This is a genomic window from Providencia sp., from assembly GCF_040396775.1.
GTDB lineage: Bacteria > Pseudomonadota > Gammaproteobacteria > Enterobacterales > Enterobacteriaceae > Providencia.
The window spans coordinates 1-115,343 of sequence record NZ_JBEBNT010000006.1 but is presented as its reverse complement, the minus strand read 5'-3'; the positions used below and the strand labels follow the sequence as shown (position 1 = coordinate 115,343).

The window sequence follows — 115,343 nt, the reverse complement described above, 5'->3', positions numbered from 1 at the left end:
TATTGAAACCATTAACATGTATATTAAATGCATGTTTTTCTTGGACGGGGGGTTATCATGGCTGGTAAACGAATAAATCGGGAAATTAAAACGATTGAGAAAATGATTAATATCTATGAAAAAGCGCACCCAGCATCCAGTGACACCCCTGATTTTTATCAAACGCTTTTTGCTTATGCTATTAATCGCTTAGAGAAATGCCGCTATGGCGAAGAAAAACCTGCCTGCAAGCAATGCCCTATTCACTGCTACCAACCGAAGATGCGAGAACAAATGAAGTTAGTAATGCGCTGGGCTGGCCCTAAAATGCTATTACATCACCCAATACTCGCCATTCGGCATTTACTTGATGATCGTAAGCCTGTTCCCGACCTTCCTGCTAAAGTCAGCAAGCGTACACCTCAGACCCAAAACATAAAAAAGTAGAATTAACTTAATGGCAAAAAAATTACAGCATAATCCATATAAGTATAAGCTAGGTTTTGTATGCTTATTTACATAAGATGACCTTATTCTTTCAGTTTTGTCTCACCCTATGGAAATTATCAATACCCAACTGATATATTTACACTTTTTATGAAAAACATTTTTTATACATAAATATAAAAATGAGAAGCACCTAGATCCATCACCTCAACACTGACTATTTATGACTTAGATATTCCGTTTTAAAAAATAGTAACCCAAAATAACTAATTACCAAAATCTATATTTATATTACCTATTAAAACCATTAACGCCACCTATCAATTAAAAATAGAGACATATGTCTCATTATTATGCAGTTAAATGCTATTTTGATAAAAATATCTAATCAAGTCGATTAATTAAATAAATAACTAAAGTAAACAATTAATAAAAACATAAGAATTATTTATTATTTATATTTTTTACGAATGTTTAATCAATTATTAACATGGCAATAAAACCGATTACCGCACTAAAAATGATGACTCTATACAAAAACGAAAAAAAACACGATTAAAGGGTAAAAAACAATAAAAAATTTACAACTGGCTGAAATGAACAAATTAGAACAATAAACCAAATGTTACCCATAACACTGGAATATTATAAAAACAGAACTTTTATTGCATTGATAAAATCGAACAAAAAGACCATATGATTCGGAAAAATCATATTTTGAAACATTTATTTATATTTAAAATAACAAAATGACACATAAATAATCGATTTATATAATTTCAACCATACAAGTAATGTCGATTTTTTATATCAAGACAGTTTCATTTATTGATATTTAATTTCGATAGTAATGTTTGAATAGTATTAATACGACTACTTAGGTGACTATAATGCAAATCAAAAGCAATTTAAATCAGCAAGTTATAAAAAAAATGACTATAGATAAGGGGATGGCTCATACCATTATCGACTTAACATCCAAAGGGATTATTATCGTTGAAACAGGAACCTTATTGCTGGAAACCCCTGCGAATATGCAAACCTTAAATGCAGGCGATATCCTATACCATAAGCAAGGATCTTACTCATTTCAGTCAGCTGATTTTGCAACAGATTGCCAGCTGCTCTGGATAGGCTTAGAGGATGACTTTTTACGTGAGTTTATTACGCTACACGGTTCACAATTGAGTGAAATCGAACGGTTTGAAGACACGTCATCCGATATCATCAAATTTACCTCATATCCTTTAATTGAAGATATCAAAAATAGCTTAAACGCAATCATTGATCATGATTACCCTGAAGTCATCGTAGCATTACGCGTCAGCGAATTATTGCTGCTATTATCCTACAGTGAACAAGGTACTATTTTACTTTCCAACTTTAAACAATTAAGCAACCGCCAAGCCCAGCGATTGCAGCTATTTATGGAAAATAACTATTTGAAAGAGTGGAAGTTAAGTGAATTCGCTCGTACCTTTGGGATGGGTTTAACAACATTTAAGGAGTTATTTAATACCGTTTACGCAACATCACCTCGTTCATGGATCAGTGAAAAACGGATCATGTATGCACACCAATTATTGGTAAATACAGCAATGAGTATTGTTGAGATTTCGATGGAAGCAGGCTTCTCTAGCCAATCTTATTTTACACAGAGCTATCGAAAGCGATTTGGTTATACCCCGAGTAAATCAAGAATAACCGCTTAATTACTCAATAAAACCGAGCATAGACACATGCCCTGTCAGTTATAGAAATTTTTGATTTAACTATAATCTGGCAGAAAGGCAGCCAACATTTCCCTTTCTTTTTTGTCCCCCTTTTCTATCATCAACTCTTCGTCATAAAAAAGGCAATTTGCCTTGATGACAAATCGCCCTTTCAAAATCTAAACTAATTATTCGCTTACTTGACTTTCATTATCTTCAAGTCAATGATAGACATGGAATTTGGCGGTATTTCACCTGGGATCCCTGCCACCCCATAACCACCTTCTGGCTTAATGTAGACTTTCACCATCCCACCTTCCCCTGCACGTTCAACAAACGAGTTTAATGGTGTTGGTAGCTCATTATAAGGCAGCGTTACTGGGTTTTTATCTGTATACATTACCGTTACGGTCCCATCCGTTAACTGCTCCCTCATAATAAAGGTGATATCTTTCTTTTTAACATCAGTAATCGGCGTCCCACGCTGGATAATTTTATAGTATGTATTGTTATCCAATTTACTGTATTTTTGTGCCGTAATATCTTGAATTAGCTTCTGATTTTTCTTGGCATTCTCTTCCGCGATCACTTTAGTATCTTTGCTTGGTGGCACACGCCCCGCTAACCCTGCGTTTGCCCCCGTTTTACCTTTCGCTTTTAACGCATTGTTTTCATCTTGCAACAGCGTTATGCGACGATTTAAATCCATAATTTGCGATTTAAGTGCTTCATCACTGGAAAGTGATTTTTGTGCATCTAACTCAGCTTGTAATTTTTTTAATTGATCTTTTGCGGAAGCTAATTCTGTTTCTGCTTTTGTTGCAGACCCCAGCTTTTGAGCATCTAATTTCAAGGCACTAATTTGTTTATTTGCATCAGCAAGTTGAGACTCAACCTCTGCTTGCTTTTTAGCTTTAGCCGCAATATCGTTTTCAAGTTTGCTAATCTGCGTTTCTTGCTCTTTGGTTTGTTTCACAAATTGTGAATTTTGTAATTCGAGTTTTTTCTTCTCACTTTCTTGTGCTGCAAGCGCATCTTGAATTGCTTTTTTATCTGAACCCAGTTTAGCCAAAACATCTTCTTTTTGCTTCAACAGCGCTAACTGTTTATTCAAATCTGCAGTTAATTCTTTTACTTGCTTATCACTGGCTTGGCCAATTAATGCCGTTTGTTTTTCAACGTCTTTTTGCAGTTTTTGCAAGTTATCATTCGCCTGAGCTAACTGCTTCTGAGCAGCCGTGTAATTTTGCTCATTTTGCGTTAATGTGGCTTGGAGTTGCTGCTGTTGTTTCTGGCTTTCGGTATATTGTTTGGAAAGCGTATTTTGAACCGCTTGATGCTCTTGTAATTGCTGCTTAGCAAGTGCAAGTTCAGATTCTAGCGTAATTTTTTGTGCAACTTTAGCGGATTGCTCAACAAGTGACGCTTGGATTTTATCGGCTTGCTGGGTTTTCTCTTTCAGTTGAGCGGAAAGTTGCTGATTTTTCTGCTCTAATTCTTTCGATGTTACTTGCTGTTTCGTCAATGCATCTTTCGCTAAGCGGCTATCTGTCTCCGCTTTCTTCAAGCCATCTTCTTTTTGTTTTAACAGTGAAATTTGTTTATTTAAATCAACAGTTAACGCTTTGATTTGCTGCTCTGTAGCTTGGTTCATTAATGCAGTTTTAGTTTCTACATTCGCTTTTAATGTTTTAAGCTCTGAATTTGCAGCATTTAATTGATCTTGCGCAGTGACATAATTCTGCTCATTTTTCTTAAGCAATGCTTGCAGTTCAGCTTGATTCTTTTCGCTATCAGCCACTTGTTTGGCTAACGCATTTTGTGCACTTTGGTGCTCAGCGAGTTGTTTCTGTGCTAATGCTAACTCACTTTCTAAGTTAGCTTTACCTTCCGCTTTAGTCGTTTGGGCAGACAGTAATGCTTGGATTTTATCGGCTTGCTGAGCTTTTTCACTCAATTGCGCAGCCAATTGTTGATTTTGCTCAGTTAGAGTTTTCTCTGTTGCTTGCTGCTTCGCTAATGCGTCACGCGTTGCCTGACTTTCTGCTTGGGCTTTTTTCAAATCAGCTTCTTTTTCTTGCAATAACGCAACTTGCTTATTAAGGTCAAGGGTTAATGCTTTGACTTGCTTATCATTCTCTTGCCCTATTAATGCAGTTTGCTTTTCAACCTCTTTTTGCAATTTTTGCAAGCCCGCATTGGCTTTATCCAACTGCCCTTGAGCAGTTGTGAAATTTTGTTCATTTTGACTGAGTTTGACTTGAAGATCCGCCTGTTGCTTTTCACTGGCCGCTAATTGCTTCGCCAATGTATTTTGCATTGATTCATGTTCAGTTAGCTGTTTTTTCGCTGCCGCTAATTCGCTTTCTAACGCCGCTTTATCCGCTGCTTTCGCCGTTTGAGCCACTAGCTCTACTTGGATTTTATCGGCTTGTTGCGATTTTTCCGTTAACTGCGCCGATAATTGCTGGTTTTTCTGTTCAAGCTCTTTGGCCGCAGCTTGCTGCTTCGCCAGCGCATCACGGGTTGATTGGCTGTCGGCTTCCGCTTTTTTCAGCCCATCTTCTTTTTGTTTTAGCAACGCAACCTGTTTATTTAAATCCGCGGTGATGGCTTTAACTTGCTCATCACTCGCTTGATTTAGCAATGCCGTTTGTTTTTCGACATCTTTGCGCAGTTGCTGTAAATCCGCATCCGCTTTTTGCAACTGAGTTTGTGCAGTAGCATAATTCTGTTCATTTTGACTGAGTTTGGCTTGAAGATCCGCCTGTTGCTTTTCACTGGCCGCTAATTGCTTCGCCAATGTATTTTGCATTGATTCATGTTCAGTTAGCTGTTTTTTCGCTGCCGCTAATTCGCTTTCTAACGCCGCTTTATCCGCTGCTTTCGCCGTTTGAGCCACTAGCTCTACTTGGATTTTATCGGCTTGTTGCGATTTTTCCGTTAACTGCGCCGATAATTGCTGGTTTTTCTGTTCAAGCTCTTTGGCCGCAGCTTGCTGCTTCGCCAGCGCATCACGGGTTGATTGGCTGTCGGCTTCCGCTTTTTTCAGCCCATCTTCTTTTTGTTTTAGCAACGCAACCTGTTTATTTAAATCCGCGGTGATGGCTTTAACTTGCTCATCACTCGCTTGATTTAGCAATGCCGTTTGTTTTTCGACATCTTTGCGCAGTTGCTGTAAATCCGCATCCGCTTTTTGCAACTGAGTTTGTGCAGTAGCATAATTCTGTTCATTTTGACTGAGTTTGGCTTGAAGATCCGCCTGTTGCTTTTCACTGGCCGCTAATTGCTTCGCCAATGTATTTTGCATTGATTCATGTTCAGTTAGCTGTTTTTTCGCTGCCGCTAATTCGCTTTCTAACGCCGCTTTATCCGCTGCTTTCGCCGTTTGAGCCACTAGCTCTACTTGGATTTTATCGGCTTGTTGCGATTTTTCCGTTAACTGCGCCGATAATTGCTGGTTTTTCTGTTCAAGCTCTTTGGCCGCAGCTTGCTGCTTCGCCAGCGCATCACGGGTTGATTGGCTGTCGGCTTCCGCTTTTTTCAGCCCATCTTCTTTTTGTTTTAGCAACGCAACCTGTTTATTTAAATCCGCGGTGATGGCTTTAACTTGCTCATCACTCGCTTGATTTAGCAATGCCGTTTGTTTTTCGACATCTTTGCGCAGTTGCTGTAAATCCGCATCCGCTTTTTGCAACTGAGTTTGTGCAGTAGCATAATTCTGTTCATTTTGACTGAGTTTGGCTTGAAGATCCGCCTGTTGCTTTTCACTGGCCGCTAATTGCTTCGCCAATGTATTTTGCATTGATTCATGTTCAGTTAGCTGTTTTTTCGCTGCCGCTAATTCGCTTTCTAACGCCGCTTTATCCGCTGCTTTCGCCGTTTGAGCCACTAGCTCTACTTGGATTTTATCGGCTTGTTGCGATTTTTCCGTTAACTGCGCCGATAATTGCTGGTTTTTCTGTTCAAGCTCTTTGGCCGCAGCTTGCTGCTTCGCCAGCGCATCACGGGTTGATTGGCTGTCGGCTTCCGCTTTTTTCAGCCCATCTTCTTTTTGTTTTAGCAACGCAACCTGTTTATTTAAATCCGCGGTGATGGCTTTAACTTGCTCATCACTCGCTTGATTTAGCAATGCCGTTTGTTTTTCGACATCTTTGCGCAGTTGCTGTAAATCCGCATCCGCTTTTTGCAACTGAGTTTGTGCAGTAGCATAATTCTGTTCATTTTGACTGAGTTTAGCTTGAAGATCCGCCTGTTGCTTTTCACTTAAAGCTAACTGAGCCACGAGCGTACTTTGCGCTGTTTGCGCCTCTTTTAACGCTTTTTCGAGTGCAACTTTTTGTTCTGCTTGCGCTGTTTTTTCTACTAACGAAGCTTGGATTTTTTCCGCCAACTGTTCTTTTTCTGCCAACTGAGCCAATAATTGCTGGTTTTGCTGCTCTAATTGTCTAGCGCCTGCTTGTTGAGCGCTCAAAGCTGACTGGACATCATCTTTTTCACTTTTTGCAGTATTGAGTTCAATTTCTTTTTGTTTGAGTAATTCTTTTTGCTGCAAGAGCTCATTCGTCACCAATTTCACTTGTTCATCTGTATTCCCTACAAGTTGCAATTGGTTTTTAGCATCTAGCTCTAATTTCGCAATATCTGCTGTTAGCTGTTCAATTTTTAAATTTGCAGCGACATACAGTTGCTCTTTCTCCGCAAGCTGCTGTTTAATTTTAGATTGTTCAATTGCACTTTCATTTAATTGTTTTTCAAGCTGTGCAATCGTTTCCTGGGTTTGCTGATTTGCTTGGCTAAGCTGCGTTAAATTATTTTGTTTTTGTTCAATCGTTTTTTCTGCTTCTGCCAGTTTACGGTTTAGCGTATCAATTAACGATTGATCATCTGAAGATGAATTTAATAGTGCTTGTAATTGCGCTATTTGATTTTTATTTTGCTTAACATCTTCATTGAGCTGATTAATTGCAAATTCTTTTTCTGTAATTATCTGAGTTAATTGCGCAATACTCTTATTATGATTAATTAGCTCCGCAACAAGCTGCTCATCGTTTAACAAATTGTTATAAGAAATAAGTTGGCCAACGCCTTGAGCAATCCCAAACTTATATAAATTGGTTAACTGTTGGCGTTCAATTAATTGTGCAAGCTGCTCAAGATAGGCTGAAGCATCTATTCCTGACGGTCTTGCGAATTTAGAGGAATATAACCCTAGAGGATCAAGAACTAGCTGATATTTGGCAAAGTCCCTTGCTAAATATTCAGGGTGCCATTGGTTACTTTGGAAAAAATAAGGATAAGATGAGAGTAAAATTGGTGCAGAAGCGTTACTTATTGTCACCGCACAGACATCAGAAAAAGTTGTTTTTTCTGGTTCTATTGGCATCGATTTAGCCGCATCGACTTGATTTGCCGATGCTGCGCCTGATTTTCTTTTACCTGTTGCCTTACCTTTGGTTCCTTTATTCGCCGCCGCGGACTTTTGTCTTTCCTTTGGCGCAGGCACCGTCGATAGTGAAGAGAAAATATCGTAACCTTGAACTTGTGTATTAACTGGCTGTTGTTGCTGTTTTTGCTCTTTTACTTTTCCTTCATTTTCCAATTGAAGGTAAGTATCAAAATCATCAATAACACTATTAAATTTGTCTGCTTTTGGAGCATGACTAAAAAATGTCGTAACAAGTGCCAGCGACACACAAAGTCTAAGGTTTATTCTCATAATCCACTAATTTTCTTCAATGTTGATTCGGTAGACAATACTGAGTTATAGCGAACTTTTGCACAAAGTACTTTCGTTTTAGACTCAATCGCCATTTGCAGTAATTCAATTGTGTCAGGGCTAGCGGTGCCTTCAACTTCTCTATAGAGACGGTTGATTTCGCTAACTTCTTTAAATGAACCTACTAAACGGTTGTAATCTTTTGGCGAAAGTGTTTTTAGTGCGTTTAATTCCTTAACACACGTATTTAGGTGAGCAAATGTTTGTTGGTCAGCGCCACCTTGTCCATAAGTTGTTGACGCTATTGGTGTGCGATTAATAGCGCTATTTAACACTTTTTGTGATTCAGGGTAAGAATCATCAGTTTGAGTTGCATTTACGGCTGGCTGTTCAGCAGCTGGAGCGGTATTTGCTGTTACTGTTTGTTTACTCGGGGTATTCGGCGTTGCTGTATTGTATGTGTCTGAGCCAAATGTACAGCCAGAAAGAAGAGCCGTACCTGCTATAAGCAAAGATGCAACATGAAATTTATTTTTTAAAAACATATGGTTACCTTACCAGTACTTTTCTTCGCTATTATAATGATGTCCAAGAAACCTAGTGTAAGCTAAAAACTAGTTATTTTCTATAAGCCCGAATGTAGAAATAGAGCCATCTCATAAATTTATGATTAAAATAATTTTAGTTTTAAATTTATTTTATCGCTACCCTAGCGTTCCTTTTATGAGCTTTTCTTATTAATGCAGCAACCCAGCCATAAATTAACACCTTTAAGGTGCTATTTAATTATATTATGTTATCCAAACATTATTTTACGAGTTTATGTAACCATAAACATAACAGTTCAATAACACAAAGCCCGGATTCTTTTTTATCTTCTGGCTGTAACACTTACTAACAAATAAAATAGTTTTTAGCACACAAAAAAAGTGTATTAACCACTCTCATAGCCTTAAGCTGCTCTAAAACATTTAAGTACAACCAACTTACCTCAAAATAAGTAACTTCACCTAAAGCTTAATTACAAAAAGACTGCATCCAATAAATTTCATGTATACTCAATGGGTTATGTTAAACAAAACCTAACAAACACCTTACATAGCACTTGTGTAATTATACCAACTCTTTGGCATAATTACTTATACTAAATTGATACCATTCGTAACTCAAATTTATTTTCAACAGTATTATATAGACCACTTTTTACTAATTAGCGAATGCCAAAGAAAAAATAAGTTGGTACATATTATTTTGATATTAGATTGAGGGGTTTGAAGACTCTCAAGATGTGTAGAATAAAATGGAAGGAATTTTTGAACATATTAAGAGTGAAATAATGTGCCCAGTATTATCTGGGCACAAAAATAACATGGGTTATTTTGTCGGACGTAATGCAGGGAATAAAATAACGTCACGAATAGTATGACTGTTAGTGAATAACATCACCATACGGTCGATACCAATACCAAGACCCGCTGTTGGCGGTAAACCATGCTCTAAAGCTGTCACATAGTCTTCGTCATAGAACATTGCTTCATCATCACCTTCGTCTTTTTGACGAACTTGTTCAGCAAAGCGTTCGGCTTGGTCTTCTGCATCATTTAATTCTGAGAAGCCATTACCAATTTCGCGACCACCAATAAAGAACTCAAAGCGGTCAGTGATAAATGGATTGTCATCATTACGGCGCGCTAAAGGTGAGACTTCAGCAGGGTATTCAGTGATAAATGTTGGTTGAATTAAGTGGCTTTCAGCGACTTCTTCGAAGATTTCACACTGAACACGGCCTAAGCCCCAGCTTTTCTCAATCTTAATACCTAATGATTTTGCAATATAAACAGCTTTATCCATATCGTCTAAGTCCGCCACGTTGGTTTCTGGGCGATATTTACAGATAGCCTGCTTCATGGTCAATTTAGTGAATGGCTGACCAAAATCAAACTGTTGCTCACCATACTGAACGACTGTATTACCTAACACTTTTTGTGTCAGTGTACGGAATAAATCTTCCGTTAATTCAATCAAGTCGCGGTAATCTGCATACGCCATATAGAGTTCCATCATGGTGAACTCAGGGTTATGGCGAGGTGATAAACCTTCATTACGGAAGTTACGGTTAATTTCGAAAACGCGTTCGAAGCCACCAACCACTAATCGTTTTAAGTACAATTCTGGTGCGATACGTAAATACATATCGATATCTAACGCATTATGGTGCGTAATAAATGGACGCGCTGATGCACCACCAGGAATGACCTGCATCATTGGAGTTTCAACTTCCATAAAATGACGACTAACCATGAAATTACGCACTTCTGCCATAATTTTAGAGCGCACTATGAACGTGTTACGTGATTCATCATTTGCAATTAAATCTAAATAACGCTGGCGATAGCGTGTTTCTTGGTCTGATAAACCGTGAAATTTGTCTGGCAATGGACGCAGAGCTTTAGTTAACAAACGAACCTCATGGCAATGAACCGTCAGTTCGCCCGTTTTCGTTTTGAATAAACGCCCTTTCGCACCTAAAATGTCACCTAAGTCCCATTTTTTGAACTGTTCGTTATAAACGCCTTCCGCTAAATCATCACGAGATACGTATATTTGAATACGTCCGCCGACATCTTGCAATGTTGCAAATGAGGCTTTCCCCATGATACGACGAGTCATCATACGACCCGCAATAGAGACTTCAATATTTAAGTCTTCCAGCTCTTCCGATGTTTTTTCACCATACTGAGCATGAATTTTGTCTGAAAGATCTTCACGACGAAAATCATTTGGGAATGGAATTCCTTTTTCACGCAACGCCGCGAGTTTTTCTTTACGGGTTTTCAGTTCGTTATTCAAATCGGGAGCTTGTTCTGCACCCTGTTGCTCTTGAGACATTTTTCCCTCACAGGCCAGCTTTTAAACTAGCTTCAATGAATTTATCCAAATCACCATCCAGTACGGCTTGCGTATTACGCGTTTCCACACCAGTACGTAAATCTTTTATTCTTGCATCATCAAGGACATAAGAACGAATCTGGCTTCCCCAACCAATATCTGATTTGTTCTCTTCCATCGCTTGCTTGTCTGCATTTTTCTTTTGCACTTCCAGTTCGTATAGCTTCGCTTTTAACTGGCGCATCGCTTGGTCTTTATTTTTATGCTGCGAACGGTCGTTCTGGCACTGTGTCACAATATTCGTTGGAATATGGGTGATACGTACCGCTGATTCCGTTTTGTTTACGTGCTGACCACCTGCACCTGAAGCGCGGTACACATCAATACGTAAATCCGCAGGGTTAATTTCGATATCAATATCGTCATCAACTTCTGGGTAAATAAAGGCTGAACTAAACGAAGTATGACGACGCCCGCCAGAGTCAAATGGACTCTTACGAACTAAACGGTGAACCCCTGTTTCCGTTCTTAACCAGCCATAAGCATAGTCACCGATAATTTTCACTGTCGCTGATTTTAGACCCGCGACATCACCATCAGATTCTTCAATAATCTCGGTTTTAAAGCCCTTTGACTCCGCCCAACGCAAGTACATACGTAACAACATACTCGCCCAATCTTGAGCTTCAGTACCACCAGAACCCGCTTGTAAGTCAATATAGCAATCAGCGCTGTCATATTCACCTGAAAACATACGGCGAAATTCCAGTTGCTCTAATTTGCCTTGCAGTTGTTCAAGCTCAGCACCCGCTTCATTGAAAGTGTCTTCATCGTCAGCTTCAACCGCCAACTCTAATAAACCTTCAACATCTTCAATACCTTGCGAGAGCTGATCGATTGTTTCAACTATCGCTTCAAGTGATGAGCGTTCTTTACCAAGTGCTTGCGCTCTTTCTGGTTCATTCCAGACATCAGGTTGCTCAAGCTCTGCATTGACTTCTTCTAAGCGTTCTTTCTTGGCATCATAGTCAAAGATACCCCCTCAGAACCGATGTCCGATCAGACAGGTCCTGAATCTTACTTTTTACTGGGTTTATTTCAAACGTCATTTTCAATATCTTATGGTTGGTCAAAATAATTTTTATTTACAAACCGTTTAGTATAACGGAATTTATCTCAGGTTTATAGCACCCTAAAACGCTATTTCATCCCATACTTATCGATAATATTTGTGTTTAATCAGGCCAAATATGTTCAACCATCAATTGTACACTTCGTTGCCCACGATATTCATTTACATCGAGTTTAAACGCTATTTTAGCTTTCTTAATGCTGTTATCTGGCCATCTGCGCACATCAATATTAAACATAATCGCATCGAGCATCGGACCACCAGTCACTGGCTCCAACATCAATTTAAGATGGCGTTCTCCCACTAAACGTTGCTGTAAGAGCTGAAAGTGCCCATCAAATACGGGTTCAGGGAAGGCTTGCCCCCATGGGCCACCTTCACGAATTAGTTCTGCGGTTTCTAAGCAAAATTCATTACGTGAAAGCTCTCCATCACTCCAAACAACACCCGCCAGTTGCTCAGGCTTAATGAGTTCGCCCATTAAAAGCTCAAAATGGTGCTTAAAATCTGCAAATTTATTTTCGTCTAAGGTCAACCCCGCCGCCATTGCATGGCCACCAAATTTTTGCATCAAACCGGGTTGTAGGGTGTTTAAACGTTCAAGTGCATCACGCATGTGTACCCCTTGGACTGAGCGTCCAGAACCTTTCAGCACACCATCTCCTGCAGGTGCAAAGGCGATAACAGGACGATGAAATTGCTCTTTGATCCGCGATGCTAAAATCCCAACAACTCCTTGGTGCCATTCTGGATGATAAATTGCGAGGCCATTTGGCAATTGATTATCGTTGTACTCAAGCTTGTTAAAGAGAACCGACGCCTCTTGCTGCATCCCCTGCTCAATATCACGGCGAGTTTGATTTAACCCGTCTAACTCGTTAGCAAGCTCCCTCGCATAAGCCATATCATCAGTAAGTAATAATTCAATACTCACTGACATATCATCCAACCGCCCCGCTGCATTTAACCGTGGGCCAAGCGCGAAACCAAAATCATTGGCAACAAGCCTTGGTAAATCACGCTTTGACACCTCGACGAGAGCCTTAATGCCTGCACAGCAACGCCCTGCTCTAACGCGGTTTAAGCCTTGATGAACCAAAATTCGATTATTGCTATCAAGCGGCACGACATCCGCCACCGTTCCTAATGCAACTAAATCAAGGTATTCCGCTAAATTAGGTTCATTTAACCCTTGTTGGGTAAACCACGCGTTTTGGCGTAAATGCGCGCGCAGTGCTGACATTAAATAAAATGTCACCCCGACACCCGCTAATGATTTTGAGCCAAAATGGCACTCATTGAGATTTGGGTTAATGATTGCAGCAGCTTCAGGTAATGTCTCACCTGGCAAATGGTGGTCGGTAATAATGACATTAATGCCATACTGCTTCGCAACGGCCACGCCCTCATGAGATGAAATGCCATTATCCACCGTGATAATTAAATTTGCCCCTCGTTTATGAGCCTCTTCAACCACCAGCGGCGTCAACCCATAACCATTTTCAAAACGATTGGGGACGATATAATTTAAATTAACATAACCCATCGCTTTTAACGCTCGAATTGCCAGTGCAGTGCTTGTTGCGCCATCCGCATCAAAATCCCCGACAATAGTAATGGATTCGTGCTCCGTTAGTGCGCGGTAAAGCAAGACAAGTGCATTTTCAATACCTGATAGGGTACGGTAATCCAGCAAGTTTGTGGCTTTGCGCTCTAGCTGAGCCATATCCGTAATACCACGATGCAGGTAAATTCGCTGCAATAATTCAGGGATCCCTGGAAGTTTTGCTGACTCGCCTTCAACTTGCCGTTGTCGTAAAAAAGTTTCTACATTCACAATAATTAACTATTTTTCGTCGAGTAATTGAATAAGGGCATCAGGTTTTAGGAAACCAGGTAGCATTTGACCATTAGGTAAAATAATTGCAGGAGTGCCTGTCACTTTGAATAAATTACCTACATTCATGTGCTTGCTTAAATCAATTTTACAGTTATCAATCATAGCGACTTCTTCACCTTTAAACGCTTGTGTTAACGCATTTTGTGGTAAGCCATTACACCATATAGACGCCATTTTTTTACCTACATCACTTTGGGCACCTTGACGAGGATAAGCTAGGTAACGCACCGTCACACCTTTACTATTAAGTTCGCCGACAGTTTCATGGAGCTTTTTACAATACCCGCAACTAATATCGGTGAAGACAGTAACCACGTATTTTTCTTGTGGTGCTTTGAAATAAATCATTTCATCTTTAAGCGCTTCAACCTTTTTCATTAGCGGCTGGTTACTAATATTCACGGGGCTTTTTCCACTCATATCGTAAATTGGCCCTTGAAGTAAATACTTACCATCGTCCGTGATGTAGACAACGCCCGTTGTCGTTTCGACCACATTCAACCCAACGATAGGTGAGGGTTTAATTGACTCCACAGTCATATCGTATTTTGCCAATGTATCGCGAATGACTTTCTCTTCCGTTGCACTGTATGCGTTTGCGGTAATCGCAGCAAAACAAGCCACCGCCAGTAATAGCAATTTGCGTTTCATTAATAATCCTTTAATTGTCATCCTCTTGGATGATGTTGTTCATGTAGCGCGCGTAACCGTTCCGTCGCAACATGAGTATAAATTTGCGTTGTTGATAAATCGCTGTGGCCTAGCAGCATCTGTACGACACGTAAATCTGCCCCATGGTTCAATAAATGCGTAGCAAAGGCATGTCTAAGGACATGCGGAGAGAGCATTTCAGCATCAATTTGTGCCAGCACCGCGTAGTATTTTATTCGATGCCAAAATGTTTGCCGGGTCATTTTTGTTCCACGTTTACTTGGAAATAAAATATCACTGGTTTTGCCATTTAATAAATCTGGGCGACCTTCGTCAATGTATTTTTCCAGCCAGTATATTGCCTCTTCCCCTAAGGGAATCAATCTTTCTTTATCGCCTTTCCCGACAACCCGAATAACACCTTGGCGCAAACTGATGTCAGAAAACGTTAATCCGATCAGTTCGGAAACACGTAAACCACAAGCGTATAAAACCTCTAACATGGCTTTATCCCTCAATTCGAGGGAGTCTTCCGTTGCAGGCGCATTTAATAAATCGTTGACTTGCTGTTCGCTGAGGTCTTTTGGTAATCGCTGCGGTATTTTAGGGGCTGCGATGACGGCTGAAGGGTCATCCGCCCGCCGTTTCTCTCGATATAAGTATTGGAACAAACGGCGCATCGCACTCAATAAACGTGCTGAACTTGCCGCTTTATAACCGCTATCTATACGTTCAGCGAGAAAAGATTGTAAATCAATTGATTGAACACTTTCTAAATGCAAATGATGCGCATCAAGCCACTTATCTAGCGACTGAAGGTCATTACGATATGAGGCTAGCGTATTTTCCGCTAAATCTTGCTCAAGCCAAATCGTATCAAGAAATTGCTCAATTAATGGATTAAGGTGTTTTGTTTCCACAGCTAATTCGTTTCCTTTGAATAATACCACACGATTCTATTATGCCTGAAAGGGGGTCCATCTGTTACAATACCCCTCTTGTCATCAAAACCATAGCTGGACATAGTAATAATATATATGAAAATAGGTCTTTTTTACGGTTCTAGCACCTGTTATACCGAAATGGTTGCTGAAAAAATACGTGATATTCTCGGTGATGATTTTGTCACACTGCATAATGTTAACGATACCCCACCCAGTGAAATGGAACAGTATGATATTCTGATTTTGGGAATACCTACGTGGGATTTCGGTGAAATACAGGAAGACTGGCTAGAAATTTGGGATGCGCTTCCCAACCTTAACTTAACTGGCAAAATTGTTGCTATGTATGGGCTAGGCGATCAAATAGATTATAGTGAATGGTTCCTTGATGCACTTGGGCTGCTTTACCATCAACTTAAACCCACTGGCGTACAGTTTATCGGTTTCTGGCCAACTGAAGGTTACACTTTTGATAGTCCAAAACCCTTAAATGAAGCAGGAGACATGTTCGTCGGGCTTGCACTCGATGAGGTCCATCAGTTTGAACAAACTGATGAGCGTATTGCCCAGTGGTGCATACAAATTTTGCAAGAAATCGAATCATCTCTTTAAGACACTATTCTGGCGGTAAACATTGTTCCTCATTGGCGCTTTGTAGCGCTAATGCTAGATATCAGGATATTGGAGCAAGAGTTGATTGAGATTCCGCCAGTTTTCTTCTGAAACTGAATCCCTCGCAACCCACAAATGAATTTTTTGCGCCTTTCCCTGCAAGGCTTCTAGTGTCAGTAATACCCCATAACGACTCAGCCATGGCGCTTTCACGATATTCCATTCGTTTTTCTTCCATTGAACCTTATTACCATTAACCAGCACAGCAACACCTTTTATTTTGCTGATATTTTTTTGGCTTTTAGCCCAACTTGCCACCACCACAACGAGTAGAGGTAGCCAAAACACGGAGTTACCTTGTGACCATGGTGCAAGCAGCAAAAATATGCCGACTGCGCCATGAACACAGGTAGAAAAAAATTGTGTCTTCCATGAAATGGCGAGATTAGATTTCCACAGGACCACGATTTTTATTTTTTTCCTGAATGAGTTTAACCATACGGAACAGCTCGTCATCCTCTGGACGACCATGATTCATTAACCAATTGAATAAGTCTGGATCCGCGCACTCTAATAAACGAACAAAAATTTGTTTGTCTTGTACCGTTAAGCCATCGTACTCATACTCAAAAAAAGGCATGATTGAAATATCTAGCTCACGCATTCCACGACGACAAGCCCAATGAATTCGTGCTTTATTCTCAATATCCATTCCACTACGACCTTTTGTTGCAGTTAACTGATAAGATTGATTATTTTCAATACTCTAACAGATTATCTGCGAAGAAAACATGTCATAGACTACATTGTTGTAATTTTAGTAGTAAAATGCCGTTTTTCTACAAACAGATGATAAAAAAATCCGAGATAATGCAAGCAGTATCATAATAACTACTTGCAATGTTATCTAGCTATTTTACCATTAAGCACCTTTATCTATCAAAGAACAACAGGTGAAATCATGACTACCCACATTGATAGTACACAGCAATTTCCCCTTGAATCTCAGTCTTTGCCACTCGTTTTGATTTCACTGGAAAACTGGGAACTCATTCATCTTACTGGCCTCGACGCAGAAAAATACCTGCAAGGGCAGGTGACAGCAGATATCGCGACGCTGGCACAAGCACATACATTAACGGCACACTGTGACCCCAAAGGCAAAATGTGGAGCGACTTGCGCTTATTCCATCACTTAGATGGCTATTCTTATTTGCTTAGGCGCAGCGTTGCGGATCCACAATTAGCTGAGCTTAAAAAATACGCAGTTTTTTCTAAAATTAAGTTTGAGAAAAAACCTGAGCTGAAATTGCTGGGTGTCGCAGGAAAAGGGGCAAGAGAAGCACTTGCAACGTTGTTTACCACGTTACCTGATGAGCAAAACCAAGTTGTCTCTGAGGGGGATTCTGCGTTGTTACACTTTTCACTCCCTGCAGAACGCTTCTTAGTGATAGCCACGGAAGAAATAGCACAAAAAATGTCTGACACATTAGGTGCTGTTCAAGTCGGTGATGACCAATGGCTTGCGCTAGAGCTTGAAGCGGGTTTTGCTGTTATTGACCAAGAAAATAGTGCGCAGCACTTACCGCAAGCTACAAATCTGCAAGCGCTTCCTCACGGGATCAGCTTTAAAAAAGGCTGTTATACCGGCCAAGAAATGGTGGCTCGAGCAAAATTCCGTGGTGCCAATAAACGTGCGATGTATTTATTAAAAGGTACTGCCACAACACTTCCCACCATTGGCGAAGGCGTGGAATGGCAACTGGGTGATAAATGGCGCCGCACAGGTACCGTGCTTGCCGCTGTTCGCCTAGGTAATGGCGAAATCTATGTGCAAATCATTATGAATAACGATATGGAAGCCGACAGTGTTTTCCGCGTTATGGCCGATGAACAAAGCCATTTAACCATTGCAGCTTTACCTTATTCATTAGAAGAAGAACATTAATTGGGGTTTTTATGTCATCAGCATTAAGTAACAAGCCCGCTGAGGTGGTTAATTTTGGGGCTTTTACTGAAGTCGTCCAATTTTTAATGGAGCTGGATAAACTAAAAAGTGTTTATCGTAAAAATAAGTTGCTCAACCGTGAACGCCACGAAAATACGGCGGAACACAGCTGGCAATTTGCCGTTGCAGCAATGAGTTTTGCACCTTATGTTCAAGGCGTGAATATCGAACATGCGATTAAACTGGCTCTCGTTCACGATATTGTTGAAATTGATGCGGGTGATGTACTGGTTTTCGATAATGCCGCGCGTGATGCTATTCATGCAGAAGAAGTGAAAGCCGCAAACCGTATTTTTAACCTCCTGCCAAGCCCACAAAACGCAACACTGTTGGCGCTGTGGAATGAATATGATGCATTAGAAACCCCTGAGTCGCTCTATGCAAATGCGATTGATAGAGCAATGCCAATGCTGATGAATTTACATAATCAAGGGCAAAGCTGGGTCGAAAACCATATCCGCCTTGAGCAGGTGCTCAGCAAGTGTGATTACATTGAGCAAATTCTTCCTGAGTTTTACCAACAACTTAAGCACCAGTTAGAGCTTGCCCAACAAAAAGGCTGGCTGCTTTAACTCATTGGCTAAAGCGGCTTTCCTGTCGCTTTAGCCTAATCCAGAAAGCATCTCTTCACTTACCTCCCCTTAAATAAAACTAACCTAGTTAACAGCCATTTATTAAATCAAATTAAACTATACTTAGATAAATAATTACCTAGTAATTTATCTTTTATGTAGTTTTGATTCGCTGTCAATGAGGTTAGATATGTCAAAAGACAATAAAAATGCGTACCCTTATTTGTTATTGCTTGATATTCATTCCCCTTCTATTGTTCAGTTCAATAAATTAACTCATCACCTAATGCCACTCATTGAAGGTCTCGGCGGTACACCTGACGGTATCGCCGTTGATCCTGATAATCGCTTAATCTATTGGAGCAATATGGGGGATAGTTTTGATGAAAATGATGGCTCAATCAATGTTATGCACTTTGATGGCAGCAATAGAAAAATGCTATTAGGCAAAGGGGCAATAAGAACCCCCAAACAATTACAACTCGATCGGCTCAATCAACGATTGTATTGGTGCGATCGTGAAGGTGGTATGGTTTCCTCCTGTAGCATTGATGGTTCCAATCTAATGACCCACATTGCAAGGCCGCGAGATAAAAATGATCAAGTTGATATACTTGAACAATGTGTAGGCATTGCCATTGATCTAAAAAATAATTGGATTTACTGGTCGCAAAAAGGAATGCCTAAGGGAAATTTAGGCCGTATTTTTAGAGCACCATTAAGACCAAAAAATCCGCAATCCCCAGAAAACCGAAGTGACATTCAGTTACTCTTGGCTAATTTACCTGAGCCTATCGATTTATTACTCGATGAAGAAGCGAATATTTTATATTGGACGGATAGAGGTGCTGAACCTGATGGTAATAGCCTAAACTGTGCCAACGTGACCCTTCATGGGCTCACGGATCACCGCGTGATCAGCCGAGGATTCAAGGAAACAATAGGTCTAACTTACGATAAATCGGCACAACTGATGTATGTCGCCGATCTCCTTGGCGGCGTATATCAAGCGAATATAACAACGGGTGAGGTTAAAAAGCTTTACCAAGGTAACGGCTATACAGGTATTGACCAATATTCTGGTTAAACGATAGAAAAGTAAAAAGGCTTGCCCCAATGAAAAAGGAAGCAAGCCTAATACTAATCCAACTAAATATATCTAGTTTACCAATTCGAACTATTACATATACTCTTCAATCGGCACACATGAGCAATGTAAATGACGGTCGCCATAGACATCATCAAGGCGTTTTACCGCTGGCCAATATTTATTCGCTTTGGTTTGTTCCGTTGGGAATACAGCTAGCTCTCGGCTATAAGCGTGTGGCCAGTCACTCGCCAGTTCAGTTTGCACATGAGGGGAATTCACCAGTGGGTTATCCTCTAATGTCCATTTCCCTTCAACCACTTGGTCAATTTCATCACGTATCGCTAACATCGCATCAATGAAACGATTGATTTCTGTGATACTTTCAGACTCAGTCGGTTCAATCATCAATGTTCCCGCGACTGGGAAAGACATCGTTGGCGCATGGAAGCCATAGTCAATCAAACGCTTAGCAATATCTAATTCGCTGATCCCATTATCTTTCTTGATAGGACGTAAGTCGACGATACATTCATGCGCTACATAGCCTTCTTGCCCTGTGTACAGAATGTCATAACGACCCGCAAGGCGCTTAGCAATATAGTTCGCATTCAAAATTGCCACTTGGCTTGCCTTTCTTAAGCCATATGAGCCCATCATGCGAATATACATCCAGCTAATCGGTAAGATTGACGCACTACCAAACGGTGCCGCGGAAACTGCACCTTGGTCAGTAACCATATCTAATTCGACTACGGAATGTCCCGGCACAAAAGGTGCGAGATGCTTTTTCACACCGATAGGCCCCATACCTGGCCCACCGCCACCGTGTGGGATACAGAACGTTTTATGTAAATTAAGGTGAGAAACATCCGCGCCAATAAAGCCCGGCGTTGTCAACCCAACCTGCGCATTCATATTGGCACCATCAAGGTATACTTGCCCACCATGTTGGTGAATAATTTCACACACTTCACGTATGCTTTCTTCGTACACCCCATGCGTTGATGGATAAGTGACCATCACACAGGATAAATCGTTGCTGTGCTGCTGCGCTTTTTCACGTAAATCTGTTAAATCGATATTACCTTCATCATCACAACGCACTACCACCACTTCCATTCCCGCCATATGGGCAGAGGCTGGGTTAGTCCCGTGTGCCGAAGCTGGGATCAAACAAATATTACGCGCGCCTTCATTGCGGCTTTCATGGTAACGGCGAATCGCTAACAGACCAGCATATTCCCCTTGAGCACCCGAGTTTGGCTGCATGCAAACTGCATCGTAACCGGTTAATTGCACCAACCAATGGGAAAGCTGCTCAATCATTTGATGATAACCTTGCGCTTGATCCGCAGGGCAGAATGGGTGTAATTCCCCAAATTCTGGCCACGTAATCGGGATCATTTCCGCAGCGGCATTGAGCTTCATCGTGCAAGAACCGAGTGGGATCATCGCTTGGTTCAACGCTAAATCTTTGCGTTCTAAACTGTGCATATAACGCATCATTTCCGTTTCGCTGTGGTAACGGTGGAAATTAGGATGCGCTAAGATTTCGTCTTTACGCTGTAATGCTGCAGGGATGGCTTGTTCATTTTCAACCACTTGCTGGTCTAGTTTTTCAAAATTTAATTTGTCATCAAAACCAGTGATTACTGCGAATAATTCATTGATGTCTTGGCGAGTAGTTGTTTCACTCAACGTAAGACCTACAGCACCATGAATATCGGTTCGTAAATTGATTTTTGCTTTTTCTGCACGCGCTAACACTGCGGTTTTATCGGCCACTTCAATCGCTAAGGTATCAAACCAAGTTTTATGGCGAGATGCGAAACCCGCATCCGCTAATGCTTTCGCCAAAATTGACGTAAAGCGCTGGATACGCCCTGCAATCAATTTAAGCCCTTCAGGGCCATGGTATACCGCGTACATAGCGGCAATATTTGCCAGTAAGACTTGGGAAGTACAAATATTGGAGTTCGCTTTTTCACGGCGAATATGTTGCTCACGAGTTTGCATTGCCATACGTAGCGCAGTGTTGCCCGCCGCATCACGGGAAACACCAATGATACGTCCCGGCATGGCACGTTTAAACTCATCGCGACAAGCAAAAAATGCTGCATGTGGACCGCCATAGCCCATCGGTACACCAAAACGTTGCGCGGAACCGAAAACAATGTCCGCCCCTTGTTTGCCCGGTGCAGTTAATAGCACAAGCGCCATCATTTCTGCCGCAACGCAGCTGACAATTTGGCGCTCTTTTAATTGAGCAAGCAGCTCAGTATAATCATGGACATTACCTGTTGTGCCAACTTGTTGTAATAACACGCCAAATACGCCCTCATGTTCTAAAACTTTGTCAGCACTGTCGACAATAATTTCAAAACCGAAAGTCCCTGCACGTGTGCGCACCACATCAAGGGTTTGCGGGTGAACATCATCCGCCACAAAGAAGCGTTCTGCATTTTTTAATTTGCTAATGCGTTTCGCCATCGCCATCGCTTCTGCCGCAGCCGTGGCTTCATCCAGTAATGATGCAGAGGCAAGGTCTAACCCAGTCAGGTCAATGGTAAGCTGTTGGAAATTGAGCAGAGATTCTAAACGTCCTTGAGAGACTTCAGGTTGATAAGGCGTATAAGCCGTGTACCAGCCCGGATTTTCCAGTAAGTTACGTAAGATAACCGGGGGCAATACGGCAGGTGCATAGCCCATCCCAATGTAACTTTTGTAGCGTTTATTCAACGATGCAATGGCTTTTAATTCCGCCAATGCTTCTTGTTCGGTAGCTCCGCCACCTACTCTTGGCGGCTCTGGAAGTAAAATGGCCTTCGGCACAATTTTACCCATTAGGTTATCGAGCGATGACGCCCCCACGGTATCTAACATGGTTTTTATTTGTTGTTCTGAAGAACCAATGTGGCGTGAGATAAATTCTGAACGGTTTTCTAATTGACTCAGTGACATCGACATATCTGTGTTCCCATCCTTTGTCTGCTATGCATAAGTTGTCGGGCGGTTATTACGGAACTTGCGAGATAACACTCAAAATCAGTGATGTAGCGATTTGTTTCTTGTTTCTTGTTTCTTGTTTCTTGTTTCTTGTTTCTAACTAATTGTCTTTTTAACACTCTAAAAAAGTGTTTATTCTATATAGTTTGCGTTGTGGCTAGGCGGCAAACGAGACAATCGAGGGGAGCATACACCAGTATGTGACCCAAGTTGTCGAGTGCAGCCAACACCGCCACAACACAAAATATGACGAATAAACTATTCTTCAGCTTCAATCATAGAATTATACCCCGCCGCATCAATCAAATCCGCCAACTCTGCGGTATCCGATGCTTTAATGCGGAAAATCCAACCTTCTTGATACGGCTGTTCGTTCACCAGCTCTGGCGAATCGCTTAGCTCGCTGTTCACTGCCACAATTTCGCCGCTCAGTGGTGCATAGATATCAGACGCGGCTTTTACAGATTCAACCACTGCTACATCATCACCTGCACTGACAACATTGCCTACTTCAGGTAAATCCACAAACACCATGTCCCCTAACGTTTCTTGCGCATGTTCTGTGATACCAACGGTATATTCACCATTGCCTTCATCACGTAGCCACTCATGTTCACGGGTATACATTAACTCTTTAGGTGTATTGCTCATCATTAGCCTCTCATTTTAAATTTATTTATTGGGTTAGCCCAAATTACACTAAGCAGTTACCTTCGCGGACAAAGCCCGGTTTAACCACTTCAACTGGCATTTCTCGCTGTCGAATTTCAACAATCGCTTTGTCTTGAATTCCGTTCGGGACACGTGCTAACGCAATACTGAAACCTAAAGTGGGTGAGAAAGAACCACTGGTAATAACGCCTTCTTTCAATTCACCCAGATCATCCGTAAAGCGAACCACTTGCCCTGCACGCAGTATACCTTTATCACGCATCACAATACCGACAAGTTTTTCAGTTCCTTGCTCACGTAACTTTTCGAGGGCTTCACGGCCGATAAACTGGCGGTCTTCAGGTTTCCATGCAATAGTCCAACCCATATTGGCTGCAAGGGGAGAAATGCTTTCATCCATATCTTGGCCGTATAGGTTCATCCCTGCTTCTAAACGCAATGTATCACGAGCACCTAGCCCTGCAGGATGGACGCCAGCTTTCAATAATTTATGCCAAAAATCAACCACCTGCTCTTTTGGCATTGCAATTTCATAGCCTTTTTCGCCGGTATACCCTGTTGTGGCGATAAATAAATCACCTGTTTGAACACCATAAAACGGCTTCATGCCATCAATGGCTTGATTTTGCTCTGGGGTCAATAATGAATGGACTTTTTCTGGTGCTTTAGGGCCTTGAACGGCAAGAAGGGCTAAATCATCACGAACTTGAATCTCAACCGCATAACCTGAGGCATGTTGCTCAATCCATGCAAGGTCTTTGTCCCGTGTCGCCGAGTTAACGACGAGGCGGTAAAAATCATCAGCAAAGTAATACACAATCAGGTCATCAATCACGCCACCTGACGCATTTAACATACCGGTATACAGTGCTTTGCCTTGCTCAGTCAGTTTATTGATATCATTCGCGAGAAGGTAACGTAGAAAGTCACGGCAGCCACTGCCATGCAAATCGACAATGGTCATGTGGGAAACATCAAACATCCCTGCATCCGTTCGAACAATATTATGCTCATTAATTTGCGAACCATAATGCAATGGCATCATCCAACCATGAAAATCCACCATTTTTGCACCACAAGCAATATGCTCGTCATACAGTGTTGTCTGCTTTACCATGAATACCCTCTTTGTTCGATTAAGATATTTTGGAATGTTTACGGGTTAAAAATACCAATTGGCAATCATTAAATGGGTATTTTTAACCTGACGCAAACGATAACTTCTGTTAAAAAACCTACCACTGTTTGTCTTCTGATCCTATAAAAAAAAATAGGGCGACATACCCACTGTATTACTGATTAGCCCCTACTTTTACCAGTGAATTTTGTTAAATAATTGAGAATGATCACTCAAAAACAGCCTACCACTGCTTATTCAGCTCAAAATATCACCAATTCAGCCTCGAAACACGTGGGTGATTAAATTAACCAAAAGACCATTAAATTAGAAAAACTAATGCGAAAAGTTGATATGATTAGTTTTTTTCAGGCATAGATCCCCATAAAATCACTACCTTTCTACTCTCTTTTGCCAACGTAAATTCACGCTAAAGCTACACCCTGTTTTGTCTATCGTTGTCGCTTTTTCACAACATCATCACGAATAGGCTGATAACGATTCTTAGCATAAAATATAAGTAATTTTATTTATCTATTACCCTAAAAAAACGCACTGAAACGTTGTGTTACACTTTATATCCCTTATCCACAAACTGCCATTAACACTTCAAAATGATCACTTAACATATTGATATATAATGTAATTCCGATAACAAAATCCTGCTAAAAATAAATAACCACATATTATTCGCATATCATGACTGATTAAATAAACTGATTTATATTCTCCCCAATCGATATACGTAGAAGACGCAGAAAACAAATGCTAATGCACCTAAGCGAGTGGTGATGGGCGGTAGCGTACTTAACGACAACTGAATAAATGGAGCCAAAACATGCGAGTACCCAATTCAAGAACCAAGTTATATGGAGGAGCCTGCAGAATGCCCCAATGCAGGTGCCGCTAATACTTCTGTGAGGCCACAATGAAAAAATACTTAACCCCCGGCATACTGATTATCGCCCTGTTTAGCCTAACAGGGGGTTTCCCCGATAAAAAAACAAACATGTTGCCCGCCAATACGTGGGGGTTTAACCATGTTAAAGGCACTTATGTGAACTGGTATAAAGTGAACGGTGCCCGCGGCCGCGGGGCAACCGCATCCTGCTGCATTATGGTGCCCGAAAAATGGTCACCAGACCAAACCGTGTTAGTGGAATGGGAAGTCGACCCCAATGCTTATCCCACTGATTCACCCGGTGTTGGCGACCCAAAATTTGAAGCTTATATGGTAAAACATAAGGCCAATTACCGCCATTACAGCAAAGTGGTGCCCATCCCACAATATGACGAAGCCTGTGATGTCAAAGTGCATTTTCTACCCTGCCAAGAGGTGAAAATCACCTTGTCCTGTTTGGCCCCTTGGCTTCCTGACTACCCAATTCAAGAACCTTTAGACCAAGAGGAGCCTGCAGAATGCCCCAATGCAGGTGCCGCTAGTACTTCTGTGAGGCCACAATGAAAAAATACTTAACCCCCGGCATACTGATTATCGCCCTGTTTAGCCTAACAGGGGGTTTCCCCGATAAAAAAACAAACATGTTGCCCGCCAATACGTGGGGGTTTAACCATGTTAAAGGCACTTATGTGAACTGGTATAAAGTGAACGGTGCCCGCGGCCGCGGGGCAACCGCATCCTGCTGCATTATGGTGCCCGAAAAATGGTCACCAGACCAAACCGTGTTAGTGGAATGGGAAGTCGACCCCAATGCTTATCCCACTGATTCACCCGGTGTTGGCGACCCAAAATTTGAAGCTTATATGGTAAAACATAAGGCCAATTACCGCCATTACAGCAAAGTGGTGCCCATCCCACAATATGATGAGGCCTGTGATGCCAAAGTGCATTTTCTGCCCTGCCAAGAGGTGAAAATTACCTTGTCTTGTTTGGCCATTACACACCCAGATTATCCAATTCAAGAACCAAGTTATATGGAGGAGCCTGCAGAATGCCCAACCTCAACCCGCTAACACCCATAAACCACCTTAAGCTAAATGTCTTAATTAATGGTATTAAGAGCTCGATTGCTAAACAGCAGGTCACCCAGGGTGACCCTTGTTGGGCACCACCGCAATTCCCAGAACAAGGGCGCCTTCCCCTGTCAATACGCGCACTGGAAGCGAATATAGGTAAAATTGAGGACAAAGAGCGAGAACACCGCCTCGGCTTCCCCAGCAAAAACCGCAACCCATGCTGCAAAACCGTGCATATTAGCCTGTTTTTTGATGGCACCAATAATAATGACAAAAATGATACCGCCGAAAAGCACCCCTCAAATGTAGCGAAGCTATACCATGCTAGTGCTCCTGATGTAAAGGAAGCAATTAGTAGAGGCTTTTATGCTTATTATTTGCCCGGTGTCGGTACGCCTTTTCCTGAAATTCACACCAATGAGTATTATGGTAGTGGGTTAACCTTTGCCACAGGGGGGGAGGCCCGCGTCAGTTGGGCGCTAATGAATGTCTGCAATGCATTACATCACGAAATAACAAAAAACGAGATACCCATCGCAGAGCGGCGCCGTGTCTTAGACAATATCAGCACCCGTTCATCAGACAGCGACAATCCTTCTGGCACCTATGACCCGAGTCTCTCGCTATTTAACCGTTACAACCCGCTTAATGGCATTTTGGAGCTCCTGCAACCCATTAAGGATAAATTATTAAGCCACGTGCCAAAATTAGTGGCACTAAAGCTGTATGTTTATGGTTTTCCCGTGGGGCTGCCGAGGCTCGCACGTTTGTCTACTGGTTAAATAGGCTCTTAGATAATATCTACTATTCGCCTACGCGATCTAGCCCCCTGTATAGCAAAGGGCAATTATATGGCCTGCCCGTTTCGGTGGAGTTTTTAGGGCTTTTTGATACGGTAGCAGCCGTGGGGATTGCCAATGTCGTGCCAATGATGACGGGGCATAATGGCTGGGCAGGTGGTACCCAGCAGTTACCTAAATCTGACTTAATCAAATGTTGTTATCACTTAGCGGCCGCCCACGAGCAGCGCCAATCCTTTTGTTTAGATTCGGTTCGTACCCCCGAGGGCATTTACCCCCCCAATACCTATGAAGTGATTTACCCCGGCATGCACTCCGATGTGGGCGGAGCTTACCCCGTTGGCGACCAAGGAAAATCCCGAGACAGTGCAAATGAGTTACTCTAACAAATCACCCTGCATGATATGTGTGCCGCTGCCATTGATGCTGGCGCACCATTGGCGATTGCACCAGAGAGCTTCTTGTTGTTATCACAAAGGTGGCAAGAAGCTTACTTTTTTAGGAAAATGGATCAGGATTCATCCGAAGAGTTTTCTTTTTCCCCGCATCTTGTCGACAAATTCAATGCCTGGCGAGCCCATACGTTACCAGAAACAACCAACACGCCCCCTCACCAAGCGAAACAAGCGTTTGTGGCGCAACGCTTTGCCACCGCCGATATTGAAAGCGTGATTGAGGCACAGTTAACCCTAATAACCGCTTGGCGTATTGGCCGTTATGCCTCCCACCCCCATTCGTCTATTCACCTCGCGCAGCAGCCTTTTTTCCAAAAAGCGCCGCAGCACGCGAAAATCACTGCACAACCGTTTGAACCCAACTATGGTCCCCAAGCCGTTGAGACACTTATTGAGGAATACCACGAAACCGAGCAAAAAATTCAAGCCATCGCGAAAAAACGAGAAACAGAAAAAGCGATGCAGCCAGATTTGAAAAATTGGGTTGCGACCAATGTGGGCACGCCGACCTTTGACGCCACCAATGCCCGAGGGCAGTTGTGGGAAGCCGCGCTCGAATTTGCCGCTGATTATAATGGCGCACCACGCCCAGCCCCTTTAATTGATACCTCGTCTCGGCGGACAAAAGAAGACTGCGTACGGGATGAACACCCCTACCTTGGGTCAATGGAGGCATGTGAGCGGCTACCTGAGCTCAGCTTCCCCATTTCCGTTTCTGGGCAATCTTATCTCTTAAAATTAGTGGATGATAAGCTGGAAGAAACCGCCTTTCTGCTCACCAATCAACATGAGCACGAAGAATATGAACGACTTCGCGATGTCAGCCAAAAACTCTTTGCCGATGTTATCTCGCCACAGCTTTACGGCGTAACAAATACCCCTGAACTGGCCAAGGTCATTTCACTGTTTGATGACGATATTCATGACTCCCGTGCTTGGTTTATGCACTCGGAAAGTGGGATCCGAGAGCCTTTTTCCAGCTATTTTTTATCCCGCATGATTTACTTTGGCGATCATTGGAATAAATCCTTAAAGCTTATTCCGCGAGAGAAAATAAGGGGTGTTCCGGTGGCACCCAGCGCAGCACTCGCCTTCTATTATCTTCCGACTTATGGGCTGCGGTTATATAACCAACTCACCAATCAAGAAGTGCCTTTCGATGAAAGCCATTTTCCACCGGCGAGCAATCGCGTCATCGAGCTTATCCGCGAAATCATACAAAAACGCCAAGAAGAGGCTCACCGAAACATTATCGAACAGCTGCACATCATCGCCAACGCAAAATAGCCTCGGTACTCTTGTTATTGATTGCAAAGATAAAGAATTTAAGGAGTTACACGATGCGAGCCCCCGAAATCGCCGAAGCCCTGTGACTATTATGCAGTACCTGTCGATGGACTTAGGAGAAAAAAGGGATTGGCGAACTAATGAAGCGCGTATGGTCGCATTTTTAGAAGATGGCGAAGCGCCTCATTCCTTAATCCAAACTCAACTCTTTGGCACTAAGCCTCTGATTCTAGGATCGGTTCCCGATACCTGACTTGAACCCAGCTATTACCGGAAAAAAAGTGATCCGTGGTTATCTTGGTAGTGTTGATGGCACGCTGACCATCACTCGTGGTGGTCACATTCCTGATCATGAATTTGGGGCTGGCTTTCGCTGTGTTGAAAACCTTTAATGTGCACAAATGCCCCAGAGGTGCAAAATGTAAAAAATCCACCATCTATACAAGATGGCGGATTTTCGCAGAATGAGCTGTTTAAGGGCAAGTTTAGGAATAATGCCTCAGCATAACACCCTACGCCGCCCTATATTTATGAGAATACCTGACGCCGATTTAACAGCTTACACCGACTCTTCAACGGATATTTTTTCCAGCCACTTAGGCATATCAAACAGCCCCATCGCGTGGTTCAATAGTTGAGGTTTTACACCCGGTAGGCTATCTGCCAATACTAAACCGATATCACGCAAAAGTTTTTTCGCGGGATTATTGCCATCGAACAACTCACGGAAACCTTGCATCCCCGCTAACATCAATGCAGCACTGTGTTTACGGCTACGCTCATAGTCACGCAAATAAAAATACTGACCAAAGTCCTTACCTTCACGATGCAAGCGCTTAATTTCACCCATTAACATCGCCACATCCATAAACCCAAGGTTAACGCCTTGCCCAGCCAATGGATGGATGGTATGAGCAGCATCACCGAGTAATGCTAATCGCTGCGCCGCAAACTGCCGTGCATAACGCCCTGTGAGCGGAATGGTTATACGGTCACTTTCGACTTGGCAAAGGCCAAGCTGGACATCGAACGCGACAGCAAGTTCTTTATCAAAATCGGCTTTATCCAACGCTTGGCGCCTTGCGGCTTCTGTTGCCGGTTGTGACCAAACGATGGAGCAAAGATGCGGGTCAGCCAATGGCAAAAAGGCTAGAATACCTTCGCCATCAAAGGATTGACGCGCAACACCCTCATGGGGTTTTTCTGTGCGAATGGTTGCCACCAGCGCGGTATGTTCATAATCCCAAAACGTCAGAGGGATATCGGCATGGCTGCGTAACCACGAATTCGCGCCATCTGCGCCAACAATTAGCCTTGCGGTCAGCATACTTTCATCATCTAACGTGATAAACACATCGTTCTCCCCCCACACCACCTTTTTGATGGTGGCAGGTGCCAATAATGTCACATCACGTAGCTCTGACGCTTTTTGCCACAATGCATCACGAACCACATTATTTTCAACAATATGGCCTAAATGGGTAAGATTGCGCTCTTGCGCTGAAAATGTGATACGGCCAAAACTGTTATTGTCCCACACTTCCATACCGTTATAGGCAGCGGCTCTCATGCCTTTAATCGTTGACCAAACACCTAAATGGGTTAACAGTTTTTCACTTGCCGCATTAATCGCGGATACCCGTAATGCATAAGGCTCCGACGCAGAAAATGTCTTTTTCGGTGGGTGATTTTCCACCACAGCAACGCGCAGGCCGCTTCCTTCAAGGCCACATGCAAGGGCAAGCCCCACCATGCCACCACCAGCGATAACCACATCAAACGATTGCATACTTTTTTCCTCTTTATTTCGTGGTTATTGGTGAACAACCCAACCCAATGTTTGACGAGCCAAAACATCACGGACAGGCGGCAACATCTCCATTGCCATTAAACCTAAATTTCTTCCCACAATTAATGGGATACAGCGATTTGCAAATACACGAACCAAGCCGTCAGTCATGGTCACGGTTTTTTCTCGGTCAATTGCACGCGCTTGTTGATACTGGCTTAATAGGGAATAACTGCCAATATCTTGCTGATTTTCATGAGCCTTAACCAGAATTTGTGCCAGTTGCATCACATCACGGATACCAAGGTTAAACCCTTGCCCCGCGATGGGGTGTAACGTTTGAGCGGCATTTCCGACTAAAACGACACGGTGGCTCACTGGATTCAGGGCTTTGCGCAGCGCCAGCGGGTAACAATGGCGTTTGCCCGCCATGTCTATTTTCCCTAAGCGCCAACCAAATGCGGTTTGTAACTTGTTGATAAAGGTTGCATCATCCCATGCACTAATCGCATTCGCATGTTCTTGGTGATGGCACCAAACGAGCGAACTACGGCCTTCTGACATGGGTAATAACGCCAGTGGCCCAAACTCGGTAAAACGTTCGAAAGCTTGGCCTTGCGGGTCAATGGCCGTTTTCACATTAGCAATAATCGCCACTTGGCCATAATCATCCTGCTGCCACTGCATATTACAGGCTTGCCCCACTAAAGAACGACTACCATCGGCGGCAATGATTAGCGCCCCACTCACCGTTTCCCCCGTATCTAATGTCACGGTGACAGAATCTTGTTCGCGGTGGATATGTTCAACCTTTGCAGGGCAATGTAGCGTTACCCCCGGTGCTTTTCGTAATAATGAAAAGAGGCGAGCACCGGCTTCATGCAGCTCAATCACATTGCCAAGTGCAGGAATATGATAGTCTTTTGCATTGATATTCACAAAACCCGCATGACCGCGGTCAGACACATGAACGTGAGTAATCGGCGTTACGCAATCAGCAAACGCAGGCCATACCCCTATTTTCGCTAAATATTGGCATGTACCATGGGCTAATGCGATGGCACGTGCGTCGAATCCGGGGTGTTTACCTTCTGGCAAAGAGGCCTCGATTAATGAAACCGATAATTTTCCTTGGCTAAGTGAAGAAATCGCCAGTGCCAATGTCGCACCAGCCATTCCTCCACCCACGATGATCACATTCATGGGTTGTTTTTTACCTTTTTATGATTAACCTTTTACCGTTAATAACCGCTACCCCAAACGCTGTTTTGCAGCCGCCATTAGGGCTTCAATTTCATTAGGGTCTTTGACCACTAAGTCCGTTAAGTTTTCATTCCCGTTTTCAGTGATCACAATATCATCTTCAATACGAACACCGATGCCACGGTATTGTGGCGGTACATCAGCATCTGGCGCAATATATAAACCAGGTTCAACCGTCAGCACCATGCCCACTTCTAATGTACGGTCACGGTCTGTACCATAGAACCCCACATCGTGCACATCTAACCCTAGCCAATGACTTAAACCATGCATAAAGAAAGCTTGATATGCTTTGTTTTCGATCAATTGATCGACATCGCCATGTAAAATTCCGAGCGCAACCAACCCTTCGGTTTTAATCCGCACGATTTCACGCGTGACTTCATGGATACTGGTGCCTGGGCGATATAACGTTAATGCGGTGTCTAATGCTTTGAGAACAATGTCATAAATTTCACGTTGTGCCTGACTAAACTTACCATTAACGGGGAACGTACGGGTAATATCCCCTGCATAGCCGTCAAACTCGGCACCAGCGTCAATCAGCACTAACTCACCATCTTTCATTTGGCATTCATTTTCGGTGTAATGCAAAATGCAGGCATTTTCGCCGCTACCAACAATCGAATTATAAGATGGGAAGCGCGCTCCATGACGAGTAAATTCGTGTTCTAACTCACCACAGAGTTGGTATTCATACATATTTGGGCGGCAAGTTTCCATTGCGCGAATATGTGCCAAGGCAGAAATACGCCCCGCCTCACGCATTGTGTTCAGTTCGGCTTCAGATTTAAATAAGCGCATTTCATGGACAATTGGGCGCCAATCGATAACCGTTTGCGGCGCACGTAAATTACGGCGGCTACCTTTACGCAAGGTTTCTAACGCATCAAACACCAGCTTATCTGCGTAAGCAAATTCACCCTGTGCATGATAAACCACATCCAATCCATTCAGTAATTGGTAAAGTTGCTCTTCAATTTCATCGAAAGGTAATGCTTTATCGATACCCAGTTTTTCAGGTGCAGCTTCCTGACCAAGGCGGCGGCCAAACCAAATTTCAGCCGTTAAATCACGAACGCGGTTAAAAAGAACGGTATGGCTATGTTTTTCATCGCTTTTAATCAATACTAATACTGCTTCTGGCTCACTAAACCCTGTCAAATACAGAAAATCACTGTGTTGACGATACGGGTATTCACAATCGGCATTACGCTGCACAGGTGGTGCAGAAAAAATAATTGCGGCACTCCCTGCGTCCATTTTTGCCAATAATGCATTGCGACGAGCAACAAACTCCTGTTTATTCATACCGTTTTTGCCTTATTATCTGGATTATTAGGTTGCTAACATATTGTTGCTGCCAATATGCGCGACGATAATGACTTAACACTGATTAAAATCGACTTAAAGCCGCTTCGTTCTACCTTTCGATAAAACAAAGTGGCAGGATTTAATGACAAACAAGTCGGGATTAGTGAAGGACTGGCTTGTTATTTTCAACAGCTGTTGGGCCTTTTTTCGGCTCAATTAACGCGATATAACATAACTGCACAGCTACTCTCACGTACTCCACCACTTCTTCCAGTGCTTGTTCGAGCTCTTCTTGGTCTTCATCTTCATCGTAACCAAGCATCCCGATATTACGCAGATCCGTAATGACTTCGCTGATTTCTTTTTTATCAGCTAATTTCGGTTGTGCGACACCCACGCCTAATAAAAAGTGATTAACCCAGCCCGCTAATGCGTCTGCGTGGTCAAATATCGACGCCTCTTCATCAGGGAACAGCATGGTAAATGCAAATTCGCTGTCATCGAGTGCTTCAAATGTGGTATCGAACAGCTCGCGCAGAGGTTGAGCGACCGTTTGTGGGAATGCAAGGCCATCGTTTGCAAGATCATGAACAAGTGTTTGCCAGCCATGGTCACGACTTCCGCCACAGATTAACCCCGTTATTAAACCATGGATTTCCGCGGCAGTAAGTGCTATTGAGTGCTGTTGCAGCAGTTTGTCCAGTGATTCATAGTTTGGTAAAGATTTTTGTATAGACATCTGAATTCGTCATGTTAGCTTATGATTCGTGATATGCTACCATCAAGGGTAGTCGCTAACCAGTATGCTTTTGTCTTATCTATTAATTGCGCCAAATATGATGTATTTATGGCGAGTATTATTCAGTATGGAGGTTTCATGTCCGCACAACCTGTCGACATTCAGATTTTTGGGCGTTCAATGCGCGTTAATTGCCCATCAGAACAAAAAGAGGCCCTTCTTGAGTCGGCTAAAGAATTAGAACAACGCTTGCAAAATCTGAAAGATAAAAGCGGTGTTACCAATATGGAACAGCTTATTTTTATCGTAGCATTGAACGTCTGTCACGAATTAGCACAAGAAAAGACAAAAACGCGTGATTATGCTTATAATATGGAAGAGAAGATAAAAATGTTGCAACATACCATTGAACAAGCGTTGCACGATCAGGTGAAGATCACTGAGAGGCAGGTATTGCCCTTAGAGTAAATCTGCTTATTAATCAGACACTAGTAGAAAAAAATATACAAAATTAGGGTTGCATTTTAAATCTAGTTTCGTACAATGAAGTCACTGAGTAACGATAAGTTCTCAAACCAAATTTCTCTGAGATGCGCGTGAGTGGGCGAGTCCCCTGAGCCGATATTTCAACTAAAAAGAATGCGGTTATTGCGCTGGTGAGCATGCCTGGATTCGTTCAGGAAGCCTAAAGGTTGCTAAACTGCGTTCACCTTGAACCAAGGGTTCAAGGGTTACAGCCTACAACGGCATCTTGGAGACCCTCAATTTTTTCGTGTTATACTTTCAATCTCTCAAGCTCAATTTATTAACCTACACTATTTCTGGCCTTGCGATATACTGTTTTGAATATTGCTATTTCCTATCGCCGCCCACTGTAGGTTATTTATATGCAAGACACACTTTCTACGCAACGCCAACAAATCCGCCAAACCATACGCCAAGCTCGACGTCAGTTAACCCCTGAGCAGCAAAAAATAGCGGCTGAACGAGCCAAGCTCAATGCGTTACAGCACCCTAAAATTGCACAAGCAAAAAATATCGCGCTATTTTTATCATTTGATGGTGAAATTAATACCCAACCACTTATCGATGCTCTATGGCAACAAAATAAACAGGTTTACTTGCCTGTTTTGCACCCTTTTAGTGCCCATCATTTGCTATTTCTGCACTATCGCCCTGATACACAACTCGTAAAAAACCGTTTTAATATTGCCGAGCCCCCCTTAGATGTGCGTGATGTTTTACCGCCAGAACAACTTGATGTGATGTTAATCCCCTTAGTAGCCTTTGATAGCCAAGGGCAACGCTTAGGTATGGGCGGTGGTTTTTACGATAGAACGTTAGCGAATTGGCAACAAAGTGGTTTTTACCCTATAGGGCTGGCTCATGATTGCCAACAGGTTGAACAGCTGCCTGTTGCGCATTGGGATATTCCACTGCCTGAAATTATTACCCCAAAAAAAATATGGCGCTGGTAATAATACCTACGCCATATCATGAGAAATAAAAAGGGTTATGCGAACTTAGAACAACAGACGCGCACGAATAGTGCCCGGCAGGTCTTTCAGTTTTTGTAACGCTTCATCCGTTTGATTTGGTGTTTGCATCAGTACATCGATAACGACGTAACCGACATTGCCTGACGTCCGTAAGTACTGACCCACCACGTTAATGTTGTTGTCAGTAAACACTTGGTTAATGCTATTCAAGATACCTGGACGGTTTTCATGGATATGCAAGAAGCGGTTAGTGTCTTCAGTGTGCACTGGCAGAGAAACTTCTGGGAAATTAACCGCAGAAAGCGTTGAACCGTTATCAGAATATTTTGCCAGTTTACTCGCAACTTCTAAGCCAATGTTTTCTTGTGCTTCTTCTGTAGAGCCCCCAATGTGTGGTGTTAAAATCACATTGTCGAATTTAATCAGTTCAGAAATAAACGGGTCATTCGGGTCGTTATTTGCGGCTGGCTCACTTGGGAATACGTCAACCGCCGCACCGGATAAATGCTTGCTTTCTAGCGCCGCTGCCAATGCAGGAATATCTACCACTGTACCACGTGACGCATTGATAAAGATTGAACCTGGTTTCATGCGGTCAAACTGTTCTTTAGCAAACATGTTTTTCGTGCTGGCCGTTTCTGGCACATGCAGGCTGACGACATCACTCATATTGAGTAACTCCGTCAAAGAACGCACTTGCGTTGCATTTCCTAAAGGCAGTTTGTTTTCAATATCATAGAAGAAAACATTCATACCAATACCTTCAGCTAAGATCCCCAGCTGTGTACCGATATGGCCGTATCCAACAATACCAAGGCGTTTTCCACGTGCTTCAAAACAGCCTTTCGCTTGTTTTTCCCAAATACCACGGTGCGCTTGCATATTCGCTTCAGGAATACGACGTAACAACAGCAATAATTGGCCTAATACCATCTCAGCAACGGAACGGGTGTTTGAGAATGGTGCATTAAAGACAGGGATACCGCGTTTTGCCGCAGCGTCCAAATCCACTTGGTTGGTTCCGATACAGAAGCAACCGACTGCCACTAACTTTTCAGCTGCAGCGAAAATCTCTTCAGATAAATGAGTGCGGGAACGGATACCAACAAAGCGTGCATCTTTAATCGCTTCTTTTAATTCTTCATCAGATAATGCACTTTTATGGTATTCAATATTGGTATAGCCCGCTGCTTTTAGGTTATCAACCGCGCTTTGGTGAACGCCTTCTAGCAGTAAAAATTTTATTTTGTCTTTATGCAAAGATACCTTGACCATTTCCCTACCCTATCGTGAACGTTTTAAATTTGTGACAGATGAATTTGCTTGTTTGACTCATGGTTTTGCTCAACATAATTCAAGGCATATCCATACCAGCACATTCATCTACCTTGAAATCTGAAAAGAGTATACCAACATAGCAAAATTCGGCGCAGTATCAATACAACCGTTTGCTTAAGGGGTGCTAAAAAGCGCAAGGAAAAAGAAGTTAAATGGTAGAAAATCAGGAGCAGTAACACAAAATAAGGATTTTTCCTGCACAATGCATATTAGTGTGAGATATATCACCAAAATCGTGGAATAATAAAAATAATGAAATAAATTTCAAATTAATGATATTTATAAAACTGGTCAATTATTTTTCCATCTACCCACTTACTAAATACGTTAATCCTTTCTTTACGGCACAAAAAAGCCAGTAACAACACAGTTTACTGGCTTATATATTGAGCAAATTAATTCATCACAACTAATTGACGATTATAATTTAATCGTTTTAACCCCAGCATCCGTTGTTCCCATTAGGACAACATCAGCACCACGATTAGCAAATAAACCAACAGTCACCACACCTGCGATACCGTTGATGGTGTTTTCTAATGCAACAGGGTCAACAATACTTAAATTGTGAACATCTAAGATCACGTTGCCGTTATCAGTGACCACATTTTGACGGTATTCTGGTGTACCACCCAGTTTGACCAATTCACGCGCCACATAACTACGTGCCATTGGGATAACTTCAACAGGCAGAGGGAACTTGCCTAACACATCCACCAGTTTTGATTGGTCAACGATGCACACAAAGGTTTTTGCAATCGCAGAAACAATTTTTTCACGTGTTAACGCAGCGCCACCGCCCTTAATCATGTTCATATGATGGTCAACTTCATCCGCACCATCAACGTAAACATCTAATGAATCCACTTCGTTACAATCAAAAACAGGGATGCCCAATGATTTAAGTTTTTGAGTAGACGCTTCGGAGCTAGAAACGGCGCCCTCAATTTGTCCTTTCATTGTCGCCAATGCATCAATAAAGTGTGATGCAGTAGACCCTGTTCCGACACCAACAATTGTGCCGGGTTTTACGTATTCCAGTGCTGCCCAACCCACCGCTTTTTTTAATTCATCCTGCGTCATGCTCATGCCTTTTGCTATTTAATTGAGACGTAATTAAGAATTAGTATATACCGAGCCCACAATAAGTTGCAGTGTTGTTCGCTGCATTTGTGCGTTACTTCTTGTGATTTGTCGAGTGCCCGCAATAATTGCAAGTGTTATCAATAAAAATATGGCATAGTGCTTAGCAGAATAACAACAAGGAGACTCTTTGATGAAGCGCCCCGACTATCGCGCATTACAAGCACTGGATGCTGTTATCCGCGAACGCGGCTTTGAGCGCGCAGCTCAAAAGCTTTGCATCACGCAATCCGCTGTTTCACAACGGATAAAACAGCTAGAAAACCTGTTTGGGCAACCGTTACTTGTGCGAACCGTTCCGCCGCATCCGACTGAACAAGGGCAAAAGCTGTTAGCGCTGCTTCATCAAGTTGAATTGCTAGAAGAACAATGGCTTGGGGATGAAAATACAGGTTCAACACCTTTGTTACTTTCCCTTGCCGTCAACGCCGACAGTTTAGCAACATGGTTTCTCCCTGCGCTCAACCCTGTTTTAGGCAATAGCCCTATTCGGTTGAACATCCAAGTAGAAGACGAAACCCGCACACAAGAACGTTTAAGACGCGGTGAAGTGGTGGGTGCAATCAGTATCCAGCCACAAGCGTTACCCGGCTGTTTAGTGGATAAACTCGGCGCCTTGGACTATATCTTTGTTGCTTCTCCTGATTTCGCCGCCAAATATTTCCCAGATGGCGTCACTCGCTCATCCCTATTAAAAGCCCCCGCAGTGGCATTTGACCACTTGGATGATATGCACCAAGCGTTTGTTCAGCAAAACTTTGGCTTATCGCCGGGCAGTGTACCTTGCCATATTGTTAATTCATCTGAAGCCTTTGTGCAATTAGCTAAGCAGGGTTCTACTTGTTGTATGATCCCACATTTGCAGATTGCTGATGAATTAAAAAATGGTGAGTTAGTCGACTTAACACCGGGGTTGTGCCAACGCCGTATGCTGTACTGGCACCGCTTTGCGCCTGAAAGCCGCACCATGAAGAGAGTAACTGACGCCCTATTAAAAACAGGACGTCAGATGTTAAAACAAGAAGATGAAATTGCAGCTGAAAGTTAACGTTTTAGTTCAAACACCACATCAACTTGGTCATTAAAATCAATACTTTGCTGTTCATAGGTCTCATCAATGTTGAGATCTTGAGCAGCCGCTTTCATTTTTCCACCATAAGCTCTCGCCGCCATTGGGTAAGGCACTGCCGCAGGCGCATTGTAACTGATGCTATACACTGGGCCTAACTGCGCATTAAACCCTTTTGCAACTTCAGTCGCTTGCTCTGTTGCATTTTTGATGGCTTGCGCGCGGGCTGCATCACGATATTGCTCAGGTTTTAACACACCAAATTGCACTGAGTTAATATCATTTAAACCTGCCGCTAACGCACCGTCTAACAGGGTATTCAGTTGGTCCAGTTTTGTCACTTTCACTTCAACTGAACGGATTGCAGTATAACCTTCAATCGTCGATTTTTGTTTTACACTGCTGTAATCATATTTTGGCTGCGTACGCACATTGGCGGCGTTAATGTCCTGTTTTTCGATTCCATTTTTCTTTAAGAATTCGAAATACTCGGCAACGCGCTTATCCACAGCGGCTTTTGCCGCAGCGGCATCTTTTACAGTCACTTCAACGACAATGTTCAACGTCGCCATATCTGGGGTTGCTTTCACAACGGAATTACCGGATGTGGTAATGTGTGGGCCACTCGGTAACGCATCAGCCAGAGACAGGGTAGGAACCGCTGTACCTGCCACTATGGCAGCGAGAACTAAAGATTTTAATTTCACAGAACCTCCCAACACAATAATTTGTTGCTAAAAAAGGGATAGTTCACCATAAACTATCCCGAGTACAAATTAACAGTAACACATCATAAAAAAAGTGCAGATCAGAATAATGAGAAATTCACAGTATTTATCATTCTGTTGAGGTTGTGTTGTTATTAAGATATTAACCCTAATCCTTTAAGCCCTTGTATTGCCAATCGAAATGCAATAAACCACATCACACTTCCCACAAAAACGTTGATAATTCGTTGTGAACGAGGCTTATTCAGCACTGGCGAAAACCATGCAGCTAAAATTGCTAAAGCAAAGAACCAAACAAACGATGCCGTCAGCGCCCCCGCCGTAAACCAAGGCCGTAACTGGCTTTCTAATTGTCCCCCCACGCTACCAAGCACCACAAAAGTGTCTAAATAAACATGCGGGTTTAGCCATGTGACGGCAAAGAGTGTCACAATCACTTTCCAGCGGGTAATCACTTTGCTTTCAGCTTGTAATACCACATCATCCGGGCTGAGTGCGGTACGGAACGCGCCATAGCCATACCACGCCAGAAAAATAACCCCTGCCCATGTAATTAGCTGCATCAATATTTCGGATTGACTTAATAGCGCACTACCACCAAATACCCCACCAATAATTAACACGGTGTCACTTAAAGCGCATAGAAATGCACTCATCATATGAAACTGTTTACGGCTGCCTTGCTGTAAAACAAAGGCATTTTGTGGCCCTAGCGGTAAAATCATTGCTGCACCAAGAAGCGCACCCTGAACATACGTTGTAAACATGCAAAAAACCCTAATAATTATTCAATTCGTATGCGCAAATAGTAGCGAGAAAAAATTATTAGTGGAAATGATTAACTCTAATAGGTCATAAGCCTGACTTATACAATGGAAGGGTAATGCAGAGACAAAAATAGCGCCATAAATAGCGCTATTTTATTGAATCTAATTAAAAATTCGTTTATTGAATTTTATGGGTTTCTGAACCTTGTTTATGTACATGCACGTCCATTTGTGGGAACGGAATACCAATATTGTGCTTGTCTAATGCACGTTTGAATTCTTCTAATAAATCCCAATAGACAGGCCATGCATCCCCATTAGTTGTCCAAAAACGGACTAAATAGTTTAATGACGATGGCGCCATATCATGCAAACGAATTGTCACGCCTTTACCATGTTGAATACGGCCATCAGCGGCAACGATGTCACCTAATACTTTTTTCACGACATCAATGTCAGAATCATAAGCTACACCAACAATAATATCTTGGCGACGGTTAGGCTCTCGAGTTGTGTTGATGATGTTATCCGCAATTATCTTACCATTCGGAATAACAATAATTCGGTCATCTGCTGTTTTCAGTGTAGTAGAGAAAATTTGCACATTTTGCACGGTACCTTCAACAGCACCAATAGACACATATTCGCCCGCTTTCAGTGGTCTAAATACCACCAGCAATACACCTGCAGCAAAGTTACCCAGTGAATTTTGTAATGCTAAACCTACCGCTAAACCCGCAGCACCCATCACGGCAATTACAGAAGCCGTTTGAACACCAATCTTGCCTAAAACGGCAATTAAGGTAAATGCAACAATGGTATAACGTGCAATTGCCGATAAAAAGTCACTGACTGTGCTATCAATGCCTTTCATGGTCATCACACGGTGTAAACCGCGGCCAACCCATTTCGCAATCATCATACCGACAATCAGGATGACAATGGCAGAAACAATATTCACCACATACTGGACTAACAGATCTTGGTTTGCGACAAACCAATTCGTTGCATCATTCAACGCACCTGTAACATCATCAGTATTCATATGTTGGTTCCTTTCGCTTTTGTTATCAAAAAATAAATTTCCGCTAGCCCACTTTAACTAAAGCGTTAAATCACTAGTTTTACACTGCAAATAATAGCGATAATTTGTTAAAATACAAAACTTATCACTGAAAAAAATGCATTCATCGGTTTTCGATAACAAAAACACGATAGTCTTTTAACATTAATAGGAAGTCGTCAATACCACAAAAAGCAACACTTTCATTATCATAGTAACTCATTCCCTCTTCGAGGCCTTCAGTTTCAAATGACAACTGGTTAGCTTTAATCATCACTTCTTCATCATCAAGTAGCAGCGTATATTCATGCCCAATCAGCTCCCACTGATTTTCACTGCCTTTTAGTTTTTCGTAGTTTTCTTCGATAGTATCGAGCAGACTAAGGTCATTTTTAACCTCTTCATTTAGCCAATATCCAATCGCCTCATGATCCATCGAGAATTTTGCGGAGATAGCTCCGGTGATATCTTGGAAAAATTGGTAGTCCATATGCAATACCTCTACTCTTTGCGTCATTATGGCTCAGTATAACGCGAGACAATTGAGTTTGTTGAGCGGTATTAACGCCTATCCTGAGATATTTCAATAAAGGCATGAATTTCAACGCATCTCCGATAAAACTCGCTTAAAATTAATGCAAATAATGTGAATGTACTAAATAGGAGTCTCAATGATCAATCGCTTAGACCATATCGTCCTCACGACAACACAATTAGACGCCTGCCTTGATTTTTACCAACGCGTTTTAAAAATGCAGGTCATAACCTTTGGTGATCAGCGTTATGCCCTGCAATTTGGCCAGCAAAAAATCAATATTCACCAGTATGGTAAAGAGTTTGAACCCAAAGCACACTTGCCTGTACCTGGTGCGTTAGATTTGTGTTTTATCAGCGACACCCCTCTCGCTGAAGTTCAAGCGCATATTCAACAGCAAGGGGTAGAAATTATCGAAGGCCCCGTGAAACGAACAGGGGCAATGGGGCCAATCCTATCTATCTATTTACGTGATGTGGATTTAAACCTGATTGAGATTTCTGAATATCTTTAAGGTATAAAAAAGGCCTCTGTTTGTAGAGGCCTCAGACTGCTGGCAAACCGATTAGGTTTGGCTGCAGGTTGGATAGGTTTTGAAAATAGACGAGGAAAATCAATTTTTTGATTTTCGGCTGATAACACAAAGCAGGAAAAATCACGCTTTTATCCTGCTTTGTTAACAACCTAAGGCCCCTAATTAGTAGAGGCCTCATCATTACCAAAATAATGAATTAGACTGCGGTTTGGAAAATCACACCGTCAGCTTTTTCCGTATATTGTGATAACTGGTCAAAGTTCAGATAGCGGTAAGTATCTGCCGCAGTTTCATCCACCTTGTCCATATATTGCAGGTATTCAGCAGGGGTTGGTAAACGGCCTAACAGTGATGCAACAGCCGCGAGCTCAGCGGATGCAAGGTACACATTCGCCCCAGTACCTAAACGGTTCGGGAAGTTACGTGTTGAAGTCGAAACGACGGTAGCGCCATCTGCCACACGTGCTTGGTTACCCATACACAGTGAACAGCCTGGGACTTCAATACGCGCCCCACTCTTACCAAATACGCTGTAATAACCTTCTTCCGTTAATTGCGCTGCGTCCATCTTCGTTGGTGGAGCAACCCATAAACGTGTTGGTAGCTGGCCTTTGTGCGAATCTAATAACTTACCTGCGGCACGGAAGTGACCGATGTTAGTCATACAAGAACCGATAAACACTTCATCGATTTTCTCATTTTGAACATCAGACAGCAAACGTGCATCATCTGGGTCATTTGGCGCACACAGAATTGGCTCTTTGATATCATTTAAATTGATTTCAATTACAGCTGCATATTCCGCATCTGCATCACCTTCAAGCAGTTGCGGGTCCGCTAACCAACTTTCCATGCCTTTAATACGACGTTCGATAGTACGACGGTCGCCGTAACCTTCAGCGATCATCCATTTTAACAGGACGATATTAGATTGCAGGTATTCGGTGATTGGCGCTTTATCCAGTTTGATCGTACAACCTGCGGCTGAACGCTCAGCAGATGCATCCGCTAATTCAAACGCTTGTTCAACTTTCAGTTCTGGCAGACCTTCAATTTCTAAAATACGACCAGAGAAAATGTTTTTCTTCCCTTTTTTCTCAACCGTCAGAAGGCCATCTTTAATCGCGTATAATGGGATAGCATGTACAAGGTCACGTAACGTGATACCCGGTTGCATTTCACCTTTAAAGCGCACCAATACAGATTCTGGCATATCCAGTGGCATAACCCCTGTTGCCGCAGCAAACGCCACCAGACCAGAACCCGCAGGGAACGAAATACCGATTGGGAAACGAGTATGAGAGTCACCACCTGTACCAACTGTATCTGGTAACAACATACGGTTTAACCACGAGTGGATAATACCATCGCCCGGACGTAGAGAAACACCACCACGGTTCATGATGAAATCAGGTAATGTGTGGTGAGTTGTTACGTCAACCGGTTTTGGATATGCCGCAGTGTGGCAGAATGACTGCATCACTAAATCCGCAGAGAAGCCTAAGCACGCTAAGTCTTTTAACTCATCACGCGTCATTGGGCCCGTCGTATCTTGCGAACCAACAGAGGTCATTTTTGGCTCACAATATTCACCTGGGCGAATACCTGGACGACCACAAGCGCGACCAACCATTTTCTGTGCTAATGAGAAACCACGATTGCTTTGTGCAACGGATTTCGCATGACGGAAAACGTCAGTTGCTTCTAAACCTAATGACTCACGCGCTTTGCTGGTTAAACCACGACCGATGATCAGTGGAATACGACCACCTGCACGCACTTCGTCAATCAGCACGTCAGTTTTTAATTCAAACGTTTCGAGTAATTCATTGGTTTCGTGGTTGCGAACTTCACCTTTAAATGGATAGATATCAATGACATCACCCATATTCAGTTTAGAGACATCCACTTCAATTGGTAGCGCACCCGCATCTTCCATTGTATTAAAGAAGATTGGCGCAATTTTGCCACCTAATACCACACCACCACCACGTTTGTTCGGTACGAATGGGATATCATCGCCCATAAACCACAGTACGGAGTTGGTTGCAGATTTACGTGAAGACCCCGTACCCACAACATCACCGACATACGCCAGTGGGAAGCCTTTTTTATTCAGTGCTTCGATTTGTTTGATTGGCCCAACGTTACCTGCGTCATCTGGCTCAATACCTTCACGGGCATTTTTCAGCATCGCTAACGCGTGCAGAGGGATATCTGGGCGTGACCATGCATCTGGTGCCGGTGATAAGTCATCGGTATTGGTTTCACCTGTCACTTTAAATACCGTGACAGTCATTTTTTCGGCTAATGCCGGACGTTGTTTAAACCACTCGGCATCAGCCCATGATTCAATAACTTGCTTCGCGTGTGCATTCCCAGCTTTCGCTTTTTCTTCTACATCGTAGAAGTTATCGAACATTAATAAAGTGTGGGAAAGGGCTTTTGCCGCGATAGGGGCTAATTTAGCATCATCCAGCGCTTCAATCAGTGCATGGATATTATATCCACCCTGCATAGTACCAAGCAGTTCAATCGCTTTTTCAGGGGAGATCAGAGGGGAGGATGTTTCGCCTTTTGCGATTGCGGCTAAAAATCCAGCTTTTACGTACGCTGCTTCGTCAACACCAGGGGGGACGCGGTTGGTCAGCAGGTCTAACAAGAAATCTTCTTCACCTTTGGGTGGGTTTTTCAGTAACTCTACCAGTGCAGCTACTTGTGACGCATCTAATGGCTTAGGGACAATCCCTTGAGCGGCACGCTCGGCTACGTGCTTACGGTATTCTTCTAGCACGACGTTCTCCTCGCTTCTTTGTTATTTATATACCCGGCTGTCTGCACCTTATTGACAAAAATATCATCCGGTGCCAGGTCAGAGGAATTTGCTCGCATAATCTCAATGGCGGTAAAATTATGTCCAGCTTCGGGCTCTCAGCATAGCAGAATTTAAACGTAATGTTAATTCATTCACAAGAAAGTAACATTTATCTACTAACTTCATGCCTTAACACTTAATTACGGGTTATTTTTTAGCTTAAGAGACTATAAATCATCATAAAAAGCTGAAAAAACCATACTTTTTATAATGCATTTTGCTAAGTAAAGCACCCTCTTTTGTGGCTTTTTCCTTCAGGTATCACAAATTATATTTATTATCGCAATTTTATTTACATTACTAATTGATAAGGTAAATCATTGCGATTGGTTTTAATAAACTTAAAGGATTTAATTGATTTTATTGGCCTTTTATTCCAAGCAAGTTTCCGAAGGGATCAACGAACTGACACATTTGCTTGTTACCATCTATTAACATCGGTCCACGATACAACTTAGCCCCTAGTTGAGTGAAATACTCAAACGCCAAAGCAAAATTGTCTACTTGCCAATACAGCACAGTCCCTTTTTTACCTTCACTGACTTTTTCATCCGCTTGCACCACTTCTATCGTGAAGTCCCCCACATGCAATAAGGTAAAGTCAAACTCAGGTAAATATTCAGCAATGGCTTGAGGAAATGCCTGTTGATACCAAGCCAGCCCTGCTTGAACATCAGGTACGTGAATTAAAATCGCAGTCGGTTTTAGTTGCATGATGACTTGTGCACTCATGTGAGTCATTAAAAGTAATTTTTATATTAATAAGTTACATAGCAAGATCAAGAATGCGATTGGTTTAAAGTGCGCTATATGGTAGTTAAGTCATGACGAATACATCATGACTTAACTAATCAAATAGGGTCTCTCTAATTAGAAGGTTAATCTTCAACGATTTTGACTTCTCGATCAATTAACCGTCCTAAATCTTCACTATGAGAGATTACTGATAATGTTTTGTCTAATAGATCTTTTATCTGAACATGGAGATCTTCTGGATATAAGCTTGCCACATCATCTAATTCACAACCTAGGTTTATTATATCTATCAATTTTTCCTCAGAACCCATTTGTTCAAGTAATTTGGCCAAATACGGTTTGAAAATAAATCCTTCCGCTTCATCAATTGATATCAAATTTCTATCTAATGCAGTTAATACACCTAAAGTTAAAAAGCTTATAAATTTGCTCGCCTGTTTATCATCAATGCTATAGCAAAGCTTCATCATTTATTACTCCAACCCCGTTTAATTTTTATATTAATAACTCTTCCACTTTGGTTCCCCCACTCTAAAAACGGGGGGAACCAGCCTGATTGTGCGAAAATTAAACTAAAGGCTCTAAACGTAAAAGATGGTCTTTAGCTTTCTCTATCAATAATAAAAATTCATTGTAATTAAATTCTAAAATATCTGAATCAGGGTAAATAATAATTTTCACCTCTCTTTTATCTTCAGATAATGATATTTCTCCCCACTGAACATTATTAAAGGAGAGCTCAGCATATAAATCATCTCGGCTTAAAGAACTTCCAACACTGTATTCTAACATAAAATACCCCATCAATTATTTGCTAACCTTATGGCTCTCTAAAACCAATAAATTTCTTACCATCCATACTAAATCTTAATACCCGACCATCCGGTGATTTAGCATCAATGACTTCAATTCTTTGCCTATTTTCATAAATAGCTCTAGATCTTATTATTACATTTGGATTATCTAATATTTCATCGATTAATGCTTTAGCTTCCTGATTCAATACTGATGCTTTTTGGTTGGAATATGAGTATGTAGACCCCTCCCTACCTCCATGCTTTTGGAGCGATCTGCCTGCATTCGTTAAACCATTCCGATTGATTACTGATGCAGCTTGCTTTAATTCTTCTTTAGAAGGAAGATCATTATTTTTTATAAGGAACTCATCAGGCTCCCATCCCTCAGGGCTTCCTGAACTAGCCCCGCCTAGCGCTATTTTATCAGAGCCTGATAACTCCTTCCCAACATTTGGATTTTTTGCTGCTTTATCTAAATCATTTGAGCAGCTCATGCCAAAAGAGCAATCAAACGTTTCCGCTAGACCATCGCGAATATTGCCTAATGTATTTTCGATACCTTTCGCAAGGTCACTATTTGCCGCTTGTGTTACTTGCGAGTTTGAACCTGCACGATAAGGTAATGTAGGAACACTTGGCGTGGGGATAGCCAATACACTACTTCGAGCTATTCTCAGTTTATTTAATTCATTTATATTAGACTGAATTTCATTCAACGTATTTTGATGCCGCGCTTTAAAAGCCAATAAATGATTTCTTGCTTCTATTTCGACGCGCTGATTAACTGCCTTATAAAATGGCTCTACATTAAAAAAATCAACTCGGGGTATACCCGGTATTTTACCTGAAAAATTATTAGATAAAATTCTATCTCTATCTTGCTTCGTATTTAATTTTAATGTTGCAGTGATATTTAACTCTGATGAATAGAACTTCCATTGATAAGTACAAGGGTATTGCTCTGGGTTATTCAAAAACTTCCACTCATAAGATTTTTCAATATTACTCAGTTCCCCCCTTAATATAACAATTTTATCTTCGATAATTTCTTGTGGTGATTTTGGCGATTCATATTTTAAAACGGGTAACTCTGGTGGTGACTGTACCTGATCCTGATAATCATGAAACTCCTTTTGAGGAGGCTCTTTATGGAAGCTATCATAATAATCCGCTTCTTTTAACCTATCATAATAATCAGTAACCCATGTATTTTTATGCATGTCCTCATATTGGTCATCAGAAACATGATTCATTTCATTTTGAAAATAATGACTAAAGCTACTGGGTGGGGAGTGACTTCCTATTACTGTCATTGAATCTATATGACTCATATTTTCCATAATCTAATATCCTTATTAGCGATTAAATAACTCAATAAGGAAAATAAGATTTTAATTTTTTATAGTCAACTAAGCGATATCATTCTAATAATATGAAATTTCAGAATTAAATAATTATATTTAAAATAAGAATTAGTGAATTAAATAAAATATTGTTTTTTATTTTTAGACAGATACAAAAAAGCCAATGTGTTTCCACATTGGCTTCTTTATATGCGTTAGTGATAAATAGCCGACTAGAGCGACCATTTACCATTGCGAATTAGAAAATTACTTTTTCTTTTTCGCTTTTGCATTTGGTAAGTCAGTGATGCTACCTTCGTAGATCTCTGCAGCCATACCAATTGATTCGTACAGTGTTGGGTGAGCATGGATAGTTAATGCTAAATCTTCTGCATCACAACCCATTTCGATTGCAAGGCCGATTTCGCCCAGTAATTCGCCACCATTCACACCGACAACCGCACCACCGATAACACGGTTAGATTGCTTGTCGAAAATCAGCTTAGTCATACCTTCTGAGCAGTCAGATGCAATTGCACGACCTGATGCAGCCCATGGGAAAGTTGCCACTTCGTAGCTGATGTTTTGCTCTTTCGCTTCTTTCTCAGTTAAACCAACCCAAGCAACTTCTGGCTCAGTATAAGCGATAGATGGGATAACTTTCGGGTCAAAGTAGTGTTTCAGACCAGAGATAACCTCTGCGGCAACATGGCCTTCATGAACACCTTTATGAGCCAACATTGGTTGACCAACGATATCACCGATAGCAAAGATGTGCGGAACGTTAGTGCGCATTTGTTTATCCACGTGGATAAAGCCGCGATCGTCAACTTCAACACCAGCTTTGCCTGCATCTAAGTTTTTACCGTTAGGAACACGGCCGATAGCCACTAACACAGCATCATAACGTTGTGGTTCTGCGGAAGCTTTTTTACCTTCCATAGACACATAGATACCGTCTTCTTTCGCTTCAACTGCAGTTACTTTCGTTTCTAATAGCAGGTTGAATTTTTTGCTGATTTGTTTGGTGAATACTTTAACCACATCTTTGTCAGCCGCTGGGATGACTTGGTCAAACATTTCAACCACATCGATTTGAGAACCCAGTGCATGGTACACAGTTCCCATTTCTAAACCGATGATACCACCACCCATAACCAGAAGACGCTCTGGAACTTCTTTCAGTTCTAACGCATCGGTTGAATCCCAAATACGTGGGTCTTCATGAGGAATGAATGGTAATTGAATTGGACGTGAACCCGCTGCAATGATTGCGTTATCGAAATTGATAGTCGTGCTACCGTTTTCGCCTTCAACAACCAGTGTATTTGCACCGGTAAATTTACCCAGACCGTTAACGACGGTAACTTTACGGCCTTTGGCCATACCAGCTAAACCACCTGTCAGCTGATTAATGACTTTTTCTTTCCATAAGCGAACTTTAGAGATATCCGTTTTTGGCTCACCAAATACGATACCGTGCTCTGCTAATGCTTTCGCTTCTTCGATCACTTTTGCAACATGCAACAAAGCTTTTGAAGGGATACAGCCAACGTTTAAACAAACACCACCAAGGGTTGAATAACGTTCTACTAAAACAGTTTCTAAACCTAAGTCAGCGCAACGGAAAGCCGCAGAATAACCTGCAGGGCCTGCACCAAGCACAACGACTTGGGCTTTAATTTCAGTACTCATCATGACCTCTTTTTGTTTTGTCCAGCGGTACTGCTGAATAAACGATCTTCCACTGGAAAAGTACACACCGAGAGCAGTTTACAGAATTGTTAACACCCTGAAAAGGCTCATTTCGTGATGTAACTCCCAACCTTTCGTAGCAGCAGCAAAAAATTCTGCCTCAGCCTAAATAAAACAGACCGGCTTATTCGCCGGTCTTATTATTTACATCACTAAACGGCGAATATCGCTCATTAATTGCCCTACTAGGGTGATGAAGCGTGCTCCATCAGCCCCATCGATGACACGGTGGTCAAAGGACAGTGACATAGGCAGGATCAGGCGAGGAACAAACTCGCTACCGTTCCAAACAGGTTTCATTGAAGAACGTGACAGCCCCATAATAGCGACTTCTGGTGCGTTCACGATTGGTGCAAAACCGGTTGTACCGATACCACCAAGGCTAGAGATGGTGAAACATCCGCCTTGCATATCAGCCGCAGTCAGTTTACCTGCACGTGCTTTCTTAGAAACTTCCATCAGTTCACGAGATAACTCTAAAATGCCTTTTTTGTTAACGTCTTTAAAGACAGGAACAACTAAGCCATTTGGTGTATCAACCGCGATACCGATATTGATATATTTTTTCAAGAACAGACGCTGTGCATCTTCAGAAATCGAGCTGTTAAAGCGCGGCATTTCTTCCAGAGCGCGAGCAACCGCTTTCATGACAAAAACTAATGGCGTGATTTTCACGTCCAGTTTTTTCTTCTCTGCTTCTTTATTTTGTTGCTTACGGAATTCTTCAACTTCAGTGGTATCCACTTCTTCCATCAGCGTAACGTGCGGGATCATCACCCAGTTACGGCTCAGGTTTGCACCAGAGATTTTTTGGATACGACCCAGTTCGACTTCTTCAACTTCACCAAATTTGCTGTAATCAATTTTCGGCCATGGCAGCATACCTGGTAAACCGCCACCTGCCGCAGCTGGAGATTCAGCACGTTTGACTGCATCTTTCACGTAAGCTTGAACGTCTTCACGCAGGATACGGCCTTTACGACCAGTGCCTTTTACTTTCGCTAAGTTAACACCAAACTCACGTGCTAAGCGGCGAATAACCGGTGTTGCATGAATGTATGCATCGTTCTCAACAAATTCATTTTTGCTATCAGCTGCTTTCGCAGGTGCAGAAGCTGCTGGAGCTGGCGCTGCTGCAGGTGCTGGTGCCGCTGCTTGAGCAACTGGCGCCGCAGCTGGTGCTGCACCGGCGACTTCAAAGGTCATGATCAGCGAGCCAGTTTTCACTTTGTCGCCTGTCGCAATCTTGATTTCTTTAACGGTTCCAGCAAATGGTGCAGGAACTTCCATTGATGCTTTATCGCCCTCAACCGTAATGATTGATTGCTCAGCAGAAACGGTGTCACCCACTTTAACCATCACTTCGGTAACTTCAACTTCATCACCGCCGATATCTGGCACGTTAACATCTTTAATTGCAGAGGCTGCTGGGGCCGCTGGTGCTGCGGCTTGTGCAACTGGAGCAGCGGCTGGCGCTGCGCCTGCAACTTCAAAGACCATGATCAGCGAGCCAGTTTTCACTTTGTCGCCCGTCGCAATCTTGATTTCTTTAACGGTACCTGCAAATGGCGCAGGGACTTCCATTGATGCTTTATCGCCCTCAACGGTAATTAAAGATTGCTCCGCAGTCACGGTATCGCCAACTTTAACCATGATTTCAGTCACTTCAACTTCATCGCCACCGATATCAGGTACAGCAACGTCTTTTGACGCTGCTGCGCTTGGTGCTGCCGCAGGGGCAGCTGGCGCTTGTGCTGGAGCAGGCGCAGCTGCACCCGCTTCTGCTTCAAAGACCATGATCAGCGAGCCAGTTTTCACTTTGTCGCCAGTCGCAATTTTAATTTCTTTCACCACACCCGCTTGTGGCGATGGGACTTCCATAGAAGCTTTATCACCTTCAACGGTAATGAGCGATTGCTCTGCTTCTACTTTGTCGCCAACTTTAACCATCACTTCGGTGACTTCAACTTCATCAGCACCGATATCTGGCACTTGGATTTCAATAGACATTGATATTTACCTCTTATGCCAAACGTGGGTTAACTTTTTCTGGGTTGATGTTGTATTTTTTAATCGCTTCTTCAACGACTTTAACATCAACTTCACCACGTTTAGCTAATTCACCTAACGCTGCTACGATGACATAGCTGGTATCCACTTCAAAGTGGTGACGCAGGTTTTCACGACTGTCAGAACGACCAAAACCATCAGTACCCAGTACACGGTAATCACTTGCAGGCACGTAAGTACGAACTTGTTCAGCAAACAGTTTCATGTAGTCAGTTGATGCAACCGCTGGCGCATCATTCATTACCTGTGCAATGTATGGAACGCGTGGTGTTGCAGATGGGTGCAGCATGTTCCAACGCTCACAATCTTGGCCATCACGCGCCAATTCAGTGAATGAAGTTACGCTGTAAACATCAGAACCGATGCCATACTCAGTAGACAGGATATCTGCTGCTTCACGAACGTGACGCATCATTGAACCTGAACCTAATAACTGCACTTTACCTTTACTACCTTCAACAGAAGTCAGTTTGTAGATACCTTTACGGATACCTTCTTCTGCACCTTCTGGCATTGCTGGCATATGGTAGTTTTCGTTCAGAGTCGTGATGTAGTAATACACGTTCTCTTGTTTCTCACCGTACATGCGCTCTAAACCGTTTTGCATGATCACTGCAACTTCATAAGCGAACGCAGGGTCATAAGAAATACAGTTAGGAATAGTCAGTGATTGAATATGGCTGTGACCATCTTCGTGTTGTAAGCCTTCACCGTTGAGCGTTGTACGACCTGAAGTACCACCAATCAGGAAGCCGCGCGCTTGTTGGTCACCCGCTGCCCACATTAAGTCGCCAATACGTTGGAAACCAAACATTGAGTAGTAGATATAGAATGGGATCATCGGCAAGTTGTTAGTGCTGTAAGATGTTGCAGCCGCTAACCAAGAAGAACCTGCACCCAGCTCGTTGATACCTTCTTGCAGAATTTGACCTTTCGAATCTTCTTTATAGTAGGCAACTTGTTCTCTGTCTTGCGGTGTATATTGTTGGCCTTTAGGGCTATAAATACCGATTTGACGGAACAGACCTTCCATACCGAATGTACGCGCTTCGTCAGCAATAATTGGCACTAAACGCTCTTTGATAGAGTTGTTTTTCAACATCACGTTCAATGCACGAACGAAAGCGATCGTGGTCGAAATTTCTTTGGATTGTTCTTCTAATAATTGACTGAAATCTGCCAGTGTAGGGATTTCCAGTTTCTCATCAAAAGTTGAACGGCGAGCAGGTAAATAACCACCTAGCGCTTGACGGCGCTCGTGCAGGTATTTGTACTCTTCTGACTCTTTTTCGAAAGTAATGTATGGCAGTTTTTCAATTTGATCATCAGCCACTGGCACGTTGAATTGGTCACGGAAATGGCGAACGCCGTCCATGTTCATTTTCTTCACTTGGTGCGCAATGTTTTTACCTTCCGCCGTTTCGCCCATACCATAGCCTTTAATGGTTTGAGCTAAAATAACGGTTGGTTTGCCTTTGGTTTCTTTTGCTTTCGTAAATGCAGCGTAGACTTTCTTCGGATCGTGACCACCACGGTTCAGTGCCCAAATCTCATCATCAGTCATATCTTTAACTAATGCAGCTGTTTCTGGGTAACGATTGAAGAAGTGCTCACGGACGTATGCACCATCACGTGATTTAAAGGTTTGGTAGTCGCCGTCTAAGGTTTCGTTCATTAATTGAACAAGTTTGCCGCTCGTATCTTTACGCAGCAGTTCGTCCCAACGGTCGCCCCACATAACTTTGATAACTTGCCAGCCAGCACCGTTAAAAATACCTTCTAATTCGTTAACAATTTTACCGTTTCCTGTTACTGGACCATCCAGACGTTGCAGGTTACAGTTGATAACGAAAACTAAGTTATCTAATTTATCGCGTGTTGCGATAGTAATCGCACCTTTAGATTCTGGCTCATCCATCTCACCATCACCTAAGAATGCATATACGCGCTGCGCAGATGTATCTTTCAGGCCACGGTTATCAAGGTATTTCAGGAACTTAGCTTGATAGATAGCATTGATTGGGCCCAGCCCCATTGATACTGTTGGGAACTGCCAGAAATCAGGCATCAATTTAGGGTGTGGATATGAAGACAGGCCATTTCCACCAATTTCTTGACGGAAGTTATTCATTTGCTCTTCAGTTAAACGACCTTCTAAGAAAGCTCGTGCATAAATACCTGGAGAGATATGGCCTTGGAAGAATACTAAGTCCCCGCCATCATTGTTATTATGAGCGCGGAAGAAGTGGTTGAAGCAAACTTCATACAAGGTTGCTGATGACTGGAAAGAAGCCATATGGCCGCCCAGTTCTAAGTCTTTTTTAGACGCACGCAGAACAGTCATTACTGCGTTCCAGCGAATTGCAGAGCGAATACGGCGCTCTAAGTCCATGTTACCAGGGTATGCAGGCTCATCTTCAACAGCAATTGTGTTGATGTAATCAGAACGACCAGATGCACCAGCAGCAATACTTACGCCGCCTTTACGCGCTTCGCTTAATACCTGTTCGATAATAAACTGAGCACGATCAACACCTTCTTCACGGATGACCGATTCAATCGCCTGTAGCCAGTCGCGAGTTTCAATCGGATCCACGTCATTTTTTAACATATCTGACATGGTGTATTCCTTATCTGTTATCTATTTTATATGGTTATGTGGAGCCTATCTTCCTGCTATTTTCCCAATATTGCTAAAACAGCGGGAAGATAGGCCCTGATGTAGTTGCCGCTTTAACGCTCTTTTAGAGCATTTACAATAATATAGACGCAGCAGTCAGGATCTATATTATTAAGTTAAATCAGGATGTTGCTGTAACCGCCGTAAAGAACGTTCTCTACGAGTTTGCTCTCGACTAATATCCAACAGCAAATCTTCAATAAAGGATAGGTGACGGTGAGATGCTTCACGTGCCTTTTCAGGCTCCCTCGCCATTATAGCAGCAAAAATCTGCGCTCTATGGGAGCTAACCGCGTTATACATCTCTTTACGGGTATACAAAAATTCAAAGTTTTGACGGATATTTTGTTCTAGCATCGGGATCATACAGCGTAATAAATGCAGCAAAACCACATTGTGAGCCGCTTCTGTCACAATGAGTTGATATTGGAGCACTGCATCTGATTCAGCATCTAACTCGCCACTTTTTTGCGCTATTTCGATGAGTTCATAACTTTGACGAATACGGTCAAGATCTTCTTCAGTACCACGGAGTGCAGCATAATAGGCCGCAATACCTTCAAGGGCATGACGAGTTTCAAGAAGATCAAATTGAGATTCAGGATTACCTTCGAGTAACTGAGCTAAAGGGTCGCTAAAGCTTTGCCACATTTTCTTTTGTACGAAGGTACCGCCGCCTTGGCGACGAGATAGAAGCCCTTTCGCTTCTAATGTTTGAATAGCTTCACGCACTGATGGCCTAGATACGTCAAACTGCTTTGCGAGTTCGCGTTCAGGGGGCAGCTTTTCGCCAGGGCGCAATGTCCCTTCGAAAATGAGATGTTCAAGCCGTTGCTCTATTACATCTGATAACTTTGGTTGGCGAATTTTACCGTAAGTCATAATCTGCCATATTCATTAGTGAGTAATTATTGATTACGTATTACCCAGTGTTAATTGGTAATACCAATTTGTTTATGGGCTAATAAAGTAACAAAGTATTCACTATCTGTCCATAAAGACCTTGCGCTAAATCATAAAATCCTGCAAATCTTAACAATTTTTTTTAAAATTTAGCATGTTTTGATAACTAAACAACCAATGTCATGAGAATAGTTTTAACATAAAAAACATCTATTACCGATTAAAAATACAAGCTGAATCGTAAAATCAATTAAATTTATGAATAAAAATTCAAAATAAGTAAATTAAAAATCGAATAAAACCTTAACTACTCTATTATACTCAAATACCTCACCTTTTTTGTTTCAAAAATGTTAACTTCACAACCAAGATTGTACTTATCTCAAATACCCAAAGGCTTATTCAACCCAAATTGGTCAGTTTTCTTTAGATTAAAATCACTGCTTTTAAAAAAATATCATACAAATGCTTCAATTTTGCGAAATGCTAGTACAAGTCATTCATTGAGAAACAAGAGAACTGTACGATAAAATTGTACAATACAGTTCTCATATCAAACTTTAGATAGCGTGATGATGCTCTAGGAATGGTTATCAACAAAACGCATTGATAAGTCCATTGCTTGAATGTGTTTAGTCAAAGCTCCGACTGAAATAAAATCAATGCCCGTCTCTGCAAATTCTTTTATTGTTTTTAGTGTCACATTGCCTGAAACTTCAAGCGCAGCCTTCCCTGCAGTTAGCACTACCGCTTCTTTCATCATTATTGGTGTAAAGTTGTCTAACATGATGATGTCTGCATCTGCGTTCAGCGCCAAAAGTAGCTCGTCTAGGCTTTCCACTTCAATCTCAATAGGCACTTCGGGGTGTGCTTGTCTAGCGAACTCAACGGCTTTATCCACAGAACCCGCTGAAATAATATGATTTTCTTTAATTAAATAAGCGTCTGAAAGCCCCAAACGATGGTTAAACCCTCCCCCCATAAGCACGGCATATTTCAACGCGGTTCTTAGTCCTGGAATGGTTTTACGGGTATCAAGTAACTTAGCGCGCGTCTTCGCAATCTCTTTTGCATATATCGCGGTTGCTGTCGAAACCGAAGAGAGTGTTTGGATAAAATTCAGTGCGGTCCGCTCCCCTGTTAATAATACTTGAGACGGGCCCTGCATTTCACACAATACTTGGTTTGGTGTAACCGTATCACCATCTTGCACTTTCCAATCAATTTTTACTTGGCCGCCTAATTGAAGAAAGACTTCTTCCAACCATTGTTTACCACAAAAAACACCGTTTTCACGTGTAATAATACGGGCGGTTGAGATAGTACTTTCATTAAGTAACTGCCCTGTAATATCTCTTTTATAGTCAACCAACTGCCCAAGGTCTTCTTTTAATGCCACGGTTACCATAAAAGGGATATCAACCGATAATCGTTCTAATAAAATGCTACGTCTTTGCTGTTCATCATAACGTCGTATAGCCATTTCTTACTCCAAAATATACTCTCGTCTTATTGTATCTATGCTAATCTTTCCATCCAAAGATAACGAGCCCAGACAAAAAGAAAACAGAATACTATGGATAACGAGATGAAAATACATGATGGTTGGTTAAATAATGTGACTCATATCCCCTCACCGCATCATGATCAACGGCCTGACGGGGTCACACCCTCTTTGCTAGTTATCCATAATATTAGCCTTCCTCCTGGACAATTTGGTGGGCCTTATATCAACCAATTATTTACAGGAACCTTAAACCCTCAAGAACATCCTTTTTTTGATGAGATAAAACATCTTCGTGTTTCTGCCCATTGTTTAATCCGCCGTGATGGCTCTATCATTCAATATGTTCCATTCCATTTGCGTGCTTGGCATGCAGGGCAGTCAAGCTACCAAGGAAAAGAAAAATGCAATGATTTTTCAATTGGCATTGAGCTAGAAGGTACTGATTTTGAGCCCTTTACTGAGCAGCAATACCAATCCCTTACCGATTTAACACAATTACTAATCACTCAATACCCATTGATTGGCCATAATATTACGGGGCATAGCAATATAGCGCCCTTGCGTAAAACTGATCCTGGTCCATTTTTTGATTGGCAACATTATAAGAGTCTACTTTAAAATTAATTTAATTATATTATTAGCAATTAATAACTAATTAAAAAATTAATTGCTAACACACCTATTTTTCATTTCAATTAATTTAATTATTTTCATTTAATTAAAGCCAGAAAACAAACAAAAATAATAGATAAATAATATTTTGCGAAATGGCTCGAAAAAAAATGCAATGAGCCACTAGTTTATTTATTTATCTACAAAGCGCTTCGCAATATCATTTACACTGAATAAAATCGATAGAAAAACCGTTTTATGATAGAACCTCACTTAACAACGGAGGTTTTATTATGCGTCAACAAGGATTTTCACTTATCGAAATAATGGTGGTCATTGCAATAATATCTATACTTGGTGTTATTGCTATACCTAGTTATCAAAGTTATATGCAAAAAGCGGCAATGACCGATGTCCTTCAAACCATTTTACCATACAAAAATAGCGTTGAAATATGCCACTTTAACTTTGGTAGCCTATCTCAATGCGACAGTGGGAATGATAACATTCCAAATAATGTATCAGGGAAACACATCAAAACTATTGATGTAAAAGCAGGTGTTATAAAACTAAGTGGAGATAAAACGTTATCAGACCTTAATATATCCCTAACACCTATTCCTACAATAAATAACACATCATTTAAATGGAGTGTTGTTTGCGAAATAAAAAACAACGCTAATTTAAAATCTTTGTGTGAAAAAACGTTTAGTTTTTAATTAAGGATAATTATGAACATAACGAAAGATAATCAATTTATATATAAAGAACTTAAAAAACTATGCGATAAACACTATATTATTATCGTAGATTACAACCATAAGCGATTATCTATCGCCACGGTTAAAAAACCTGATGATAACCTTATGGCGACTCTAAAATTTATTGCTAGTGTTCCTGTTTGCTATGATATCTGGCCTAAAGAGAAAGTTGACCATTATTTCAATAGTGCAATACATCAAATCAAAGAGGAGGCTGTACCTTATCAACCTAAAGAAGCGGAGCCATCAAATATAACTTCTCCAGCTGTTGATTTTGTTGAAAATTTACTTAAAACTGCGATTCATAAACGTTCATCAGATATTCACCTTGAGCCATCCAAGCAAGGCTTAAAGATTAGGATCCGTGTTGACGGAAAGCTTTACTTTCTTCCTTCAGCCCCCTACGAAATTAACAATGAAATCATTGCGCGCCTAAAAATACTTTCCAAAATGAATATTGCGGAAAAAAGACGCCCACAAGATGGACAAATGAATTGGTATTTTGATGGGCAAAATTACAGCATACGCCTTTCTAGTATCCCCACCTTATATGGTGAAAAACTCGTATTAAGAATTCTTAGTACTCAATTAAAATATTCATTAGAGCACATAGGGATGTGCTCTTCCCTTCTAGACTCATTAAAAAGACACTTAAATCAGCCTCAAGGCCTAATTTTAGTCACAGGGCCTACAGGCAGTGGCAAAACGGTGACTTTATATAGTGCCTTAGAATTTCTAAATCAATCTTCTCGGAATATTTCAACAATAGAAGACCCCATTGAAATACCCTTGCAAGGAATCAACCAAATACAGGTTCATGAAAAATCCGAGCTTAGTTTTGCTTTTATTCTTAGGGCACTATTACGCCAAGATCCTGATATTATTATGGTTGGTGAAATAAGGGATGAAGAAACAGCCAAAATTGCTACTCGTGCAGCACAAACGGGCCATTTAGTTTTATCAACTCTTCATACCAATTGCACTGTAAGTGCTATAGAACGTATGGTCCAGTTAGGTGTAGAAAAAAAACAGCTAATGTCTTGTTTAAAAATGGTAATAGCTCAAAGGCTCGTACGTAAACTATGCCCTAAATGTAAAATATCTACGCCATCAAAAACTCAGCTAAATAAAGTGTTAACGATTAATGAGTGGAAGGCTAATGGATGTGAGCATTGCTTTTCTGGCTTTATGGGAAGAACCGCTGTTTATGAGTATATTGATCAACAAATAATTCAAAATTTACAGGAGCAGCAAAGTCCTAACATTGTATGCTTTGAACGCCTTTTTCAAGCGGGTATCAAACTCATTGAATCAGGGGAAACAACGTTACAAGAAATTTATGCCATTGTTGGCAACGGGGGGAATTGAAATGTTCATTTATTCTTATGTTGCACTCAATACTCACAATCAGATAATTGAAGATACTTTATTGGCCAAAAGTAAAAAAAGTGCATTTATTATTATTACTGAAAAAAACCTTATTCCATTAAAAATCAAGATTAAAGCAATTTTTAATTTAAACCGTAGCTGTATTAACTATCGAATACATTTTTTTCACCAGCTTGCTGTCTTAACTTCATCTGGGATAACGCTAATACAAAGTTTAAAAATACTTTCAGAAAATTGCCACCTTCCTTTTTGGCGTGATTTTATTAAAAATTTAATCCAGTACATCGAAAAAGGAGAGCTTTTTTCTGATTTTTTAAAAGATTATCAGCAAATTTTTAGCAGCACCATTATTAGCCTTGTCATTGTTGCAGAAAAAACGGGTAAATATGACGAAAATTTCAATACGATTAGTTTTATGTTAGAACATAATGATAAAGTATCCGTATTGTTCAAAAAAGCAATACGTTATCCGCTCACTCTCTGCCTATTCTCAGGTATGTTACTGTATATTATGTTTTTGTATGTCATCCCTCAATTTAAAGATATTTATGATAGTTTTCAACAAGAGCTACCGCTACTAACACAAGTCATGCTTTACATATCTGATTTTGTAAAAAAACAATCCATATATTTTTTATTAATTATTTTTGTTATTTTCATATTCACTCTCAGAGTGAAAAAAAACCATCGTTTTCCCTTACAGAGAGTTTTAATCCAACTACCCATATTTAAAAATTTAATCTCATATCATTATCTAAGCTTATATTTCCTAACAATATCATCTACATATAAAATCGGCCTTCCACTGATTGATTGTTTAAACTGTACAATAAAAACAATCAATAATGACCAATACAAAAAGGATTGTGAAAACATTCTCTCTTCTGTTCTTAAAGGTGAGACGCTCTCAAATGCAATGAAAAAAACTATTTTATTTCCAAGCTTAGCCATCCAATTAATCGCTATTGCCGAAGAGTCAGGAAAACTTCACTATTTCACAAGCTATCTATTTAAGTACTACTCAGAAAAGTACATGCTTTATATAGATAAAAAAATGAAAAATTTAGAACCTGTTCTTCTTGTATTTATTTCACTCTTAATTGGTATAATTATGCTTGCCATGTATCTTCCGATATTTAATTTAGGGAATGTTATCACTGGGTTATAATTTTCAGATAATATCCACCCCGTATTATTAACATACTCTAACCATATAAAATCATGTTATATAAGTATTTTTAACTATATCCATTCATATTAACTTGAATGAAGACAAACGGATAATTTCAGTGTAATCTATTTTTATTTTCAATAAGTGAATGAAAAATTTTATGTCTTATATAGTTGCTTTAACAGGCGGAATTGGAAGTGGTAAGACGACAATTGCAAACGAGTTTGCAAAATTTGGTGTTCCTATCGTCGATGCTGATGTAATAGCTCGCCAGGTTGTGGAACCAAATACCCCTGCTATTGATGCTATTAGATCACACTTTGGCAAAGAGATTGTCTCTTTAGACGGCGCGCTAAATAGAGGCCTTTTAAGAGAAATTATTTTTTCAGATCCTAACGAAAAAAGATGGCTAAATGCCCTACTTCACCCCTTAATTCAGAAAGAGACTCAAAAACAGCTCCACCAAAACAATTATCCTTATGTGTTATGGGTTGTTCCTTTATTAATTGAAAACAATATTTCTCATTTAGCAAATAGGGTATTAGTCGTTGATGTTACCCCTGAAGAACAAATTCAACGTACAATAAAAAGAGATAATATAAGTCTCGAACAAGTTAAAAATATATTAAAAGCACAAGTTAGTCGCGAAAAACGATTATCTTATGCTGATGATGTTATTACAAACCATACTAATGACACCAGCATTCAAGACAAGGTAGCAAATCTTCACAATCAATATTTGACTTTAGCAAAAATAAAAACATAGGAATTAAAATGGGCGAACTAGCAGCTACAAATTTTATCACTTATGAATATCCAATGAATGAAAAGATCCGTTCTTGGTTGCGCCTTGAAACTCTTTTGTCTCAAATTTATGAGCTCAGTAATATCACCTCCTACTCTTCTGGTATCGCATTTTTTCGTTCAGTCTCAGAACTTATTGAAATTCTAGATAGAGGCGAAGTTCGCTCAGACCTCATCAAAGAACTTGAAAAACAACGCACTCGTTTATCAAATTGGGCTAGCGACCCTAATGCAGACAAACAGCTAATTAATTCATTACTCACTGATTTAACAGATAAAATATCTCGTTTAATGTCTGCACCTCGCTTTGGACACCATTTACGAACAGATAAAATTATTAGCATGGTTCGACAACGACTCAGCATTCCAGGTGGCTGTTGTAGCTTTGATTTACCTACATTACAATTATGGCTAAATATCCCACAAAGTGAGCGTGATAAAGCTATCAGCAGTTGGCTCCAAAGTCTCGACCCACTTAATGATGCTTTAAAAACAGTATTGTCGTTAATTCGCCAAGCTGGAACTTTTGAAAGCAAAGAATCTTATAATGGCTTTTACCAAGATAGCGTCGAAGGCAAAGAATTGCTACGTATAAAATTGCCCGCAGAAAACTTTATTTATCCACAAATTTCAGGCCATAAAACACGCTTTGCTTTACGCTTCCTGCATATCGATAGCGAGAATGGTATACTCCCTGATATGATCCGTTTTGAATTATCTTGCTGTTAAAGTAGAGAAATGTTTTATGAGTGAAATTATTGAAGTTAACTGCCCAACGTGTCAAAAAGTTGTGATCTGGAATGAAAATAGCCCTTTTAGGCCTTTTTGCAGTAAACGCTGCCAACTCATTGATCTTGGTGAATGGGCGAGCGAAGAGAAACGCATTGCAAGCCAAAGCGACATCTCTGAAAGTGATGATTGGAGTGAGCAACCAGATAACTAACTTCATATTTATATAAAGTGGAAAGTATAAACTCTGTTTAAATTTGTATCTTTTCCACTTTATTTTCAACGCATTAAAAATTCTTACTGTGTAAGCATCTCAACAATAATACGGTTTGCAGGTGGGAATTCACCCGCAACTAATGTTTTCTGCTCGACCCAACGTGAATCTTGCCCCTCTTTTCCGTAAGGCTCATTATCCCACGCAGACACGATAAAGAAATAAAGCGTAATTATTCTATCTTCGAACTCATGATCTACACGGTGAAACTGTTCATATTCAGTGACAATAATCCCAACTTCCTCCTCAAGTTCACGAATTAATGCAACTTCAGGTAGCTCCCCTTTCTCTAATTTCCCCCCTGGAAACTCCCAAAAACCCGCCATGTGAGTCCCTTCAGGGCGTTTAGTAATAAAAATGTGTTGCTGTGAATTACGAATAACCCCAGCGGCAATATGCAGATGTTTTTTTTCCATAATCTTTTCGTCAAAAAGGCGGGTTACCCCGCCTATTATTTAGTTATTAATGAATTAAAGCTCGGTTAGTTTAAGCGGCCATGGCATTGTTTATATTTCTTACCTGAGCCGCAAGGACATGGGTCATTACGGCCAATTTTATGGCCTTCTGTTGCCATTTTCGCTTCAGTTTCCGTCATTAAAGACTCAGCGCCCGTTTCATGGCTTAGTTGCTGCCTTTTCGCTAAACGTTCTGCTTCTTCACGGCGTTGCTGCTCTAACGCTTCAACCTCTTCTGGTAAACGAACTTGAACCTTAGATAACGTGCTGATCACTTCATATTTTAAAGCTTCAAGCATATTGGCAAACATGCTGAAAGATTCACGTTTATATTCTTGTTTTGGATCTTTTTGCGCGTAACCACGTAAATGAATACCTTGACGTAAGTAATCCATTGAAGCCAAATGCTCTTTCCATAAGGTATCTAATGTTTGCAACATGACACCTTTTTCGAAGTTACGCATCGCTTCTGCGCCAACAATTTCCTCTTTACGTGCATAGATTTCAACCGCTTTTTGCATGATACGTTCACGTAGAGTTTCTTCATGCAGTTCAGGTTCTTTATCCAGCCACTCTTTCATTGGCAGATCAAGGTCAAAATCATTAACTAAACGCTGATGTAAACCCTCGATATCCCACATTTCCTCTAATGATTGAGGTGGAATGTAAGCATCCATCGTGGTGGTAAATACATCTTCACGAATACTATCAACCGTTTCTTTAATATCGCCGCCGTCGAGCAATTCATTACGCTGAGTATAAATAGCACGGCGTTGATCACTCGCAACATCATCATATTCAAGTAATTGCTTACGAATATCAAAGTTACGACTTTCAACTTTACGTTGTGCGTTAGCAATCGCTTTAGTGACCCATGGGTGCTCAATCGCTTCTCCCGGTTTCATACCGAGTTTCTTCATCATACCTGTAACACGGTCAGAGGCGAAGATACGCATCAGAGCATCTTCCATCGATAAATAGAAACGTGAAGAACCCGCATCCCCCTGACGACCCGCACGACCACGTAACTGGTTATCAATACGGCGTGATTCATGGCGTTCTGTACCGATGATATGTAAACCACCCGCAGCTAAAACCGCATCATGGCGCACTTTCCAATTTGCTTTAATTTCATCAATTTGCTCTTGCGTTGGCTCTTCTAACGCAGCAACTTCCGTCTGCCAGCTACCCCCTAACATGATATCCGTACCACGACCTGCCATGTTAGTTGCAATAGTAACTGCACCTGCTTGGCCCGCATTTGCGATGATATCTGCTTCCATTGCGTGGAATTTCGCATTCAAAACGTTATGGTTAATTTTGGCTTTTTTCAGCGCATTTGAGATAAGTTCTGATTTCTCGATGGAAATTGTACCAACCAGAACAGGCTGACCATTTGATGTTCTTTCACGGATATCTTCAATAATTGCCGTAAATTTATCTGCTTCGTTCATGTAAACGAGGTCTGGTAAGTCTTTACGTACCATTGGACGGTTCGTTGGAATAACAATAGTGTCTAGCTTATAAATTGAACTAAATTCAAACGCTTCAGTATCGGCGGTACCGGTCATACCTGCCAGTTTTTCGTATAAACGGAAATAGTTCTGGAATGTAATCGACGCTAAAGTTTGGTTCTCATTTTGAATTTCAACGCCTTCTTTAGCTTCAACCGCTTGGTGTAAGCCATCTGACCAGCGACGCCCTTCCATTGTACGACCTGTATGTTCGTCAACAATAACGATTTGGCCATCTTTAACAATGTAGTCAACATCTAAGGTGAACAACGCATGCGCACGTAAACCTGCCATTACGTGGTGCATAAGCATAATGTTTGCTGGTGAATATAACGATTCACCTTCATCCATTAAGCCTTCTTTCGCCAGAAGCTCTTCAATTAATACCAGACCGCGTTCGGTGATAGTGACTTGGCGTGATTTTTCATCAACTGAGAAATGTCCTTCACCTTGGAACGTATCAGAGTCTTCTTTTTCTTGGCGTTGCAAATGTGGAATCAGCTTATCCACTTTTTGGTAAAGTTCTGAGCTGTCTTCTGCAGGGCCCGAAATGATCAATGGAGTACGCGCTTCATCGATAAGGATTGAGTCGACCTCATCCACTAATGCATAGTGAAGTTTACGCTGCACACGTTCTTCAGGGCTGAACGCCATGTTGTCACGTAAGTAGTCGAAACCAAATTCGTTGTTAGTACCATAAGTAATATCTGCAGCGTAAGCTTCACGTTTCGCAGGCGGTGCCATTCCCGGTAAGTTAATACCAACCGTTAAACCTAAAAATTCAAATAATGGGCGGTTATTTTCCGCATCACGTTTTGCTAAGTAGTCGTTCACCGTTACGACATGGACGCCTTTGCCAGTTAACGCATTAATATAAGCTGGCAATGTCGCGGTTAATGTTTTACCTTCACCTGTACGCATTTCTGCGATACAACGTTCGTTCAGTACCATCCCACCAATTAACTGCACATCAAAATGACGCATACCAAAAACGCGGCGACTGGCTTCACGCACCGTCGCAAATGCTTCTGGAATAATGCTTTCTAGGCTTTCGCCTTTGGCTAAACGCTCGCGAAATTCAACTGTTTTGGCTTTTAACTCATCGTCTGATAACTTTTCAAAATCAGGCTCTAAACGGTTAATTTTTTCCACTTCTTTGCGCAGTCTACGCAGAGTACGATCATTACGGCTACCAAATACTTTGGTCAAAATTTTAGTTAACATACTTTTAATCTCATTAAATCAATAAGTTATTTTATTCTTTCATAAATTTTAAGGTGCAGATTTTTCGACATTAAGCCGATAAATCCATTGAGAGATCAAGCAGTTAACGGGCCGGCACGAATGCCATGAACTAGTGCAACCCAAATTGCAGGTTGGTAGGTAATAAAGTGAGGGTAAATATAATGACTGACTAGCACTGTACTTTCATGCGTTTGAAGCGAACGCTCTGCCAACATGGCATAAAGCGTGTCTAGCATCAACTGTGGTGCAATAAGCTGTTCAGATTCTTCTTTTGTAGTCGCTACGTCATCATCTTCATTTGCAGAAAAAGCAAAGGTGAGCTGGCGAATAACATTGCGCACCGCATGTTGCTGCCAATAATTAACCGAGTATGATGATGAGGAAGAAGAACGCTGAGAATTTTGCTGCGCAAACAAGTTATCGAAGGCATTAACCGCTTGGTTTTGGCGGTTTGCAGGTGATGAGCTAACTTGCGTAAGCTGAGATTCAGAAAGAGCATTTAAAATTGTAGGCAAGCCGACACCTGTGGCAACCACACCTAATAGTAGGTGGGACCAAAAGTATTTTCTACCGAGTTGTCGCCAAAAATTTAAAATGCCCATTAAACTCTTATATAATGAATACGTGACAATATTATTATCTATACATTAGTTTTCATCATTGTTAGCCGGAGCCACAAATGAGAGATAGTCATCCACAAGCACTTTTCGATGTTCTTGAGGGATCATTGGCAAATTCATCAAATACTTTACAAACTATTCAGCGAAATGCAAAAGCTATTATCAAGCTGAATCGCGCTGTAAAGGGCTTGTTGCCGGCTGAAATTAAGCCAATGTGCCGTGTTGCAAACTACCGTAATAATATTATGGTCATTGAAGTAGCAAATGCCAGTTGGATGACCCGCCTTAATTACGAAAAATTAAACCTACTTTCCGCACTAAGAACTTCTATTCTACCATCATTATCGTCTATCGACATCAGAATCAATCCCGATTTAATGCGAAAACCTAAACAAAATAGTTCACTAACTAACCGAACAGTCGCATCAACACAAAAAATGAACGAAAGACAAATAAGCACACAAACAGCACAAGCATTATTGAAATTGGCAGAAAATAGCCCGAAAGGATTAAAAGAAAGATTTGAGCGGCTGGCTGCACTAGCCGGAGAGAGTACTAGTGCAACCAACAGAAAGCGCTAACCCAGATTTGGGCTAGCCGCATAATAGTTATGCGTATACAGCTGAAGGCGCTTTGAATGCCACAGGCAATTCAGCTTCATCTTCAAAGGTGACCAGATCCCAAGCTGATTCTTTAGCAAGAACCGCTTGCAGAAGTTTGTTATTCAGTGCATGGCCAGATTTGAACGCAGTGAATGCGCCAATAATATTGTGCCCACACATAAATAAGTCACCAATTGCATCTAACATTTTGTGACGAACGAACTCATCTTCAAAACGTAAGCCATCTTCATTGAGGACTTTATAGTCATCAACAACGATAGCGCAGTCGAAACTACCGCCTAAGCATAAGCCTTGGGATTGCAGATATTCGATATCACGCATAAAACCAAACGTACGTGCACGGCTGATTTGGTTCACAAATGATTCCGCAGAGAAATCAAGTGAATAGCGCTGAGTGCTGCTATCAATCGCCGGGTGTTGGAAATCGATAGTGAAATCCAGACTGAAACCATTATAAGGTCTCATTTCTGCCCACTTATCGCCATCTTCTACACGAACAGTTTCTTTAATACGTAAAAATTTCTTCGCACAATTTAATTCTTCAATACCGCCATCTAGCAGTAAGAAAACAAACGGTGCAGCACTGCCATCCATGATCGGGATTTCAGGCGCATTGACTTCAATAACAATGTTATCGATACCTAACCCTGCTAATGCAGCATTCAAGTGCTCAACAGTTGAAATACGTACGTTATCTTCATTGACTAAGCAAGTACATAACATGGTATCACGAACTGATTTCGCATCTGCCGGAAAATCAACCGGTGGATTAAGGTCAGTACGACGGTAGATGACCCCGGTATTTGCCGGCGCTGGACGTAAAGTCAGCGTAACTTTTTTGCCGGTATGTAAACCAACACCAGTCGCTGTAATAATACGTTTTAATGTCCGTTGTTTGATCATCGTCTATTTCTCGCAATGTTATAAGTCCTACTGATCATCATACAAGATAATCAGTAGGAAATTTTAGCACAAAAAGCGGAGAATCCAATATAAATAAAATTAATCGGCCTGCTTACGCAAGAACGCAGGAATATCGAGATAATCTGGTTCTTTGTTTGTTTGCGTATTTTGGTCATTGACCACTTTAGCCGCTGCTGGTTTCTCTTCGGTTAATGAAGACATGCTATTTTGCATTTGCTGATAGCGTTGCTCCATTGACGCTTGCTGTGACATTTTGTTGCTAACTAAGGTAATTTCAGGACGTTTGTCCATACCAATACCTGTTGCAACAACGGTAACACGCAGCTCTTCGTGCATTTCTGGGTCGAGAGAAGTACCGATTACCACAGTCGCATTATCAGATGCGAATGCACGGATAGTGTTACCTACCGTTTCAAACTCATCCAAACGCAGGTCGAAACCAGCCGTGATGTTGACTAACACACCACGAGCGCCTGACAGGTCGATGTCTTCCAGTAATGGGCTAGAAATTGCCATTTCAGCAGCTTCTTCGGCTCTATCTTCACCGCGTGCCACACCAGACCCCATCATCGCGTAGCCCATTTCTGACATAACAGTACGCACGTCAGCAAAGTCCACGTTCATTAAACCTGGGCGAGTAATCAGCTCTGCGATACCTTGTACTGCGCCTTTAAGCACGTCGTTTGCCGCACCAAAAGCATCCAGTAATGAGATACCACGACCAAGAACTTTTAATAATTTGTCATTTGGGATAGTGATCAATGAGTCAACATGTTTTGATAACTCAGTGATACCTGCTTCTGCAAATGCCATCCGTTTTTTGCCTTCAAAATTGAAAGGCTTAGTCACGACCGCAACTGTCAGAATACCCAATTCTTTAGCCACCTCGGCAACGACCGGAGCCGCACCAGTGCCTGTACCACCGCCCATACCTGCAGCGATGAAGACCATGTCCGCGCCATCTAATGCATTACGCAGCGCTTCGCGATCTTCTTCTGCGGCATTGCGGCCGACTTCAGGATTTGCACCTGCACCCAGACCTTTTGTAATACCGGTACCGATCTGGATAGTTTGTCCAACTGCGGTTTTACGCAGTGCCTGTGCGTCCGTGTTGACGGCGAAAAACTCAACGCCTTCAATACGTTCACGCACCATGTGTTCAACGGCATTACCGCCGCCGCCACCAACGCCGATGACTTTAATCACCGCATCGTTAGTTAGCTCCATTGGTTCAAACATAATGTCTCTCCGTTTTGTGCTTACTACTTTCGAAGCTAATAATAAGCTTCTTTATTAAAATTAGAATTCTTTTCTCAACCAGCTGGTAATTTTACTAAACCAACCTGTGACTGAGGCACGCTTTTCTGTCTCGGTATCATCGCCAAGATGGCTTTCTTTACCGTAATGCAGAAGCCCTACTGCGGTAGAATAATATGGCTCCTGCGCGTAATCTGTTAACCCTGTAATATTTAGCGGAGTGCCGATTCTTACTTGGGTGTGGAACACTTTCTGCGCACATTCAACTAAACCGTCAATCTGTGCGGCACCGCCTGTTAAGACAATACCTGCCGCTAAATGGTGTTTGACACCTTGTTGACGTAACTGTTCCTGTAAATTTAAAATTTCTTCATTTACTAAGTTTAACAGCTCAGTATACCGCGGCTCGATGACTTCTGCTAAGGTTTGACGCTGTAAACTTCTTGGTGGTCGACCACCGACGCTCGGCACTTCTACCGTTTCGTCTTTACTGACAATCGAACCAACTGCGCAACCATGACGTACTTTAATGGCTTCGGCATCACTTGGTGGTGTGCCGAAAGCATATGCAATATCGCTGGTAACGACATTCCCTGCATAAGGGATCACTTTCGTGTGGCGTAACGCTCCGCCAGTATAAACGGCCATATCCATGGTACCACCACCGATATCAACCACACACACGCCTAGTTCACGTTCATCTTCGGTTAATACGCTATAACTTGCTGCGAGACCAGCAAAAATTAGCTGGTCAACTTTCAATCCACAACGCTCAACGGCTTTAACAATATTTTTCGCCATATCATTATGGCAAGTAATCAAATGAACTTTTGCTTGCATGCGCACACCCGACAAACCAACTGGGTTTTTAATCCCTTCTTGGTAGTCGATGGCAAATTCTTGCGGGATCACATGCAGAATTCGATGTTCATCACGAACACGCACTGATTTCGCCGTATGTACCACGCTATCAACATCTTCTTGCGTCACCTCTTCTTCAGAAACTGGCACCATACCAATTTCATTTTGGCAGCTCACGTGCTTACCTGAAAGTGCCAGATAGACAGAGGAAATTTGGCAATCTGCCATCAGCTCTGCTTGGTCGATAGCTCTTTGAACACATTTTACGACAGACTCTAAGTCGTTTACGCCGCCTTTATCCATTCCACGAGATGGACAACTTCCCACCCCGATAATATTAACCATACCATCGGGCAGAATTTCGCCAACAAGGGCCGATACCTTGGAAGTTCCAATTTCAAGGCCTACCACTAATTTTCTGTCCGTTGCTTTAATCATTTCTTCTGCCTAATTTGAGTTATTAGCAATATTTTTTATTGTAACCCCGGTGGTGCATCGACCAAAACTGGTGCCCAGCCCACCGCAGCACCACTGGTATAACGTAAGTCAACATAGTCAACTCGTTTGTCCGTTGTTTGCTGCAAGAGCGGGTAAAGTTCAAGGAACCGATTTAACCGCTCTGAAACATCTTTTTTGCCAAGTTCGATTCGAGTGTCATTATCCAAAATGATTTGCCACGCATGGCGAGCGGTCATTGATAACGATTTAAGCTTTAACTTATTTGCCGCAAGCGTGTTTTTAAAGTTGGCTAACTCTTTCAGTACCTCTTTTTGGCTACCTTGCGGGCCATAAAGCAAGACATAATCCCCTTTACCATTTTCGCTTGCAGGTAAGTTAAACACCCTACCTTCTCCATCCACCATATTTTGGTCGTTCCATCTGGCGAATGGTTGATACTCAACAATATGAATCTTTAATTCATCTGGCCATTGTTTGCGCACAGTAACTTGGCGTATCCATGGCATCATACTTATTTGATTTTGGATAGCATTGACATCGACTGTCATAAACGTACCCGGTTGCCCTAATGATAAAATCGCCTTTCTAACATCGTCGTTCTTGGTGTAATGCCGCTCACCCGTTAGGACAAGCTTTGACATCGGTAACCTGTCAGCATCTTTCATCCACGTCATCACCATCCAACCGCTCCAAACGATGGTGCCAACAACGATGAGAAAGAAGAACAACCCACCTAAAAATGCCCCATTACTTGGGCCAGAACGTGGGTCATCATCGTTGTGATGATTATGATGATGCCTGACGTTTAACGCTGCTTGTGACATATCAACGAGCCAATTCTAAAATTCGCACAACTAACTGCGAAAAATCTAAGCCTGCCTGACGCGCGGCCATTGGCACTAAGCTGTGACTTGTCATACCCGGCGACGTATTCACTTCTAACAAGTAAAACTGGCCATCGCTGTCTTGCATCACATCAACACGCCCCCATCCATCACAACCAACCACTAAATAAGCGTTCATCGCTAATTCGGCAAGCTCAGACTCACGTTGTGCATCTAAACCACTTGGGCAGAAATATTGTGTCTCATCAGACAAATATTTTGCTTCGTAATCATAAAATATGCCCGGTGGCTGGATACGAATCGACGGTAGCGTTTTATCACCTAACACTGCGATGGTGAATTCAGGGCCACTGAGCCATTTTTCAACTAATACGGTTTCGTCGAAACGAAACGCTAATTCAAGTGCCGCAGGCAACGCATCTAAGCTGTCAACCTTACTCATGCCAACACTCGAACCTTCTAAACTGGGTTTGACAATTAATGGTAAACCCAGTGTGTTAACTTTTGCAGTGATTTGTTCACGGCTCATCTGCAAATGTTGCTGTTTAGTTAAGTATATATAAGGAGATACACTTAGTCCCGCACCTTGCCATAATTGTTTTGTTCTGAGTTTATCCATACTCAGCGCCGATGCCATCACACCACTTCCTGTGTAAGGCAAACCAAGGTATTCAAGCATTCCTTGAATTGTACCATCTTCACCGCCACGACCATGCAGTGCGATGAAAACTTTATCAAAACCAGCTTCTTTTAGTCTAATAACAGGGAAATCTTTGGTATCAATAGGATGCGCATCAACCCCGCCTTGGCGAAGCCCTGCCAGCACGGCATTTCCTGACTGAAGTGAGACTTCACGTTCAGCTGATGTCCCACCAAATAGCACCGCAATTTTCTCTGCCATGTTTATTCCTCGACCATCGGCGGCTGTAATTTCGTTTCCGCGAGTGTTTTGGCTATTTTACCAATATTTCCTGCGCCTTGAACTAAAATTAAATCATTTTCATCAAGAGTTTGAGCTAAAAGGTAAGAAATTTGTTCCGGTTCTGAAACATAAATCGGATCAATCTGACCACGACCACGAATTGTGCGGCATAATGAGCGGCTATCAGCCCCTGCAACATGCTTTTCACCCGCTGAATACACATCCAGCATCAATAACACATCCACTTGCCCCAATACGTTGACAAAGTCATCGTATAAATCACGGGTACGTGTATAACGATGTGGTTGGAAAATCATCACAATACGTTTATCCGGCCAACCTGCTCTCGCCGCTTTAATGGTGGCATCCACTTCAGTTGGGTGATGACCATAGTCATCCACTAACATGACCTCACCATCTTTGCCGTTAACATTGCGTAATGCAAAATTACCCAAGAAATCAAAACGGCGACCAGTGCCTTGGAATTCCACCAACGCAGACAAAATGTGTAAATCATCAATGCCTTCTTCCGTCGCAACCGCAACTGCGGCAGTGGCGTTTAGTGCATTATGGCGACCCGGCGCGTTCAACACGACCGTCAATTCCGGCATATTTTCACGGGCAATAGTGAAAAAGCCTTGGTTACCCTTTTGTTCATATTTGGTGATACGCACATCGGCGTCTTCACTGAAACCATAAGTGGTGATGTAACGGCCAATCTTTGGTAGCAATGAACGGATAACAGGGTCATCAATGCACATCACTGCACGGCCATAGAATGGTAAGTTATGCAGGAAATTAATGAACGTGTCCGTTAAATTATCAAAGTTACCTTGGTAAGTGTCCATATGGTCAGCTTCGATATTGGTCACGACTGCCACCAATGGCTGCAAATGCAAGAACGATGCATCGCTTTCATCCGCTTCCGCAATCAGATAACGGCTGCTACCCAAGCGAGCGTGTGTGCCCGCTGATTTCACTAACCCACCGTTAACAAACGTTGGGTCTAAACCTGCTTGTGCATAAATACCTGAAATCATTGCAGTCGTAGTGGTTTTACCGTGCGTTCCCGCAACAGCAATACCATGGCGGTAACGCATGAGTTCAGCCAACATTTCTGCACGACGAATAACTGGAATACGGAGTTCTTTCGCCGCTTGAATTTCAGGGTTTTCACTAGAAATCGCCGTTGAAACGACAACTACACTGGCATTCTCAACATTTTCCGGACGGTGATTAAAATAAATCGTTGCACCTAATTCGGTTAATTGTTGAGTCACAGCATTGGGCGCCAAGTCTGAACCACTAATTTCATAGCCTTCATTTGCCAACACTTCAGCGATACCACCCATGCCAGCACCACCGATGCCGACAAAATGGATGTGCCTGACTCTTCTCATTTCTGGCACTGATGTTCTTAATTTCGCTAATTGTTGTGTATTCACTCTGTTTTCGCTTCTTTATAAATTCGTATCAAATGTGACTAAAGCTATTTAGCCACTTCGCAAATCACGGCGGCAACACGCTCGGTTGCATCACTAATTGCACAATCATGGGCTTTTTCAGCCATCGACAACAATTCTGCTCTATCCCACTGCTCCAGCAAGCTTGCTACCGCTTCTGCGGTAAATTGTGGCTGCTCTAAGATCTTCGCGGCGCCCGCTTTTTCCAGTGGTAATGCGTTCCAATATTGTTGACGGTCTTTGTGCTGAAAAGGCACAAAAATAGCAGGTAAACCTGCAGCTGCAACTTCACTGACGGTTAATGCGCCAGAACGGCATACAACAATATCTGCCCAAGCATAAGCTTGCGCCATATCGTCAATAAATTCAGTAACTTTATACTCAGAATTGCCTGAAACTTGCAGCTGTTCATTATACAACGCTTCCGTGGATTCCTTACTGCCTTTTCCCGCTTGGTGCCAGATATTTAACTGTTTGCCTACTTTTGCAGCAACTTGAGGCATCACTTGGTTTAAAATCCGGGCGCCTTGGCTACCACCGACAACTAACACGCGTATCGAGCCTTCTCGCCCTGCTAAGCGAACCGCAGGCGCAGGAAGTGCCAACACATCTTCACGAACCGGGTTACCAACGACAGGGGCATCAGGGAAAGCCCCCGGAAACGCCTGTAAAACCCGTTTTGCAATACGTGATAACCATTTGTTCGTCAAACCCGCGATGCCATTTTGCTCATGCAGAACAACGGGGACACCACACTGCCATGCTGCAATACCACCGGGGCCTGAAACATACCCGCCCATGCCTAATACGGCATCGGGCTGATAACGCTTGATGATTGTTTTCGCTTGTCGTATCGCTTTATAAATACGCAATGGTGCGCCTAATTGTGCGGCAATGCCTTTGCCTCTTAAACCTGAAATCTGAATAAACTCAATGTCTATGCCATGTTTTGGCACTAAGGTCGCTTCCATTCTATCCGCAGTACCTAACCAGCGAATTTCCCAGCCCTGAGCCTGCAAATAATGCGCCACAGCGAGTCCCGGAAAGACGTGCCCTCCTGTTCCACCTGCCATGACGAGTAATTTTTTGGGCTGACTCATTTGGTACTCCTTACAAACGCCTGCGCTTTTTCTAGGCGTGTTTCAAAATCAATTCGCAGTAATACCGCTATCGCTGCGGCCATCACTAATAAACTGGAACCACCGTAACTAATTAGGGGTAACGTTAACCCTTTCGTTGGCAGCATACCGGATGCTGCACCAACGTTAACCAAGGCTTGGAAGGTAAACCAAATGCCGATTGAGCAGGCCATATAGCCGCCAAATAATTGGTTAGACATCAGTGCCCGACGACCAATCATCATCGCCCTAAATGCCAACATGAATACCATCAACAGTACTAATACAACTCCGACATAGCCTAGCTCTTCCGCTAACACGGAGAAAATAAAGTCAGTGTGCGCTTCAGGGAGGTATTCCAGTTTTTGAACGGAATTTCCTAACCCTTGCCCTAACATTTCACCACGGCCAAATGCCATTAACGATTGTGTTAACTGGTAACCACTACCAAATGGGTCATCCCACGGGTTCAAAAACGAGGTTACGCGGCGCAAACGGTAAGGCTCAAACCAGATCAGCGCTAATACTCCCACCGCACAGGTGACAATACCGATAATAAACGGCGCTAACCTTGCGCCAGCTAAAAACAATAAACCTAATGTGGTGACGACTAATACAATGACCGTCCCTAAGTCTGGCTGTAAAAGCAGTAATGACGCCATCACAATCAAAATACACATCGGTTTGATAAACCCGAGGAAGCGAGTGCGAACTTCTTCCGACTTGCGTACTAAATAACTGGACACATAGCAAAACAGGGTGAATTTAGATATTTCAGCGGGCTGAATTTTCACTAGCCCGACATCAATCCAACGAGATGCCCCGTTGACTGAGCTTCCCGCGACTAACACCACCACTAACATGCCCAATGAACCCATCAGAAATAGGAAATTATACTTTTCCCAAAAGGCCATTGGGATGCGCATAACCGTTAATGATAAGGCGAAAGCAATCACCAGATAGACCATGTCGCGTTTTGCAAAGTAAAACGGGTCTTCTGTCAAACGCTGCCCAACAGGCATCGAAGCAGAAGTTACCATAATGAAGCCGATAGCCGCTAAACCGAATGCCAACCATACCAATGTACGGTCGTACAGCGTTGAGCCTGAAATCACGCCATTTTTTTCGCCAATGACCCAATTTTTTAAACGCATCGCACCCGGTATGGTCATTACCCAAGCTCCTTCGCTAATTGAGCAAAAACAGCGCCACGCTGCTCAAAGTTTTTAAACTGATCTAAACTGGCACAAGCTGGGGAGAGCAACACCATATCCCCTGCTTTTAATTGCGGTGCAATTTGACGTAAGCTTTGTTCCATGGTGTCAGTTAATACTGATTTTTCAGGGGCTAAAGCGGCTAATGATTTACCATCACGGCCAAAGCAATATAAGTGGTAATTATCCGCAGCAATATATTGTTTTAACGATGAAAAATCAGCCGACTTGCCATCACCGCCTAACAATAAATAAACTGAGCCGTCAACATGCAGCCCATTCAGTGCCGCTTCGGTACTACCCACATTGGTGGCTTTAGAGTCATTAATCCAACGTACTCCATTGTTAAATAACACCAATTCAAAACGGTGTGCTAACCCAGCGTAGGTTTTCAACACCTCAATACAAGCAGGTCTTGGGATATTCACTGCATCAGCAAGGGCTAACGCTGCCAGTGCGTTCAAATAGTTATGTTGCCCTGTCAGGTGCATCTCATTGACATCTAACAGTGTTTCTCCGTTAACCACCAGCACACGATTTTTCGTGTCAAAGCAATATTCTCCACTGTTCACCCCAAAACCAATACATTCATCAGCTGATTGGTTTTCAGGTAGTGTTAACGCATCTTGCCTATTCACGATGCAATTTTGTGCACCCTGATAAATTTTTAATTTCGCGCTACGGTATTGTGCTAAGCCCAGTGGATATCTGTCCATATGGTCTTCGCTAATATTCAGTACCGTTGCTGCTGCCGCTTTTAGGCTTGATGTGGTTTCGAGTTGAAAACTGGAGAGCTCTAAAACGTACAATGCATGGCCTGAATTGAGTAAAGACAGCGCTGGTGTGCCAATATTGCCACCCACACCGACAGAAATCCCTGCCGCGCTCGCCATCTCCCCCACTAATGAGGTGACTGTGCTTTTTCCGTTTGACCCCGTAATTGCCACAATCGGCGCATCCGCTTCACGGCAAAACAGCTCGATATCACCAACAATTTCAATACCGTTTTGCGCAGCTTGCTGCAATTGTGGAGTCGCTAACGCAATCCCCGGACTTGCAACAATCAAATCCGCTTCTTGAAGCCATGTGTTGTTCAAACTTCCGCTATGGCACTGCACATTTTCAGGCAGTTTATCCACACCCGGAGGTGTTGCACGGGTATCCATCACGCGAGGCACGACACCACGCTCAATGAAAAATTGAACGCAAGATAGGCCTGTAACTCCCAGACCTATAATGACAACGTTCTTACCCTGATAATCGACCATATTAACGCACCTTCAACGTTGCCAGCCCAATCAGCACTAGCATCAAGGAGATAATCCAGAAACGCACGATAACACGAGGTTCTGGCCAGCCTTTCAATTCATAATGGTGGTGAATTGGTGCCATACGGAAGATCCGTTGACCGCGTAATTTAAACGAACCAACCTGTAAAATAACGGACAAGGTTTCAACCACAAACACCCCGCCCATAATCACTAATAAGAACTCTTGGCGCAGTAACACAGCGATAGTCCCCAGAGCACCACCGAGCGCCAGTGACCCCACATCCCCCATGAAAACTTGTGCTGGGTATGTGTTAAACCAAAGGAAGCCTAAACCTGCCCCGACAATAGCGGTACAGACAATCACTAATTCACCTGCGTGTGGTAAAAATGGAATATGCAGGTAGCCCGCAAAATTGACGTTACCTGTCGCCCATGCCACTAACGCAAAACCTGCCGCCACAAATACGGTTGGCATGATGGCTAAACCATCAAGACCGTCAGTTAAGTTCACGGCGTTACTGGTACCGACAATCACAAAATAGGTCAGTAAAATATATAACATGCCCAGTTGTGGCATCACGTCTTTAAAAAATGGCACCACCAGTTGGGTCGCAGGCGTGTCTTTCCCAATCGCATACATGGAAAATGCCACGACTAAAGCGATAACAGACTGCCAAAAATATTTCCAACGGGCGATTAAGCCACGTGTGTCTTTTCTCACCACTTTGCGGTAATCGTCCACAAAGCCCACGATACCGTAGCCAATTAGCACCAGTAATACGCACCAAACATAAGGATTATCTAAGCGCGCCCACAGTAAGACAGATACGGTGATTGAAAACAGGATTAATAAACCGCCCATGGTAGGCGTGCCACGCTTACTAAAGTGTGACTCAGGCCCTTCACTACGGACGACTTGGCCAATCTGCATTTTTTGCAGGTAAGCAATCAGGTGCGGCCCCATCCATAAGGCAATCGCAAGTGCAGTTAGCAAACCGACAATGGCTCTGAACGTCAGGTATGAAAAGACGTTCAAGACGGAAAACTTGTGGACCAACATTTCGGCAAGCCAGACTAACATTCGAAGCACTCCTTCAATGCATTCACCACATCTTCCATCTCGGAGCTGCGTGAACCTTTAACTAAAATAGAAACAACATCATTCTGCTGTGCTAGCGGAATTAGTCGGGTTAATAAATCGCTTTTCACTGTAAAGTGCTCACCACACTCACTAAATTCGCTGATCAACTCACTCAGTTGGCCAACGCTGAATACTTTATCTAAGCCCGCCTGTTTAGCCGCAACGCCAACACGTTGGTGGCACTCTTCGGCGTAATCGCCAAGCTCGCCCATATCACCGACAACTAAAATGCGGTAACCCGGCATTTTTTCCAGTACGTGAATGGCGGCAATCATGGAACCATCATTGGCATTGTAAGTGTCGTCTAACACCACTTTGTGTTCCGTTAAGCGAACAGGGAACAAACGCCCCGGCACCGCTTTGGTATTTGCTAAGCCATTTTTGATATCGTCGAGGCTTGCTCCCACCGAAATGGCTAATGCACTCGCGGCTAACACGTTGGCAATATTATGTACGCCCGGCAGTGGTAACGTAATGTCAACGCGACCTACTGGCGTATGTAACACAAAGTCCGTTGTTAGCTGCTTGATTTGAATATCTGTTGGATAAAAATCGGCTTTAGGCTGCTGTGTTAATGAGTAATACCACACGGTTTGTCGCGGTTGGAATTGCCATTTTTCACTGTAGCTATCCAAGTTGACAATAGCCGTCCCTTCTTCTGGGATACCTTGGTAAATCTCACCTTTTGCTTTAGCGACACCCTCTGGCGAACCAAACCCCGCTAAGTGTGCACCAAATAAATTGTTCACTAATGCGGTTTCAGGCTTCACGATATTGGTGGTATAGGCGATTTCATTTGGGTGGTTAGCCCCCATTTCAATCACGGCGAAATCATATTCTGGCGTTAAGCGAAACAACGTTAATGGCACGCCAATATCGTTATTTAAGTTGCCTGCGGTATACAAAGTCTTACCACGCTCAGCCAAAATAGAGGCAGTCATTTCTTTTACAGACGTTTTACCCGATGAGCCGGTTAACCCAACAATGCGAGCACTCACTTGCTGGCGAACCCATGCTGCCAGTTGCCCCATTGCAATACGAGTGTCTTCCACAACTACTTGCGGACAATTTACGGCTAATTTATGGTCGACTAACAACGCTTTTGCGCCATCAACCACCACTTGCTCAACAAAATCATGAGCATCAAAGCGTTCGCCTTTAAGGGCGATAAACAAACATTTTTCGCCTATTTTACGGCTATCAGTGCTCACGTTTTCAATCACGAATTCGCTATTAGGTGCAGACTCAATCTGCCCTGATGTGATTTTTGCGAGCTGTGCGAGGGTTAATGAAATCATGCGATCACCCCCAATAACCGAGCCACCGTTAAGCGGTCTGAGTAATCTAATTTACGGTTACCAATAATTTGGTAATCTTCGTGGCCTTTACCGGCAAGGACAATCACATCATCGGGTGAAGCTTGTAAAATCGTATTGGTAACCGCTTCAGGGCGACCTGGGATGGCTAATGCACGACTTGAATCTAATAAGCCCGCCATGATGTCGTTGATAATATCAATTGGGTCTTCGCTGCGTGGGTTATCGTCAGTGATCACGATTTTATCAGCCCACTCTTCCGCGGCGGCTCCCATAAGGGGGCGCTTACCTTTGTCACGGTCACCACCACAGCCAAATACGCACCAAAGTTGCCCTTTACAATGTAAACGAGCCGCCGCAAGGGCTTTTTCTAATGCGTCAGGTGTATGCGCATAGTCGACAACAACCGTTGGTTTATTCGGTGCACTAAAAACTTCCATTCGACCACAAACGGGGGAAAGGGAAGAGGTCGATGCTAATAATTGTTCGAGTGGATAATCCATCATTAACAATGTCGCCATAGCAACTAATAAGTTACTGACGTTAAACGCTCCCATCAACGGGCTTTCAAATGTGCCTTTGCCCCACGTGGAGTCAAAATAAATGGTGGCACCCTTGTCGTGGTATTCCACTTCAGTAGCTTTTAACCATGGCCCTTGCCAGTTTGCGGGGATACGGTTTTCCATCGTGACTGCACACGCTTGCGGTAAGTGCTGTAACCATTTCAGCCCAACGTCATCATCTGCATTAATAATTTGATTTTTGGTTTGATGCGTCGAGAACAGGAGCCATTTTGCTGCTTCGTAATTCTCCATATCACCATGATAATCAAGGTGATCACGGCTTAGATTGGTGAACACAGCGGCTTCAAATTGTAAAGCTGCCACGCGCCCTTGCACTAAACCATGGGAAGACACTTCCATCGCCGTCAACGTGGCTTTTTTATCTAAGAGTTGTGTGAGTTCAAGTTGAATATCCACCGCCGAGCCCGTGGTATTTTCTGTCGGTGAAACTTGCCCTAGCAGGCCATTCCCAACCGTGCCCATCACCGCACTTGTCTCGCCAAGGCCTTTCGCCCACTGAGCAATCAGTTGGGTTGTTGTCGTTTTACCGTTCGTTCCTGTGACGCCCACTAATTTCATTTTGGCTGAAGGCTGGTCATAAAACTCACCCGCCAGTGCCGATAAACGGTTGTTTAAGTCATTGAGATAAATCACTGGCACGCCGTGAACAAAGCGAATCTCGCCTTCTTCCGCTTCACCTTGGGCCTCAGCGATCACCGCACCAACCCCTTGAGCAATCGCTTGAGGAATATAGTGTCGACCATCCGACTGATGGCCTTTTATAGCAATAAACAGATCACCCGCGGCAGCCTTTCGACTGTCTAGCGTCATCTCACGCAGTGAGATAGGAGTTGTGCTTACACCAAATGGTGCAAGGAGATCACAAAGATTACGATCTGCCACTTTTAACCTCTTTTTGACTGTTCACAATTTCATTTTTATCGTTAGGCTGTAATGCATCTGGCTCAACATTCATCAGTCGTAAGACACCGCCCATAATTGAACCAAACACAGGAGCAGAAACTGCCCCCCCGTAGTACTTACCACCGCTCGGCTCGTTGATCAGGACAACAAGCGCATAACGTGGATTACTGGCTGGCGCGACTCCCGCTGCATAAGCGAGGTATTTATCAACGTAGCGCCCTTCAGGGCCGACTTTTTTCGCGGTCCCGGTTTTAATTGCAATTCGGTAACCTTTAATCGCTGCACGTGCACCGCCGCCGCCGGGCAGTGCCACGCTTTCCATCATATGCACCACCGTACGCATAATTGGCTCTGGGAAAACACGCGTTCCCGGCACTGGTGGGTCAACTTTAGTGATAGACAGCGGCCTGTAGATACCAAAACTACCGATTGTTGCGTAGGCTCGCGCTAATTGTAACGGTGTTACCATTTGCCCATAGCCAAAAGAAAAGGTGGCCCTATCTAAATCAGACCACCGTGTTTTTTTACTTGGAAAGATGCCACTACTTTCCCCGACTAACCCCAGATTAGTCGGCTTGCCAAACCCAAAGCGGCTATACACATCCACCAGCTCTGTGGCAGGCATCGCTAACGCCAGTTTAGAAACACCCACGTTACTCGACTTCTGTAAAATCCCAGTAATTGTTAACTCCGCATAGCGTGCAACGTCTTTAATTTCATGGCCACTAATGCGATATGGATAGGTATTAATCACTGAGTTTTCTTTAACAATTTTGTTGTGCAGCGCGCTCATCACTACCATCGGTTTTACCGTTGAACCTGGTTCAAAAATATCGGTAATTGCACGGTTACGCATGGCATCCATTGCGGTACCAGCAAGGTTATTTGGGTTATAAGATGGACTATTTGCCATCGCCAAAATTTCCCCTGTGTGCACATCCACTAAAATCGCCACGCCTGATTCCGCTTTATTTTCTTGTACGCCACGGGTCAGCTCGCGGTAAACAATCGATTGAATACGTTCATCGATGCTCAACGTGAGGTTATGTGCCGCTTGGCTATCGACTGACGAAATCGTTTCGATGACTCGACCATTGCGGTCTTTACGAACAGTACGCTCCCCTGGAGCGCCTTTTAACCAACGGTCAAAACTCTTTTCAACCCCTTCAATTCCTTCACCATCAATATTTGTCACACCTAACAAGTGCGCGGTGACAGGGCCAGAAGGGTAATAACGGCGGGATTCTTTACGCAGGTAGATACCCGGGATTTTTAATTTTTTAACGTAGTCACCGATAGACGGGTTAACTTGGCGCGCTAAATACACAAAACGGCCACGCGGGTTGGCCGATATTTTGTTGGTAATTTGTTCGAGAGGAATTTCGAGTGCGTCTGCAAGGGCTTTCCAGTGCTCATCATTGCTAATCCCGCCTTTCTCAAACACTTCTTTTGGATCAGCCCAAATTGCGTTGACGGGGACACTAACCGCAAGCTGCCGACCTTCACGGTCGCTAATCATACCGCGCGCCGTCGCAACTTCCTGAACACGTAAAGAACGTAAATCGCCCTCTTTGACTAACTTTTCAGGGGCGATGATTTGTAAGTAGGCGACGCGGGTTAATAACCCTGCTAGCGCCAAGACAATGCACCCACACAGCAAAATAAAGCGCCAGCGGACAAAGCTGGTACCTTCTTCTTGTTTCTTATTTTTTGCTGTTTTTGGTGCTTTCATTGGGAACCTTTTTTATTGTTGAGAAACAATAATATTTTCTTGTGATGGCTCAACTTGAACCATCTGTAATTTATCAACTGACAAACGCTCAATACGGCTATGGCTCGCTAAGGCATTTTCCTCGAGGATCAGATTGCGCCATTCAATATCCAGCGAATCTTTCTCTTCGTACAATTTGTCTTTGGCTGCGGTTAATAAGCGAGTTTCGTGTGCCGTTGTGACCACAAATACGGCGCTAATAATAATCGCAGCCAATAAAATCAAAGGAACGATGCCGTAGCGAAATAAATCACGTCCAATCACGCGTGCTAGGCTGTGCCTTTCAGGGATCATTATTGCGTCACCTTTTCTGCAAAACGCAGCACCGAACTGCGTGCGCGCGGGTTTTCGTCAATTTCGTTATCCGACGGCTTCATTTTGCCTAAATCACGTAACTGCGCTGCACCTAACGCTCTAATTTGCGTTTCTGTCAGTGGGATCCCAGCAGGTACACTTGGCCCTTTACTGTTTTTACGGATAAATTGTTTAACCAATCGGTCTTCCAAAGAGTGGAAACTGATCACGGATAAACGCCCTTCTGGTGCCAAAACACCCATTGCACCGTTTAACGCCTGCTCAATCTCTTCCAGCTCGCTATTGATGTAGATACGAATAGCCTGAAAGCTGCGAGTTGCTGGGTGCTTATGTCTGTCTTTCATCGGGCTAACTTTAGAAATCAACTCAGCCAGATGGCGCGTACGGGTTAATGGCTCTTCTTCTGGGTTATGATTGCGTTCTACAATCGCCCTTGCGATACGCTTCGAAAAACGCTCTTCACCAAAGGTTTTCAGTACCCATGCAATGTCATCAGCCTCTGCATTCATCAGCCATTGTTGCGCTGATTGCCCTTTAGTCGGGTCCATACGCATATCCAATGGCCCGTCACGCATAAATGAAAACCCTCTTTCTGGGTCATCCAATTGCGGTGAAGATACGCCTAAATCCAACAAAACACCGTCAATTTGCCCCACCAGCCCTTCTTCTTCCACGTATTGTGCAATGTCTGAGAACGGGCCATGCTTAATCATAAAACGCGGGTCATCAATGGCTTGTGCGGCTTTAATGGCTTCTGGGTCACGGTCAATGGCGATTAAGCGCCCGTGTTCACCCAGTTGGCTTAAAATTAAGCGAGAATGCCCACCACGACCAAAAGTGCCGTCGATATAAATACCATTTGGTTTAATATTCAAACCGTTAACGGCTTCATCCAATAATACGGTTACGTGCTTAAATTGCTGTTGCGTCATTGTTATAGTGACAAATCCTGTAAGCGGGCTGAGAGTGGTTCAGTGGTGAGGCGCTCCGCAGCGATATCATTTTCCACTTGTTTGTACCAAGTTTGCTCATCCCAAAGTTCAAATTTATTAATTTGGCCAACCAACATGACCTCTTTGGTTAGCCCTGCGTGTTGGCGCAATGTATTGGCTAACAAAAGACGTCCTGCATTATCCATTTGGCATTCGCTAGCGTGACCCAGTAAAAGCCGTTGTACACGTCGTTCTGCTTCGTTCATGGTGGATAAGCGAGACAGCTTTTCCTCAATAATTTCCCATTCAGGTAGGGTATAAAGCAGCAGGCATGGCTGGTGAAGGTCAATGGTGCAAACCATTTGCCCTTTCACTTCCTCGGTCAGCATTCCTCGATAACGAGTAGGCACGGTTAGCCGCCCTTTGCTGTCGAGATTAACCAGTGTTGCCCCACGAAACATACCCGATTAAACCCCTTTCAGTTCCTAGTCACCCACTTTACCCCACAATTCTCCACATATAAAGTTTACGAATGGTATGAAAACCTTGTCAAGCCAGTCGCACCCAGCTTTAGGTTTATTTACAGAACAATTCAGAAAATAGAAGGATGGGTAAAATCTTACTTGGAAAGAAAATAAGAAATAACGAATTGATATAATTAGCTTATTTTATAAATTTCACACAAAATAGCAAAGTAGCTGTTTATTGCTGAAAAATCACACAAATGGCGCTAAATCCAATCTCACTCTCATTTTTAATCAGTGTATTTCGTACCAATTCTTTACTTTTAATCTGATATTAAAACAGTGTTAATATGCCTAAAAGATAAAAACACCTCTCTAGCAAAATAAAATCGTTATATTTCAGCAAACTAAATAACTGTTTTAATAAACAGTATTAAAACAACAAAAAAAGTGCCCAACTCAATAAAACCATCTGCAAAAACCTTTTTTATTTTTATTTTTATCGCATTTAGCTTTTGTTACAAAATAAATAAATAATTGATTAAGATAATTCCTAAAGTGAAATATTTACGTATTTTTAGCCGATAAAAAAAAGACCCCTACATTGTAGGGGCCCTTATATTACTCATAATCGTGATCAACATCACTCATTATTGAGATGCTTTACACTGATTGCCCAAAGTTAAGGCGATTTTTTATTGCTTACGGCCTAAACTTCCGCGACGGCATAAATCACGACGAATACGAGTGATCCCCGTGTCGGGTTTTTGCTTTTCATCAAGGCTTGCTAATACCAGCTCGAGAATACGCTCTGCGATATCACGGTGGCGCTGTGCAAGTGACAACACAGGGCAACCGAGGAAATCCAATAATTCGTTATCCCCAAAGGTCGCAATCACCATATGCTCAGGCAAACGACCGCTGCGTTTGAGTGCTACATCCAGTACACCTTGGAGCAATGAGAAAGATGTTGTAAATAACGCATCTGGCATCTCATTGCCGCTATCAAGCCAATTTGCAAACACGTCTGCGGCAGAATCACGCTCATAGCTATTTGCGTACAAATAGTCAACTTCACGTGTGTCGCCATTCCATGCTTTACGAAAACCCTGCTCACGTAAATAGCTGACAGACAGTTCAGGTAATGCCCCTAAATACAATACCGATTCAGCTTTGAACTTACGTAACTCTGCTGAAATCATGAAAGCATCTTCTTGGTCATCCCCTACAACACTAATAAAGTGCTCTTTTTCAAGGGCTCTATCCAATGCAATAATAGGGAGCGAACGGTTTGCCCAGCGCTGATAAAAAGGGTGCTCTGGTGGCAGTGCAGTCGACACAATAATGGCATCAACTTGGCGCTGCAAAAGGTGTTCAACACAACGAATTTCGTTGTCTGGTTGATCCTCAGAACACGCGATTAACAATTGGTAGCCGCGTTGACGTGCCTGTCTTTCTAAATAATTAGCTATACGTGTATAGCTGGTATTTTCTAGATCGGGGATCACCAACCCAATGGAACGGGTGCGCCCTGCACGTAAGCCCGCAGCAACTGCATTTGGATGGTAATTGTGCTCTCTGACGACTGCCATCACTTTTTCAACAGTTTTATCGCTGACTCGATACTGCTTGGCCTTGCCGTTGATCACATAACTAGCCGTTGTGCGGGAAACACCCGCTAGACGGGCTATCTCATCCAGTTTCACGTTAACCTCTTTTTAATTTCGGGAACAGCCTCGAGTCATTCGAGGCCTTATATCCGAGTATTCTACCTTTGGAAGATAAATTTTTCATCGCATAATTTTGTCACCACGCGAAACACCGACGATACCTGAGCGCACAACTTCAACAATTTCAGCAACACCACGTACTGATTCGATGAAAGCATCCAGTTTATCGCTTGTTCCTGCGAGCTGAACGGTATAAAGCGTAGGTGTGACATCGACGATTTGCCCACGGAAAATATCCGCACAGCGTTTCACTTCATCACGTCCATAACCTGAAGCTTGCAGCTTCACTAACATGATTTCACGCTCGATATGTGCTGAAGCCGTCAGCTCACTCACTCGCAGTACATCCACCAGCTTGTGCAACTGTTTCTCAATTTGCTCGAGAACTTTCGCATCACCTTTAGTTTGGATGGTCATACGTGACAATGTTGGGTCATCAGTGGGCGCAACCGTCAAACTTTCAATATTATAACCGCGTTGAGAGAACAGACCTATGACACGGGACAAAGCACCTGATTCATTTTCTAATAAAACGGATAAAATACGACGCATGATCAGGTCCTCTCTGTTTTGCTCAACCACATTTCGTCCATTGCTCCACCACGGATTTGCATTGGATAAACGTGTTCAGTTTCATCAATATTGACATCAACAAATACTAAGCGTTGATTTTCATTCACTTCCACTAAGGCTTGCTTGAGTTTCTCTTCAAGTTCATTTGGTGAGGAAATCGAAATCCCAACATGGCCATACGCCTGCGCTAATTTGATAAAATCAGGGAGTGACTGCATGTAGGATTGGGAATGGCGGCCTTGATAAATCATATCTTGCCACTGTTTTACCATGCCTAAGAAGCCATTATTGAGATTCAGAACTAAGACAGGCAAGCCGTATTGCAGTGCGGTTGATAGCTCTTGGATATTCATTTGAATACTACCATCACCCGTTACGCAAACTACCGTTGAGTTTGGATGGGCTAATTTCACCCCTAATGCGGCAGGTAAACCAAAGCCCATGGTGCCGAGACCACCTGAATTTATCCAATGTCTTGGTTTATCAAATGGATAATACAATGCAGCAAACATTTGATGCTGCCCGACATCCGAAGTCACATACGCCTCACCATTTGTTAAACGATAAATCATCTCAATGGCTTGCTGAGGTTTGACTTTAGTTTGACTGGTTTCATAGCGTAAACACTGTTTTTTACGCCACTCTTCAATGTCTTTCCACCAATCTTTTAACGCATTCTCATCTTGTTTTGATGACGCTTGGTCTAACTGCCCTAACATTTGTTTTAACGTTGATTTTGCATCACCAACAATTGGAATATCTGCATTTACCGTTTTTGAAATTGAAGTTGGGTCAACGTCAATCTGGATCACCGTCGCATTTGGGCAATATTTTTCTAAATTGTTGGTTGTACGGTCATCAAAGCGTACACCTACTGCAAAAATGACATCTGAATTATGCATGACTTTATTCGCTTCATAAGTTCCATGCATACCTAACATCCCGACGGATTGCTTATGGGTTTCAGGGAAAGCCCCTAACCCCATCAAGGTCGAAACCACTGGCAGTTTTAATGCTTCAGCTAATTCAATGAGTTCCGCTGAGCAATTGGCGTTAATCGCACCGCCACCAATATAGAAAACCGGTTTTTTCGCCGCGACTAATTTAGAGAGTGCTTTTTTGATCTGCCCTTTGTGCCCTTGCAGTGTCGGGTTGTATGAACGTAGAGAAACAGACTCAGGGTAATGATACGGAAATTTAAGTGCAGGGTTCACCGTATCTTTCGGGAAATCGATCACAACAGGGCCAGGACGGCCACTCGCCGCAATATAGAAGGCTTTTTTAATGGTTTCAGGGATTTCTTCGGCACTTTTAATTAAGAAACTGTGTTTCACTATTGGCCGCGATATTCCCACCATGTCACATTCTTGGAACGCATCATTACCAATTAAAGAGCTGGCAACCTGCCCTGATAGCACCACCATCGGCACAGAGTCCATATAAGCGGTTGCAATGCCAGTAATCGCATTGGTTGCTCCGGGGCCTGAAGTGACGAGAACAACGCCAACATCCCCTGTTGAGCGTGCATAGCCATCTGCCATATGCACTGCAGCTTGTTCATGACGCACCAGAATATGTTCCACACCACCGACAGTATGAAGCGCATCATAAATATCTAATACTGCACCGCCTGGATACCCAAACACGTGCTTTACCCCTTGGTCAATCAATGACTTGACGACCATTTCAGCTCCCGACAACTTCTCCATGAGTTTGCCCCCAGACATTATTTGCAAGTTAAGAGGTATCAATTACCTCTTTATTTTTATCATTTAAACAGGTTAATGCGTGCTATTAACATATCTCTCTGGCTGAAACGAAGCAAACATCATTTCAGCACAAAAATAGCGGTATTTTCAGATTATCTTGAACATTGACACTTGGCAGAGTGAATGACTGCATATGGAAAAAATGGGAGAAATTTTGACTATTTTTCAGCCAGCTAGCAACTTGAAATATTTTGTTCTGACCGTGAATATCAACAAGAAAAAAGAAAAGATATAGGCAGGATTAATATACTAAGAGCATCAGGCTCACCTACCGAAATAGATAAGCCTGAGAATAAAATGCTTAATTACTCTTTATACATAGATTCAATTTCTAATTGATAACGCTCAGAAATTATTTTACGGCGTAATTTCAAGGTTGGGGTTAACTCCCCTTTCTCCATTGAAAATGTGGTCGGTAACAAGGTAAAACGCTTAACCTGATGAAAATTCTCTATGTTTTTTTGCAGTTCTTTTAATCGAGCTTCAAAAAGCGCCACAATATTAGAGTCTTTTAGTAACTCAAGGCGATCTCGATATTTTAAGTTAATCGAATGCGCATATTCTTCTAGGCTATCATAACAAGGTACTATCAGCGCAGAAACAAACTTACGTGTATCAGCAATAACGGCAATATGCTCAATGAATTTATCTTGGCCTAACACCCCTTCAATTAGTTGAGGTGCGATATACTTACCGTTAGACGTTTTCATTAAGTCTTTTAGCCTATCCGTAATATATAAATTGCCTTGTGCGTCAATTTTCCCCGCATCCCCCGTTTTTAACCAGCCATCAGAGGTAAACGTATCTAAGGTTTCATTTGGGCGATTGTAGTAACCTTTCATTACGACAGGGCCCTTTACTTGGATTTCATCATCTTTACCGATTCGCACTTCAACCGAAGATAATGGCGTGCCAATCGAACCCAGTGGATATTTACCCTCTTCCCAACATGAAACCGTCGCGCATGTTTCTGACATGCCATACCCGTATTTAATATCCACACCTGCGGATAAGAAAAAGGCAATAACATCATCATCCAAACGCGCCCCAGCCGCTGGCATAAAACGAATACGACCACCTAACCCCTCGCGAATTTTACTTAAAACCAGTTTATCCGCTAATGGGAAGATAGCGCGATTGATTAATGATGGTGCGCTCCCTTTAGAAAGGGCGTTAACACGACGCTTGCCAAGGGAGATAGCCATCTTAAACAGCATTCTGCGTGCCCATGGTGCTTTTGATACCTTACTTTGCACTGCACTGTAGACTTTTTCATAGAAACGCGGCACCGCACACATCACGGTAGGCTTCACATCCGCGAGTGCTTCCCGCACTAGATTGGTATCCGTTAAATAGACATTGAGTGCCCCTACGTGCATGACATAGAAACTCCAAGCACGTTCAAATACATGAGAAAGGGGTAAGAAACTTAACGAAATATCATCTTCCGTTAGTTGTAATCGCTCATCATGCAAATACAACTGAGCGGCCATGTTGTAGTAATCCAACATCACGCCTTTTGGCTCACCCGTCGTTCCTGATGTATAGATAATCGTAAATAAATCACTGAGATTATGGGCTGCAATGCGTGCATCCAGCTCCATTTGGTACTCAGGCTGTGCTTGTGCCATAAAAGTGGATAAATACAAGGTTGCTACTGAGTTATCAATCAGTTCAACGCCTTCATCCATCACGACAATCATTTTTAATTGAGGACAAAGCACAGGTAATTGGCACGCAACATCATATTGCGTTTGTTCACCGACAAACAACACTTCAATGTTGGCATCGTTAATAATATAAGCAGCTTGTTCAACACTACTGGTCGCATAAAGTGGAACCGTCACCGCTCTGATCTGTAATGATGCTAAGTCAATCAGTGACCAACTCATGCTGTTGTGGGCAAATAACCCGATATTTTCTTGTGTTGAAACTTCTAATGCTAAGAGGTGACGAGAAATCGCAGACGTGCGTTCACCCACCTCACTCCATGTTAATGAGCTTTGTTGCCCATTATTCCATTGACTGAAAGCTATCCGGCTCGCTGATTCGTTCGCATTGATTCTGCTACGTAAGCGATTTACTAAATGGTATGGATATAGATTTTCAGTAATCAAAGTTAATTCCCTATCGGTCATTATTGATATAAGTCACTCGGTATCTTCACAAGAACTTAACCGTTTTACTATTTCAGCTTACAACTGTTAGCTGAATATCGGCAGTTTATCGACTAATAACGTAGGAGGAAAGTTTTTCTATGTAAATTTTCTGCAAATGTTATGTTCACTGCAAAACTCACCATAGCGTTCACTACAATGAGTTAATTAACTTGTCTTGGAGCCGTGAATCTTGTAGTTCAGGCTCCATTTTGCGAATTTACCTTAAGAAAGTGATTACGCCGCGACTGCTTGGTCTAAGAGTTCCTTGATCATTTGGCTAAATTGCGATTTCATCCATTGATGGCCTTTATCCCTTGCTGTCGATTCATGCCACGTTAGGTAACAAGGGCGAGACTGACTTTCTAATGGCAACGATAAAGTCCGTAATTTCAGTTGCCCTGTATAATGCTCAACGAGCCATTTAGGGGCAATTGCCACTAAATCAGTTTGAGATACGATATTTAACACACTACTGAGGTCGGTTCCTTGATAGCTAATTGTATGAGACAGCTCAGTATTATAATAGTAAGGCTTACTAAATGAACCTATATTTTCCATTGACATAATAGCATGACGTTCACTCATTAAATCCTGTTCAGAAATAGAATTAACCATTCGTGGATGATTATTCGCCGCGACTAAAACCAAATCATCATTAAATAAAATTTGATGTTGATACTCGGGTTTTTCGAATTGGTTATAGCCGATAAAGAAATCTATTTCCTGATACTTTAATTGGTGTGCAATGTTATTATTCAAAAATGAATGAATAAACACATTAATATTAGGCGAGGCCATTTTAAACTTCGCAACAATCATTGCAGCTAGACGAATATCTAAAGGAGAGCAAATCGACAAATTAAATACACGATCGCTATCTTGTGGGTCAAAACCTGCTCCAGGTAGCTCATTATGCACTAATTGTAACGCTTGTCTTACTGGCCCAAATAACTGTTTAGCCCGAGAGGTAGGCTGAATACCACGGCCATAACGAACGAATAACTCGTCATTAAACATTGACTTTAAGCGTGAGACTGCATTGCTCACTGCGGGTTGAGACATGCCTAACACTTGCGCTGCTTTAGTGACATTTTGCATCTGCATAACCACATCAAAAACAGTTAATAAATTTAAATCAACATTACGTAGGTGAATATCGCTGCTTTCTTTTTTACCTGTTGAAATCGTATCAAAATCAGTCATTTTTTACTCCACTAAATATATTTATCATTTTTCATTAACGAAAAGATGCATTCATCTTTAAAATCCCGACGAATATATAAACTCGTTAAATATTATTTCTGAAACAACTTATAGATAGTAAGCTATTTCGCTTTCCCTGCATTTATTAAAACGACGTTTCTATTACTTTACTCATTAATTATGATTCACAGAATAGATATCATTATAAAACGCAAATATTCACCAAAGTAATGAGTGATATTTTCATATTAAGATCACAATTACTCTCAGTAAAAATAATAAAGCAATTTTCTGAAGAAATCATAATAAATCGCATTTGGATTCTGTAAATATTCTCATTATCAGATTAATTTTTACTTATTCATTTATTAGGCAACTAAGTTAATCAATAGCCATTGATTTTAGTGATTGGTTTTACAGGTTTTATCTTTTCTGAAAAAAATTAAATAACAAAAAATAAAAACAAACTTAAAAAACAATAAGTTACACAAACAAAAGCGTCTAAAAAATTCACCAGAAGAATTTTACCCTGAATTTTCAATTCAAATATAGGCAAAAACATCACTGAAATTAGTAAAAACAGTCACATTCCCTAACTCAACTCTGTAATTCACAATTGGTAAAAAACAGTCAGAAATCCATCATTGACATTAACTTTAAGATCACGTATCTATAAATACAGTTGATTTAGAAACCTATGAGAGACAGTTTAAAATGACATTTTCTATCCGCCTACTAAGCCTACTACTACTCGCATTAAATTTGCGCGGTATGCTTATGGACGGAAAATAGAAAGACACTGTCCACAAACATTAAGAACCCGCGCAACCCGCGGGTTTTTTTATGCCTGCGGCTTTGGAAGAACATAAAACTCAATTTATTAAAACAAAATTCGATATGAGGAACACAATATGAGCAACCAAGTCATTATTTTCGATACCACATTACGTGATGGCGAACAGGCATTGCAGGCTAGTTTATCAGTCAAAGAAAAATTACAAATTGCTTTTGCGTTAGAGCGTTTAGGTGTTGATATTATTGAGGCAGGTTTCCCTGTTTCCTCCCCGGGCGACTTTGAATCCGTGCAAACTATTGCACGTGAAATTAAAAATAGCCGTATCTGCGCATTAGCACGTTGTGTCGAAAATGATATCGACGTTGCAGCAGAGTCATTAAAAGTCGCTGAAGCTTTCCGTATCCATATCTTTTTAGCCACCTCCAATTTGCATATGGAGAAAAAATTAAATAAATCGTTTGATGGCGTAATGGATATGGCAATCAACTCAATCAAACGTGCCCGCCGCTATACTGATGACGTTGAATTTTCTTGCGAAGATGCAGGCCGTACTGACCCAGATAATTTATGCCGTATCGTTGAGACCGCAATCAATGCAGGGGCAACAACCATTAATATCCCAGATACTGTTGGTTACACTACCCCTTACCAGTTTGGCGGCATTATTACCGATTTGTATAACCGCGTTCCAAATATTGATAAAGCGATTATTTCTGTCCACTGCCACGATGACTTAGGCATGTCAGTTGCCAACTCCATCAGTGCTGTACAAGCGGGTGCACGCCAAGTGGAAGGGACAATCAACGGTTTAGGTGAGCGCGCAGGAAATACCGCCTTAGAAGAAGTCATCATGGCGATTAAATTGCGCGAGCAAATGTTAAATGTCCATACCAATATTAATCACAAAGAAATTTACCGTACCAGCCAATTAGTTAGCCAATTATGCAACACGCCAATCCCAGCCAATAAAGCCGTGGTGGGTAGCAATGCCTTCTCCCACTCTTCCGGTATTCACCAAGATGGCGTATTAAAAAACCGCGAAACCTACGAAATTATGACGCCTGAGTCGATTGGTTTAAAAGCAGAGAAATTAAATTTAACCTCGCGTTCTGGCCGCGCTGCCGTGAAACACCGCATGGAAGAAATGGGCTATCACGAAGGCAAAGATTTCAAATTGGACGAGTTGTATACCGCATTTTTGAATTTAGCGGATAAAAAAGGTCAAGTGTTTGATTATGATTTAGAAGCCTTGGCTTTCTTTACTAAGCAACAAGATGAAACCGACCACTTTGTGATGGATTATTTCAGCACACAGTCTGGTTCAAGCATTGTGGCAACCGCGACAGTCAAAATGCAGTGCGGTGATGAAGTGAAATCGGAAGCGGCAACGGGTAATGGCCCTGTTGATGCTATCTACCAAGCCTTTAGCAACATTACCCATTACCCAATGAAATTAGTTTCTTACCAGTTATCAGCCAAAGGCCATGGCGAAAATGCATTAGGCCAAGTGGATATCGTGGTGGAATGCCATAACCGTAAGTTCCACGGTATGGGCTTAGCGACAGATATCGTTGAATCTTCAGCAAAAGCGATGGTTCACGTGTTAAACAGCATTTGGCGTTCTGAACAAGTCGAAATCGAAAAACAAAAAATAAACCAAGAATCACAATCAAACACAAAGGAAGCAGTGTAACCATGTCTAGTTATCAAATTGCCGTATTACCGGGAGATGGCATCGGTCCAGAAGTAATGGCACAAGCACACAAAGTCTTGGATGCAGTAAGCAAGCGTTTTGCCATTACAATTAACACTAAAGAATACGATGTTGGCGGTGCGGCCATCGATAATCACGGCGAGCCACTGCCGCAAGCGACAGTAAAAGGTTGTGAAGAAGCTGACGCGGTGTTGTTCGGTTCCGTTGGTGGCCCAAAATGGGAACATTTACCACCGGACAGCCAACCCGAGCGTGGTGCCTTATTACCATTACGTAAGCATTTTAAATTATTCAGTAATTTACGCCCTGCACGTTTATACCAAGCCTTAGAGGCATTTTGCCCATTACGTGCAGACATTGCTGCACAAGGCTTTGATATTCTGTGTGTTCGTGAGTTAACTGGCGGTATTTATTTCGGCCAACCGAAAGGGCGAAAAGGCGAAGGTAGCGAAGAATACGCCTTTGATACCGAAGTGTATCACCGTTACGAAATCGAGCGTATTGCACGCATTGCGTTTGAATCTGCCCGTAAACGTACCCATAAAGTGACGTCGATCGATAAAGCGAACGTCTTACAAAGCTCTGTATTATGGCGCGAAGTTGTGAATCAAATCGCCAAAGAATACCCAGATGTTGAAGTTAATCATATGTATATCGATAACGCCGCGATGCAAATGATCAAAGCGCCTTCTCAGTTTGATGTGGTTTTATGCTCTAACTTATTCGGTGACATTATTTCCGATGAGTGTGCGATGATCACCGGTTCAATGGGTATGTTGCCTTCAGCGAGCTTAAATGCGGATGGTTTTGGCTTATATGAACCCGCGGGCGGCTCTGCGCCGGATATCGCGGGTAAAAATATTGCGAACCCAATCGCACAAATTTTATCGGCGTCAATGTTATTACGTTTTAGCTTGAACCAAACCGATGCCGCGGATGCGATTGAACGCGCGGTAAATAAAGCGTTAGAAGATGGCCACAGAACATCCGATTTAGCGGGTGCGGGCAAATCAATCAGTACCAGTGAAATGGGCGATATTATTGCTCGTTATATTGCACAAGGGGTTTAATCATGGCCAAGACTTTATATCAAAAATTATATGATGCTCACGTCGTGCGTGAAGTCGAAAATGAAATCCCTTTGATTTATATCGACCGCCATTTGGTGCACGAAGTGACCTCACCACAAGCGTTTGATGGATTAAGAACTAAAAACCGCCCATTGCACCAACCCAGCAAAACCTTTGCAACGATGGACCACAACGTATCCACGCAAACCAAAGATATCAATGCTTGCGGCGATATGGCGCGTATTCAAATGCAAGAATTGATGAAAAACTGCAAAGAGTTTGGCGTCACTTTGTATGACTTGAACCACCCATACCAAGGGATTGTTCACGTCATGGGCCCAGAGCAAGGGATCACCTTACCGGGTATGACGATTGTGTGCGGGGACTCACATACCGCGACCCACGGTGCTTTCGGTGCGTTAGCGTTTGGTATCGGGACATCCGAAGTTGAGCATGTTATGGCGACGCAAACGCTGAAACAAGCTCGTGCAAAAACCATGAAAATTGAAGTGGTTGGCAAGGCACCTGCGGGGATTACGGCAAAAGATATTGTTTTGGCTATCATTGGTACCACTGGCAGTGCAGGCGGTACGGGCTATATCGTGGAATTCTGCGGTGAAGCCATTGAAAACCTGAGCATGGAAGGCCGTATGACCGTGTGTAACATGGCCATCGAGTTGGGCGCAAAAGCCGGTATTATCGCCCCAGATGAGACTACCTTTAATTACATGAAAGGCCGCCAATTTGCACCAAAAGGCCAACAATGGGATGACGCCGTTGCTTATTGGAAAACGTTAAAAACGGATGACGATGCCAAATTCGATAAAATCATCACCATTCAAGCAAGCAGTATTGCGCCACAAGTAACTTGGGGAACTAACCCGGGGCAAGTGATTGCAATCAACCAACCTATCCCTGCACCAGAGTCTTTTGCCGATCCCGTTGAGCGCGCTTCAGCTGAAAAAGCGTTAGCTTATATGGGATTAGAGTCAGGCATTAAGTTATCTGATGTTAAAATCGACAAAGTGTTTATTGGCTCATGCACGAACTCACGTATTGAAGATTTACGTGCCGCCGCGGCGATTGCCAAAGGTAAAAAAGTGGCAAATGGCGTACAAGCTATCGTGGTTCCGGGTTCAGGCCCTGTCAAAGCCCAAGCAGAGCAAGAAGGCTTGGATAAAATCTTTATCGATGCGGGCTTTGAATGGCGTTTACCGGGTTGTTCTATGTGCTTAGCGATGAACAATGACCGTTTAAACCCAGGTGAGCGCTGCGCATCCACCAGTAACCGTAACTTTGAAGGCCGCCAAGGCCGCGCAGGTCGCACCCACTTAGTCAGCCCAGCCATGGCAGCCGCTGCGGCGATTAATGGCCATTTTGCTGACGTTCGCGATATTCAGATTTAAAGGAGAGAAAAATGGAAAAGTTAATCACCCATGTGGGCATTGTTGCTCCTTTAGACGCCGCGAATGTGGACACTGACGCGATTATTCCAAAGCAATTTTTGCAGAAAGTGACTCGCACAGGCTTTGGTCAGCATTTATTCAATGACTGGCGTTTTTTAGATGAAAATGGCCAGCAACCTAACCCTGACTTCGTGCTGAACAAGCCTGTTTTCAAAGGGGCAAGTATCTTATTAGCTCGTGAAAACTTTGGCTGTGGCTCATCCCGTGAGCATGCGCCATGGGCATTGACGGATTTTGGCATTCAAGTGGTTATCGCCCCAAGTTTCGCTGATATTTTTTATGGTAACTCGTTCAATAACCAGCTGTTACCTATCAAATTAAGCGAGCAAGAAGTGGATGATATGTTTAACTACGTTAACAGCCACGAAGGTTGCCAATTCACTGTTGATTTAGAAGCTCAAACGGTCACCGCTGGCGATAAAACCTATCATTTTGAGATTGATAGCTTCCGCCGCCATTGCATGATGAATGGGTTAGATAGCATTGGCCTGACGTTGCAGCATGTCGACCAAATCAAGGGGTATGAGCAGCAGATCCCGACCTTTATGAACTAGTCTTTGCTCTACGCCTACTTCCGTGGGCGTAGTTCCGCTTTTCTCCCCTCTTTTTACTTATATTGCTGCTTTTCGCTTCAAAAATGCGGAACTCTTCATTTTTTACACTTTTCCCCTCAAAGATCACTTCCCCATTAGTTTCTTCCTGTATAATTATTTAAACGAAATGCCACAATTAACGATTAACAATTAACAATTAACAATTAACAAACTATTTTTTCTAAATAGTTTGTGTTGTGGCAAGGCGGCAAAATGAAGATATCCCTAGGAGCATACTTCAGTATGTGACTAGGGTAGCTGAGTGAAGCCAACACAGCCACGGTGCAAAATATGACGAAAAAATAAGTATGTGACGAAGGTGGCTGAGCGAAGCCAACACAGCCATAATGTGAAATATGACGAAAAAAAAGCCGGTAAAAACCGGCTTGGTGAGGATCACCACTACTCTAAATGGGGGAGTCGGCCTGCAATTGCACGCCAAACGAGCTACTTACTGCCACCTATTATCCGCGGATATTAGGAAATTAAAATTGATGCAATTTTTGCCGGAGTTCCTCTTTTATGTCTAATACACGCTTACAAACGCAGTTCGTTCGCCTCTGGCAGCATTTCCAAGGGCAAGACAGTGAAACCACTTTGCAGGATATTGCCGACACCTTATTTTGCTCTCGCCGCCATGTGCGAACATTATTAAATAATATGCAGGGCCATGGTTGGCTCAGTTGGCAAGCCGAAGCGGGTCGTGGCAAGCGCTCTACTCTTATTTTCCACGTGAATGGTTTAGAACTTCAACAAGCCCAAGCTGAGCAATTACTCAAAGAAGAGAGCATCGAAAAGCTTGTCGCGTTGGTGGGTGACAAAGAAACCATCCGACAAATGGTGCTTTCGGAGCTAGAACGCAGTTATCGACAAGGGAAAAACCTATTACGCATCATTTATTACCGTGATTTCCCCAATTTATTGCCCGGTGCGCCTATGCGCCGCTCCGAAATTCATTTGATGAGCCAAATTTTTAATGGCTTAACCCATATAAATGAGGAAAAAGGGGAAGTCGAGGATGGACTGGCTCACCACTGGCAAGCCATCAGTGACACACATTGGCGCTTTTATTTGCGCCCTGCTATCTATTTCCACCACGGGCGGGAAATGCTTGCAGAAGATATTATTCACTCTTTACTGCGTTTAAAACAGTGTTGGCCGTTATTTTCCCATATTCAGTCCGTCAGCACACCACAGCCTTATGTCATTGATATTCAATTAAATCAACCTGATAAACAACTGCCTTGGTTGTTAGGCAGCCACCATGGCGCTATTTTGCCTAAAGAGTGGGAAAGCCTAGACAACTTTAGCCGTTGCCCTATTGGTACAGGCCCTTACCAAGTTGACAAAAACCTGCCACAAAAGCTCACCATTACCGCCTTTGACCGCTACTTTGGTTATCGCGCTCTGTTGGATGAAGTGACGATTTGGGTGGTGCCTGAGCTTTCGGAACAAATGGTGTGCACCACGTTAAAAATGGATGGCGACAAGCACCATAATGATTCGTTAGAAAGCCGCATGGAAGAAGGTTGCTATTTTTTACTGATGGATCAACGCTCTGAGCTATCCCAGCGGGAAGATGTGCGTAAATGGTTATGCAGTTTTCTCACACCCGTGAATTTACTTGCCCATTGTGAACCGTTTTATCAACGCCACTGGGCTCCTGCTTATGGCCTATTACTGCACTGGCACCACAGTAAAATGCTCACGCTATTTCCTAAACCGGAAGACCTGACTGAACTCACTGTGACGTTTTACCATAATCACCATGAATTCTACGCAATCAGCCAAATTATGAAGCGCGTTTTGCATCAGCAAGGGGTTGAGTTGAAGATTAATATCATTGGTTATGATGATTGGTTTAATGGTAATTCTCAAAGTGATATTTGGTTAGCTACGGCCAACTTCTTTAAGCCCCTTGAGTTTTCCATTTTCGCCACTTTGTACGAAATGCCCCTCTTACGCCAATGTCTTGGTGATAACCTTGATACTCAATTAAACCAATGGCGAAATAACGCTTTCGACGTAGAAGCATGGTGTGAAAGCTTAATTGACTCGCAAATTTTCCATCCGATATTTCATCATTGGTTAGAGTTACAAGGCCAGCGCACTATGCGTGGTGTCCGCATGAATACCTTTGGTTGGTTTGATTTTAAATCTGCATGGTTTAAGCCATCTGAGGATAACCTACCTAATTTATGATAGTTATAAACAGCCAAAGTGAATAATAAGGATGTTATTCACTTTTTCTGTGGATATCTGTGTGAACAACCCTATAGCAATCAGGGTATATCCCCAGAACGGGTTTTTATCAAAAATAATTAAAATCTAATAAACTTTGATAAATCAAAGAAATAAAGCCAGAAAAAACACGTTATCCACTGGTCATTTTTTTCGCTAAAAAGCTTAGGACTTCAACTGAACAAATATCAAACAACGTCGTATTTATCCACAACTAATGTGTTTAAGTTACTCGATTTTTGTGATGAACGTCATAAAACCCCATTCGTCAAGGCTGTAAATACACACAGTAATCACGGTTTTGCACAGTTATCCAGAAAACCTGTGGATAACCTAGTGCATGATCCTGTGATTATCTTGGGATGAACGTGAATAACCCTAAAACCGACATTGAAGAACAGGGAATAAAAAATATTAAATAGTTAAATATCATGCAGTTAAAAATCATCATGAAAAAGTGTTATACTCTCTTCGTTATGTGAATTATTTTTGATTGTTTTTTATACACTTTAATTTTCAGAGCATTATGTCATTTACACCACCACGACCACCGGATAACGAAGCTACCTTAATGAGTCGAGCTCACGCGCTTGCCGGCTATACTTTGGGTGATCTCGCCCAAATTGCAGGCATCCCTATCCCCCCTGATCTCAAGCGTGATAAAGGCTGGGTGGGCATGTTACTCGAGTATTATTTAGGGGCGAGTGCAGGCAGTAAGGCGGAGCAAGATTTTGCCCACATTGGTATTGAACTAAAAACGATCCCCATCGACCGCCATGGCGTGCCACTGGAAACCACCTTTGTCTCCGTCGCCCCCCTCACGGGAAATAGCGGCTTAACGTGGGAAAATAGCCATGTGCGCCGTAAGTTATCGCGAATATTGTGGTTTCCAATTGAAGGTGAACGCCAAATTCCCTTAGCGGAACGTCGGGTCGCCAACCCACTAATCTGGAGCCCGTCCCCCCTTGAGGAACAATTACTGCGGCAAGATTGGGAAGAGTTAATGGATTTGATTGTGCTCGGCAAAGTGGAAACCATTACAGCACGCCACGGGCAAGTTTTGCAAATTCGCCCAAAAGCGGCAAACAATAAAGCCCTAACGGAAGCCATTGGTGAGTTCGGCCAACCGATTATGACGCTGCCCCGCGGCTTTTACCTTAAAAAAGATTTTACCGCCCCTTTACTCGCGCGGCATTTTAATCTCGCTTAATCAACAAAGTGTCGCCTGTACCAAGCAGACGATAAACATTTAACACTGTTTTATTGTAGAAGGTACACAGATGTTTGAGTGGATACTCGACCCCAATGCTTGGATGGCTCTTGCCACCCTAACTATTTTAGAAATCGTTTTAGGCATCGATAACATTATTTTCTTGAGTATCGTGGTGAGCAAACTCCCTGCCCATCAACAAAATAGTGCCAGACGCACAGGGCTCATTGCGGCGATGGTTATGCGCCTTGCCTTATTGGCCTCAATCGCGTGGTTATCGCGCCTGACAACCCCGTTGTTCACCGTTGCAGACCATGTTGTTTCCGCTCGCGATATCATCTTGTGTGCAGGGGGAATTTTCTTGATATGGAAAGCCAGCCAAGAGATTTTTGAAACCATTGAAGGGGAAGACGAAAGCAACCTTGCGCAGCGGCAAGTGCATTCGTTTTGGGGCGCCATTGTGCAAATTGCCCTGTTAGATATTATTTTTAGCCTCGATTCCGTCATCACCGCCGTTGGGCTTTCTGACCATCTATTTATTATGATGGCCGCAGTCATTATTGCGGTGCTTATCATGATGTTAGCCGCAAAAAGTATCGGGGATTTTGTTGAGCGCTATCCCTCCGTCAAAATACTTGCACTCTCTTTCTTAATTTTAGTGGGCTTTACACTGATACTCGAAAGCGTACAAGTCCATGTCGCTAAAGGGTATATCTACTTTGCCATGTTCTTTTCCATGGCCGTTCAAATGCTCAACATTCTGCGCAGCAAAAAATGGAAGATGAAACACAAAGTCGACTAATTACCTGATTCAAGTGCTTGCTTTGCCGCTAAGATGGCCCCTTCAACGGCTTTCTTAGCTTGCGGGCTGTTTTTCCAGCAACTTGACCCCGTGAGTGCGGCACCTGAAATTAAAATTTCATCATAAGAAGCTTCACTTAACTGAGCCAATGATGAAAACCCCATCTGTTCTAAACGGCTGATCACCATCGGCCCTATGCCTTTAACGGCTAATAAAACCTGTTTTTCTGACTCTGAAAATACCATTTGAGCTCCTTTTTATTAATTATTAAGCTAATATTTTGCAATTTACCTCTTTAATACTTTAAAATTGCAGCTATAACAATGCCAGTTTGAATAATAATTAACTGACCTATCTTATCACCCAGTCTGTGCCTGTTTTAGGAATTTATCATGTACAATGCGCCGTTGATTAATCCACACCAACATTTCATGACGCTACCTGATGGCCGTCAACTTTGCTGGTTTGAATCGGGGCCAAAAACAGGTTTTCCGGTTATTTTCTGTACTGGCGCAGGCATGAGTGGCAACCTCGGCTTTGGCTTAGATTTGCTGGAAAAATACAATATTCGTTTGATCGTGCCGGAACGTGCAGGGCTTGGCGACTCTACTTTTCACGCCCACAAATCATTAAAAAGCGTTGCATTCGATATTCAAGCGTTACTTGATAACTTAGCGATTAAACAGTTTTCTGTCTTGGGCTTTTCCCAAGGCGGTGTGTTCGCGATGGCGGTTGCACATTATTGCCAGCCTGTTTCTCTTTCTATTGTGTCTGGACAAGACCAATTCGAACACCCTGCTACGCGCGCCAAATTAACGGCTGACGTGGTGAATATGCAGGAACAAGCCCTGAATACACCAGAAAGCTTATCCGACTGGTTACAGAAAAATGTCACTGGCGAATGGCTATTGGCGTTTATCCTCAATTGCAGTGCCGAAATCGACCAACAGCTCTACAATGAAGAACACTTTTTAGAGGCCTACACCGATTGTATCTGCCGTGCATTTTCTCAAGGCAATCAAGGTTATGTGCAAGATTTATTACTTTCCCTGCAAAGCTGGGGATTCACCCCTGAAGACATCACCTGCCCAACCGCCTTATGGTATGGCGAGTTAGATATGAGCACCGTGCACTCCCCTGATTTTGGGGATGTTTTGGCAGATCGTTTTTTCAACTGCAGCCATCATTTATACACACAAGAAGGCGGTTCTTTGCTTTGGACGCAAGCCGACGCTATTTTAACTGACCTGCAAAACCACGCCGCATAAGATAAAAAGCCGCGGTGAATAATTCACAGCGGCTATTGCTTTCATTCTGGTATCACTACGATGTATTAACGGTAAACGATCCCGCCATCTGTCAGGATAGATTGACCAGTAATATAGTCAGAGTCATCGCTTGCTAAGAACGCCACTAAACCCGCGACATCATCAGGGGTTTGAGCACGGCCTAATGCAATACCTTCAACGTATTTTTTGTAAGTCTCACCTTTTGGCGCGCCCGTAATTTCAGCAAAGCGCTCATCAATTTCCACCCACATATCTGTCCCAACAATACCTGGGCAATATGAATTGACGGTGATACCTGAGCTTGCATACTCTTTCGCCGCTGCTTGTGTTAAAGCGCGTACCGCAAATTTTGTCGCTGAATACACACCTAACATAGCGAAACCATCATGGCCTGCAATGGAAGAGGCATTGATAATTTTCCCTTTGTGCTTACGCTCTTGGAATTTCTCACTGGCAGCTTGAATACCCCACATGGTGCCATCTACGTTGATTTTGAAGATTAAATCCATATCTTCTTGGCGAACATCAGCGATTGGCTTAACTTGCGCAATCCCTGCGTTATTGATCATCACATCAAAACCACCTAGCTCAGCTTCTGCATGAGCAACTGCGGCAAACACTTGGTCACGTTGGCTGATATCCGCAGCAAATGTTGTCACTTTACGGCCTAATGCTTCAATTTCTTTTGCCACATCTTGCAGTTTGTCTTTTTTCAAATCGACCAGTGCAATATCTGCGCCTTCTTTTGCTAAACGCAGTGCAATACCGCGACCAATTCCCTGTGCCGCTCCGGTCACTAAAATAACTTTGTTATTTAAAGCCATACTGTTCTCCTACTTATTCATAGCCAAAATGACTAGTCCACCATGACCTATAAGTTAACAATAATAACAATAAGTTACAAAGAAATGATTTTAATCTACCATTTGGAACTTATAAAAAACATTTCACTATCGAATAGCGCTATTTATTTTACTCACCAACGAAAAGTACACGAATTCGTAAATTAACAGGCATTTGTTAATAAAAATCATTCTCATATGAATAAACAAAAAATGCGAAAGTGACACGCTATGAGTAAAAAGCGAGTAAGGAAAAACACTCACGCTCCTTCCATCTAAATTGTGTTTATTTGCCCTCTTAATTAGCCATCCAGCTAACACCCTTAATAAGAGTAAATTTATTTATCAATTACACATTAAATGCATTGAAACTTAATGTTACAAATTAATTGTTTTATTAGAGCACTTTACATAAACCATTAAAATAAAATTTCAGATTATTGATAAATATCGATTTATTTAAAAAAGAATAGTTCCAATTAAAAATAACTCAAATTTCGGCAAATCAACAATTGATAAGAAAAGTTGATTTAACCTTAAAGTATCCGTATAAGTAAAAAATTCAATTTAAGCCAAATTATTACGTATTAATTTCTATAGTTTAACAATTAACCATTCAAAATAAACACAAGCAGTAAAAGGAGGGACTTTAATGTTAGGCCATTTTCAACCCATTACGTTTAACAGCCGATTGCTACATAAACGCAGGCAAATGCAAGCCATAGAAAGCGCCCTCCATTTGATGGCACACACCAACCCATAATTAATTTTAGGTACCAGCCAATTGGCTGTTTGATTTTTGCTATTTGATAAAGCCCTGAAAACAAATGCTAATGCACCTAAGCGAGTGGTGATGGGCGGTAGCGTGCTTAACGACAACTGAATAAATGGAGCCAAAACATGCGAGCACCCGAAATCGCCGAAGCCCTGTTACCCGGGCAAAACCGCTACCAGCTTGACGTGCAAGGCTACCAAGGCTTGTTGGATGTGGAGCACTTCACGGGGGATGAAGCCGTTAGCGACACCTACCGCTACGAAATCACCTTTACCAGCACCGATAAAGACCTGCAACCCGAGCAACTGCTGCGCCGCTATACTACGTTGACCTTTAACGCCCCCGCTACCACCATGTTAGGCGTGCCAACGCGCACCGTCACCAAGCGGGTGCACGGCACCGTAACGGATTTCCAGCGCTTATCGGGCTCTGCGGACGAAGCGCGCTACCAACTGGTTATCGAGCCATTTTTCGCCCTGCTGCGCCACCAATTTCGCACCCACCGCTTTTTTATCAACCAATCAATCCCCCAAGTGGTAGAGCAAGTCCTGCGTGATCACAACTTTAAAGGCTGGCAATTTGAATTTACCCTGAAACAAAAATACCCCAAGCGCCTGCAAATCAACCAAATTAACGAAAATGACAAGCAGTTTATTGAGCGTTTGCTTAGCGAGGTGGGGATTTTTTATCACTTTACGTTGCAACCCGACACCCAAACCGAGGTGATTAACTTTACCGACAGCCAGCGCGGCTATATTTACGGCAAATCCCTGCCATTAAACAGCCCATCGGGGCTCAGTGATAACCACGCCGACAGCGTTTGGGGCTTAGCATTGCGCCACCAAGTGGTTGAAAACAGTGTTTTTACCAAAGATTACAACCCGCTGATTGCCGATGACCCACTGGTTTCCAGAGTGGTGGATAGAAGCCACGGGGAAAATGAGACGCCGAGATACGGTGACGTCTACCACTACAAAGCGCGCCACCTCACTCGCGGGGACAAATATCAGCCCGAGCCTGAAACCGCGAACTTTTGGGCACACTTAGACCTCGAGCGCTTTCTGGCATGCCAAACCTTATTGAACGGGAAAACCACCGCCCCCGATGTGGTACCGTTGATGGTGTTAGAAATCACTGATAATTCGCCGATTTCCACCCTGCCGACGGTATTTCAATCCCCCGTGTTATTAACCCGTTTGCACTTTGCTGCCAGCCGCGCCAATGCGCTCATCGTGACATTTGATGGCGTGCCGTACACGGAAGCCATCTGCTGGCGCCCTGAGCTAAAACCCCGCCCAGTGATTTCAGGCACCTTAACCGCTCGTGTCACCAGCCCGATTGAGAGCGACATCTACGCCCGCCAAAACGAAAACGGCCATTATTGGGTTAAGTTTGACGCCGACCGTGACGACAAACCCGCGGGGTTTGAGAGCATGCCCGTGCGCCTTGCCAAGCCTTACGCGGGCAGAACTTATGGGATGCATTTTCCGTTAATTCAAGGCACCGAAGTGGCGATTGCCTTCCACGAGGGTGACCCCGACAGGCCGTATATCGCCCACGCCCTGCACGATTCCGTCCACCCCGACCATATTACGGAGCTCAATCGCACCCGCAACGTTATTCGCACCCCTGCCAATAACAAACTGCGCATGGAAGACCGCCGCGACGAAGAGCACATTAAAGTCAGCACCGAATACGGCGGTAAAACCCAGCTCAATTTGGGGCATTTGGTGGATAGTGAGCGGAAAAAACGTGGCGATGGCTTTGAGCTGCGCACCGACAGCTGGGGCGCCATTCGAGCGGGTAAAGGGCTGTTTATCTCCACTGATAAGCAAGAGAAAGCCGGCGGGGATGTGCTGGCGATGGAAGAGGCTATTGCCCAACTGGAGCAAGCGCTGGCAATTGCACGAAGTTTGTCGAAGTCCTCCGAAACCAGCGGCGCAGAGGCCTGAGATTTGGCGTCACAAGATAACCTTAAGCAGCAAGTCAAAGGCCTGACTGACCCCGCCATACTGGTTCATGCCCCTGCGGGTATTGGGGTCTTTTCACCCAAGGCATTACATTTTGGCTCAGGGGAAGAGAGTATTGCGTTAACGGCAAATCAATCGGTCAATATTTCTGCAAGGAAAGTTATTTCATTAAATGCGAGTAATAGTGCAAGTATATACGCACAGAGTGCAGGTATTAAATTAATTGCACAGCAAGGGGATATCAAAGTCCAAGCTCAAAATGACAAAATGCAATTACTCTCAAGAAATGACCTTGATATACGCTCCCTTGATGGCTCCTTAATCATTAGTGCAGAAAAAGAAATTATACTTAATTGTGGTGGGGCTTATATAAAGATTGCAAATGGGGGCATAGAAGTTGGAACGCCCAAAAATGTATTATTAAAAACAAATAATGTGCAAAAAATGGGCGCAGCAGACTTTAATTCACCAAAGCCTGAAATAAAGAGAGGTTTCCGAGAGCAGTTTATTCTTGAAGATGAAGTGACTCACGAAGTTCTCAAGCATACCAAGTATATTTTAACGACAGAAGATGGCGAGTCTTATAATTCAACGTCGGGTGATGATGGTAAAACACTGGAAGTATTCACATCAACCCCACAAGACATTCAAATAAAAACATTAAGAACGCGTAAAAAACAATAGTGGATATATTCTAATTTAAGGAAATGTGATGAATACATCATCAAATCAACAAAAATCTAAAACAAATTGTCAAGTTGATAGCCTTACAGAAGCAAAATCATCATCCTGCCCTCACGTGTATTTTTATCCTGAATCAGGGGAATTTTTAATCGTTCCTGATGATTCTTTAGAAAGAGAACATAATGAGTTATATAGTTATCTTAATTCCGTAAGAGAAAAACAATATAATATTGAATATTTAAATCATCGATATTCACACTTAGAAAGAAGCTTAAATGAAAAAAATATGTGACAGAGTTACATAAATTAAAGGAAGAGTATTCCGAAGCCTGTAAAAAATTAAATGATAATGTTATCGGTGAATTAAGCGCCCTGAACGATGAGCCTGAAGGTCTAAGCACTATCCCATCTGCAAGTAGAATTGTTGAATTAATAGGAATAACAGAAGAAACCACAGGTTATAAAAGAACCTATGTGCGCTCAAATATAATAGAAAATCATTGGCGAACTTATAACTTAAATAATGCTGATAGACAAAATGATAACAATAACTTTATCCATACAGTTGATTATAGAGATAAAAATGGAAATTTTGTCTACGATGATTCGAATAACCGCATGCAAACACAAGAGTTCAATTTAGCGCAATTAAACCAATCACTATCAGAGATTGAACCAAAATTGAAATATGAATTTTTTAATATTTCTGAAAGTGGCGACTTTAAAGATCTCCAAACGCCTTATTCTATGAACCCCTTAACAAAACTATGGGCTAATCCTATTTTAAATTGGGCTGCGGAATTTAACAAAACGTATAATAGTGCTCCTCCCTATAAAGGAAAACAACTTACGATTGATTCTAAATCCCAATTATTTAGATGGAGCTTCGGTGCTGAATCAGGCGTTGACTTCTCAGTAGGTGAGTTAGGGGGCGACTTTTTACCTAATTTAGGTTTAGCCTTGCAGCTACAAGCCAATGCATCACTCGTCGAAACCCGTTCTCAAGCCACCCTTCATCGTCCAGATAGGTATGGCATAAAAATCTGCTACCCAGTTACTGATAGTACGGAGCTCGCCATCCTTGGGACATTACGCTTTGATTTTTCACTAACCATTGGCGGGAATGTCGGTGCAAGCATGGGTTTACAAAGCGGGGTTAATTTGACCCAAGATACCCTTGTTGGAATTCCTGCTGAATTAGGGTTTACCCCAAGAACTACAGTCCCTGAAGCTCGCGGTTTTAACGTTACCGAAAGAGCAGAAGAAAGTGGTTCTAAAACCGTGTTTGATGTATTTATTGGCGCGAAGGCAGGCATTGGGCTTTCAGGTGAAATGCTTTGGAAAAACCCCAATGCGACAGATAGCGAACTTGAACAAAATAAGGAAAAAGACGGATTTAGTACTTTAGCAAAAGTCGCCTCAGATATTGAGTTTATGGCTGGTGCAGGTAGGACAAGAACATTTGCCATAACCTATACCAACGGGCGCATCCGCTTACTTGTTCATGCAGGGATTTGTTGGGGGGTTGGCGGTGCAGGGAAAGTTGCTTTTGATATTGACGCTAAAAATATTATGAGTGACTTTATGCCTTGCCTAGGACAAATGCTAAAGAATATCGATTACCGAAAAATTCCAGATATTATTGAGCCTCAGCATTTTTTAGCTATTTGTTGTTTACCCGTTTTTTCTGTTATGAATGATATTAAGTTAGCTTATAGTGATATTAGAAAAATTTTAGTTGTAGTTAAAAATTCAATCGATAATGTCAATAACCGTATTGATTTAATGGAGGCAATAATCCGCACTAAAGGAGAATGTTTTAAGTATTGCCCTCCGGAAACCAAAGGTTGCATTATTGATGCCTTACTAACTTACAATACATGGGACAGTCTTTTGGACTCCACAAGCAATAGATTTGCTAATTTCTGTGAAAAAGATGGCACACACAATACCAGAAAGAGCGCGATATTGCATGTTCTGCGCTGGGCGCAATCCCGCCGTGATTTTGATAATATACTCCAACACCTTAATGATACCCCTACATCCGTAAAATCAGACATTGCAGTGAATAACAAAAGGATTAGCGAATTCTTATCTATTGATGAAGACTGGAAAAAACAATTTGGCTCAGAGGTAAAATACCGAAAGCCCTCACGGTATAATGAATTATTTTTACAAATGCGCAGTTTATTACCTGACGTAAATACAACTCATGTAATTGCCAACCAACCATTTCAAGAATATATCACGGCAACACAGGTCACCAGTTGTACCCAATATACTCGCACGGATATCTAAACTAAAAAAGGGAACTCGATGAACCTGAATACCGCTATTATTTTGGTCTGCCCAGCAATTTTATTAACCGCATGCCAACCCAGTTTATCACCTGAACAACAAGCCTTATCCGATAACTTAGTGTCACAGTCTATCAATAATATGGTATTTATCGAAGGGGGCTCTTTTATGATGGGGGATTTTGGCGGTCATGATGGGCGCTCTACTCGCCCCTATACTGTGGAACAAGATAATAAAGCCTTTCATAAAGTCACCTTAGATAGCTTTAGTTTGGCTAAATACCCGGTGACATGGAAAGAGTTTAATCTGTGGATTACGTTAACAAATAGATCTCCCTCCAAACATTATCAGCGACTTGAAAACGCAAATTCCATTCCATTTGCTAGAGCCATTGTTCAAGAGCAATTTATGGCACGAACTGATTGGCAAAGCGCTAAGGATTTCTGCCAATGGTTAGGCCAACAAACCAATCTATCCATTGATTTACCCACCGAAGCCCAATGGGAATACGCCGCTCGTAACCGAGGTCAGTTTGTTGGTTTTGCCTCTGCGGATGGTACTTTTACTCTCTATGAGCAATATGAAACTGAGCCTGATGTATTCGGATATACTGCGGTTGGTACAACGCCCCCTAACCCATTAGGCCTATATGATATGGCACGTAATGGCTTAAATTGGATTAATGATTGGTATGCAGAGGATTATTATTCCGTTTCCCCTGAATTAAATCCCCAAGGCCCTAGCAGTGGCGAGGAAAAAGTGGCGAGGGGTTCTACAGGCACGGCATACCATAAAAACATTACTGTTGATCGACATAGTCGGCCACCTATTGATGAAAATAGTACTGGCCTTGGCTTCCGCTGCGCCGTGCAATCCCCAACCCCTGTCCAACCTGTGGCAAAATAGCCATGCGATTATTAAATAAAATACACTGCACTATTTTACTCGCGGGGCTCGGGCTATTAACCGGCTGCGATCAACAACTTACCGCCGAGCAAGAAACACAGAAACAGCAACTGGTTAGTGATTCGCGAAACAATATGGTGTTTATCGAGGGGGGTACCTTTTTAATGGGGGATTTTGGCAGCGGCCATGACGGTAAATCTGCCCTGCCGTATTCGTTAGGTAAAGATAATAAATTTGTTCACGATGTCACCTTAGACAGCTTTAGTTTATCCAAATACCGTGTGACGTGGGGGCAATTTAATTTATGGCGGGAGTTAACTAAAAAACCGCTCACTGATACATACCAAGAACTAAAAAATGAGAAACTAATACCTAAGTGGATAGAGTCAACTCAAGATAATTATCCAGCTTCCGTGGATTGGCAAGACGCCAAAGATTATTGCCTTTGGTTAGGCCAACAAACAGGGCTGTCATTCGATTTGCCCACTGAAGCCCAGTGGGAATATGCGGCCCGTAATCGGGGCCAATTTATTTTATTTGCCTCAAAAGATGGCACCTATAATGATGGCAGTGAAGGGGGAGAGTCGTTATTTGCTACCGATTTTTCCCCAGTAGGGGTTTACCCACCCAATCCATTAGATCTTTACGATATGATGGGGGGGGGGGTTTGACTGGTTGAATGATTGGTATGCCGCTGATTATTATGAGCACTCCCCAGCAAAAAACCCACAAGGGCCAGAGCAAGGTGAGGAAAAAGGCATTCGAGGGGCTGATGGCTCTTTTTATTTAAAAAACCTAACTATGAATCGTCGATTTGCCTCATTAAAAAACAAAAATATTCCTGGACTTGGCTTTCGCTGTACCGTGCAATCCCCAACCCCTGTCCAACCTGTGGCGAAATAACCATGCGATTATTGAATAAAATACACTGCACTATTTTACTCGCGGGTCTTGGGCTATTAATGGGTTGTGATCAACAACTCACACCTGAGCAAGAAAGCCAAAAACAGCAACTGGTTAATGATTCGCGAAACAATATGGTATTTATCGAAGGGGGCTCTTTTATGATGGGGGACTTCGGCGGTCATGATGGGCGATCTACTCGCTCCTACACCTTTGAAAAAGACAATAAAGCCTTTCATAAAGTCACCTTAGATAGCTTTAGTTTGGCCAAATACCCGGTGACATGGAAAGAGTTTAATCTGTGGATTGCTTTAACAGGCCAAGCCCCCTCCAAGCATTATCTACGGCTAAAAAAAAACGCAGATTCCATTACATTCGTAAAAGCCATTGTCCAAGAGCAATTTATGGCGCGAACCGATTGGCAAAGCGCCAAGGATTACTGCCAATGGTTAGGCCAACAAACCCATTTGCCCATTGACTTACCCACCGAAGCCCAATGGGAATACGCCGCTCGTAACCGAGGTCAATTTGTTGGTTTTGCCTCTGCGGATGGCACTTTTACTCTCTATGAGCAATATGAAACAGAACCTGAATTATATGGTTTTACTGCTGTTGGGACAACGCCCCCGAACCCATTAGGCCTATATGATATGGCACGTAATGATTTAAATTGGATTAATGACTGGTATGCAGAGGATTATTATTCCGTTTCCCCTGAATTAAATCCCCAAGGCCCTAGCAGTGGCGAGGAAAAAGTGGCGAGAGGTTCTGTTGGTACTATGGATCATGAAAATACAACAATAGACCGATACCACCGCTTTCCTAATGCCGATGGTAGCGTTGGCGTTGGCTTTCGCTGCACCGTGCAATCCCCTACCCCAGTCCAACCTGTGGCGAAATAACCATGCGATTATTAAATAAAATACACAGTGCTATTTTACTCGCGGGGCTTGGGCTATTAACCGGCGGTGATCAACAACTCACCGCCTAAAACTGCATTATTTAAATACATTATCGATATTATTTTATAACCCCCAATACACTTTATAAAACAAACAGCAATATAAACACCATAGCTAATTTATTAGCCTGTGTTTTTATATATTCAATATCAACTTTATTTTTGGAATTAAAATTATTATGACTCAATCCATTGTTATATTAGGTGATAAAACCACTCATGGCGGAACGGTTATTAGTGCCACCTCGGAGTTTATTATTAATGGTATAAAAGCCGCTAAAGTGGGCGATTTAGTTAATTGCCCGAAAAAAGGCCATGGTGTGAATAAAATTATTGATGGTGACCCCAGTATAACCTGCAATGGCATCCCCCTTGCCGTAACGGGTAGTCATACAGAATGTGGCTGTACTTTAATTGCCAGCACATCCGACTTTATTACGGGGTAATTTATGGCTTGGTCTAAAAATACGCTTTTACTCGTTGATAAACCACCGATACCTTCATTGATTAAGTGGCTAGCCATCTTAATTTTATCAATTATTGCCCCCATTTATTTTCTCTATATTACCGACAACCTGAATAATAAAGACGTAGACGTGATTAAACTTATTCCAGCCACGCTTCCTTTTATTATTGTTACGCTCTCCATGACCATTACTTTTTTTATCTATATTCGTGATTATCGTTTCTACCATTACCTTAAAGAAGAAAAGGAATATAACGATTGGCAATGGGCTGAATGGGGGCGGCGTTCAGTGAGTATTCTCGACAGTGCATTATTGTTACCAGAGAAAATCACCTTAAACTACATCCTGCAGCACAGTAAACACCATGATTCTTGTTTTAACTTGACTCAAGATATCGATTACCTCCCTAAGGATAACCCACCCTTTTATTATTTACTGCGAAGTGTCAAGGAAACCATCCGTTTATTGCCCGACAGACTGCCTATTAACTTAATTTATCTGATAGTGCCCCCAAAGACAGTGATATTTTACCCATTTGGCATATTCTCTTTGAATCTAAAAAAATAAAACATTACCAACCTGAAAAAACACGCTCATTCGATAAAATTGAAAGCCTCATTAAGCAAAATAAAGAGTGTGTCGATATTTTGATTGTTGAGCAAAAAGAAGAAAAAAATATTCAATCCGAATTGATGGCGATTTTTGTTATCACCCCTGATGATATTGCAAAAAAATATCAATTAAAGAAAAAGAGTGACTTAGAAAGGCCGATGCCATTAGACGCAAATGCAGATATTAAGGCCAGCGTTCGATTATTTAATGAAATTCAAACCGATGCACAACAAGCCGTGCAATTAATCTCCTCTGGCAATATTCGCTCAGAGATTACGTCTGCAATTTACCAAAGTGAGTCGAACTTTCCGTTTATTCACCCAGAACAAACCATTGACCTTGAATTCTATTCAGGGCCCACAGGTAAATATGCCCCTTGGTTTGTTGCAGCACTTTCGTCTTTGTATGCCACCCAACAGAATAAGCCCGTTCTGATGGTATCCACCGAAGGTAATCGAACATTTTTCAGCACAATCACCCCGGTATTACATAATGAAATTTAATCGCATGAAGTCACCACTGAGCTCTGCCGTATTTATTTTACTGTGCATGTTACTTGGTATTCTTATTTGGGAATATGGGGATAAAATTAACCTACAGACTAAAGAGCACAAACTATTCGCGATTGTTGCAGCAATTGCTCTGGCGCACTGTGCCCGTCAATTTATCGATTACATTACATCGTCCAAAGAACGTCGTCATAATCGAAACCCCAATAATACCCGTAATGACCCTGAGCAAGAGAAGCGCGTTACTGAGTTAACGCATACAGGGCAAGCCAATACCATAAAAGACTACCTCCACTTCCACTACGGCCTTTTTTGGCGAAGAAAAGTCTCCATTCAACTGCTTATCGGCTCGCCCTCCGCCGTTGATAAACTGGCGCCGCGGTTGTCCCACGAAATTTGGCAGGAAA

General features: G+C 42.4%; 100 protein-coding genes, 1 other RNA gene and 2 pseudogenes. 45 read left to right on the top strand and 58 right to left on the bottom strand.

What is annotated here, in order from left to right:
* Positions 1 to 57: 57 nt before the first annotated feature.
* Positions 58 to 426 (top strand): nitrous oxide-stimulated promoter family protein, encoded by a 369-nt coding sequence (locus tag ABWP91_RS09240; RefSeq protein ID WP_353243021.1) that lies wholly within the window; start codon positions 58 to 60, stop codon positions 424 to 426.
* Between the two features lie 890 nt (positions 427 to 1,316).
* The gene (locus ABWP91_RS09235; RefSeq protein ID WP_353243020.1) at positions 1,317 to 2,138 is read left to right on the top strand and encodes a helix-turn-helix transcriptional regulator; all 822 of its coding nucleotides are present in this window, start codon (positions 1,317 to 1,319) and stop codon (positions 2,136 to 2,138) included.
* Between the two features lie 196 nt (positions 2,139 to 2,334).
* Here the strand turns inward: ABWP91_RS09235 and ABWP91_RS09230 are convergent, their stop codons facing one another.
* The 7 genes from ABWP91_RS09230 to xerD all read right to left on the bottom strand — a co-directional run bounded on the left by ABWP91_RS09230 (position 2,335) and on the right by xerD (position 15,349).
* Entirely contained in the window at positions 2,335 to 7,857 is a 5,523-nt protein-coding gene (locus ABWP91_RS09230) for a hypothetical protein (RefSeq protein ID WP_353243019.1), read from the bottom strand.
* Positions 7,854 to 8,402 carry a YuaE family lipoprotein gene (locus ABWP91_RS09225; RefSeq protein ID WP_353243018.1) on the bottom strand — a complete coding sequence of 183 codons (549 nt, stop codon included), beginning with the start codon at positions 8,400 to 8,402 and terminating at the stop codon, positions 7,854 to 7,856. The genes ABWP91_RS09230 and ABWP91_RS09225 overlap by 4 nt, the downstream gene beginning before the upstream one ends.
* Positions 8,403 to 9,231: 829 nt before the next feature.
* A complete protein-coding gene (gene lysS / locus ABWP91_RS09220) occupies positions 9,232 to 10,746 on the bottom strand; it encodes a lysine--tRNA ligase (RefSeq protein WP_353243017.1) in 1,515 nt (504 codons plus the stop codon).
* A 7-nt stretch (positions 10,747 to 10,753) separates the two neighbouring features.
* A protein-coding gene (gene prfB, locus ABWP91_RS09215) for a peptide chain release factor 2 (protein WP_353243016.1) occupies positions 10,754 to 11,855 on the bottom strand; the annotation gives its coding sequence in 2 pieces (ribosomal slippage) (positions 10,754 to 11,776 and positions 11,778 to 11,855; 1,101 coding nt in all).
* A 126-nt stretch (positions 11,856 to 11,981) separates the two neighbouring features.
* The gene (gene recJ, locus ABWP91_RS09210; RefSeq protein WP_353243015.1) at positions 11,982 to 13,715 is read right to left on the bottom strand and encodes a single-stranded-DNA-specific exonuclease RecJ; all 1,734 of its coding nucleotides are present in this window, start codon (positions 13,713 to 13,715) and stop codon (positions 11,982 to 11,984) included.
* A 9-nt stretch (positions 13,716 to 13,724) separates the two neighbouring features.
* Positions 13,725 to 14,429 (bottom strand): bifunctional protein-disulfide isomerase/oxidoreductase DsbC, encoded by a 705-nt coding sequence (dsbC, locus tag ABWP91_RS09205; RefSeq protein WP_353243014.1) that lies wholly within the window; start codon positions 14,427 to 14,429, stop codon positions 13,725 to 13,727.
* Positions 14,430 to 14,446: 17 nt separating this feature from the next.
* Complete coding sequence (xerD, locus tag ABWP91_RS09200) at positions 14,447 to 15,349, bottom strand: site-specific tyrosine recombinase XerD (RefSeq protein WP_353243013.1); 903 nt, start codon at positions 15,347 to 15,349, stop codon at positions 14,447 to 14,449.
* Positions 15,350 to 15,466: 117 nt separating this feature from the next.
* Here xerD and fldB point away from each other — a divergent pair, with 117 nt between their 5' ends.
* Positions 15,467 to 15,985 carry a flavodoxin FldB gene (fldB, locus tag ABWP91_RS09195; RefSeq protein WP_353243012.1) on the top strand — a complete coding sequence of 173 codons (519 nt, stop codon included), beginning with the start codon at positions 15,467 to 15,469 and terminating at the stop codon, positions 15,983 to 15,985.
* Positions 15,986 to 16,039: 54 nt separating this feature from the next.
* Here fldB and ABWP91_RS09190 read toward each other — a convergent pair whose 3' ends face one another.
* Both ABWP91_RS09190 and sdhE read right to left on the bottom strand, forming a co-directional pair.
* Positions 16,040 to 16,450 (bottom strand): protein YgfX, encoded by a 411-nt coding sequence (locus tag ABWP91_RS09190; RefSeq protein ID WP_353243011.1) that lies wholly within the window; start codon positions 16,448 to 16,450, stop codon positions 16,040 to 16,042.
* Positions 16,431 to 16,697 (bottom strand): FAD assembly factor SdhE, encoded by a 267-nt coding sequence (gene sdhE, locus ABWP91_RS09185; RefSeq protein ID WP_353243010.1) that lies wholly within the window; start codon positions 16,695 to 16,697, stop codon positions 16,431 to 16,433. The genes ABWP91_RS09190 and sdhE overlap by 20 nt, the downstream gene beginning before the upstream one ends.
* 249 nt (positions 16,698 to 16,946) lie before the next feature.
* Between sdhE and ygfZ the strand changes: the two genes are divergently transcribed.
* From ygfZ to ABWP91_RS09170, 3 genes are all read left to right on the top strand, one after another.
* The gene (gene ygfZ / locus ABWP91_RS09180) at positions 16,947 to 17,933 is read left to right on the top strand and encodes a tRNA-modifying protein YgfZ (protein ID WP_353243009.1); all 987 of its coding nucleotides are present in this window, start codon (positions 16,947 to 16,949) and stop codon (positions 17,931 to 17,933) included.
* A gap of 11 nt (positions 17,934 to 17,944) precedes the next feature.
* Positions 17,945 to 18,565 carry an HD domain-containing protein gene (locus ABWP91_RS09175; protein WP_353243008.1) on the top strand — a complete coding sequence of 207 codons (621 nt, stop codon included), beginning with the start codon at positions 17,945 to 17,947 and terminating at the stop codon, positions 18,563 to 18,565.
* A gap of 190 nt (positions 18,566 to 18,755) precedes the next feature.
* Positions 18,756 to 19,652 carry a YncE family protein gene (locus ABWP91_RS09170; RefSeq protein WP_353243007.1) on the top strand — a complete coding sequence of 299 codons (897 nt, stop codon included), beginning with the start codon at positions 18,756 to 18,758 and terminating at the stop codon, positions 19,650 to 19,652.
* Between the two features lie 93 nt (positions 19,653 to 19,745).
* Here ABWP91_RS09170 and gcvP read toward each other — a convergent pair whose 3' ends face one another.
* The 3 genes from gcvP to gcvT all read right to left on the bottom strand — a co-directional run bounded on the left by gcvP (position 19,746) and on the right by gcvT (position 24,450).
* Positions 19,746 to 22,622 carry an aminomethyl-transferring glycine dehydrogenase gene (gene gcvP / locus ABWP91_RS09165; protein ID WP_353243006.1) on the bottom strand — a complete coding sequence of 959 codons (2,877 nt, stop codon included), beginning with the start codon at positions 22,620 to 22,622 and terminating at the stop codon, positions 19,746 to 19,748.
* 297 nt (positions 22,623 to 22,919) lie between these two features.
* Entirely contained in the window at positions 22,920 to 23,312 is a 393-nt protein-coding gene (gene gcvH, locus ABWP91_RS09160) for a glycine cleavage system protein GcvH (protein WP_273827314.1), read from the bottom strand.
* A gap of 43 nt (positions 23,313 to 23,355) precedes the next feature.
* Positions 23,356 to 24,450 carry a glycine cleavage system aminomethyltransferase GcvT gene (gene gcvT, locus ABWP91_RS09155; RefSeq protein WP_353243005.1) on the bottom strand — a complete coding sequence of 365 codons (1,095 nt, stop codon included), beginning with the start codon at positions 24,448 to 24,450 and terminating at the stop codon, positions 23,356 to 23,358.
* A 928-nt stretch (positions 24,451 to 25,378) separates the two neighbouring features.
* Between gcvT and tli1a (ABWP91_RS09150) the strand changes: the two genes are divergently transcribed.
* From tli1a (ABWP91_RS09150) to ABWP91_RS09125, 6 genes are all read left to right on the top strand, one after another.
* Positions 25,379 to 25,915, top strand: a complete 537-nt coding sequence (gene tli1a, locus ABWP91_RS09150; RefSeq protein ID WP_353243004.1) for a Tli1a family immunity protein — start codon at positions 25,379 to 25,381, stop codon at positions 25,913 to 25,915.
* Positions 25,912 to 26,424, top strand: coding sequence for a Tli1a family immunity protein (gene tli1a / locus ABWP91_RS09145; protein ID WP_353243003.1), 513 nt, complete (start codon positions 25,912 to 25,914; stop codon positions 26,422 to 26,424). The genes tli1a (ABWP91_RS09150) and tli1a (ABWP91_RS09145) overlap by 4 nt, the downstream gene beginning before the upstream one ends.
* Complete coding sequence (locus ABWP91_RS09140; protein WP_353243002.1) at positions 26,403 to 27,209, top strand: T6SS phospholipase effector Tle1-like catalytic domain-containing protein; 807 nt, start codon at positions 26,403 to 26,405, stop codon at positions 27,207 to 27,209. The genes tli1a (ABWP91_RS09145) and ABWP91_RS09140 overlap by 22 nt, the downstream gene beginning before the upstream one ends.
* Before the next feature lie 86 nt (positions 27,210 to 27,295).
* Positions 27,296 to 27,613: a phospholipase effector Tle1 domain-containing protein gene (locus ABWP91_RS09135; protein WP_353243001.1), complete on the top strand. Its 318-nt coding sequence runs from the start codon at positions 27,296 to 27,298 to the stop codon at positions 27,611 to 27,613.
* An 18-nt stretch (positions 27,614 to 27,631) separates the two neighbouring features.
* Positions 27,632 to 28,969: a T6SS phospholipase effector Tle1-like catalytic domain-containing protein gene (locus ABWP91_RS09130; RefSeq protein ID WP_353243000.1), complete on the top strand. Its 1,338-nt coding sequence runs from the start codon at positions 27,632 to 27,634 to the stop codon at positions 28,967 to 28,969.
* An 82-nt stretch (positions 28,970 to 29,051) separates the two neighbouring features.
* Positions 29,052 to 29,222: a hypothetical protein gene (locus tag ABWP91_RS09125; protein WP_353242999.1), complete on the top strand. Its 171-nt coding sequence runs from the start codon at positions 29,052 to 29,054 to the stop codon at positions 29,220 to 29,222.
* Between the two features lie 306 nt (positions 29,223 to 29,528).
* Here ABWP91_RS09125 and ubiI read toward each other — a convergent pair whose 3' ends face one another.
* From ubiI to ABWP91_RS09105, 4 genes are all read right to left on the bottom strand, one after another.
* Entirely contained in the window at positions 29,529 to 30,758 is a 1,230-nt protein-coding gene (gene ubiI, locus ABWP91_RS09120) for an FAD-dependent 2-octaprenylphenol hydroxylase (protein ID WP_353242998.1), read from the bottom strand.
* Between the two features lie 24 nt (positions 30,759 to 30,782).
* On the bottom strand, positions 30,783 to 31,961 hold the full coding sequence (gene ubiH, locus ABWP91_RS09115; protein ID WP_353242997.1) for a 2-octaprenyl-6-methoxyphenyl hydroxylase: 1,179 nt from the start codon (positions 31,959 to 31,961) through the stop codon (positions 30,783 to 30,785).
* A 48-nt stretch (positions 31,962 to 32,009) separates the two neighbouring features.
* Positions 32,010 to 33,332, bottom strand: coding sequence for a Xaa-Pro aminopeptidase (gene pepP, locus ABWP91_RS09110; RefSeq protein ID WP_353242996.1), 1,323 nt, complete (start codon positions 33,330 to 33,332; stop codon positions 32,010 to 32,012).
* 163 nt (positions 33,333 to 33,495) lie between these two features.
* Entirely contained in the window at positions 33,496 to 34,074 is a 579-nt protein-coding gene (locus ABWP91_RS09105; protein ID WP_353242995.1) for a YecA/YgfB family protein, read from the bottom strand.
* Positions 34,075 to 34,212: 138 nt separating this feature from the next.
* Between ABWP91_RS09105 and zapA the strand changes: the two genes are divergently transcribed.
* The 3 genes from zapA (at position 34,213) to ABWP91_RS09090 (ending at position 35,552) form a co-directional block, all read left to right on the top strand.
* On the top strand, positions 34,213 to 34,542 hold the full coding sequence (gene zapA, locus ABWP91_RS09100; RefSeq protein ID WP_047756767.1) for a cell division protein ZapA: 330 nt from the start codon (positions 34,213 to 34,215) through the stop codon (positions 34,540 to 34,542).
* A 111-nt stretch (positions 34,543 to 34,653) separates the two neighbouring features.
* Positions 34,654 to 34,836: non-coding RNA, 6S RNA (gene ssrS, locus ABWP91_RS09095), on the top strand.
* Positions 34,837 to 34,961: 125 nt separating this feature from the next.
* Positions 34,962 to 35,552, top strand: a complete 591-nt coding sequence (locus ABWP91_RS09090) for a 5-formyltetrahydrofolate cyclo-ligase (protein ID WP_353242994.1) — start codon at positions 34,962 to 34,964, stop codon at positions 35,550 to 35,552.
* 45 nt (positions 35,553 to 35,597) lie between these two features.
* Here ABWP91_RS09090 and serA read toward each other — a convergent pair whose 3' ends face one another.
* Both serA and rpiA read right to left on the bottom strand, forming a co-directional pair.
* The gene (gene serA, locus ABWP91_RS09085; RefSeq protein ID WP_219246580.1) at positions 35,598 to 36,848 is read right to left on the bottom strand and encodes a phosphoglycerate dehydrogenase; all 1,251 of its coding nucleotides are present in this window, start codon (positions 36,846 to 36,848) and stop codon (positions 35,598 to 35,600) included.
* 483 nt (positions 36,849 to 37,331) lie between these two features.
* Positions 37,332 to 37,994: a ribose-5-phosphate isomerase RpiA gene (gene rpiA / locus ABWP91_RS09080; RefSeq protein WP_219246578.1), complete on the bottom strand. Its 663-nt coding sequence runs from the start codon at positions 37,992 to 37,994 to the stop codon at positions 37,332 to 37,334.
* Positions 37,995 to 38,187: 193 nt separating this feature from the next.
* Here rpiA and ABWP91_RS09075 point away from each other — a divergent pair, with 193 nt between their 5' ends.
* Complete coding sequence (locus ABWP91_RS09075; RefSeq protein ID WP_219246576.1) at positions 38,188 to 39,102, top strand: LysR family transcriptional regulator ArgP; 915 nt, start codon at positions 38,188 to 38,190, stop codon at positions 39,100 to 39,102.
* Here the strand turns inward: ABWP91_RS09075 and ABWP91_RS09070 are convergent.
* From ABWP91_RS09070 to ABWP91_RS09055, 4 genes are all read right to left on the bottom strand, one after another.
* Entirely contained in the window at positions 39,099 to 39,830 is a 732-nt protein-coding gene (locus ABWP91_RS09070; protein ID WP_353242993.1) for an oxidative stress defense protein, read from the bottom strand. The genes ABWP91_RS09075 and ABWP91_RS09070 overlap by 4 nt on opposite strands.
* Positions 39,831 to 39,985: 155 nt before the next feature.
* Positions 39,986 to 40,618 (bottom strand): arginine exporter ArgO, encoded by a 633-nt coding sequence (gene argO / locus ABWP91_RS09065; protein ID WP_353242992.1) that lies wholly within the window; start codon positions 40,616 to 40,618, stop codon positions 39,986 to 39,988.
* Positions 40,619 to 40,796: 178 nt separating this feature from the next.
* Positions 40,797 to 41,663, bottom strand: a complete 867-nt coding sequence (gene mscS, locus ABWP91_RS09060; RefSeq protein ID WP_353242991.1) for a small-conductance mechanosensitive channel MscS — start codon at positions 41,661 to 41,663, stop codon at positions 40,797 to 40,799.
* A 142-nt stretch (positions 41,664 to 41,805) separates the two neighbouring features.
* Complete coding sequence (locus tag ABWP91_RS09055) at positions 41,806 to 42,171, bottom strand: YacL family protein (RefSeq protein ID WP_353242990.1); 366 nt, start codon at positions 42,169 to 42,171, stop codon at positions 41,806 to 41,808.
* A 181-nt stretch (positions 42,172 to 42,352) separates the two neighbouring features.
* Here ABWP91_RS09055 and ABWP91_RS09050 point away from each other — a divergent pair, with 181 nt between their 5' ends.
* Positions 42,353 to 42,730, top strand: coding sequence for a VOC family protein (locus ABWP91_RS09050; protein ID WP_353242989.1), 378 nt, complete (start codon positions 42,353 to 42,355; stop codon positions 42,728 to 42,730).
* 217 nt (positions 42,731 to 42,947) lie between these two features.
* Here ABWP91_RS09050 and acnB read toward each other — a convergent pair whose 3' ends face one another.
* The 10 genes from acnB to nadC all read right to left on the bottom strand — a co-directional run bounded on the left by acnB (position 42,948) and on the right by nadC (position 57,413).
* Positions 42,948 to 45,545: a bifunctional aconitate hydratase 2/2-methylisocitrate dehydratase gene (gene acnB, locus ABWP91_RS09045; protein WP_353242988.1), complete on the bottom strand. Its 2,598-nt coding sequence runs from the start codon at positions 45,543 to 45,545 to the stop codon at positions 42,948 to 42,950.
* A 441-nt stretch (positions 45,546 to 45,986) separates the two neighbouring features.
* Entirely contained in the window at positions 45,987 to 46,367 is a 381-nt protein-coding gene (locus ABWP91_RS09040; protein ID WP_353242987.1) for a VOC family protein, read from the bottom strand.
* Positions 46,368 to 46,504: 137 nt separating this feature from the next.
* Positions 46,505 to 46,852: a DUF3969 family protein gene (locus ABWP91_RS09035; protein ID WP_353242986.1), complete on the bottom strand. Its 348-nt coding sequence runs from the start codon at positions 46,850 to 46,852 to the stop codon at positions 46,505 to 46,507.
* Between the two features lie 97 nt (positions 46,853 to 46,949).
* Positions 46,950 to 47,174 carry a hypothetical protein gene (locus tag ABWP91_RS09030; RefSeq protein WP_353242985.1) on the bottom strand — a complete coding sequence of 75 codons (225 nt, stop codon included), beginning with the start codon at positions 47,172 to 47,174 and terminating at the stop codon, positions 46,950 to 46,952.
* 28 nt (positions 47,175 to 47,202) lie between these two features.
* Positions 47,203 to 48,519, bottom strand: coding sequence for a tRNase toxin domain-containing protein (locus ABWP91_RS09025; protein ID WP_353242984.1), 1,317 nt, complete (start codon positions 48,517 to 48,519; stop codon positions 47,203 to 47,205).
* Positions 48,520 to 48,789: 270 nt separating this feature from the next.
* Positions 48,790 to 50,217, bottom strand: a complete 1,428-nt coding sequence (gene lpdA / locus ABWP91_RS09020; RefSeq protein ID WP_206082677.1) for a dihydrolipoyl dehydrogenase — start codon at positions 50,215 to 50,217, stop codon at positions 48,790 to 48,792.
* 204 nt (positions 50,218 to 50,421) lie between these two features.
* A complete protein-coding gene (gene aceF, locus ABWP91_RS09015) occupies positions 50,422 to 52,287 on the bottom strand; it encodes a pyruvate dehydrogenase complex dihydrolipoyllysine-residue acetyltransferase (RefSeq protein ID WP_353242983.1) in 1,866 nt (621 codons plus the stop codon).
* Between the two features lie 13 nt (positions 52,288 to 52,300).
* Positions 52,301 to 54,967: a pyruvate dehydrogenase (acetyl-transferring), homodimeric type gene (aceE, locus tag ABWP91_RS09010; RefSeq protein ID WP_353242982.1), complete on the bottom strand. Its 2,667-nt coding sequence runs from the start codon at positions 54,965 to 54,967 to the stop codon at positions 52,301 to 52,303.
* Positions 54,968 to 55,138: 171 nt separating this feature from the next.
* Positions 55,139 to 55,909 carry a pyruvate dehydrogenase complex transcriptional repressor PdhR gene (gene pdhR / locus ABWP91_RS09005; RefSeq protein ID WP_219246550.1) on the bottom strand — a complete coding sequence of 257 codons (771 nt, stop codon included), beginning with the start codon at positions 55,907 to 55,909 and terminating at the stop codon, positions 55,139 to 55,141.
* A 601-nt stretch (positions 55,910 to 56,510) separates the two neighbouring features.
* Positions 56,511 to 57,413, bottom strand: coding sequence for a carboxylating nicotinate-nucleotide diphosphorylase (nadC, locus tag ABWP91_RS09000; protein ID WP_353242981.1), 903 nt, complete (start codon positions 57,411 to 57,413; stop codon positions 56,511 to 56,513).
* 105 nt (positions 57,414 to 57,518) lie between these two features.
* Here nadC and ampD point away from each other — a divergent pair, with 105 nt between their 5' ends.
* The 7 genes from ampD to yacG all read left to right on the top strand — a co-directional run bounded on the left by ampD (position 57,519) and on the right by yacG (position 63,117).
* Positions 57,519 to 58,055: a 1,6-anhydro-N-acetylmuramyl-L-alanine amidase AmpD gene (gene ampD, locus ABWP91_RS08995; RefSeq protein WP_353242980.1), complete on the top strand. Its 537-nt coding sequence runs from the start codon at positions 57,519 to 57,521 to the stop codon at positions 58,053 to 58,055.
* Positions 58,056 to 58,342: 287 nt separating this feature from the next.
* Positions 58,343 to 58,768 (top strand): prepilin peptidase-dependent pilin, encoded by a 426-nt coding sequence (gene ppdD / locus ABWP91_RS08990; RefSeq protein ID WP_353242979.1) that lies wholly within the window; start codon positions 58,343 to 58,345, stop codon positions 58,766 to 58,768.
* 12 nt (positions 58,769 to 58,780) lie between these two features.
* Entirely contained in the window at positions 58,781 to 60,178 is a 1,398-nt protein-coding gene (locus ABWP91_RS08985) for an ATPase, T2SS/T4P/T4SS family (RefSeq protein WP_353242978.1), read from the top strand.
* Positions 60,150 to 61,367, top strand: a complete 1,218-nt coding sequence (locus tag ABWP91_RS08980) for a type II secretion system F family protein (RefSeq protein WP_353242977.1) — start codon at positions 60,150 to 60,152, stop codon at positions 61,365 to 61,367. The genes ABWP91_RS08985 and ABWP91_RS08980 overlap by 29 nt, the downstream gene beginning before the upstream one ends.
* Before the next feature lie 163 nt (positions 61,368 to 61,530).
* Positions 61,531 to 62,136 (top strand): dephospho-CoA kinase, encoded by a 606-nt coding sequence (gene coaE, locus ABWP91_RS08975; protein ID WP_353242976.1) that lies wholly within the window; start codon positions 61,531 to 61,533, stop codon positions 62,134 to 62,136.
* Between the two features lie 8 nt (positions 62,137 to 62,144).
* A complete protein-coding gene (gene zapD, locus ABWP91_RS08970) occupies positions 62,145 to 62,903 on the top strand; it encodes a cell division protein ZapD (RefSeq protein ID WP_353242975.1) in 759 nt (252 codons plus the stop codon).
* A gap of 16 nt (positions 62,904 to 62,919) precedes the next feature.
* Positions 62,920 to 63,117 carry a DNA gyrase inhibitor YacG gene (gene yacG, locus ABWP91_RS08965; RefSeq protein ID WP_219246536.1) on the top strand — a complete coding sequence of 66 codons (198 nt, stop codon included), beginning with the start codon at positions 62,920 to 62,922 and terminating at the stop codon, positions 63,115 to 63,117.
* Positions 63,118 to 63,200: 83 nt separating this feature from the next.
* On the opposite strand, the gene mutT is transcribed toward yacG, so the two are convergent.
* The 3 genes from mutT to secM form a co-directional block, all read right to left on the bottom strand.
* The gene (gene mutT / locus ABWP91_RS08960) at positions 63,201 to 63,593 is read right to left on the bottom strand and encodes an 8-oxo-dGTP diphosphatase MutT (RefSeq protein WP_353242974.1); all 393 of its coding nucleotides are present in this window, start codon (positions 63,591 to 63,593) and stop codon (positions 63,201 to 63,203) included.
* Between the two features lie 65 nt (positions 63,594 to 63,658).
* On the bottom strand, positions 63,659 to 66,370 hold the full coding sequence (gene secA / locus ABWP91_RS08955; RefSeq protein WP_219246532.1) for a preprotein translocase subunit SecA: 2,712 nt from the start codon (positions 66,368 to 66,370) through the stop codon (positions 63,659 to 63,661).
* Between the two features lie 95 nt (positions 66,371 to 66,465).
* Complete coding sequence (secM, locus tag ABWP91_RS08950) at positions 66,466 to 66,993, bottom strand: secA translation cis-regulator SecM (RefSeq protein WP_353242973.1); 528 nt, start codon at positions 66,991 to 66,993, stop codon at positions 66,466 to 66,468.
* 77 nt (positions 66,994 to 67,070) lie between these two features.
* Here secM and ABWP91_RS08945 point away from each other — a divergent pair, with 77 nt between their 5' ends.
* Entirely contained in the window at positions 67,071 to 67,592 is a 522-nt protein-coding gene (locus ABWP91_RS08945; RefSeq protein ID WP_273839389.1) for a DUF721 domain-containing protein, read from the top strand.
* A 27-nt stretch (positions 67,593 to 67,619) separates the two neighbouring features.
* On the opposite strand, the gene lpxC is transcribed toward ABWP91_RS08945, so the two are convergent.
* The 21 genes from lpxC to leuO all read right to left on the bottom strand — a co-directional run bounded on the left by lpxC (position 67,620) and on the right by leuO (position 92,828).
* Entirely contained in the window at positions 67,620 to 68,537 is a 918-nt protein-coding gene (lpxC, locus tag ABWP91_RS08940) for a UDP-3-O-acyl-N-acetylglucosamine deacetylase (RefSeq protein ID WP_206082693.1), read from the bottom strand.
* A gap of 99 nt (positions 68,538 to 68,636) precedes the next feature.
* On the bottom strand, positions 68,637 to 69,797 hold the full coding sequence (gene ftsZ / locus ABWP91_RS08935; RefSeq protein WP_353242972.1) for a cell division protein FtsZ: 1,161 nt from the start codon (positions 69,795 to 69,797) through the stop codon (positions 68,637 to 68,639).
* A gap of 60 nt (positions 69,798 to 69,857) precedes the next feature.
* Entirely contained in the window at positions 69,858 to 71,114 is a 1,257-nt protein-coding gene (gene ftsA / locus ABWP91_RS08930; protein ID WP_225819186.1) for a cell division protein FtsA, read from the bottom strand.
* A gap of 35 nt (positions 71,115 to 71,149) precedes the next feature.
* Entirely contained in the window at positions 71,150 to 71,959 is an 810-nt protein-coding gene (ftsQ, locus tag ABWP91_RS08925; RefSeq protein ID WP_353242971.1) for a cell division protein FtsQ, read from the bottom strand.
* A 1-nt stretch (position 71,960) separates the two neighbouring features.
* Positions 71,961 to 72,881, bottom strand: coding sequence for a D-alanine--D-alanine ligase (locus ABWP91_RS08920; RefSeq protein WP_353242970.1), 921 nt, complete (start codon positions 72,879 to 72,881; stop codon positions 71,961 to 71,963).
* Positions 72,882 to 72,883: 2 nt separating this feature from the next.
* Entirely contained in the window at positions 72,884 to 74,347 is a 1,464-nt protein-coding gene (murC, locus tag ABWP91_RS08915; RefSeq protein WP_353242969.1) for a UDP-N-acetylmuramate--L-alanine ligase, read from the bottom strand.
* Positions 74,348 to 74,391: 44 nt separating this feature from the next.
* Positions 74,392 to 75,465 carry an undecaprenyldiphospho-muramoylpentapeptide beta-N-acetylglucosaminyltransferase gene (murG, locus tag ABWP91_RS08910; RefSeq protein WP_353242968.1) on the bottom strand — a complete coding sequence of 358 codons (1,074 nt, stop codon included), beginning with the start codon at positions 75,463 to 75,465 and terminating at the stop codon, positions 74,392 to 74,394.
* A complete protein-coding gene (gene ftsW / locus ABWP91_RS08905; protein ID WP_353242967.1) occupies positions 75,462 to 76,655 on the bottom strand; it encodes a cell division protein FtsW in 1,194 nt (397 codons plus the stop codon). Before ftsW ends, murG begins: the two co-directional genes overlap by 4 nt.
* Positions 76,655 to 77,965: a UDP-N-acetylmuramoyl-L-alanine--D-glutamate ligase gene (murD, locus tag ABWP91_RS08900; protein WP_353242966.1), complete on the bottom strand. Its 1,311-nt coding sequence runs from the start codon at positions 77,963 to 77,965 to the stop codon at positions 76,655 to 76,657. Before murD ends, ftsW begins: the two co-directional genes overlap by 1 nt.
* A gap of 1 nt (position 77,966) precedes the next feature.
* Positions 77,967 to 79,049 (bottom strand): phospho-N-acetylmuramoyl-pentapeptide-transferase, encoded by a 1,083-nt coding sequence (gene mraY, locus ABWP91_RS08895; RefSeq protein ID WP_353242965.1) that lies wholly within the window; start codon positions 79,047 to 79,049, stop codon positions 77,967 to 77,969.
* Positions 79,043 to 80,407, bottom strand: a complete 1,365-nt coding sequence (gene murF / locus ABWP91_RS08890; RefSeq protein WP_353242964.1) for a UDP-N-acetylmuramoyl-tripeptide--D-alanyl-D-alanine ligase — start codon at positions 80,405 to 80,407, stop codon at positions 79,043 to 79,045. Before murF ends, mraY begins: the two co-directional genes overlap by 7 nt.
* Positions 80,404 to 81,891: a UDP-N-acetylmuramoyl-L-alanyl-D-glutamate--2,6-diaminopimelate ligase gene (gene murE / locus ABWP91_RS08885; RefSeq protein WP_353242963.1), complete on the bottom strand. Its 1,488-nt coding sequence runs from the start codon at positions 81,889 to 81,891 to the stop codon at positions 80,404 to 80,406. Before murE ends, murF begins: the two co-directional genes overlap by 4 nt.
* Positions 81,878 to 83,644 carry a peptidoglycan DD-transpeptidase PBP3 gene (gene ftsI / locus ABWP91_RS08880; protein ID WP_353242962.1) on the bottom strand — a complete coding sequence of 589 codons (1,767 nt, stop codon included), beginning with the start codon at positions 83,642 to 83,644 and terminating at the stop codon, positions 81,878 to 81,880. Before ftsI ends, murE begins: the two co-directional genes overlap by 14 nt.
* A 12-nt stretch (positions 83,645 to 83,656) precedes the next feature.
* The gene (gene ftsL, locus ABWP91_RS08875) at positions 83,657 to 83,977 is read right to left on the bottom strand and encodes a cell division protein FtsL (RefSeq protein WP_353242961.1); all 321 of its coding nucleotides are present in this window, start codon (positions 83,975 to 83,977) and stop codon (positions 83,657 to 83,659) included.
* A complete protein-coding gene (rsmH, locus tag ABWP91_RS08870; RefSeq protein ID WP_353242960.1) occupies positions 83,977 to 84,930 on the bottom strand; it encodes a 16S rRNA (cytosine(1402)-N(4))-methyltransferase RsmH in 954 nt (317 codons plus the stop codon). The genes ftsL and rsmH overlap by 1 nt, the downstream gene beginning before the upstream one ends.
* Before the next feature lie 2 nt (positions 84,931 to 84,932).
* Positions 84,933 to 85,391 (bottom strand): division/cell wall cluster transcriptional repressor MraZ, encoded by a 459-nt coding sequence (gene mraZ, locus ABWP91_RS08865; protein ID WP_353242959.1) that lies wholly within the window; start codon positions 85,389 to 85,391, stop codon positions 84,933 to 84,935.
* A gap of 698 nt (positions 85,392 to 86,089) precedes the next feature.
* Entirely contained in the window at positions 86,090 to 87,100 is a 1,011-nt protein-coding gene (gene cra / locus ABWP91_RS08860; RefSeq protein ID WP_219246501.1) for a catabolite repressor/activator, read from the bottom strand.
* Positions 87,101 to 87,184: 84 nt separating this feature from the next.
* Complete coding sequence (gene ilvN, locus ABWP91_RS08855) at positions 87,185 to 87,676, bottom strand: acetolactate synthase small subunit (protein ID WP_206082710.1); 492 nt, start codon at positions 87,674 to 87,676, stop codon at positions 87,185 to 87,187.
* Positions 87,677 to 87,678: 2 nt separating this feature from the next.
* Positions 87,679 to 89,406: an acetolactate synthase 3 large subunit gene (ilvI, locus tag ABWP91_RS08850; RefSeq protein WP_353242958.1), complete on the bottom strand. Its 1,728-nt coding sequence runs from the start codon at positions 89,404 to 89,406 to the stop codon at positions 87,679 to 87,681.
* 365 nt (positions 89,407 to 89,771) lie between these two features.
* Positions 89,772 to 91,604, bottom strand: coding sequence for an AMP-dependent synthetase/ligase (locus ABWP91_RS08845; protein WP_353242957.1), 1,833 nt, complete (start codon positions 91,602 to 91,604; stop codon positions 89,772 to 89,774).
* 255 nt (positions 91,605 to 91,859) lie between these two features.
* Complete coding sequence (leuO, locus tag ABWP91_RS08840; RefSeq protein ID WP_353242956.1) at positions 91,860 to 92,828, bottom strand: transcriptional regulator LeuO; 969 nt, start codon at positions 92,826 to 92,828, stop codon at positions 91,860 to 91,862.
* 911 nt (positions 92,829 to 93,739) lie between these two features.
* Between leuO and leuA the strand changes: the two genes are divergently transcribed.
* From leuA to ABWP91_RS08800, 8 genes are all read left to right on the top strand, one after another.
* Positions 93,740 to 95,317 (top strand): 2-isopropylmalate synthase, encoded by a 1,578-nt coding sequence (leuA, locus tag ABWP91_RS08835; RefSeq protein ID WP_353242955.1) that lies wholly within the window; start codon positions 93,740 to 93,742, stop codon positions 95,315 to 95,317.
* Positions 95,318 to 95,319: 2 nt separating this feature from the next.
* Entirely contained in the window at positions 95,320 to 96,408 is a 1,089-nt protein-coding gene (gene leuB / locus ABWP91_RS08830) for a 3-isopropylmalate dehydrogenase (RefSeq protein WP_273804552.1), read from the top strand.
* 2 nt (positions 96,409 to 96,410) lie between these two features.
* Complete coding sequence (leuC, locus tag ABWP91_RS08825) at positions 96,411 to 97,814, top strand: 3-isopropylmalate dehydratase large subunit (RefSeq protein WP_353242954.1); 1,404 nt, start codon at positions 96,411 to 96,413, stop codon at positions 97,812 to 97,814.
* Positions 97,815 to 97,825: 11 nt separating this feature from the next.
* Positions 97,826 to 98,428, top strand: coding sequence for a 3-isopropylmalate dehydratase small subunit (gene leuD / locus ABWP91_RS08820; protein WP_353242953.1), 603 nt, complete (start codon positions 97,826 to 97,828; stop codon positions 98,426 to 98,428).
* A gap of 358 nt (positions 98,429 to 98,786) precedes the next feature.
* A complete protein-coding gene (locus tag ABWP91_RS08815; protein ID WP_353242952.1) occupies positions 98,787 to 98,948 on the top strand; it encodes a hypothetical protein in 162 nt (53 codons plus the stop codon).
* 41 nt (positions 98,949 to 98,989) lie between these two features.
* A complete protein-coding gene (gene sgrR / locus ABWP91_RS08810) occupies positions 98,990 to 100,669 on the top strand; it encodes an HTH-type transcriptional regulator SgrR (RefSeq protein ID WP_353242951.1) in 1,680 nt (559 codons plus the stop codon).
* 565 nt (positions 100,670 to 101,234) lie between these two features.
* Positions 101,235 to 101,918: a DNA mismatch repair endonuclease MutH gene (mutH, locus tag ABWP91_RS08805; RefSeq protein ID WP_353242950.1), complete on the top strand. Its 684-nt coding sequence runs from the start codon at positions 101,235 to 101,237 to the stop codon at positions 101,916 to 101,918.
* Between the two features lie 70 nt (positions 101,919 to 101,988).
* Positions 101,989 to 102,720, top strand: coding sequence for a TerC family protein (locus ABWP91_RS08800; RefSeq protein WP_353242949.1), 732 nt, complete (start codon positions 101,989 to 101,991; stop codon positions 102,718 to 102,720).
* On the opposite strand, the gene ABWP91_RS08795 is transcribed toward ABWP91_RS08800, so the two are convergent.
* Complete coding sequence (locus ABWP91_RS08795; RefSeq protein ID WP_353242948.1) at positions 102,717 to 102,965, bottom strand: helix-hairpin-helix domain-containing protein; 249 nt, start codon at positions 102,963 to 102,965, stop codon at positions 102,717 to 102,719. The two genes, ABWP91_RS08800 and ABWP91_RS08795, sit on opposite strands and share 4 nt — an antisense overlap.
* A 147-nt stretch (positions 102,966 to 103,112) precedes the next feature.
* Here ABWP91_RS08795 and ABWP91_RS08790 point away from each other — a divergent pair, with 147 nt between their 5' ends.
* Positions 103,113 to 103,988: an alpha/beta fold hydrolase gene (locus ABWP91_RS08790; protein WP_353242947.1), complete on the top strand. Its 876-nt coding sequence runs from the start codon at positions 103,113 to 103,115 to the stop codon at positions 103,986 to 103,988.
* A gap of 65 nt (positions 103,989 to 104,053) precedes the next feature.
* Here ABWP91_RS08790 and ABWP91_RS08785 read toward each other — a convergent pair whose 3' ends face one another.
* A complete protein-coding gene (locus ABWP91_RS08785) occupies positions 104,054 to 104,833 on the bottom strand; it encodes an acetoin reductase (RefSeq protein ID WP_219246482.1) in 780 nt (259 codons plus the stop codon).
* A gap of 918 nt (positions 104,834 to 105,751) precedes the next feature.
* Here ABWP91_RS08785 and ABWP91_RS08780 point away from each other — a divergent pair.
* The 11 genes and pseudogenes from ABWP91_RS08780 to ABWP91_RS08730 all read left to right on the top strand — a co-directional run.
* Positions 105,752 to 108,280: pseudogene (locus ABWP91_RS08780) on the top strand (type VI secretion system Vgr family protein).
* A 28-nt stretch (positions 108,281 to 108,308) separates the two neighbouring features.
* Positions 108,309 to 108,572: a hypothetical protein gene (locus ABWP91_RS08775; RefSeq protein WP_353242946.1), complete on the top strand. Its 264-nt coding sequence runs from the start codon at positions 108,309 to 108,311 to the stop codon at positions 108,570 to 108,572.
* Entirely contained in the window at positions 108,569 to 110,578 is a 2,010-nt protein-coding gene (locus ABWP91_RS08770; RefSeq protein ID WP_353242945.1) for a hypothetical protein, read from the top strand. Before ABWP91_RS08775 ends, ABWP91_RS08770 begins: the two co-directional genes overlap by 4 nt.
* 18 nt (positions 110,579 to 110,596) lie before the next feature.
* Entirely contained in the window at positions 110,597 to 111,484 is an 888-nt protein-coding gene (locus ABWP91_RS08765) for a formylglycine-generating enzyme family protein (RefSeq protein ID WP_353242944.1), read from the top strand.
* Positions 111,485 to 111,486: 2 nt separating this feature from the next.
* Positions 111,487 to 112,155 (top strand): formylglycine-generating enzyme family protein, encoded by a 669-nt coding sequence (locus tag ABWP91_RS08760; protein WP_353242943.1) that lies wholly within the window; start codon positions 111,487 to 111,489, stop codon positions 112,153 to 112,155.
* Between the two features lie 4 nt (positions 112,156 to 112,159).
* Positions 112,160 to 112,387: a hypothetical protein gene (locus ABWP91_RS08755; protein ID WP_353242942.1), complete on the top strand. Its 228-nt coding sequence runs from the start codon at positions 112,160 to 112,162 to the stop codon at positions 112,385 to 112,387.
* 2 nt (positions 112,388 to 112,389) lie between these two features.
* Positions 112,390 to 113,289, top strand: a complete 900-nt coding sequence (locus tag ABWP91_RS08750) for a formylglycine-generating enzyme family protein (RefSeq protein ID WP_353242941.1) — start codon at positions 112,390 to 112,392, stop codon at positions 113,287 to 113,289.
* Positions 113,290 to 113,527: 238 nt separating this feature from the next.
* Positions 113,528 to 113,794 (top strand): PAAR domain-containing protein, encoded by a 267-nt coding sequence (locus ABWP91_RS08745; protein WP_273804561.1) that lies wholly within the window; start codon positions 113,528 to 113,530, stop codon positions 113,792 to 113,794.
* A 3-nt stretch (positions 113,795 to 113,797) separates the two neighbouring features.
* Entirely contained in the window at positions 113,798 to 114,382 is a 585-nt protein-coding gene (locus tag ABWP91_RS08740) for a hypothetical protein (RefSeq protein ID WP_353242940.1), read from the top strand.
* A complete protein-coding gene (locus tag ABWP91_RS08735; RefSeq protein ID WP_502935804.1) occupies positions 114,340 to 114,930 on the top strand; it encodes a KPHS_23130 family T6SS system protein in 591 nt (196 codons plus the stop codon). Before ABWP91_RS08740 ends, ABWP91_RS08735 begins: the two co-directional genes overlap by 43 nt.
* Positions 114,920 to 115,343 (top strand): annotated as a pseudogene (locus ABWP91_RS08730) (hypothetical protein); the annotation flags it as partial. The gene ABWP91_RS08735 and the pseudogene ABWP91_RS08730, both read left to right, overlap by 11 nt.

Coding starts and splice junctions, on each gene's coding strand:
- mscS (WP_353242991.1), bottom strand. CDS start 41,663: ATGAATACTGATGATGTTACAGGTGCGTTGAATGATGCAACGAATTGG.
- ABWP91_RS09230 (WP_353243019.1), bottom strand. CDS start 7,857: ATGAGAATAAACCTTAGACTTTGTGTGTCGCTGGCACTTGTTACGACA.
- mraY (WP_353242965.1), bottom strand. CDS start 79,049: ATGTTAGTCTGGCTTGCCGAAATGTTGGTCCACAAGTTTTCCGTCTTG.
- sdhE (WP_353243010.1), bottom strand. CDS start 16,697: ATGGATATTGAGAATAAAGCACGAATTCATTGGGCTTGTCGTCGTGGA.
- leuB (WP_273804552.1), top strand. CDS start 95,320: ATGTCTAGTTATCAAATTGCCGTATTACCGGGAGATGGCATCGGTCCA.
- ABWP91_RS09050 (WP_353242989.1), top strand. CDS start 42,353: ATGATCAATCGCTTAGACCATATCGTCCTCACGACAACACAATTAGAC.
- ABWP91_RS08785 (WP_219246482.1), bottom strand. CDS start 104,833: ATGGCTTTAAATAACAAAGTTATTTTAGTGACCGGAGCGGCACAGGGA.
- pdhR (WP_219246550.1), bottom strand. CDS start 55,909: ATGACTTACGGTAAAATTCGCCAACCAAAGTTATCAGATGTAATAGAG.
- murD (WP_353242966.1), bottom strand. CDS start 77,965: ATGGTCGATTATCAGGGTAAGAACGTTGTCATTATAGGTCTGGGAGTT.
- ABWP91_RS08945 (WP_273839389.1), top strand. CDS start 67,071: ATGAGAGATAGTCATCCACAAGCACTTTTCGATGTTCTTGAGGGATCA.
- leuO (WP_353242956.1), bottom strand. CDS start 92,828: ATGACTGATTTTGATACGATTTCAACAGGTAAAAAAGAAAGCAGCGAT.
- ABWP91_RS09105 (WP_353242995.1), bottom strand. CDS start 34,074: ATGTCTATACAAAAATCTTTACCAAACTATGAATCACTGGACAAACTG.
- aceE (WP_353242982.1), bottom strand. CDS start 54,967: ATGTCAGATATGTTAAAAAATGACGTGGATCCGATTGAAACTCGCGAC.
- lpxC (WP_206082693.1), bottom strand. CDS start 68,537: ATGATCAAACAACGGACATTAAAACGTATTATTACAGCGACTGGTGTT.
- ABWP91_RS08980 (WP_353242977.1), top strand. CDS start 60,150: ATGCCATTGTTGGCAACGGGGGGAATTGAAATGTTCATTTATTCTTAT.
- rsmH (WP_353242960.1), bottom strand. CDS start 84,930: ATGACGCAACAGCAATTTAAGCACGTAACCGTATTATTGGATGAAGCC.
- ABWP91_RS08790 (WP_353242947.1), top strand. CDS start 103,113: ATGTACAATGCGCCGTTGATTAATCCACACCAACATTTCATGACGCTA.
- serA (WP_219246580.1), bottom strand. CDS start 36,848: ATGGTCAAGGTATCTTTGCATAAAGACAAAATAAAATTTTTACTGCTA.
- ftsQ (WP_353242971.1), bottom strand. CDS start 71,959: ATGTCACAAGCAGCGTTAAACGTCAGGCATCATCATAATCATCACAAC.
- murF (WP_353242964.1), bottom strand. CDS start 80,407: ATGATTTCATTAACCCTCGCACAGCTCGCAAAAATCACATCAGGGCAG.
- ygfZ (WP_353243009.1), top strand. CDS start 16,947: ATGACTACCCACATTGATAGTACACAGCAATTTCCCCTTGAATCTCAG.
- ftsI (WP_353242962.1), bottom strand. CDS start 83,644: ATGAAAGCACCAAAAACAGCAAAAAATAAGAAACAAGAAGAAGGTACC.
- ABWP91_RS08765 (WP_353242944.1), top strand. CDS start 110,597: ATGAACCTGAATACCGCTATTATTTTGGTCTGCCCAGCAATTTTATTA.
- coaE (WP_353242976.1), top strand. CDS start 61,531: ATGTCTTATATAGTTGCTTTAACAGGCGGAATTGGAAGTGGTAAGACG.
- ABWP91_RS08845 (WP_353242957.1), bottom strand. CDS start 91,604: ATGACCGATAGGGAATTAACTTTGATTACTGAAAATCTATATCCATAC.
- tli1a (WP_353243003.1), top strand. CDS start 25,912: ATGAAAAAATACTTAACCCCCGGCATACTGATTATCGCCCTGTTTAGC.
- argO (WP_353242992.1), bottom strand. CDS start 40,618: ATGTTTACAACGTATGTTCAGGGTGCGCTTCTTGGTGCAGCAATGATT.
- ABWP91_RS09130 (WP_353243000.1), top strand. CDS start 27,632: ATGTGTGCCGCTGCCATTGATGCTGGCGCACCATTGGCGATTGCACCA.
- tli1a (WP_353243004.1), top strand. CDS start 25,379: ATGAAAAAATACTTAACCCCCGGCATACTGATTATCGCCCTGTTTAGC.
- gcvH (WP_273827314.1), bottom strand. CDS start 23,312: ATGAGCAATACACCTAAAGAGTTAATGTATACCCGTGAACATGAGTGG.
- ABWP91_RS08740 (WP_353242940.1), top strand. CDS start 113,798: ATGGCTTGGTCTAAAAATACGCTTTTACTCGTTGATAAACCACCGATA.
- zapD (WP_353242975.1), top strand. CDS start 62,145: ATGGGCGAACTAGCAGCTACAAATTTTATCACTTATGAATATCCAATG.
- ftsW (WP_353242967.1), bottom strand. CDS start 76,655: ATGACCATACCGGGTGCGATGCGTTTAAAAAATTGGGTCATTGGCGAA.
- ABWP91_RS08985 (WP_353242978.1), top strand. CDS start 58,781: ATGAACATAACGAAAGATAATCAATTTATATATAAAGAACTTAAAAAA.
- mutH (WP_353242950.1), top strand. CDS start 101,235: ATGTCATTTACACCACCACGACCACCGGATAACGAAGCTACCTTAATG.
- ppdD (WP_353242979.1), top strand. CDS start 58,343: ATGCGTCAACAAGGATTTTCACTTATCGAAATAATGGTGGTCATTGCA.
- ampD (WP_353242980.1), top strand. CDS start 57,519: ATGAAAATACATGATGGTTGGTTAAATAATGTGACTCATATCCCCTCA.
- ABWP91_RS09090 (WP_353242994.1), top strand. CDS start 34,962: ATGCAAGACACACTTTCTACGCAACGCCAACAAATCCGCCAAACCATA.
- ABWP91_RS09035 (WP_353242986.1), bottom strand. CDS start 46,852: ATGATGAAGCTTTGCTATAGCATTGATGATAAACAGGCGAGCAAATTT.
- gcvP (WP_353243006.1), bottom strand. CDS start 22,622: ATGTCGATGTCACTGAGTCAATTAGAAAACCGTTCAGAATTTATCTCA.
- ilvN (WP_206082710.1), bottom strand. CDS start 87,676: ATGCGTCGTATTTTATCCGTTTTATTAGAAAATGAATCAGGTGCTTTG.
- dsbC (WP_353243014.1), bottom strand. CDS start 14,429: ATGAAACGCAAATTGCTATTACTGGCGGTGGCTTGTTTTGCTGCGATT.
- ABWP91_RS09240 (WP_353243021.1), top strand. CDS start 58: ATGGCTGGTAAACGAATAAATCGGGAAATTAAAACGATTGAGAAAATG.
- ABWP91_RS09025 (WP_353242984.1), bottom strand. CDS start 48,519: ATGGAAAATATGAGTCATATAGATTCAATGACAGTAATAGGAAGTCAC.
- fldB (WP_353243012.1), top strand. CDS start 15,467: ATGAAAATAGGTCTTTTTTACGGTTCTAGCACCTGTTATACCGAAATG.
- yacG (WP_219246536.1), top strand. CDS start 62,920: ATGAGTGAAATTATTGAAGTTAACTGCCCAACGTGTCAAAAAGTTGTG.
- murG (WP_353242968.1), bottom strand. CDS start 75,465: ATGAGTCAGCCCAAAAAATTACTCGTCATGGCAGGTGGAACAGGAGGG.
- gcvT (WP_353243005.1), bottom strand. CDS start 24,450: ATGGTAAAGCAGACAACACTGTATGACGAGCATATTGCTTGTGGTGCA.
- lpdA (WP_206082677.1), bottom strand. CDS start 50,217: ATGAGTACTGAAATTAAAGCCCAAGTCGTTGTGCTTGGTGCAGGCCCT.
- ABWP91_RS08760 (WP_353242943.1), top strand. CDS start 111,487: ATGCGATTATTAAATAAAATACACTGCACTATTTTACTCGCGGGGCTC.
- ubiI (WP_353242998.1), bottom strand. CDS start 30,758: ATGCAATCGTTTGATGTGGTTATCGCTGGTGGTGGCATGGTGGGGCTT.
- aceF (WP_353242983.1), bottom strand. CDS start 52,287: ATGTCTATTGAAATCCAAGTGCCAGATATCGGTGCTGATGAAGTTGAA.
- mraZ (WP_353242959.1), bottom strand. CDS start 85,391: ATGTTTCGTGGGGCAACACTGGTTAATCTCGACAGCAAAGGGCGGCTA.
- leuA (WP_353242955.1), top strand. CDS start 93,740: ATGAGCAACCAAGTCATTATTTTCGATACCACATTACGTGATGGCGAA.
- pepP (WP_353242996.1), bottom strand. CDS start 33,332: ATGAATAAACAGGAGTTTGTTGCTCGTCGCAATGCATTATTGGCAAAA.
- ABWP91_RS09030 (WP_353242985.1), bottom strand. CDS start 47,174: ATGTTAGAATACAGTGTTGGAAGTTCTTTAAGCCGAGATGATTTATAT.
- ABWP91_RS08920 (WP_353242970.1), bottom strand. CDS start 72,881: ATGGCAGAGAAAATTGCGGTGCTATTTGGTGGGACATCAGCTGAACGT.
- ABWP91_RS09040 (WP_353242987.1), bottom strand. CDS start 46,367: ATGACTCACATGAGTGCACAAGTCATCATGCAACTAAAACCGACTGCG.
- rpiA (WP_219246578.1), bottom strand. CDS start 37,994: ATGACGCAGGATGAATTAAAAAAAGCGGTGGGTTGGGCAGCACTGGAA.
- ABWP91_RS09235 (WP_353243020.1), top strand. CDS start 1,317: ATGCAAATCAAAAGCAATTTAAATCAGCAAGTTATAAAAAAAATGACT.
- lysS (WP_353243017.1), bottom strand. CDS start 10,746: ATGTCTCAAGAGCAACAGGGTGCAGAACAAGCTCCCGATTTGAATAAC.
- ABWP91_RS08795 (WP_353242948.1), bottom strand. CDS start 102,965: ATGGTATTTTCAGAGTCAGAAAAACAGGTTTTATTAGCCGTTAAAGGC.
- leuD (WP_353242953.1), top strand. CDS start 97,826: ATGGAAAAGTTAATCACCCATGTGGGCATTGTTGCTCCTTTAGACGCC.
- ABWP91_RS08745 (WP_273804561.1), top strand. CDS start 113,528: ATGACTCAATCCATTGTTATATTAGGTGATAAAACCACTCATGGCGGA.
- secA (WP_219246532.1), bottom strand. CDS start 66,370: ATGTTAACTAAAATTTTGACCAAAGTATTTGGTAGCCGTAATGATCGT.
- ABWP91_RS09075 (WP_219246576.1), top strand. CDS start 38,188: ATGAAGCGCCCCGACTATCGCGCATTACAAGCACTGGATGCTGTTATC.
- ftsL (WP_353242961.1), bottom strand. CDS start 83,977: ATGATCCCTGAAAGGCACAGCCTAGCACGCGTGATTGGACGTGATTTA.
- ABWP91_RS09175 (WP_353243008.1), top strand. CDS start 17,945: ATGTCATCAGCATTAAGTAACAAGCCCGCTGAGGTGGTTAATTTTGGG.
- ABWP91_RS09225 (WP_353243018.1), bottom strand. CDS start 8,402: ATGTTTTTAAAAAATAAATTTCATGTTGCATCTTTGCTTATAGCAGGT.
- ABWP91_RS08800 (WP_353242949.1), top strand. CDS start 101,989: ATGTTTGAGTGGATACTCGACCCCAATGCTTGGATGGCTCTTGCCACC.
- secM (WP_353242973.1), bottom strand. CDS start 66,993: ATGGGCATTTTAAATTTTTGGCGACAACTCGGTAGAAAATACTTTTGG.
- sgrR (WP_353242951.1), top strand. CDS start 98,990: ATGTCTAATACACGCTTACAAACGCAGTTCGTTCGCCTCTGGCAGCAT.
- ftsA (WP_225819186.1), bottom strand. CDS start 71,114: ATGATTAAAGCAACGGACAGAAAATTAGTGGTAGGCCTTGAAATTGGA.
- leuC (WP_353242954.1), top strand. CDS start 96,411: ATGGCCAAGACTTTATATCAAAAATTATATGATGCTCACGTCGTGCGT.
- ABWP91_RS08775 (WP_353242946.1), top strand. CDS start 108,309: ATGAATACATCATCAAATCAACAAAAATCTAAAACAAATTGTCAAGTT.
- ftsZ (WP_353242972.1), bottom strand. CDS start 69,797: ATGTTTGAACCAATGGAGCTAACTAACGATGCGGTGATTAAAGTCATC.
- ilvI (WP_353242958.1), bottom strand. CDS start 89,406: ATGGAGAAGTTGTCGGGAGCTGAAATGGTCGTCAAGTCATTGATTGAC.
- mutT (WP_353242974.1), bottom strand. CDS start 63,593: ATGGAAAAAAAACATCTGCATATTGCCGCTGGGGTTATTCGTAATTCA.
- ubiH (WP_353242997.1), bottom strand. CDS start 31,961: ATGAATGTGATCATCGTGGGTGGAGGAATGGCTGGTGCGACATTGGCA.
- nadC (WP_353242981.1), bottom strand. CDS start 57,413: ATGGCTATACGACGTTATGATGAACAGCAAAGACGTAGCATTTTATTA.
- ABWP91_RS09140 (WP_353243002.1), top strand. CDS start 26,403: ATGCCCAACCTCAACCCGCTAACACCCATAAACCACCTTAAGCTAAAT.
- ABWP91_RS09170 (WP_353243007.1), top strand. CDS start 18,756: ATGTCAAAAGACAATAAAAATGCGTACCCTTATTTGTTATTGCTTGAT.
- ABWP91_RS08750 (WP_353242941.1), top strand. CDS start 112,390: ATGCGATTATTGAATAAAATACACTGCACTATTTTACTCGCGGGTCTT.
- ABWP91_RS09055 (WP_353242990.1), bottom strand. CDS start 42,171: ATGGACTACCAATTTTTCCAAGATATCACCGGAGCTATCTCCGCAAAA.
- zapA (WP_047756767.1), top strand. CDS start 34,213: ATGTCCGCACAACCTGTCGACATTCAGATTTTTGGGCGTTCAATGCGC.